The sequence below is a fragment of the Nocardia blacklockiae genome (genome assembly GCF_015477355.1).
GTDB lineage: Bacteria > Actinomycetota > Actinomycetes > Mycobacteriales > Mycobacteriaceae > Nocardia > Nocardia blacklockiae.
The window spans coordinates 1-115,343 of sequence record NZ_JADLRJ010000009.1; the positions used below are offsets into that span (position 1 = coordinate 1).

A 115,343-nucleotide genomic window follows, 5' to 3' on the forward strand; every position below is an offset into this window, starting at 1 on the left:
GCTCCCACTGCTTGTCCGTCAGCACCTGGTACCGATCACCGGTCAGTGTCGCCACGGCGACCATAATGCATGACCGGCCCGCTGTTCGGGCTGGTCATGCAAAATCTATTGGGAGACAGGCCCTAGTGCGCTCTCGTCACCGATTCCGGCAGGTGCGCCGGCGCGAATGTCCCGGTTGTCGGCGAACGACTGCCGGAATCGGGTGTGCTTCACATGCTCGGCGAGGACGTCCTCCGAGACGAGGGTCAGCCATTCGTCGATGCTGCGGCCGCCGATCTCGGTCCAGCGGTCGGCGGCCGCCACACAGATCTCGGTGGTGATCTCCCGTGCCGCGGTATGACCGGGCAGCCGCATCCGCACCCAACTGAGTACTTCGACCCCGCGGCTGTCTTCGAGCATCTCGGCCACGCGCGCCCTGCGCCCGCTGCTGATCTGCTGCGCGATTTCCCGTCGCAGCCCGGCATCCGCCGCAGCGTGCCCGCGTGGTCCGAACAAATAGGCCATGGACCGATGCATGGCCGCGATGTCGTCCCCCATCCACACGCCGAGCATCTCCAGCCCCCGCACGAATTCGTACGTCGTGTGGTGGTAAGGGAGCATGAAGGAGACCATCGCCGCGAGGAAGTCCTGCTCGGAGACGCCCGGCGGGCGCAGCCAGCGGAAGCGGGCGAGCATGCGGGTGGCCGTGCCGGAAATACCCGCGTTGGCGGGAATTCCCTGTTCGGCGAGTGCGCGGGTGTAGTCGTTGTCGAGGTCGGGGTCCACGTAGACGAATCCCGGTCGCCACGGCAGCTGAACCACATGTTCGGAATGGTCGAGGCGGTATGCCTGCTCCGGGGTGACGAAACCTTCGTCACGGTAGACCTTGATCGAGCTGACGACACAATGGCCTTCGTCATCGAGAATTCGACGGCCGCGTACGTCGAGACTGTACTTGGGCTCCACGTATTCGATCCGTGGGTCGCGTTCGCGCAGGAGTGCTGTCAAGCGGTCGGTATCGATGCGGCCGTCGGCGAGGTGGTGCCTTTCCACGGCGGCGTCGAGTTCGCTGATCGACAGGACCTTGCGTTCGGGCAGCGCGGCGAATTCCCGTAGCGACAGCGGCATACCCAGCCTCGCGAAGTCTCCGGAGGTGGGAGCGAGGCGTGGTTCCTCGTTCACGCGGGCGGGGAATGCCGCATTTCGCTGTGCGTACTCCGCGAAAGCCGCATCGGCCTTGTCGCCACGAACGCGCACGTACTCGACCGGGTTGAGATCGTTCCATCTGATCGGTTCTCCCGGCTGCTTGTCCTCGAGAATCGCCGCGCGAACTGCCTCCAACGCCTCGAAGTCCAGCCCCAGTTCGTTCGCTTGGCGTCGTCGTGCGTCCTCGTCGCGGTTCATGTACCGCGCGATGCCCTGGTCCAGTGTCGGACCGAATGTCGCGTCCCCCAACTCGCTGTGGCGAGTCATCGCGTTGAGGATCGCCGACAGCTGTTCGCGCGAGTTCCCGTCGCTCTTCAGCTCGTCCAGCGGCACGGACGGCAGCACCATGCCGCCCCACCGGGGTCGGGCGGTCGCGTCGAACGCCGCGCGGATCTGTTCTTCCGTCGCCTCCGGGCACAGGCCCCTGATCACCGTCTCCAGCCGGTCCAACACCGCGATCGTCGCGGCCTTGACCTTCGGCGCGTTGCCGAGGTATCGGACCAGTTCGGATTCCTGGACCCGGTACAGGAACGCATTGGGCTGTGTGGGGCGTATTCCGAGCGAATCCGCGCGCGGTACCTCGGTCGCGCTCTCGGACGGTCCAGCGGGGCGGGTTTGTCGCTTGCTGTTCCAAGGAGTCGTTTTCGAGGCCGGGTCGGCGGTGGTATTACCGAGCAGCGGTTGTGCGCCGAGTTCGACGACCGTACTGTCCGCGAATGTGTCAGTCCGTCCTCGCATGTTGTCGAAATGTATTTCCCCGTAGGGTGCGAAGATCTTGACGCCGGCCGCGAGATATCGGTCGATCTTCTCCGCGGCCTTGTATTCCCGGCGTTTCTGGCAGACGTCGCCGACGGCGCGAATTCGGGTGCGCGCGGTGCCCTGGTCCATATCCGTCGTCTCGCTCAGGAGCCAGTCCTCGTCGTCCTTCGTGAAACGGCGCGGTACGCCGCGTTCTGGGTGGTCGGGGTATTCGAGGGCCAGCAGACGGAAGAACTCGGTTCGAGAAACGGGGGACGTGTAAAATAGCCGCCAGTATCTATCGAGCGCCTTCTCCAAATGCGCGTCCATATCGGTATCCCTCGAACGCAAACCCTGGGGAATATATCGCAGGACGTAGTACAGGAATACGGCCGTTCGATCATGCTCCTCGAGCAGGAAGGCAACCTGCTCCTCCTCGCCCTCTTCGAGGGACTCGAGTGCAATGCCGAGCTCTCGCGCTACCTGCGCTGCCAGCGCCATTTCGCCGCGCGGGCCGGCCATCGTCTCGTCCGGCCCGGGGATACTGCCCTCGACGAAGACCACCCGTTCCTGTCCACGAGTGAGCCGTTCCCACGTTCGCAACAGGTCTTCCAGCAGAACCGACTGTGGATGGCTCGGATCCGATCGGTGGACGGTACCGGCGAGCACATTGTCGCCCGCGATAGCCACGAGGTGCGGGCGATCGTCGCTCTCCGGGTCGGTCACCCTGGTTTGATGACCTGAACGAGTGGCCTCGCGGCGTTCGGCGCGATGCCACGGAGACGTCGTCGATCGCTCCGCGTCGGGGTCGCCGAGTTCGATGGCGACCGGGTCGGTTCCCGGTGCCGGTTCCAGGAGTTGCCGCACGACCCGCTTCTCCATGGCGATGATCTTGGGTCGGGTGGCGGACAGCTCCTTCGCGATCTGATTCCAGCTTCGCCCGTGCAGGAAACGGAGCTGGAAGAACGTGCGCTCCACGGGGTCCAGCAGTTCGGCCCGTGCTTGCAGGACAGCCGGCTCGACGTCGCCGAAGTGCCGCTGCCGCATCGCGAGTGCTCGCGTTTCGTTCGTCACATGGGCCGGATGATCCTCCGGCCGCAGCTGCAGGGTGACATGCTGATCCAGCCATTCGACGTGAGCTTGGGAGCAACCGAATTCGGTGGCGATGGCCTGGAAGGTCCACCCTTCGAGAAAATGCAGTCGGAAATAGGCGCGTTCTTCCTCCTCGGGCAGGGCAGCGGCTCTCCTCAGCAATTCTTCGCCGCTCATCGTGCCGAAATGCTTCGCCCGCAACGACGCCGCTTTCACGGCGACAGCGGGCTCCGTGATCAGCCCCTCGGCCGCCATACTCCGGCCGAGCCGAATCTCCATCTCTCTGATCGCGCGCTGTGTGCGGCCCAGCTCGTCCGCGATCTGCGGAATCGTCCAACCTCGGCGAAATCGCAGTTCGTAGCAGCGACGTTCGTCGTCGGTGCGGGGCAGATCTCGGACCAGGATGTAATCGAACGCGGTGACCCGCAGGAGATCCCGCTCGGCCTGCGTCGTCGGTCGCCGTCGCGACGATCTCGCGGCTTGTGTGACCGACTCCAGCAGTTGCTCGATCGCAGCCCGGTCTGTGATCGCAACAGTGGCCGACGGCGCGTGGCTCGGCCGCGACGACCTGATGTCGTCGGCGGCGAGTCCGAGCCAGAACCGCTCCTGCAGCCATTTGCTGTGTACCCGAGGCAGCGTCGTCCAGCCGGCTTCGAACGCGGACAGCGGCATCTCGGCGACCAAGGTGTAGTCCAGATCGGATTCCGGTACGCCGGTGCTGCGAAGCGTGTCGAGAATGCCGGTCCGGATCTCGTGGGCGAAGCGATGCCGCACCGCCTCGTCCGCGACCGCGCGCAACCACCGGCCGACGTCCTCGCCCGCGGTAACGGGCCAGCGGCGGCTGTCGGCGAGCCGGAGGACCGCCTCTTTTATTTCTCTCGCCAGTCGTTCCAGCCGCTCCGCGACCGGGTTACTCGGCGAGCTGGGCACCTGCATCGTCTGCCGGAGATACCGCAAAAGATCGGCTTCGTATTCGCTGCGCTGATCCGCATCCGGATATGTCGCCGGAGTCTCCGATCGACTCCCTTCTCGATTCAGATAGGTGCGGTATCTACGGATACGGCGCCCGAGGAGGCCGATCTGATCGGGCGGTATACCCAGTTCTTCCGCGATCTCTGCGGGGGTCTTGCCCGCACGGACGAGTTTGACGATCTCGGCCTGCGGCACTTCCAGCCGACCCGCCCGGTTGCCGACCGGTGGCATGGATTCGGATGGTCCGGATTCGTCGGGCCCGCCGAGGTCGATGGCGACGGGGTCGGCGCTGTCGCGGGAGGTCGGCCCGGGCTTCGGGGTGCTCCATGGTGTCGTGGGATTCGATGCCGAGGCTCGTCCAGGGGTCTGCGAGTCCGGCGCGCGGTTCGCCGCCTGCGCGGATCGAGCCCACGGGGTGACCCCGGGGTGAGCCGCTGTGGGAGCGCCGGTACCGGTCGCATTCACGCCGGGCACCGTGGTGGTGTGTTTCTCCCCGCCGGGTGATCGTCGTTCCGGACGACCCACCAGCGCGACGGAGATGTTGTCGCCTTCCCGGTGGTCCTTGGCGTACCGGACGACCCCGACGGCTGCCCGGGTGTGGTGGCCTCCGGCCTGGTCCAGTTGCTGCTTCACGCAGTCGGCGACGGATTCGGTGGTGCGGTGGACGTTGAAGGCGCCATCCGAGCCCAGCGCCACCACCCACTCGCCGGTGAGGTTGTCATGGACGGTGGGTCTCGGTAGCGGCCGGTCTGCCAGTTTCCTACCGAGCGCCTCGACCTGTCGGGGAGCCTTTTGCAGTGCCGCGATTTCCGCCGGGGTCAGATCGGGGTAGCGCTCGATCATCTTGCGGACGGCCGGATCCTGGGTGAGGTGCTCGGAGCGGCCGCCGTCCAAGCGGACCAAGTACGCCTCGGCGTCGCCGACAGCCACGGTGACGAGCTGCGATGGCGTGACCAACGCGAGCACGATCGTGCACTCGGGCGGGACTTCGGACTCGGAGTACTGCGTTCGCACCAGGTCGACGACCGCCTCGAGAGCGGCCCGCAATGCCCGCTCGACGGTGCCGACCGGATCCGGGCGGCCGCCGCGCGCGACTCGGTCCGCCTCCTGAGCCAGCACGGCACACGCGGCCTCGGCTGCTGCTCGCGAAGCCTCGTCGCTGTGTCCCTGACCGGAGACGCCATCGGTCACCGCCGCCAACGTCCACTGCTCGCCGCCGACGGTGGCGGTCTCGATCGCGAGGAAGTCCTCGTTGGAGGTGTGCTGGTTGCCGCGGTCGGTGTAGCCACCGGCACCGACTCGCTCCACGGCGTGATTCCAGCGCCAGTTCGTCACCAGGGCCGCGGTCCGTTCGCGGAGTCGCTCGTCGGCCGTGCGGAGCGCGAGCACCGCCTGGTTCGCCTGCCGGAGCTGTGGCCGGACGCTCGGGTGGACCAGTTCGATCAGGTCGCTGTCGTCGACGGCGCCGAGGAGAGCGGGGATGGCCTTCGCCGCTTCCGCCTGCGCCGGCAGCCATTCCCGCAGCGCGTTGAAGTGCTTCACCAGGTGGCGAAGCCGCTGCTGCGAGACCGCCGGGTCGGGCCGCGCGGACAGTGCCAGCAGGTCGTCGACCAGCTCGAGCATCCGGCGTCGCCGCCGCAGGCGCTGCCGGTCCGCCGGGTCCACGGCGACAGCGCGCGGATCCACGGTCGCGGCGGTGCATTCCGCCAGCACCTCCGCCCGCACGCGCTGGACCAGGTCCGGGTCGAGCGTCCGCAGCAGGTTCCAGTCGTCGGCGGTCGCCGCGATGCCCCCGCGGGCTGGGGTTGCCTCGGCGTGCAGATCCCGAATCCGTTTGTCCGCGAAGCGGAATCGTTCGATCGCGGCTCGATCCTGCGCGCGGGGCGCGGGCGGCACCTGGCTGTTCGCCATGGCATCGGACGCGGCGTCCTTCGCGGTCTTCAGCGCCGCCAACCACGTCGCCGCCGCGCGGTAGTGCTCGACCATCGCGTGCGCGTCGTCCGGCTCGAAAGCAGTCCCGGACCCGCGCAATGCGGTCAGCAACATGTCGATCCCGACGAGCGCATCGTTCAGGCGCTGATGCAGGGCGGGTCCCGGGACCGACGACCCTCTCGTATTCTCGATCGCCGCAATACGTTCCGCATCGATCCCGGCGCGGACGGACTCCACGGCGTCGATGTCGAGCCCCGCCAGCGGGTGGGCGCCCGCACCGGGGGGTGCATCGGCATCGTCGGAGCCGAGATCGATGGCGACGGTGTCGGGGCCGGGGGAGGTCGGGGGGTCGGTGTCGTCTGTTTCCGTCGCGGCGATCTCGCGATCGAACCGCTCGTCCCAGCCGTCGTCCTGGGCCGTGGGCTCGATCGGGACGGTGCGCGGCGTGGCGAATGCGGTGGATCCCGTTGTCAGCGCCTTGGCGACCTTGTTGAGCAGGGCCTTCGACGATCGGGCGCTGAGTTGGGCGAACCAGTAGGCGACCGCGTGTTCGGTGCCGCGGCTGCGTCCTCCGCGCGGTTCGGCGATCACCCAGCGGCCGGTGGCGTCCTTCGCCATCGGGACACTGATGCGCAGACCGCCGACGACGATCTCCGGGTACCACGTCGCGGTGCGGCGGCCGGGCTGCACGGGGTACTGGGTGGCGGCACTGGTCCACTCCCGGGTTGCCAGGCTGCGGGAAACCTCACGCGCGCTCAGCGGTCCGGGCTCGTCGGCCAGCGCGCCGAGCGCCTGCTCGACAGATTGGTCGTACCAGGATCTTTCTCGCTCGGCCAGTTGGCGGCCGAGTTCGATGACGTAATCGATTTTGAGTTCACCCGCCCGCGCACCTCGGGGGCGGATTTCGTCCGGCTGATAGAACGCTTCCGCCCCGAGATCCGTGAGCCATTTCGGAAAGTGGACACCGCCGAGCAACTCCAGATCGGACGCACGCATATACGCCTCGATCAGTGCCACGGCGGGCTCGCTGAAATGCAGTTCGTCCAACTGCGGATCGTGGGGATCATCCGGTCGTCCGTACAGCGCCACGGAATGGACCGTGCCGTCCGGCTTCGGGATCAACTCGACGAATCTGACATCGACGCCCCGCCGGGACGAATAGACATCAGCGAATTCCGGATGGTCCTCGACGAACTCGCGCAGCGCTCGGGCATGCCGACCTTGTGATGCCGCTACCACCACGGTGACGTGCCCGTGCGGCTGGCGTTCCAGCGCGACGTGCGGACTCGCCAGGCGGCTTTCGATGCCCAGGCCCTCCTGGTCGGCGAACCGTTCCGCGAAATACGCCAGCGCCATCGGCGCGTGCAACTCCTCGGTCGCCGCCTGCACCGTCCGCAGTGCCCGGCGATACCGTTCGAGGGGCTCGGACAGCTGTCGAATCTCGGCCTCACGACGGCGGATTTGATCCGCTTCCGGTGAGCGGCCCGCCGGCTGGTCGGGCAATGCCGATCGCGCTTCCTCGACGGCTGTTCGCAGCGTGGCGAGTTCCGTTTCGCACCGCGCGAGGCTCCACGGTCGCGGCGCCCGTCGTTCCGGGATCGGCAACCCCACTCGGCGCAACAGCTCGTCCTCGGACCGGTTACGTTGCGCTGCCATGTCTTTCGTGGCCTGCGCCAACTCGTAGGCCAACCTGTCGACCTCGAGGACCGCGACGCCCAGCGCTGCGATCTGCTCGCGGACGGCGGCCGACGGTTGCTCGGCAACGATGTCGCCCCGGTGCCCGGGCGCGGTGTTCTCGGGTTCTTGCGAAAACTCTTCGGGGCCCTCGAGTTCGATGGCGACGGTGTCGGGGCGGTTGTCGGGTGAGGTGGATGTCGGGGTCGGAGTTTCGAACCAGATGGTCTTGCCGCCGCTGCGGGCGAGGTCGAGGCCCCAGGCCGCGGTGTCGGCGTCGAGGCGGGCGATGCTCGGATCTCGCAGCACCGGAAGGTCACGACCGGAGTCGGTGACCGAGATGCGAATCATACTGCGGTGCCGCAGAATTCGTACGTGGGCGTCGCCTCGATCGGCGTATCGGAAGACGTTCCGCACGAGATCGGACACGAGGACGGTCGGTTCGGCGGGATCGGGGTGCCCGGCCTGCGCGAGGCATTCGCCTACTGCGTCAAGGACTCTCGCCGATCCCTGTTCGAGTGACCGCTGGGGGATGGGCAGGTCGAGGAGGAACTCATGCTCGGGTTGGGAGGGGTCGTCGACGGCGGGGGTTTCGAAGAGTTTGAACCAGACCTGTCTTCCGTTGTCGCGGTCGAATTTCCAGCCCCAGGTTTCGGTGTGTGTGTCGAGGAGGTCGACGGCGCGCCATCCGACGCTGGTGCTGCCGTCGCGTGCGGGGAGGGTGCGGCTGGTGTCGGCGACGTGGACGTCGATCCATCGCTGTCCCCGGTGCTCGTGGACCGCGGCGGTGATCTCGGGTGTGCCGCCGCCGTCTTTGCGGGCTTGCGCAGCGAGTTCCCAGGCGATGGCGGCCGCCGTGTCGGTTTGCTCCGGGTGCGGCCAGTCGGCGAGGACCCGGTGGAGTGGTTCGACGGCGGCGGCGATGTCGTGCAGGTCGAGGCGACGGGTGGCGATGTCGACGAGGTGCCGGGGGGCGTCGGCGCGGCGCCCGAACGCGCGGAGGTGGTGGAGGGGATCGCTGCCGAGGCGCTGGGTCCAGCCGGTTCCGGGTTCGGACAGGCCGAGGATGCGGGCGAGCCGATGATCGTATTCCGCTGTGGCGGTTTGCCATCGGGCGCGTTGCTCGGGAGTGGTGTTCGGGTCACGGGTGAGTTCCTGGGCCGCGGCTTCGTGAGCGAGGCGGTCGACCACCCAGCCGGCGAGACGGGCGAAATCGGTTCGGGTGGCGGCGTTTTCGCGCTCCGCGTCGGTCATCGAGCGCAGTTCGGCGTCGATGAGGTCGAAGATCTGTGCGACCGCGCCGGGCAGGCTGTCCCGCAGAGCCGCGGCTACCTGCTGGTAGTCCCGGAACTCCCCGCGCACCTGCTCGGCGTCGTTCAGCAGCGCTGTCTTCACGCTGTATTCCTCGACCAGCGGGAGCGCTCGAGCCTGGCTCGGGTTGAGTTTGTTCTGTTCCCCGAGCCTCTGCAATGCGCCCAGCAGCGCGTACACCGCTGCCGGCGACGACAGATCCGCGCGCCCTCTACTGAGTTCGTTCAGCTGCCGCCGCAATGCGTCGACTTCTCGGCGTAGCCGGAGCAGTTTGTCCGGATCTGCCATCAAATCTCGGACGCTGGGCAGCGGGGTCGCGGCGTCCTGGTGCTCCGCGTCGCTGCCTCGTCGATCCTCCTGTGCAGCTGCGGCAGTGGGCTCGGACTGCTCGAAATCCTCGGAATCGAGTTCGAGCGCAACGGTGTCGGGTCCCGGGGGTGCGGGAAACGCTGTGCCCTCCTCGGCGGATTGTTCGAGCTGGGCCAGGTGGGTGGTGATCGTCGCGTACCAGTCATCGTGGCCGAGCTGCTGGAAATCCTGCGCCATGCCTTCGACACGTCGCCGGAGTGCGGTGATCCGGTGTCGCGGGCTGTCCGGGGGCACCCACGCCGAGGCGCGCTCGAGTTCTCGAGTGAAGCGCTGTTCCCAATCCTCGAACGATTCGCCGGGGTCCAACTCCACCGCTGGTCGGGCCGCAGCGGACAGATCCTGGGTGCCTTTCTCCAGTGCTGTGACGATCCTGCGTGTCAGTTCCTTCTCGCTGTCGGCGTGCCAGCCGTCGAAGAACCGTGACACCACCGCATCGGTCCCGTTGCTCGGGTCCCGGGGTTGGGCGACATCGAACCCGCCCTGACCATTCGGCGCCATCCAGATGTCGAGGGAGATGCCGCCGATTTCGACCGTCTGCACGGATTTGCCGCGCGGGCGGTCCGGAAGAGGCTTGCGCCAGAAGCTGTTTGTCGTGAATTCGCGACCGACCAAGCGCCGGGCAACCTCCTCGGCACCGAACGGCTCGACCGCCACGGTGGCGATATCGCGGTGCGTGTCGCGCACCAGGGCAGCGGTGGGGCCGGGCCTGGATTTCGCGCCCGAGGAACCCAGCCGCGCCGCGAGATCGGCAAGGGTGGTTTCGGCGGTGATCGGCCCGATGGGCGCCAGCCACTTCTTGAAACTCGGTGCGCCGGAGAGCAATCCGTGGCTTCGGTAGGTCAGGTACGTATGCAGCAGCGTCGCGCCGATTTCGACCGGCTCGGGTTCCCGCTCGGGTTCGACCCGCGTGGTGTGGGCGTGGTAGGAGGTCTTACCGTCCGAGTCCGGGGCCACCGCCACGTGGAAGATTTCGAACGGCGACGTCGGGTCCAGCGCTCGGGCGAGTTCCGGATACTCGGCGGTCTTCGTGGCGACCAGGTGAAGTAGTGCACGCCGGTGCATTCCCGCCATCGCAACGATATGCAGCGTGCCCGGTCGCCCGTCCGCCGCCTGTTCGTACTTGACGTGATCTGTCACCCACGTTCCCGGCGCTGTCCACATCTCGTCGTGAAAGCGCCTCGCGACCTCGTCGTCGAGCACCTGGGCGGCCTGCTGATGCTCGGCGACCACTCGGCCGAGCCGGAGGACGTCGGCGGCACGCTCCAGGATCTGTGCGCGCTGCTCGTTCGCCTTCCAGAACCGTTCGGCCAGTGGCCGGAGTGGATCATCGGCCCGTAACTCGGCGGGATCACCGAAGATGGTCAGCGGGATCGTGGGGAGCACCGCGGGGTCGACCCGCATATCTTCGGCCAGCGCCACCCAGTCACGTTCCGCTGCGCTGCGCAATGCTGTGAGTTGCGGGTCATTCGGGACCAGAGCCATCGGATCGGCTATCTCCAGCCGGGCTGCCAAATCCTCGCGCTCGCGGCTCAACCCCTGCCGCCGGTAGTCGGCAGCCTTGAAGTCGAGGACCGCTTCGCGTTGCGGGTACAGGTTGTGCGGGATAGCCACGAGCGGTTGCGTGCCGACGTCGTCCGGTCGTGCCAGCGCTCGGTGCTCGTCCAGCACCGCGGTCAGCCGTGTCAGCCAGGCATCGATGCGTCGCAGGTCGGCGACGGCACCCCTAACCTGTTCCATCGACGAGGTCGTTTCCGGCAGCAGCACCCGATCGAGCTGCTCCGGGTCGACGCCGAGGCGGGCGGCGATCGTGGCTCGCTGGGTCGACCACTGCTCCCTGATGTCCGCGATCGCCTCTCGGATCGGGACCAACGGTGGCTCGGTTCCCGGCATCGGCCGCATGCCGAGCCGGTCGATCAGCTCGTCGCGTTCCCGTTCCAATGCCCGAAGTTGCTGGCGGGCATCACGATTCGATTCCGGAGTACTCGGTGGGGCCGAATCGTCGGCACCCGTCGCCCACCCCGACCCGGACCAACGCGGCGCGTGGTCGGCGGCCGCTTCGTCAGCGACTACGGGGGCCCAGCGGGCTGCTATGTCGATCGCGGCCAGCACACGTCCAGCCACCACTCCCAACCGGTCCCGTCGAGCGCCGGCCGCAGCGCGGCCAACTGCTCTCGGCACAGGTCCATCTCGCGCCACAGCATGCCGTCGACGACGAATTCGACGCGGTATTCGATCAGCCGGTCGATGATCCGCAGCTGTTCGCCGAGCGGGCCGAGCACGAGTCGCAGTACCTCGAGATCCAGATTCTCGAACTCGCCGCGGGGCCCGCGGGCCGCGGCGCGAGCATGCTGGGACGTCGAGGCGGTGGCTTCTTCGGATTCGTCGGGATCCTCGAGGTCGATCGCGGCGGCGTCGGCGCGACTGCCGAGCGTCGCGCGTCTGCGGGCGCGAAAGACATCGATCGGGAGGTGGGTGATCTCCTGGAGGAACGTCGGTTCCACCACGCCGGTGCGGTCGACCCGGGTCGCGCTGTCGCCGAGGCCCGCGACGATCAGGCCGATATTGTCCAGCGCGGTGGTCGGCGTGCGGGCTTGTGGATCGGCCCAGGAACAGTAGCCCTGGTGAATCGACATGGGGTCGAGGAATTCCGGGGTGTCGGGCGTCTGCGCGTCGATCAACACCGCGCCCCATCCGCTCTTCGCGGGGTTGATACCGATTCCGAGCACGACCGATGCGGTGACGTCCGCGCCGAGTTTCGTGATCGGGTCGCCGGGCGACGCCAGCACATACACCTTCTCGCTGCCGATACCGAATGCCTCGGCATGGGGCAGCGGAATACCCGGCGATCCGGAGATCACCACCTGGTCGATCTCGCGCGCCAGCCGGCCGCCCTTGCCGGCGTAGCCCACCGTGGTCGAACCGTAGCTGTGCCCGATCAGCGTGCGCCGCAGCGGTAGCGGAGTGCCTTCGTGCTCGGCCATCGCTTGGCGAGTCGCGTTGTAGGAGGCGATATCTCGCGCCACCACGTAACCGCCGACCTCGGCGAAACGCCGGTTCGCCGCTTCGCTCGGCACGGTGGGGAACTGTGCGGTGGGCCGGTTGACGACGGGATGGTGGTAGCCGATATCGATGATGGTCACCTGATCGTCCGAGGTGTACCGCGCTGCCGTCTCGTATTGCCGGAAGCCGAAACCGGCTCGATATTCCAGTGACCGGATGGTGGTCCCGAAGCCGCCGACATGGGTGGTCACGATCTTCGCCCGGTCGGCGTCACCGATTCCGACCCTGATCCGGCCCCTGCCGTGGTATTTGAGGGCGTCGAGGGTCATCACCTGGATCGGTGGCGATCCGACCGTGCGCGCCTGCTGCGCGAGCGCCGTCAGCTGGTCGCGGACGACTTCGAGGTTTCCCTTGTGCCGCAACTCGTTTCGGGTCAGCTTGCGCAGTTTCGACTGCGCTTCGTAGTACGTCAGGTCCCGGGTGATCGATCGGCGGTTCGCGTGGTCGCGAACCCGGTAGGGCACACCGTCGGTATTCCCCATGATGTGCGGATGCACGGCCACCATCGCGTCGCGCTCGTCGGCGGTCAGCGAATACCACCACCGCGCATTCCGCTCGGCGCGTACGTGTGCGCCGGTGACCGCGTGTTTCGGGTCCACCCGCGATACGAGCGACAGCACCGTCGCATGCTTGCCCAGGTGCCGCCTGAGCTTGCCGAGAGCGCTTGCCGCATAGGCGTGTTCGGCGTCGGTGGGGTCCGGGTCCGCGGGCAGTACCGGCTGCGTTCGCCGAAGATCTTCCGTGCCGACCTGCTCGATTTCTCCTGCGGTGTCCGGCTCGTCGGGATCATCGAGGTCGATGGCGACGGTCTCGGGCCCGCGAATGCCGGGGATGGAGTCGTCGATCACCTCGACCCGGTGATCATCGACGATATGCCCGGATTCGTCTTCGATCCGGATGCCCTCCAGGGCCGCCTTCGTCTCCGGGTGGACGCCATTCATGAAGTGCCACTTGACCTGTGGCGGCCTGCCGTCGACCCGGTACTTCCTGTTCATATAGGCGATATGGAGTTGGCGGCGGGCCTGCGCCTCGTACCGGGCCGCCTCGCGGGGCTGTCCGTCGACATCCTTGGTTTTGGCGTCACGCCACGCGCGCCCGCCGTCGGTGACGACATCCACCTCGCTGGCGATCCGCTCGCCCGTCGGCATCGAAACCACGACCTGCTGGGACACGGCGTCGATCCGGTCGAACCGCCCAGCCAAACGGAGCTCGCCGAGGAGTCCCTTGACGGCGGAGGCCTGCACCGCGCCGATGCTTCGGCTGTCCGCTTCGGTGATCGGCGCTCCGGTGTCGGTCTTGCCCTCGAAGAAGTCGGCGGTCAACTCGGCCAGGGCGGTCCGCAGCGTCGCGAAATCTGCCAGCCAGCGGTCCGCGCCGGCGAGCCCCGGAATGCGTTCCAGCAGCTCGGCGCACAGTTTTTCGGCTCTGGTCAGGTCGGCGATTGTCGCGTCCAGCCGATCGGTGACGGTGCGCTGCTCAGCGGTCAGGCCCGGGACGGGGTCGGAGGGCAGCCGATGCTCGACGCGATAGATCCGGGCGAGCCTGTCGACGAAATGGGAGCCTGCCCGCTCGGCACGTCCTCGAATGCTGTCGACCCATTCGACTACTTCCTCCGCGACCGTGGCCTGTATCGCCCGGCGTCCCTCCGGGGTACGGAGAAATGCCCTGGTTTCCCGCCGTGCGCGTTGCCGGACTTCCGCGGGCGGGACGCCTTCGTCCGCGAGGGCACTCCGCCGCGCAGACCGGATTTTCTCGTGAACGCTGTCCAGCGGCCGCGCCAGACGGGCTCGGTAGCGCTCGCGAACCAGGTTTCCCGCCTGCTCGGCGACGGCGGGGTCGGCTCCGCTACTGCCGATCCGCGCCAAGAGCTCCTGGAGCGCTCGGGGAACCGTTTCGCTGTCGGCGCGGGTCGTGCCCGGTTCGTCGCCTTCGAGATCGATGGCGACAGTGTCCGCGCCATTCCCGGAGGTCGTTCCGGATCGCGGATCCGATCGCTCGGACGCCGGATATCCGAGGTCGGGGTGATACCAGTACCCGAGTTGCTCGATCGCCTCCCGCACCCGAAGCGCGGTGTCCGCGGCGACCCATTCGCCTCGGAGTACACGGCTGACCGTGGTCTGCGCTACCCCGGCGGCCGCCGCCACGTCCTGCTGGGTCGGCTGGAGCACGAACCGGCCCGGAACGAACTCCCCGTCGATGAATCGCCCTGGTACGAAACGTTGTTCGGCGAAGTCCGGGTCGAGGATGCGTTCCATTTCGGCCGGAATCGGAGACCCGAGCCACCGCGCCGCGACGAGTACTCGCTGTTCCTGTTCCGTGTACTCCGGCTCGGTGCGCCTCAGTACGAGGTCGACCGTGGGCCGCGCCACCCCGGCCAGGTTGGCGATGTCGACCGACGTCGGCTCCCGGGCCACGACGTGGTCGGGGAGCCGGAGGTACTGTTCGGCGGTTCGGATCAGCCGCGCGGTCTGCGGCGAAACGCCGCCTGCCCGTTCCTGTTCGGCGTCTGCGCGGCGCAGTTCGTCCAGGACGAGGTTCCGTTGCAGCGCTTCGGGCGACACTCCCAGTAGTTCGGCCAATTCCGAACGGAGCGCGCGAGTTTGCTCGACGTTCATCTCTCGCCGCGGCGGATACCACAGGTTGTGCCGTTCGGCTGCGGCGATCACGGCCAGCGCTATCTCGGAGTCCTGCGCTATCTCTCCGCGGAGTACGGCGCTGACGACCGATTGCGAAACCTCGGCCGCGTCCGCCACGACCTGCTGCCGAGGTTGTGCGGCGAACCGTCCCGCCACGAACTCGCCGTTGTCGAATCGACCCGGTACGAACCGTCGTTCGGCGAACAACGGATCGATGGCTCGTTGCTGTCCGGGCGGGATCGGGTAGTCCAGCCACTGAGCCGCGACCAGGACGCGCTGCTCCTCTTCGGTGTCCGCCGGTATCCGCCGGTCCAGTGCCGCACGCACCGTCGCGATTCCGACGCCGGCCAACTCCGCCACATCGAACAGCGTGGGCGGGCGGTTCATCTCCGCCGCGGTCAACCCGAGAAAGCGCTCGGCCAGGCGCGTTGTCTCCGCGGCGGCCGGTCCGTCCGTCGACGCTGTGAGCAGCGTCGTCGCCTGCTCCCGGCCGACCGCGCGCGGCTCGATCCCCAGGGCGGCGGCCAGTTTGACCCGCATCGCCTGCACCTGTTCGGCTCCCGTGCCGCGGGCTCCGGCGTACCAGTAGCCGAGTTGGCCGGCCGCGTCCCGGACGCGTTCGCGCACGCGCGGGTCACCCGTGAACTTCCCGGCGAGCACGTCACTGACCACCGATTGGGCCACGCCCGCGGCCCGGGCCACGTCGGTTTGAGCAGGTTGCACCCGGAATCGGCCAGGAACGAACTCGCCGTCGGCGAACCGTCCCGGAACGAAGCGGTGTTCCGCGAACGTCGGATCGACGGCTTGTTCGAGGGCAGGGGGAACAGGCATGCCGAGCCACCTGGCCGCGGCCAGTACCCGCTGCTCCCGCTCGGTGTATGTGGGCTCGGTACGGCCGAGCACGTCGTACACCGTCTGCCGAGTCACGTTCGCCAGGCGTGCCAGCTCCGTTGGCGTGGGCTGCCGACCGATTTCCTGCTCGCTCAAACCGAGGAATCGAACCAGACAATCTATCTCCGGTGAGCCGGTGGCCGCGCCGGCCCGCTGCAATTCGGCCAGCGGATCATCGGTTGCGGACCGCTGGAGCGTCCCCAGCGCGGGGACCGCGAGGATCTGTGCCAGTTCCCGATTCAACTCGGCTTCGCGGTTGCTCAGGCTCCACTGGACCCGCGTATCGGCCTGCTCCGCTTCGATCGCCGCTCGGGTCGCGGCCTGAATGTCGTTGCCCAGCACCGTGCGGCGGGCGATCCACCCGATCAGGTCCGGTAGCCGACCCGCGTCCGCCGCCCGCCGCCAATCGCGTTGATCCAGGCGGAGCAGTTGTTCCAGCAGGATGTCGACGGTCTGCCGGAAGGGCTGCGCACGCAGCCGAGCAGGATCGGACCCGACCAGATTCGCCATCTCGGTGACGATGACGCGGATCTGCTCGCCGGTCCACGCGTGCTGCGGGCGGAGGCGGTCGAGCTCGGCGCGTGCGGACACGCCGGCAGGCGGCGGCGCCTCATGTTCGGCGCGCCGGCCGCGCAGCGAGAACACCGCGCGTTCGACGGCGTTGTCCTGGTCTACGCGACGAACCAGGGCGTCGGCATCCGCGCAGGCGAAGAGGTTTTCGACCGCCTCCACCAGCAGCGCGAGGTCCGATGCGCCGGCCCGGCCGACCGCCGCGGCCAGCTGCCGCAGTTCCGCCAGCGGGTCCGCGTCGGTTTCGGGCCGCGATATCGGTTGCGGGGCGGGCACCGCGAGCAGGTTCGCCAGTTGCCGGTGCAGGTCCTCGTCTCGAAGCGCGAATTGCTCTCGGGTTCCCGGATCCACTTGCCCGGTCCGCACTGCCGTTGCCGTCGCGGCCTCGATGTCTCGATCCAGTTCCAGCCGACTGGCGATCCATCCCGCGATCTCGGGCAGACGTCCCGCCTCGACTGCCGCTGCCCAGGCCGCTTCGTCCAGGGCCCGCAATTGTTCCTGGACCACGTCGACGGCCTGCCGCACCGCCGCCATCTGCACGAGTTCCGGCTCCACTCCCAACAACTCGGCCAGGACCCGCCGCGCCGCATCGCGGTCGGAGCGCAGTTGTTCCAGCACCACCGAATCCGGATCGAGCAGTGCGGCGACGTCGACGCCGAGCCGCGCCATCACCTCGTGAATCGCGTCGGTCGGCACGTTCTCAGGCGAGTGGTTTCGAAGTCCGTCGACCAGATTCTGTACCGCCGCATTCGCCAGCTGCTGGGCCCGGTACGGGCTGAGCGGTCCCATCGTCTCGACGACCTCGCCGCGGCGCAGCGCGCCGAGGAACACGAGCCGACAGTATCGGCGCTGGTCCGCGGGCAGCTGCGCGATCACGTGCAGCAAGGCGGCGAGGTTGCCGCCCATGGCCTCCGAGACCTCGGCGGGAGCGCGCGATTCGACCGCGCGCAGCAGTTCGACATACTTCCGCGTTCCAGGCAGCGGCAGACTGTTGGCCTCGCCGTGGAATATCGGTCCCCTCGACAACCAGGAGACCAAGAGGCTGTTCACCTTCTCGGCGAGGCGGGTGGCCGATTTCGGAGTGATGCCCAGCTGCTGCTGGAGTTCGGACATCGAGATTCCGCCGAAGAACAGTGACTCGGCGAATCGACGCTGGTTCTCCCTCGGCAGCGCCGCGATCGCTTCCAGCAGGGCTTCCAGCTCACCGTCCATCGCCTCGCGCAGTTCGGGGGAGGTCCGGGCCAGCACTGTCGAGAGCAACTCGTCGTACCGTTCCGATCCGGGCCGCGGTAGCGCGTCCACCCCGGGACGGAATCCGGGCTGTTGCGTGCCGACTGCCGGGGAGTCGTCCACGTCCTCGGTCTCGTCGAGCGGAAACTTCTCCCGCGCAACCTTTTCCGGCTCGGCGTCGCGTACCTCGGGAGGTGGCGTTTGCGTAGCGGGTTCCTCGAGCGACGCACCGCTTCGATCGACCAGTGATCGGACCAGACGCTGGACGGCGAACCGTTCCAGATCCGCCAGGGCTTCGGCGCCATAGCTGTCGAACGGGCGCACGGCCGCGGCCTGCGTCCGGTTCAACTCCAGCCCGAACCTGCGCCGCAGCCAGGCCCATTGAACCGGGGACAATTCGGCCTGGTCGAACTCCGCCCGTGTGATTCGTGAGATCAGCAGGAAGGACGGGTCGGTTTCGGCCGTGCCCTCGGCCCGTAGCGCTGCCAGTACGCCGTTCCGATTTCGCTCGAACATCCTGTGCGCGAGCGCGTCCTGCGCGGTCTCGAGCAACCACCCACCGACGCTGCGGCCCTCCGGGACGGGCCAATGCCGGGTTTCGGCGTACCGGAACACCTCGGCATTCACCTGCTGCGCCAACCGTACGTGGTGGGCGAGCGGCTGTGGGCCGAGTGCCGCGTGCGTGCTCAGCGTGGCCAGCAGGGCTCGGAATATGTTTTCGCCGTGCTCGTTTCGCAGCTGCTCTCGCGCGTCGCGATCGTCCTGCTGTGCTCGCTGCAAAATCGAGACACCTGGGCTGCCGCTGGATCGGTGGCCGGAATCGCGTTCTCGCAGCGGCTGTTCCGGTGCCGTGACGCCGTCGGCCACGTCGATGCGGTGATCCTGGAGGGTACGCCCGGACTCGTCTTCCACCCGAACCCGCTCGAGGGCGTCCTTGACACTCGGATCAACGCCGTACCGGAAGTGCCATGTGATCTTCGGTGGCGCACCGTCCACCCAATACTCGCGGTTCAGGTACGCAATCTGGAGTTGGCGTGCGACTTGGGCTTTCAGCTTGTGTAGTTCCCTGGCTTGGCTCCGGCGGGACATGGCCTTGGCCTCGTGCCAGACCCGGCCTCCGTCGGTGATGACATCGATCTCGCCCTCGAGCGGTTGGCCTGCCGCCATCCAGACCTTGACAGTCCTGCCGAGGTAGTCGATTCGGTCGAACTGCTCTGCCAGCCAGATCTCGCCGGAGATCCCTTTGATCAAGGTGAATTCTGTTCGCCACGGGCCCGTATCGATCTTCTGCGTGATCGGGTCTCCGGTTTCGGTCTTACCCTCGAAATAATCGGCGCACAGTTCGGCCAACCTGCGTCGGTACACCTCGAATGTTCTCTTCCACCGGTCCGTACCCTTGTCCGAGAGGTCCGGCATGCGCTCCAGTAGTCGAGCCAACTGCTTCTCCGCTGTTGTCAAGTTGCGCAGCAGAGATTCCAGATAATTTATGGCGTAGCGTTGACTCGGGGTCAACCCGGGTATCGGCGCGGAGGGAATGCCGTGCCGATCCCGGTAGATCCGGGCAAGTCGGTCCACATAGTTCGAGTCGGCGCGCTCGGCACGTTTCCGGATGTCATCGACCCATTGCCTCGCCTTTCTCGCACAGTTGTCGGCGATGTTCCGCTGCGCCGCGGTGCTCTGCATATATTCCGCGGCTTCTCGGCGAGCGCGGCGCCGCGCCGACCCGGCCGGAACTCCGGCACGCCGATGGGCGGCTTCCCGCTGTGCCACATATCGCCGATAGACCTGGTCCGTCCGCGGCGCGGCCAGGAATTCTCCATATCGCTCGAGGACGAGGTTCTCGGCCTGCCGGGTGACGGTCGGGTCGGCCCCCGCGTTCTCGATCGCGGACAGTGTCCGCCGCAGCGCTGTGGGCATATGCCTGGCGGAAGACGTGGTGGATGCGCCTGCGAGTGCAGGCTTCCGGGTCGGGTGCGCGGTCGCGGCCGGAGTCGCGCCGGAGGCATGTGCCGCGCCCGGCTCATCAGGCTGGTCGGTCGGCTCGTCATCACCGAGGTCGATGGCGACGGTGTCGCCCCGGTCCGTGTGGCCGACGTCGCCCGGGCCGATCGGCGGTTTGCGCGCCTTGTACCAAATGGTCTTTTCGCCGTCCGCGACGGTGATGCCCCAGCTGGACGCGAAGGCGTCGATCAGTCCGAAACCCCGGCCGCCCATGCCTTCACGGCCGGTGGTGTCGGTCTCGGAGAAGTCGAAGTTCGCGAGGAAGGTGTCGACGTCGAAATTGTCGTCGTCCGCGCTCTGCGTTTCTCGGTTCGCGGCTGTGTCGGCCTGGTCGGCGAAATCGCTCTCCGATCTCCATCTCGGGAAGCTCTGCGGCTTGCCGTCCGTGACTTCGACCAGGATGGTGTCCGCGCCGAGTTCGAGCCGAACTTTGGCGTATGTGTTCTTCGCGTGGTTGTGAACGTTCGTGACCATTTCGGTGGCCGAGAGTTCGATGGTGTCCGCCGTCGCGGCGTTCGGTCGATCTCGCTGCGCGTCGGGCCATCCGACTCCGGCGAGCAGTCCACGGATTCTGCTTCGCACGACACCGGATCCACGTATCACCTCGTCAGGAGAAAAGGTCTGGCTCCAGACCCGGGTGCCTGGACGAGGAGCCGATGCACCGGACCGCGGTTCGTGCGTCGAGAATTCGAACCAGCGTCTCCTGGTTCCGCCCTGCCGATTCCGGGCGTGTTCGCCCAGATCGCTCAGTTCGGTGCCCCACGCCTTCGCATTCGCGTCCAACAGTTCGGTGAGCCGGCCCGCCGGTGTCGACCGGACCTCATCCGAGCCATCTTCGGCCCGGTCCCGCACCGGGAGAACGGGTTCCGCCGTCGGGTCGAAGTCCGGGTCGAAGTATTCGGACACTGTCACCCGCAGGGTGGCCCCGTCGATTGCGCAGGTGACCTCGGTATCGCCGTGAGCGGTCTGTAGGAGCGCCTCGACGAGTGTCTCGGCCTTTTCGGAGTCGTGGGCGAAAGCGGAGTCCGCCAGTACGGAACGAAGCGCGGATACCGTCCGCGCAATGCTCTCTCGGGTGGTCCGGGCAGTGGGCACGGTAATCGTGACCGGATCGCTCGCCGTCCGATCGCGCCAGCGGCTCGTCACCTCGGTCCCGATCGAATGCCTGGTGTGCAGGTATCCCGCCCGGGCCAGATGCCGATATGCCTGAGTGACAGTGTTTTCCGACACCCCGAGCAGCGCGGCGACGCCCCGGCCCGGAGGCAGTCGGCAGCCATCGGGCAAGCGGCCGTCCGTAATGGCTTGCCGCAGCAGCGATATCAGTGTGGCGCGCAGTCCTCTGCCGGCGGCGAGATCGGTCAGCGACGACTGTGCGAGGAGTTCGGTCACCAGTTCTTCGGCCGAAAGGGGAATTCCGGCCTCTGTGGTGGGCTCCTCCGGCCACTGCTGACGGCTCGTGACTCTGGTTCCCGCCGAATGCTCGGTAGCCACGTAGCCGTCGGTGGCCAGCTGCCGGTAGGCCAATCTGACGGGGTCGCCCGAGGACAGTCCCAGATGTCGGGCGAACGCGTCGACCGCCGGCAGGCGCTGGGTTTCGGGTAGTCGGCCGTCGCGGATCGCTCGGCGAAGCTCGACGGTGAGTGCTGTCTGCCAGCTGCTGCGGGCGGCTTTGTCGGCCAAGTCCGTCGGCGCCGATTCGGCGGTGAGGACAGCGGCCAATTCCGCTGGCGCAAGAGGTATTTCGGTGTCCGTCGGTGACGCGTCGGGCCATCGATCCGCGCTTGCCACCTTCGTCCCGGCTGTGTGCCCGGTCGACAGGTATCCCTCGTCGGCCAGCCGCCGATATGCCTTGGTGACGGTGGACTTGTTCAGGTTCAGATAGTCGGCGAGCACACCGGCATGCGGCAGCTTCTGACCTTCGGGCAGTCGGCCGTTCGTTATTGCCCGTCGCAGCTGTACCACGAGCGCCGTCCGCCAGCCGCTACGAGCGGCTGTGTCGGCCAGATCCGTCGATGCCGATTCGGCGGCGAGCACTGCCGCCAGTTCTTCCGGGGCGAGCGGTATCTCGGTGCCTGCCGTCCGTTTCCGAGGCCACCGGTCCCTGGGCAGCACAACCGTTCCAGAGGAATGGCCGGTTTGCAGATACCCTTCTTTCGCCAGGAGACCGAAAGCCCGTCGCACGGTTTGCGGTGATACTTGCTCGAGATATCCGGCCAACGCTTCGGCGGACGGCAAACGACGCCCCTCGGGCAGTCGGCCGTCGATGATCGCTGTGCGTAATCCGACGGCAAGTGCCGTGTGCCAGCTACCTCGCGCGGCACTGGCCGCGAGCTCCGTCTCCGGGGCGTCACCGTGGAGCCGGGTGAGCAGTTGCTGGGGAGTGAGTGGAAGCTGGGCATCCGTGGGTGGGTGGGGTGGCCATGCATCCTTGTTCGTCACGAGAGGGGAATGCGAATCCTCGGTGGACAGATAGTCGTGACGTGCGAGGTACCGATAGGCCTGGGCCACGGTCTGCTTCGGCACCGTTCCGAGATGCTCGGCGAATTCGTCGGCCGGTGGCATGCGGTCACCCGGAGACAGCCGACCGTCGACCAGCGCGGTAGAGATCTTGTGCCGCAACGCCTTCGGACATCCGTGCTGTGCGGCGAGCTCAGCGAGGCGGGCCTGTGGCTCGGCATCGAGTATGTCGAGTAGTCCTCGCGGCGAAGCGGGATCGTAGGTCAGGATCACCGGGTCCGGGAGGATCTCGGCCAGGGCGCGCACGGCCCTCGGTTGCAGCTTTCTGCTCGCGCGCAGCGTGCGGTTCCCCATCGCGGCCGTGACTTCGGGTGTGGACAAGCCCTGCAGGAACCGCAACTCGAGGTATTGCTCCCAGCGCGAATTCCCGAGTTGCCCGATGATGCGGCGCAGTTTGTCGAGCGCCGTTGCGTCACCATCGGCCGCCGCGGCCAGGGCCAGCTCGGCGGCCGCCTTGACCTTCTGCAATTCCGCCGATTCCGGCACTCGCCCGGATTCGTCCTCGGCCGCCTCTTCGAATTCGGTGACCTCGGACGCGGGAACACCTGCGATCGCGTGCGCGGCGTAGTACTCCAAGGATTCGACTACATTCGGGCCGTAGCCCATGGCCGCGGCGGCCTGCGCGATCGACATACCCTCGCGGTGCAAAAGCACGAGACACCGATATTGGGCGGGTTTTGTCAGCGCGAGGGCCTCGAAGCGATCTTGCAGTACGTGGTGCGGAACCTCGGCGAGGCGTCGGCCGTACTCTCCGTTCCGGACCTGCTCCGGTAGCGCCCGCAACAACCGCTGCCGCAGTCGCACCGAATCGGGATGATCCTGCGGCCCGTCGCGGTTCGCACCCTCGGCGTCACCCAGGTCCATCGGGGCTGGGACGGCCTCCCGGTCGCGTTGCCGACCGGTCCCGGACCGCTCGCCTTGCCGGGCGGTGCCGCGCCCTCGCTGCGCCGCGGCATCGGTCAGCTGCTGGTCTCGCAGCCGGACCAGTTCGTCCAGTACGAAACCGGTTTCCGGGTTCAGGTACCCGACCTGCTGGTTCGCGAAGCGGGTCTGTTCGGCGCGGGTCTTCGAGCGCCACGCCTGGGACACCGCTGCGGCCGGGCCGCGCGCGGCGAGGCTCGGGCCGGATTCGGACTCGGTCGGGACCGGACCGCGATGGTCGGCCCGAACAAGGGCATTGCGCTGTTCGGCTTCGCTCACCACCTGCGCGTGCGGGACGCCCCGAAGCAGGGCCTGCAGGACATAGGCCGGATGCGTGGGGTCCGCCGGTGCGCTCCGGCCGAAGGCGTTGTTGGACTCGGCCAGTGCTTCTACCGGATTGAATATTCTGAGGCTGCGCAGGTTGCCTTCGTAGGCATCCGGTCCGGATTCTTCGACCGCGAGTATCCGGTTGAGCGCATCGGCGTCGAGCCATCGCCGCCACCTCCGATATACCACTTCGGGCGCGATCCGGCCCAGATTCTCGTAATGTGCCGTATCCTTCCCCGCGGCAACCGCGAGATCATTTTTCCGCGATGCTCCGGATCGTTCCAGCCATTCGTCGAAATCCGCACGACTCTCGAAGCGGCGCAACCACGATTCGAAGGTTGCGCGCAGCCGCTCTTCTTCCTCGCGCTTCAGATTCTTCCGGTCGGCGCTGTACGCGTTGAGCTGTCCCAGCCAGTCGTCGAATTCTGTGTCCGCCGCCAGCATGCCGGAATTCTTGAATCCGATGAAATGCTCGTACAGGAAACCGAAGCCCCGTGTTTTCTTCCAGTTGTCGAGATCCGCCCGGGTGGAGTCGTTCCGGAGGCCGGCGGGTGGTGACTCGCCTTTCCAGACGGAGTCTTTGATGTTGCGGATCGGTGGTTTGTTGCTCTTGTCTGCTTGGGTGGCATCGTTCCGGACATCGGCGATCGATGATTCGTCGTTCTTTTCCTTCCAAGCGCCTTTGTCTCGCAGGTTCGCGATCGGGGACAGGTTGTACCGGTTCTCCCGGAGAGCGTGGTCCTGCAGGTGGCCCATCTCGTGACTGACGGCGTCGTATGCCGGATCGCCGGTCGGGGCGTTCAGGCGGCCCGCCTGCACCGCCTTCCGCAAGCTCTGCTGGAATTTCTCCGGGTCACCGAAGAGATTCTCGTTCAGCACCATGAAGGTCGGGGCCGTCTCGCCGAGGCCGGTGGGTGTCCAGATGCAGGCACCGGTCATGCCGGCCATGGGAGCGACGAGTACCACGTCGAGCTCGACCGAAGGGTCGGCGGTGAAACCGTCGACGATCGCGTTGCGGACCGACAGCGCCGTATCGAGGGAGATCGTCGGCTTGTCCAGCCCGAGCACCTCGACGCCGTACGTCTCGAACAACTGTCTCGCGATGGCCTGCTTGGTGTTTCGTTCGGAGTCTTCCGTCGCCGAGGCCGCCCGGGTGGTGCGTTTCCCGGCCTGAGGCTGCTGTTGCCGGGTCGACCGCTCCGCGATGTCCTGCGCGACCCAGCCGAACAAGTCCAGCTGGGCCTCGGTGAGGACGGCGCCGCGGGACCGCGGGCTCAGTGCCTCGTTGATCAGTCGGCTTACCGCCGGGTTCAGGTGATTCAGGCTGTCGAGCCACGTGTCTCGCGCTTGCTCGATCAGCCAGTCGCCGATGTCCCTGCCCGGCGGGACCTGCCACCCCTCGGTTTCGGCGGCGGCGATCGTGGCGCGAGCGACCGCGTGCGCCAGGGCCTGAATCCGGTTGCCGTGCTGTGCGGTCGGGTCGAGTACGGCACACATGGCCTGGGCGGTCGCGGGACCGAAGTGGCGGTCCAATGCCTGCGCGGCGGCCCGGTCGCCCTGCTGTGCCAGCCGCAGCGTCTCGGTGCGGTCGTGGGCGGACCACTGGTCGAACGGGACGGTGGTACCCATCGCGCCGGCGAGGACGGGCTGGGCGGTACGCACCTGCTCGACCAAGTGCGCGACGGCCGCGGCCTGGCCCGGTGCGAGCACTCGCGCTTGCTGCAGCACCGATCCCGACTCGGTGACCAGGCGCCGCTGTGCCGGATCGAGTTGGTCGAGGCTGTCGTTCAACAGGTTTCGCGCGGTCTCGCGCAGATGACCGGCGACATCGGTGCCGATGGGCACACCTTGCGTATCGACCTGGTCGAAGACCGCATCGCGGACGGCCTGCGCCACCGGCAGCAACGGCGCGGCCGCCTGTCCGCCCGGTGCGTTCAGCAGCCGCAACAGGTGCCGGAGGGTGTCGTCGCCGTGCTGATCGCGCAGGTTGGGCGCGGCGGCCACATTGCCGGAATTCAAGGTGGCCGTCGCCCCGGCGGCGATGCCCGCGGCGGTCGGGACGGGGACGCCGTTGTGGACGGCCTGGGCGTGCGGGGCCGTGTGCGGAGCGGCCGTGCCAGCGGGACGAGCAGGAGGTTGGTGGGGTTGAGGTTGGTGGGGTTGCGGGGTCGCGGCGTCGGGCGCGTGGGCGGGCGGGGCATTGGCTTGCTTGGCGCTGGCGAACTTGTTGGCGAGCAGATCCTTCTCGACGGCATCCTTCATCGCCGGGACGGCCTTCTTCCACAGGTCCGACTCGGCGTTTCGCAGCACCTGTTCGGCCTTGTTGAGTTCGATCCGCGTGGCCTCGGTGCCGAGGGCTTCATGTTGTGCCTGTGCGGCTCGGAATCCCTTGACGGCCTCCTTGTACTGGATGATCTGCTGCGTGACGCCGGCGTCGGTGACCCGGCCCAGGAAGTCCTCCGGCGAGACGTAATGCACCGCCGACCCCGGGGTGCCGCCGGTTTCCCGGTCGTCGCCGTAGCCGCCGCGTGCCGGGCGGCCGTCGACCTGGACATTGACCCGCTCCGAATACGCCGGGCCGCCGCTGACCTTGACGTCGACACCCCCGAGCGCGATGACTTCCTTCGACGGCGTCGGGTCCGCTCCCCGGCCGCCGTCCTTGTTGGTGATGTAGATGGTGCCCTTGTCGCCGAATTCGTCGATCTTCTGCATGACGAGCGCCTCGGCGTCGGCGTTGCTGCCACCGTGCTCGGCGTAGAAGTCGGCGTCGACCACCTCGAACTTCAGCTCGAATCCGTCGCCGTATTCCGCCTTCGCGGCCTGTCGAAGCAGGTCGACCAGGCCGGCTCGCCCGGATTCCGGGTCGCCTCGGATCTCGCCGTTGTCCATGCACACGATCCACTGGGCGCGACCCGTCTGCTCGCCGTCGACGATATTCGCGTCCCGCAGGATGTCCCGTGCCAGCTGCCCGAGTTTCGCGTTCGTATCCTCGAAGAATTTCGGGGGTTCCAGCACCTTCTGCGAGGTGTAATAAGCGGGCACCTCCGGCACCGAGCCGATACCGTACAGGTCGTACGTGATGCCCTCGACGTCTTTCATCGTGCCCGACAGGCCGGACGGGTCGAACATCATCTCGCTGTTGATCAATTGCTGATCGGACATCTTGATCGAATGTTCTTGATTCGCCAGGACCGGCACCCCTTCCTTGAGGTCCACGAACTGACCGACGCCCTGCCACCGCACGTCGGTCGATTTCGTCCGGTCCCACATCGGCTTGTCATTGGTCTCGGAGGCCAGGATTCCGATTTTTCCGTCGTCGCCGTCGCCCCGCCGCACGATGTAATGGGTGCCCCGCTCCACGCCCCAGCGGGCGTTGGCCGCGTCGGCGAAGAGCTTCAGCTCGGCGCCGGTGACGGGCTCACCCGGCACCCGGTTGAGCTTGGCCACCGCCTCCGGCGTCGGGACGGCCGCCCACATTCCCCGCGTATTCTCCGGTCTCGAGAAATCCGCCGCCGTCAGTCCGTGGTCGCGTTCCGCGGCCCGCAGCCGATCCCAGATTCCCCGCAGTTTTTCCACCGTCTCCGGGGCGGCCTCTTCCGCTGCCCCGGGGGAGAGCACGCATTCGGAGTTCCCGTCGTAAATGGTGTCGAATTCGTCGATGGTGTGCTTACCCGACGGGAACGGTTCGAATCGGGTGTCCAGACCTTGCTCCGAGGCTTCGGTATCCAGCCTCGTCTTGATGTCGTCGATCGACGGTTTCGTGTTGAGCCAGTCCCGCAGCTCCGTCACTTTCTGCTGCGGCATGCCCCCGGCCGCGAACTCGTCGATCATCGCGTCCGAGACCTTCAATGCGCGGAAGAGGTAATCCTCTTTGGTGCCGACGACGATCCGCTGCCGCCCGGGCACCGGTTCCGGTAGCGGGCCGTCCTGGTCCATGCGGTGCACGTCGATCGGTATGTCCGAGTCCGGTCGCTGCAGGAAGGCGTGCAATTCGCCGACCAATTCACCGGCGAGCAGATCGCTGCTGGTCCAGGCGTGCGCGGTGCCGTGATCGATCGCGTCGGAGACCAGCTTCATCACCATGACGAGGGTTTTGCCTTCGCCGGTCTTCATATCGACCGGGCCGTGCTTCAGCAGGAGGAACGCCGCGTCCTGCGTCTCCCGTGTCAGCCGGTGCCGTTCGTCGCCCCGGCGAATCCACTCCTTCATCGCCCCCGCTCGCTCCTCCTTGGAGCCGTTCAGCATCGTGTCGATCAAGGACGCGGGAGACGCCGTTGCCATCTTGCTCGTGCCGTCCACCGTGCCCGGCTCTCGCATGGCACCGATCGCGCGGGCGGCTTCCAGGGCCGCGCGCACTCGCTCCGTGGCGACTACTTCGAACACGGCCTCTCGATCGGTGAGCACGCCGTTCTCGAAGTCCCTCATCAGCGAAACGCCCGCATTGTCCGAGATGTCCACGAGGTCGAGGGCTCTCGCGCGCACCGCGGCGTCGTGCGCGGCCACCGCCGACTCGTACGCGTCCCGGGCCTCGGCCAGCCTCGTCTGCGCCTGCCGGAGCTGTTCCTGAGCCGCCCTGGACGCTTCGACAGCGACTCGCTCCTCCGCGGTGCCGGATCCGAACAGGTCCCGCATCCGGTCGCGGAGGCCCAGTCGGGTGGCCCGCTCGTGCTGCTCGGCCACCCGCACGGCCTGCTCCTGCCGCTGCAGCTCGGCATGTGCGGCCTGCTCGCGCTCGGCCGCCTCCGAGACCCGCTGCCGGTGGTGTTCCCGCACCAGCTCGTTCTGCCGGCGCTCGGCCGCGATGTGCTGCTCTACTTCGGCTTTCGCCTGCGCTCGCGCCGCGGCTGCCGGGTCTTCCTGCTGAGCGGTGGCCTGAGCGCCCGAATCATCTTGTTCTGGTTGGGGTTCGGGTGGTGGAGCGTCCGCGTCGTCCGTGGCCTTGGGTTCGGTGTCCTTCGCCGTGCCGGTGTCCTCGTCACGGGCCGGGGCAGCGTTCGAATCGTCGCTTTTCTTGTTGTCGTGGCCGTTCGGCTGTTCGTCGGTGTTGTCCGAGGCTTTACCGTGCTGGGGTTCCGGCTCGTCGGCGGCAGCTGCTCTCCTGCCACTGCCCGTCGGTTGCTGCTGTGCGGCGTCCTTCGCACCGCCAGGTGTGCTAGCGCCCGGATCGACGGCCGGGGGACGTTCCGACGCAGCACCTTTCGGTGCCGACACGGTCGGTGGTCGATTGCCGCCACCGGGCGCGGAGGCCTCGCGGGTCCCGCCGGTCCCTGGTGCGGGAGCGGATGTCGCCTCTCCGCCCTTGGGTTGCGGGGCTGTCCGCGGCTGCGCAACCGGCCCCTCTGCACCGCCGGGCGTGCCGCGCGGCTGTGCGGGTGCTTCGGGGCTCACGACCGTCATGACCGGCCCGGCGTTCTGGTCGGCCGAACCGTTGCGCACCCCCGCCGGGGTGAGTTCGGACAAGAGGGCGGTGTCGGGGGCCTTCGAGCCCTGCTGTGCGCGACCGGCCTCGGCCGTCGCTGCCGCCGGAACCTGTTGCGCCGGTTCGTTGTTCTCGCCCGAAGACCGGGGCGCCGGCACGGTCCCCGCATCGGCCGCGGCGGCGCGCTGGCGTTCCGTCGGCGGACTTCCTGCCGCCTGGTCCCCGGGCCGCTGTTCCGCACCGACCGAATGCGGTTGGCCCGCACCGTTATTGGCGCCCTCTCCGACGGGATGTGGTGCGGCACCGGTGTTCGACGACGTGGGCCGGGCGCCGCCCACCTCGCCGTCGGCGGGGTGTGGTTTGCCCGCACCGGCGATGGGCCCTTCCGGACCGGCGGTCTGCCGGGGTCCCCCAGCGCTCCCCGGGTGCGGTTGTGCCGCAGTGTTTTCGGCGTCCGCTCGCGCCGGAGCCGCGGTTCTGCTCTCGGCGCGCGCGTGCTGGTTCGCTCCCGTCTTGGCATCGACCTGCGCGCCGGCGTTGTCCACGGACGCGGCCGGAGCCTTGGGCGGCGCGGCAGCTTCACCGTTCGCGGGTCTGGCGACCGGGTCCGCGGTATTGGCGACGCCGGAAGGAAAGTCGACGATCTTGGCGGGGTTGACGTTCTTCACCGCTGCACGCGGCGCGGCCGGGTGCTGTACATCGGTGCTCTTGTTCACCACCGGGGCAGGCTGCGGCGCATTCGCGTCGGCGTTCGTGCTCCGCAGCCGTGCAACGAGCTGGTCGATCTGCTGCTGGTGGGTGGAAGCGTTGTTCGGATCGAAGTCTCTGGTGACGAGGCCGTGTGCGGCCAGCATGTCGAAGAACGCGTCCTCGGGCGTGGCGGCCGCACTTCCGGGCGCCGCGGCGGCCGGTTCGGTCTCCGCGGCCGGCACGGGAACCTGTGTCGGCGTGCGGATCTCGCGCACCGCGTAGCCGCCGCCGATGAGCGCGCCCGCGACAGCGCCGGGCAACGCGCCCTCGGTGAAGGCTTTGAGGGTGAACGCCTCGCCATTGAGCCCCAGCGAGACGGCCGTGCCCCCGACCGCGCCGCCGACACCGGAGAACGCGCTGACCGCGGCGGTGCCCGCGAGCTGCACGGTGATCCGCGCGCCCTTGTGCTCGATGGTGGCGGCATACGCCGCGACCTTGGGGGCGGCCACGCGCGCGAACAGCACACCGATGGCGCCACCGGCGACACCGGCAGCCGACGAGACGGCCAGCGCCTTCTTGTCGAACGTTTCGCGATTGCCCTCCAGCACCTGAAGGCCCTGGGCGGCGAAGTTGAGGCCGCCACCCTGCAACAATCCGATTGCCGCGGCGTGACCGATCAGCGCGATTCCGCCGCGCTCGGCGGCGAGTTGGGCGAGGCGACCGGCGATCAATTGCAGCGCCTTCCGCCACGCCTGCTCTATCGCGGTTCGTGCGGCCATCCGCTGGATGGCGGCCTCCAGCGCGCCGCCGAACGCGATCATCAGCGTGCAGCGGATCAGTGCGAAGAACAGGATCACCAGAATGCCGAAGACGGTGAACTTCATCAGTTCGACGGTGTTGGCATACTCGTACAGCCCCCTGGCCAGGCTGTCGAAATAGGCGGCTTGTTTGTGGAAGCGTTCCGCGACCTCCAGGTGCTTTTCCCGAATGGCAGCGGCCAGCGCGCCGCGCGCGTGGCTGGGCGCTCGCGCCTTGTCCTCGTGCTCCCGGGCTTTTGCGCGGCTCTGCTCGGCCTTGTGCGACCAGCCGTCCGCGAGGCGCCGCAGTTCGTCTTCCATGCCCTTCGGGAAACGCCCGGCCGCGCACGCGACCACATCCGGGGGCAGCCAGTCCGGCAGCGTCAAGCTCATCGGCGCTCGCACCCGTCAACGTCTGCCCGGCAGGCACCTCTACGTGCGCCGGACGTATCCCTCATCGTGCCCATGTCATCGGCGCTAAGCCGAGGTGTCGTCCTTGCCGCCGCGGAGGAACGCGCGGACATCGCGGAGCCCGGGTGCCTCCGGGACCAGGTCGGGGAAGTCGGGCATAGCGTCGAGGTCGTCTGAGACGGGGCCGGTGAGGGTTTCGGACTGCTGTCGCGCGTGCCGTGCCGCCGCCTGCACCGCGTCGACGATCGACCGGCTCAGTTGCTCCGCGCTGCGGCGCATCGCGACGGGGTCCAGTCGCAGATCGGTGAGCACGCCGCTGGCGTCTACGGTCACCTGCACCGATTGATCGGGCGAACTCGCCTGTGTGCGAGCGGATTCCAGCTGCTGGTACACCTCCGACAACCGGGCCTGCTGGCGTTCGAACACGTCGAGGATATGGTCGAGCTGATTTCGCATCCCGCTGTTGGCCGAGCGCAGGCCCTCACGCTCCCATCGATCCATGACGTCCCTTCGGCTCGAAAACACCGGCTGACGGGAACACCCGCAGGACCCACGAACTTACCGCTGGCGGTGACCGGTTCGCACAGTAACTCTTACTGTCGGTGGGAAGGTCGTCTCGACGACTGCGGCGGAGTCGCCGGTGCGTCCGGCAGCCACCCCGATCGGGTGGGCGGGCGCGCTTGTCTCGTATTCAAGGCCGGAGTCCGCGACAGCGCCACCACCATCCGGTGCAATGCCTTCTCCGGGCCGCTCGCCGCCCTGTCCGTCGACTCGACCGCGGCGAATGCCTCCGCCACTGCCCGCGCCGGAACGAAGACACCGTTGTCGAAGCAGCTGTCGCCCAGTTGCGCGCGCCAGCGCTTGTAGCCGCCGACCACCTGCGCCAGCGTCTCGCCCTGTGCGCCGTGCAACCGCAGGTATTCGGTGATCAGCGTGCGCTGGGCCGATCTGCGCGCGCGGAACCCGCCCGTGAGGTCGACGGCGGAACCCAGCTCTCGAAGGATCGTGGTGTACATCGGTCGCTGCGGGGGAGCGTCCGGTACGTGCCCGGGGCGCGAGCGGTCGGCCAGCAACCGAGGATTGGCGGCCGCGGCGCCGGCCAGCACGATCCACGGCGCCGCGGGCGCCGATTTCGTTGCTACGCGACGGTCTTCCACGGTGGAGAGCGAACTCGTCACATCGCTGACCTCGATCCCCCGCAGGACCGCCGGATATCGGGCCAGCACGGTGTCGACGGCATCGGCGATGTCCTGGGCAGTGGGCACATCGATGCCCGCCGATTCGAACCCGACGATGCTCAGTCCGTGCCGCGCGGCCAGCTGCCGGACGATCTGCATCGCCTCGGCATCGGTCGGCCTGTTCGAACGCGGCAGAGTCGCTCGCTGTTTCGATCGTTTCGCGGGCTCGGGCCGCGTCGGCTTGTCCCGTTTTCCAGCGCCCGGCGGACGGGTGGGTGCCCGCGGTGGCGCCACTCGTGGCGGTGTTTCGTTCCCCGGGGTGGCCGGAGGCTTGGCCCACGGGGTGCTCGGCTTGTTCTGTGACAGCGGCCGATCCGCGGTCGGCTGGCCGGCGGGCGAGCGGGCGGCCTGTCCCGGCGGCGTGCTGGGTTGCTTTCCGGTCGGCGAGTTCACCGGTCGGCGCGCGGGGTCGCCGCCCGCGGGCGGTGCCCCGGAAGCGGCTTCCGGCGAACGATCGTCGGCCTGGCGGGCGGGAGACTCGCTGCCGGGAGTGTCGGTGCCGGGGGACTCGGAGCCGGGATTATCCGTGCCGGACGGATCATTCGATCCGTCGGCCTGCGGGGACCGCTGGGGATCGGTGCCGGGGCTCGAACCGGTCTCGGACGCGGGCGGGCTCGAGGACTGCGGGCGCGGGTTTGGTACAGCGGCGGGACCGTCGGTCGCGATTGGTTGCCGGTCGGAATCACCAGTGGTGTAAGGGTTCTCGCTCGGCGCCGGTTGCTGGGCGGTATTCGCCGAAAGGTCCGGTGTCGGCGCAGCCGCGGAACTCCGGTCGAAGGGATTCACATCGCGAAGGTGGCGGCCGGCGTCGCGGTCCTGGTTCTCGAACTCGTCGGCCGATTCGAGCATCGCGGCACTCATCGAGCGCAGCTCCGCGACGAGGTCTTCGAGCCCTGCCAGGGCGTTCTCGGAGTCCGATTCGTAGCTCTCGGCGAACGTCTCACCGAGTTCGTCGTCGCCCCAGCACCGGCCCTCGTCGGCGATGATCGCCTTCATCTCCTCCAGCATCTGCTGGGTCTCGTCGGCTTGCCGCGTCAGATCCGCTGCCGACGCGCGCAATTCGGCCGGGTCGACCGACAGCGAGTCGTTCACACAGCCTCCTCGGATCGTGCCGCGCGCGGCGAACCGTCGTGCACGGCGCCCACCGGATGGTTCGATTGTCGCCACCGCTGTCCACTCCTTTCATCCCACCCATGGGAAGATCATTTCCGCGTGTATGTGCGCCGACGTGCCGAACGGCAGTTGTGCTCCGGTGGGCACACCCGCGGCCGAGGCGGAGTGCGAACCCGTCGGGGAGGCAGGGGACATGGCTACATTCAGCCGGCTGATCGTGGTCGGCCCGCAGGCGGACGTGGGTGACGATGTCTGACGACAGTGCCTCGCGGCAGGGCGATTCGTGGGTGCGCAGGGTGCGGTCTTTGCTGGGGCTGGTTGCGCCGCAGCGTAATTCGTTGCTGGGCGCGACGGCGCTGCTGCTTGTGGGCACCGGCTTGACACTGGTGCAGCCGCTGTTGGCCGGGCAGGTGGTGCGGGATGCGGTGTCGGGCAGGGCGATCGTGTGGTCGCTGGCGGCGCTGGTCGGCGCCTACCTGCTGTACGCCGTCACCGACACCTGCGGGAACTATCTGCTCGAGCGGTCCGGTGAATCGGTGCTGCTGTCCGTGCGCAGTCGCCTGGCGGGGCATCTGCTGCGGCTGAAAGTTCCCACCCTGGAGACGCTTCGGGTGGGTGATCTGATCTCGCGGGTGACGCTCGACTCGACGGTCGTCCGGAATGCGGTCGGCAGCAGCCTGATTCAGATACTCACGGGGGCGATCACGCTCGTCGGCACCGTCGCGGTGATGATCTACCTCGACTGGCTGCTGTTCTCGATCGTCATCGTCACCGTCGGTGTCGCCGCCGGGGCGATGCTGCTGGTCATGATGCGCATCGAGGTGGCGTCCACGCGTCTGCAGGAAAGCGTCGGCGCGCTGTCCGCGGATATCGAACGCGCGCTCACCGGCGTGCGGACGGTCAAGGTGAACAATGCCGAGGAGCGCGAACACGAGCGCCTGACCGAATCGGCGCAGCAGGCGTTCACCGCCGGTGTGCGCACCGCGCGGTTGAAAGCGCTGGGCAATCCGGCAATGCACCTGGCGGTGACCGGTTCGTTCGTGGTCTCGCTGCTCGTCGGCGGCGTGCGGGTGGCGAATCACCAGATGGAGCTGGGCAGCCTGGTGTCGATGATGCTGCTGGCGATGAATCTGCTGATCCCCGTCGGCGATCTGTTCAACGGTTCCGTCGGGTTGCAGAAGGCCCTGGGCGCGCTCAGCCGCATCGAGTCGACGCTCGCCCTGCCGGCCGAGGAAACCGACGGCGGCGCAGCAAATCTCGCCGCGACGCCCGACAAGTCCGCGGCGAACGGACAGCACGCGCTCGAATTCCGGGACGTGCGTTTCTCCTACGACGAACGCACAATTCTCGACGGCGTGACCTTCTCGGTTCCGCCGCGCGGCCACGTCGCGCTGGTCGGGCATTCGGGCGCCGGGAAGTCCACGGTGTTCTCGCTGGTGAGCCGGTTCTACAACCCGGACGGCGGCGACATCCTGCTGGGCGGCCACTCCTACGCCGAGCGCCCGCGCCGGGCCTGGCGCTCGGAGATCAGCCTGCTGGAACAGAACGCGCCCTTGCTGTTCGGCAGCCTGCGCGACAACCTGACCTACCGGCAGCCGGGCATCGGCGACGACGACCTGCACCGCGCGATCGAACTCGCCGGCCTCGCCGATCTCGTCGCCCGGCTGCCGCGCGGCCTCGACACCTCGGTCGGCGAGCACGGCGTCCTGCTCTCCGGCGGCGAGCGCCAGCGCGTGGCCCTCGCGCGGGCACTCATCCGCCGCCCCGTGCTCATGCTGCTCGACGAGCCCACCGCGATGCTCGACGCCGAGACCGAGCAGGCCCTGAACACGACCATCCGATCGGTGCGCGAGGAATGCGCCCTACTGGTCATCGCCCACCGCCTCACCACCATCCGCGAAGCCGACACGGTCCTGTTCCTCAAAGACGGTCACATCGCCGACAGCGGCCCCCACGAAGAACTCCTCGCCCGCAACCCCGAATACCAGCAGCTCGTAGGCGCGAAAACCTAACCGTTTCCCCCTCTGTCCTGCCGTTTTGGGGTGTGAGCCCCCACCCGTGTAGGGTCATAACTACCCGACGCGGGGTGGAGCAGCTCGGTAGCTCGCTGGGCTCATAACCCAGAGGTCGCAGGTTCAAATCCTGTCCCCGCTACTAGGGGAAACGGCCCGGAACCTACTGGTTCCGGGCCGTTTTCGTGTTGATTTGGCATCACGTTGGCATCATTAGCCGAACTAAATATCACCTGTGCCGTGGTGTCCTTGTCGTCCCGGCCCGGTTATGCGCGTGACAGCGCGGACGGGGGACCTTCGTCCGGGGCAGAGCTTCAACGGTCGCGGCTGGTGCCAAGTTGCTGCCTCGGGCAAGGGCCACACCGAGACAACTCGGCAGACTGCCGGGTCAGTTCTCAGTAGTTCGATGACAAGCTGTTGCCGCGGAACTGCGCCTATTTTTTGATGTTGTCGAGGAGTCGTTGGACCGCTCCGCGTTTGGTGCTCCTACTCTTGGCTGGCAGAAGGTTCTGCGTGACGAGCGCATTGCGGAGAGCGCTTGGGAACGTGCCAGCTTGATCGTAGGCGCGGAACTGCTGTCGCAATCTCTCCTTATACCCGTGGGCCACACCGGCGTGGCCAATGATCTGCGCGGCGAGCTTGGCATCACCTTTGCACTCGCGGTTGAGCAACTGTAGCGCCAGCTCATTCGCCGCGGCAGCGGCAGTTGCATCGACCGGTACGGACAGAATGTGTTCGACGGCTCGGTCGCGTTCGGCCTGACGGTTCTCGACAGCTACTCGGTGGGAAATGAACTGGACAGCTTCGACACCGACTCCGGCTTGCCCGATGGCCTTCGATATGTCACCCGGAACTCCGTCTCCTCGTGTGCGCACCCAAAGCTCGGTGCGGTGTTGCGGCGACAGGGATGCGCAGTAGCTGCGCAGTTCCTGGTCCGGGAAGTAGGATGTCAGCTTGGAAATGACGATGGCTACGGCGGTGTGGGCAGGTGAGGTGGCCATCCATTCTTTGGTAAGCCGCTGGTGGTCTGCACCGGTGGCGTCCAGGCTTGTTATGCGCTCGGCGGGGAGCGGTGACTCGCCGGCTTGTTGGTTCAGCGCCAGATAGATTCGGGCGTGCTCGATGACATTGGGTTGTGCGGCGTTGGGCTCGCCGAGTTCGTCCAGGACATGGTTCGCGACCGTGGGCTGCAGGGTGGGGACAAGCTGCAGGACTTGGTCCGCGACGCCGGTCGAGTAGTCGTTCGCAGTGAGCGCCGCGCTGATGTCGTGAACCTGGATGTCGTGAGCGGACTGGTCCTGCGTAGCGAGGACGTTCAGCGCGGCGTAGTAGTGCTGGCGGCGTGCGAGTGTGTCGGGTCCGGACCATTGAAGCGTTTTCAGTTCGGTTGCCGCGTCGGCGACGATGTCAGCCGCATCGTTCTCTGAGATACACGCGACGACGGACGCGATTACCGTGACGATGTTCGTCGTTTCGCTGGCCGGTTCGGCCACGATCACAGCAAGCAGAGTTGTGACGGCGTCACGAGCGACCGGATCAGGCTGCGCAGGCGAGAGAAGCAGAAATTCTCCCCAGAAGTCGATGTCTTCGACGAAGCCGCGGTGAAGACCTAGCAGGGCATGGCACTGTCGTGCGGTCGGGTCGGTAAGTGCTGGGAGGATCCGATCTGCGGAACGGCGGATGGTGCTGTGCAGTCGGTGATCTTCGCATTCGAGTTGTTGGACTGCGAGCAGGACTTCGGACATCAGCCGTACGTTGGGTTCACTACGTGAACAGACCGCTTCGAGCATCGCGGCGACCCCATTGACGAGTGCGTCGACCGATGCCGGGTCGTGAGCCGGCGTCTGTTGCGGGGTCGTTGTACTGGCGGTCGTAGCTGTTGGCGGCTCTGCGGGTGTGTCCAGCTCGCTCCAGTACTCGACCACAACCGGGCTCGCGGCGTGCCAGAGGGCGGTGGCGTGAATAGAGGGCAGGTCTGCCAGCCCATCGAGCAGTGGCTGGGCATCGATGGGATAGACGCGTGCGACCTGTGAGAGCAGCCGTTCTCGGTGTTTGTCGTTGGTCAGATGGGCGAGCGCTGGCATGACCTGGGCAAGTTGTTCGGGGTCCGCTTCATCGAGCAGAGCTATGAGTTTGTCCAGCACCTGGGTGTCGTCGGCGGTGGCGGCGATGAGCACCGCGCCTGGCAGCATATGTGGTGTCCAACCTGGGTCAGCTGTCAACACCGCGATGCTCGGCGCGAGCTGTGCTGCGATGGGCGTGAGCTCCTCGCCGCCGAGCAGCGTCGCCAACCGGCATACCGATTCGACGAGAAACGCTTTGGCGGGACCGAATTCGGCATCGGAATGCTGCGCCATGAGGGTCGCGGCGATTCGGAGGACAGCAGGGGTCTGGTCTGCGAAGGCAGCGACAGTGTCCTGCGGCGGTGTCTCGCCTGCGAAATCGATGATGTGACCGAGCTGGGGATCGAAAATGCCTTGTTCGGCGCCGGCACCTTTGAGATAGAGCAGTTCTGGGCGTGGGTCGTCAACGCCGATCGCGGCAGTCTTGCGAAGGTACGCCCAGAGTTCCAGATTGAGCCGCTGCTCCGCACGCCGTGCGACGTTTGCGCCGCTGTCGTGAGCCTCCGATGCGGTCCCCAGAAGCGGGCCGGCTGGACTGTGTGGTTCAGCCTGGCCCAACGGGGGTGCCGGTCTCGATTCCTGGACCCTGTAGCGCTGCAGGACTTTCTGCACGGTATCGGGAACATCCTGCGGTGGGGCCAGCAGCATTGAGCACAGCCGTGGCACTGTGAGAAGATCAGCGGCGACGGCAGGGAACTCTGTCTGCAGAGCCGTGAGTTTCGCGATTTCGGTGGCCTGCGCGAGGTGGTCGATACTGCGCGCTTGCGCGACACGCATGTTGGTAGCGAAGGCGTTCAGGAGGACCTTGACCCGGCGTGGGCTACGAACATGCGCGGGAATCAAGGTATAGATCACCTGGTCGAACGCGCGATCCCGTTCGTTGACTGCCCGCAGTTCGGCCCAGATGCCGTCGTGGTTGTACACCAGATCTCGGGCGAACCTGCCCAAGGCTTGCGGCCGCAGCGGTGGCAATGCGAGTTGATGCTGAAAGATCTTGTCCAGGAAAGCTCCTGGGGTGGCGTAGTACGGTTCATGCTCTCTAAGAGGCTTGGCCTGTGGAACCTTTTGTAGTGCTTGGACCAAAACTTCACGGTCGGCAGCGACGATGAAGACGCAACCGTCGTGATCGAGGAAAGTCTTGAGATCGATCAGTGTGGACACGACATCTTCGGGGGAGCATCGATCGAGTTCGTCGATGAACACGACCAAACGGCCCTTGCGGCCGGTCGCTTTGCGCACCAGCTTCTCGAAAGCGATCGCGAATTCGTCGTCATCGGTCGGCGCCGGCGTACTGATCTTGATGTTTGCGGATTCGAGTGCTTTGGGGCCGACCAGCAGCGCGATGAGCGCAAGCGAGAACACCGTCCCGGCGGGGACGAGATTGCTTACAAGCGCGTCACGCCGGGAGACGTCGGCGGCGTATACAGTGGCAGCGGCCATGAGTAGCCCCCAGATCAGGGCGAAAGCGGCTGCCGCGGCGACTCCCGCGAAGAGGTTGCCGCGGCTGCGCCACAGCCAACCCGGCAAGTCGAAGTGGTTGGTCTCTTGTTGGTTGTGCAGATCGATGCGAAGTTCGTGCTGGTCGATTTGCAAGCTGTGGGCTGCGCTGGTTATGAAGTTGCGTTTGAGCGCCTTGCCGCCGTACTTCCATGCGTCGTAACGGATTACCCTAGTTGAGTGGCTACGGCTCTCGACAGCGTGTTTCTTCGTGGCGAAGACACTGGACTTGCCCGAGCCGTATGCCCCGAACAGCGCGACATTGACCGGCGGCACCGCTACGCACACCAGCTCTGCTATGCGATGAGCGATCGCACGGTGATCGAAGGCATCCGGGTCGTCGACCTCGAGCGCCGCGTCGGTGACTAAGTCGCCATCCCGCAGAAATGGCCCACCGATACGCTCGTCCATAGCCATCGCGTCCTCCACCGCGCTGTGGGCCCCTCCCTCGGATTGGATGCAGAAGGGACTACACACCCATCGCTGCCGAAGAGGGGGTGTTAACACCGAAGGTGCTCGACACATCCTCAGGCTTACGGCGAGCGATTACCGGCTTTGCGGGACGTCGGTGACGGACGTAGCCTTCTTGCCGAGGCCGTTTCGCTGACCAGATGAGGTTGACGAGACGTGGGAGCCCCAGCGTACACGGGGCTCGGGTCTGGGGTCCTACGGCTGGATCCTTCGACATGCGTTCCTCATTGGTTGGATCGGAAGCTCCTGGGACGGCCGCACCAGCTACCCGGCACCCGTCCACCTCGCGGCAAAGATGGACAAAGACCACCCTGACTATCGCCGCACCGTCGATCCCGACGAGGAGATCGAACTCGACGAACTCAAAGACGTCACCTGACCGCGGGCACACACCGAGCTATTGCCTGTGAAGTACCGGTTGCCAGTGGCATTAGGTTCAACCAGCCCAGGGTCATCACCCGTCGTGCGACGACAGTGACACTGTGGAAGAGGAGCCTGCGTCACGCTTCGGCGGGGCCAGGAGGGGGTCCCGAGGGCCGTGGTTGTTCGCAACACGTGCAAACATCGGCCGGTTTCCGGCGATGTGGATGGATCCCAGGACATCAAACCGCGCGGTGATGCACCAAGAACTGCGGTGCGCGTCTCCGGCGCGGGCTGTCGCGACGCTGAAGACGACTAGCGGCCGACCACAGGATGGTCGGTCAGCGCCGCGACCGACGAAACTAGTGGTCATCGCAGGGGGTTTGGCACCAAATTTGGCATCACGACAGAACGCGACCCCTCGATACGGGTGGGACAACGCGGACGCTGCGGACGACCGGAACCTTGTTGACCTGCGCAGACAGGATGCCGTGATAGGCGGCGACATGTGGGGACTGTTTCTCGTTGGCTCATAATCCAGAGGTCGCAGGTTCAAATCCTGTCCCCGCTACTAACGGAACGGCCCCGGAACCACTGGTTCCGGGGCCGTTTTCGATACTCGGTCAGCGTTTCCGGTCCGGTGGCGAAGCGGGATTCAGGTCGCGACGGCGAACGGTGCGTAGGCCGCAGGCTTGTCCGACGCTTGCGCCCTCCAGGGCGAACTGTAGGCCGACGATCACGAATCCGAACAGCCACCGTGCGAAGGCACGCCAGAAGCCGGGGCGGCGGCCGTCCTTCCAGCGGATCACTCGCATTCCGAACAGGTATTTGGCGACGCTGCCGCGGAAGAGCACGGTGCCGCCCACCTGGTTGACGAACGAGACGGCCAGCGCGCAGGCGAGGAACGTTCCCCAGAACGCGACGACACCGTCGGTGGCGTGAAATACCCGCTGCGACAACGCGAAACCGCCTACGAGCGCCAACAGCGCATCGGTAATCGCCGCCAGGGCAAGGCGATTCTCGCCCGCCTCGTCCGCGACCCGCGGGCCGGGAGCCCCGGTCGCGGGGGAGGGTGCTGGAGTTCGATGCGGCGCGTTCACGTCCGTATTGTGGCCCAGCCCAAGCGTCCGTGCTCGGCTAACGGCGTCGCGCCCGGAATCAGTTGCTATTCCGCACCCGACGTGCCGTCCGGGGTCTTGATGCCCACCGCACCGACGTAATTGGCGCGGCGGGCCACCTCGTCGTCGATGGGGTCGTGGGGGCGCCAGGCGCCGACGGGGACTATGCCCGGTTCGAGGATTCGGTAGCCGGTGAGGAGGGCGGCGACGTCTTCGATGGTGCCGAAACCCGCTCCGGGAGTGTTGGTTCGGCGCATGACCGAGAGGACCTGTTCCTGCTGTTCGAGGGTGAGGGTGAGGCCGACGGCGTGGGAGAGGGCGAGGGCGCTGCCGGGGCGGCAGACGTCTCGGTAGGCGGCGGTGAGTTCGAGGGGGTCCACGTCCTCGAGGAGGTCGAGGACGGCCATGGCCAGCACCGCGATCGGGCGGTCGAAATCGAGGAGGCCCGCGACGCCCGGCGCGTTCAGCACGCTGTCGATGTCGCGCAGGTCCGCCCAGGTCATCGAGACCTGCGGTTGATCGACGAGCATCTTGTTGGCGTACTCCACCGCGACCGGCTCGCGCTCGACGTAGGCGACGCGGGCGGCGGGGTTGTGCCGCAGCGCGATCTCGTGCGGGCTGCCCACGGTCGGCGCGCCGGAGCCGAGGTCGAGGAACTGGTCGATGCCCAGCTCGCACAGCGCCGCTACGGCCCGGCCGACGAAACCCCGGTTCGCGCGGGCCCACTGCCGGCTGCCGGGCATGCCGTCCGGGATCGCGTCCGCGGCGCGCCGATCGGTCTCGAAGTTCGCGCCGCCGCCCAGCACGTAGTCGTACATGCGCGCGATGCTGGGTGTGTCCATATCGATGGTCTCGTCCAGTGGGTACCGGGGATCCATTTCGCCGCCTCCCTCGAAGACACTGTCGGCCAAGCGCTTTCGCGCCGCGACAGTACGTCGCACCGGCCCGTCCGCTCCGTCAGCCTACCGGCGGCGGGCCGCCCGTGACCGGATTCCGCGTGCGGCGCCGATCGGTCGCGCAGTGGCGGCGATCACCCCTACCGGTCGGCATCGTCGGCGCGACCGGCTATCGTGACCCCGTATGTCGACCCGGGATATCACGGTGACCGTGACCGTGGACGAAGCCGAATGGCTCAGCCTGACCGACGCGGCCGAGTGCGCGGGCATGCGCTTGGACGCGTACCTCGCCTGGGCGGTGCGCCTGCTGGCGGCGAACGCGCAGCCGGGCCTCGCGCCACGCCCCGACGAACCGCGAGGCCTGCGCGTCACCCGGCGCAGGCCCGAGATAGTCGACGAGTCGGAGTCGGTGGCCTGGGCGGAGACCTTCGCCGAACGCCTGTCCCACCGCGCGGACGCGTTTCGAGAGGACTGAATGCGCGCGGCGCTATTCGGCGGAACTCACGACGCGGTTACCGGAACTCCTCGGCGTCAGTCCCGAGGCCGCTTGTGCCGCCGATGGCTGGTGTCGCACAGCGGATAGGTCCGCGACCGGCGGCAGACACACACCGCGACCACGAAACGATCGCAGTGCACGACGGTGCCGTCGTCGGTGACCAGATCCACCGGTCCTTCGATCAGCGCGGGCCCCTCCTTGGTGAGGGTGACCCGGCGGCGCTCAGACTGCGGTTCGGTCGGCACGGCTGACCTCCACTCTCTCCCGGATCGAGCCGGATTCGACGTCGCGCAGTGAACTGCGCCCGGCCTGCCAGCTGTCGAGCAGGTGGCGGTCGATGCGTTCCTCGAGCAGGCCGGTGGCCTGGATGCCGAAGACGACCGACTCGGTGAGCTCCGGTTCCCGCGCGAGCAGATCGCCGATCACCTCGCGGCGCATGATCTGCTCGTGCACGGCGTCGGCCTCGACGTGCTCGGCGTAGAACCGCACGCACGCCGGATCGGCGCGCAGGCGCTCCAGCGCCTCCACCATGCGCCGGGCCGCGGGCGGCGAGGTGATCTCGACCGTCGCGAAGTGCCCGACCAGCGCGCCGCGCAGCGCGCGATGCAGCCCGAACAGCGACATCATGTTCACCAGCGCCAGCATCGGCGCCGGTGTCGCGTCCAGGTAGTGCAGATACTCCGAATTCAGGCCCGCGCCGTCGAGCAGATCGGCGAACAGCTGGGCGTGCACGTGCTCGCCGCGGCCGCCGCCGAACTCGTCGAACTCGACCGCGACCAGCGCCGCCTTGGCCTGCCCGCGCAACCGGGGGATGACCCACGCGTACGGATCGGCTTCCTTGTGGTGATAGATCGAGCGGTGCGCGAAGTACTCGCACACCTGCCACCACTTGCCCTCGTCGCGCAGGAACGCCCCGACACCCGTCGCCTCGACCGGCTCGGTGATCAGCTGTTCGAGTTCGGCCGCGAGGTCGTCGCCGCCCGGCACGTCGTGTCGCAGCGCGGTGTGGAACCGGTCCTCGAGCCGCGCGCGCAACCGCAACAGCTCCGGATCCCACTCCCAGCGCGGGTCCACCGGCGCGAAGCCGTGATAGTGCAGTTCGTAGCACATGTGCAGGGCCAGCTGCAGGTCCTCGCCGTATGGGTCGGCGTCGGCGACGTCGAGGTCGACACTGTTCGTATCGCCGCGCAGCAACTCGGCGAGGGCGCCGGAAAGCTCTCCGCGCGGGCGGGGGAGGGCGCGCGCGGCGGGATCGGTATCGATGGTCACCTGTGCCGGATACCCCGAAGTCGCGCGGCAATTACTCCGAATGTGGGAGGCGCATCGCACGGCGGGCCGACCGGTTCGAATCGCGGCCGGTGGGTATGCGCCTCGATGAAGGGAGTGTGATCACCATGGACCATGTCTCCGATCGGCAGGGATCGATTCGCGCCCTCGACTACTCGAGTGCCGAGGAGCCCGAATCCGGCCGTCGCACGGCGCGCCGGGGCCCGGCGGGATTCCCCGACAAGATGCGTACCTCGCGCAACCACGCCGGAGAGGGCCTGGAAGACGGCTACAACGTGCCCGGAATCGTGTTGTGCGCGTTGGGAATCGTCGCCATGGCGCTGGCACTGACCGCGGCCGGGTACGGCTTCTCCGGCTGGGCGGTCGTGGCCGGCGTGGTGGCCGCGGTGTGCGCCGTGGCCGGTGTCGCCTGGCTGTTGCTCGAACACCGGCGGGTCAAGGCCAAGGAAGGTCTGGCCCTGACCGACCAGCGCGGCCACTGACGCCCGCGACCAGCGGAAGCACCCGTAAACGAGTCGCGGCCGGACGCAGGCGGCGGCCACACACAGCAGGGCCGCCGGGATGGCGGGCGGCCCGGTTCGCGCAGGCGGGAGGACCACATGAGCGGAGGCCACCGGATCACCGGGGTGCGGGCGGCGGCAATTCTGGCCGACCTCGGATTCGCCGCGGTCGCGTCGGGCGTGATCGCCCGGCGCCGGGCGGTCATGGGTGTGCTGGAACGGATACAGGCGGACCGGCGCACCGTCGAACGCGTGCGGCAGTTGCGGCGCGCCTACGGGTCCGGTCCGGTCGAACTGGCGGTGCCGGGACGCCGGATGGTCGTGGTGCTCGACCCCGACGACGTGGCCAGGGTCCTGGCGCAGGCGCCCACGCCGTTCCACCCGGCCAACCGGGAGAAGCGCGCGGCGCTACGCCAATTCCAGCCGCACGGCGTGCTGGTCTCCGAGGAACCGGTCCGCGACGAACGCCGGGCGCTCAATGAGGCCGCGCTCGACACCGACTCCGCGATGCACCGGCTGGCCGGCCCGTTCGCCGAGATCATCGGCGAGGAGGCGGACGAGATCATCACCGCGGCGCGGCAGCGCGGGCACTTGGACGCGGCGCAGTTCACCACCGCGTGGTGGCGGCTGGTTCGGCGGTTGGCCCTCGGCGACGCGGCGCGCGAGGATCACGAGATCACCGACGAGCTGTGGCGGTTGCGCTCGGCCGCGAACTGGTCGTTCCTGGTTCCGCCGCGCCGCCGCGGCCGGGAACGGTTTTTCGATCGCCTCTACCGCTATGTCGAGGACGCCCGGCCCGACAGCCTGGCCGGTGCGCTGGCCCAGCTGCCGGGCAGCGGGGCCGTCGATCCGGTCGGCCAGATTCCGCACTGGCTGTTCGCCTTCGACGCCGCGGGCATGGCGACCAGCCGCGCCCTGGCCGCCTTGTCGACCCACCCGCGCGAGCACGCCCGCGCCGCGGCGGACGCCACCGACCCCGGCCACCCGACCCTGCGCCCGTATCTGCGGGCGTGCGTGCAGGAGTCGGTGCGGCTGTGGCCGACGACGCCGATGATCCTGCGCGAGCTGACCGCGGAGACGGCTTGGCGCACCGGCGCGGACCGGTTCACGCTCGCGCCCGGTGCGGGATTGCTGATTCCGGTCACCGCGTTCCACCGCGATCCGGATCTGCTGCCGTTCGCGAACCGCTTCACTCCCGAGATCTGGCTCGACGGACGCGCCGAGCAGTACCCGCAGCTGGTGCCCTTCAGCGCGGGTCCCGCGGTGTGCCCGGGACAGAATCTCGTGCTGTTCACCACCAGTACGCTGCTCGCGCACCTGCTGAGCGCCGTGCACCTCCGGCTGCGGTCGCACCCGCGCCCCACCCCGGACGCGCCGCTTCCCTTGACCTTCAACAACTTCGGGCTCGACTTCACCGTGACCCCGGCTGTCGCGCAGGTTCCCTGATTGGCCTGCTACTTGCCGGGTATTCGGCCGAATGCGCCCCCGGACCACCCGAGACGGACAGGAGAGGCGATGGCTGAGCAACAAGTGGGCGACCACATCGTGCAGCGGCTACGAGACTGGGGTGTCGAACAGGTTTTCGGGTACCCCGGTGACGGAATCAACGGGCTCGTGGCCGCTTTCGGCCGAGCCGACGGCGACCCGGCGTTCATCCAGGCCCGCCACGAGGAGATGGCGGCGTTCCAGGCCACCGGCTACGCCAAGTTCAGCGGACGGGTCGGGGTGTGCACCGCCACCTCCGGTCCCGGTGCGATCCACCTGCTCAACGGGTTGTACGACGCCAAGCTCGATCACGTGCCGGTGGTGGCGATCGTGGGTCAGACGGCCCGCAGCGCCATGGGCGGCAGCTATCAGCAGGAAATCGACCTGCAGAGCCTCTACAAGGACGTGGCCAGCGACTATCTGGTCGAGGTCAATGTCTCGAGCCAGCTGCCCAACGCGCTCGACCGCGCGATCCGAGTGGCGCTGACCAGGCGCGCGCCGACCGCGGTGATCGTGCCCGCCGATTTGCAGGAACAGCCGTACGAACCGCCCGCGCACGAGTTCAAGCAGGTGCCGTCAAGCCCGCCCGGACTGGTGCGGCCGGGCACCGTCGTCCCCCCGGCCGACGAGGTGCGCCGCGCGGCGGAGATCATCGACGCCGGGTCGAAGGTGGCGATCCTGGTCGGCCAAGGCGCCCGGGGCGCGGCCGCCGAGATCACCGAACTCGCCGAGCGCACCGGCGCGGGCGTCGCCAAGGCGCTGCTGGGCAAGGATGTGCTGCCCGACGATCTGCCGTTCGTCACCGGGCCGATCGGGTTGCTCGGCAGCCGGCCCAGCTACGAGCTGATGCGCGACTGCGACACCCTGCTCATCGTGGGGTCCAATTTCCCCTACTCGCAGTTCCTGCCCGACTTCCGGCAGGCCCGCGCGATCGAGATCGATATCGACGGCGCGTTCATCGGCATGCGCTACCCGACCGAGGTGAATCTGGTCGGGGACGCCAAAGCCACTGTCGCCGAACTGATCTCACTGGTGCAGCGCAAGCAGGACCGGTCCTGGCGGGAGACCGTGGAGAAGAACGTCGAGCGCTGGTGGCAGGTCGTCGAGCGGCAGTCGATGCTCGACGCCCACCCGGTGAATCCGATGCGGGTGGTGTGGGAGCTCTCCGAGCGCATCCCCGAGAACGCCATCGTGACCGCCGATTCCGGGTCCTCCACCAACTGGTACGCCCGGTGCCTGCGGATGCGCGGCGAGATGCGCGGTTCGCTGTCGGGCACCCTCGCCACCATGGGACCCGCCGTGCCCTACGCGATCGGGGCGAAGTTCGCCCATCCCGACCGCCCGGCGGTCGCGCTGGCCGGGGACGGCGCCATGCAGATGAACGGCATGGCCGAACTGCTCACCATCGCGCGCTACCGGGACCGCTGGAGCGACCCGCGCCTGATCGTCTGCGTCTTCCACAACAACGACCTGAACCAGGTCACCTGGGAGCTGCGCGCGATGGGCGGCGCGCCGAAATTCGAAGAGTCGCAGAATCTTCCGGAGATCTCCTACGCCGACGTCGCCCGCTGCGCCGGCCTGGAGGCGATCTCCGTGGACGACCCGGACGAACTCGGGCCCGCGTGGGAGCGGGCGTTCGCTGCCGACGGCCCCGTGCTGCTCGACGTCCGATGCGACCCGGAGATGCCGCCGATCCCGCCGCACGCCACCTGGGACCAGCTGAAGGACACCGCCGCGGCGCTGCTGCGCGGCGACCCGGACGCGCTGCACCTGATGGCGCAGGGCGCGAAAGCCAAAGTGCAGGAACTCATTCCGTAACAGTGGAGGTAGGACATGCCGAAGCAGTGGACCGCGAAGCAGGAACGCGAATACGAGCACATCAAGGACTCCGAGCAGAGTCGCGGGGCGAGTACCCGCCGCGCCAAGGAGATCGCGGCGCGCACGGTGAACAAGAACCGCGCCCAGTCCGGGCAGTCGCGGACGGCGAGCAAGTCGAGCGTGCGGGACATGTCCCCGCAGCGCCGCGGCGGGCAGCGCTCGCACAGCGGTCCCGGCGGACCCACCCGCGATCAGCTGTACAACGAGGCGCGCCAGCGCGGCATCAAGGGCCGCTCCAAGATGAGCAAGAGCCAGCTCGCCTCGGCGCTGGGCCGCTAGCCCCCGGCACCCCGGGGAGCATGTGCGAACCGTACCGCCGGTTTCGATCGAGTTACGGCCGAAAGGTGTGTTCCGCAGGGACTTAGGTCACTGGGGCCGGTAGGCCGGCCGCCGGATCATCGAAGCATGTCACCGAACATGCGACGACGGGAAGGCGGCCGACGTGAGCGCTAGGAACAACACACCGGGCTTGGGTGCGTCGGCGCTGCTGATGGCGCTGCGCCTACCGGTCGGACTGCGCCGGACCATCGGAGAGCTGCGCTTCCAGGGCCGGAACTCGGGAGCGCGCTGCATCCTGCCCGTACCGTACGCACGGTCGGGCGGCACCGTCGTCGTGCGGGTGCACAAGGCCGAGACCACTACCTGGTGGCGGAGTTTCCGCCTGCCGCATCCGGTCTCCATCCGCACGGATCGGGACCGCCTGACCGGAACCGGCCGGGTCGTCATGCCCGGTTCGTCCGAGTACGAGATTCTGAAGGCTACCTACCAGCAAGCGCATCCGCGCACGCGATCCTGGGCCAGCGACCCCTTCGTGCTGATCGATCTGGATCGGCACGGCATGCCGCGCGCCGCGTGGCCCCTGGGAGCGCGCCGCCGCTTCGCGGTCACCTGATCGAATTTCCCCGTTTCCCCCGGGGCAGCGCGGGTTTCGGCGCGCGCAGGGCGGGCATCTCGCGAACGAGCGGTGCGAGAGACCGGTGCGCGCGTGGGAGGCGAGATGGCACGGGAGACGTCGAAGGTGCTGCGGGCCTGGCGGCTCGCCCCGTGGGCACGGAACCCGATGCTGCGGCCGGTCGATCGCCTGGAGGGCTGGATCAGGCTGCTGGCGATCGTCGTGGTGCTGCTGGCGGTGCCGGCCTCGGTGCCGGTGGGCCTGGCCGGATACCGCGCGGCGGTGGTCCGGATCGAGGCCGACAACGCCGCGAAAGCCGTTGTGCCGGCCGTGATCTCCGATGACCCCGTCCGCGTGCCCGCGACCAGCCGGGTGAATATGGATCGGATGCAGGCGCGGGTGCGCTGGAGCGACGGCGGCCGCGCGGGCGAGGCGACGGTGGACGTCGCCGGAACCGCGCGCCGCGGCGACCGGATCGAGCTGTGGGTGGGCGCGGACGGGCGGCCGACCACCGACCCGGTCCCGATCGACGCGGCGGTGGGGCAGGGCATCGGCATCGGACTACTCGCCCTGTCGGGTGTGGCCGCGGCCTGTGGTGTGTCGGTCTGGATCACCGCCTGGGTGCTCAACCGTCGGCGCAGCGCCGCGTGGGAACACGAGTGGCGAGAGGTCAGCCCGGCCGTCGGGCAGTGAGTGCCGGACGTTTTGTCGGCGGCATCACGTTTGCCGCACATTTCGACGGTCGAATAAAGACACGAATAGTTCTGTCGTGACCGGCGTAACATCGCGGACACCATTCTTCGACGCGAATTTTTTCCGGACCTTTTGTACCGTCACCGCAGGTGTGTGGTGAGAGGAAGTGCGGAAATGGTGTTGCCCAGTGTCTCTGTTGTGATTCCCACCTATGTCACTACGGCGCAGGATGTGAATTATCTCGATATTCAACTCGACGCCTTGGCGGAACAGGACTACGCCGGTTCCCTCGAAGTCGTCGTCGCGGACAACGGCTCGCCGGTCGCGATGCGCGAACACATTCTCGGGCATCGGTTGCGGGCGCGCCTGCGGTTGCGCTGGGTCGATGCGGCGCAGGTGCGCGGGGCCGCGCACGCGCGCAACGCGGGCGCCGAGGCGGCCGATGGGGAGATCCTGCTCTTCTGCGATCACGACGACCGCGTGACCCGAGAGTGGGCGAGTCGGCTCGTCGAGTTCCTGGACACGGGATACGACCTGGTGAGTTCGGCGGTCGAGGGCCGTTCGCTCAATCCCGGCGCGGCGCGCGTCGCGGCGGAGATACCCGAACCGGACGCGTTCCAGCCGGTGAATGCTCCCGTGCCGGTGGTGGTCGGATGCAGTATGGCGTGCCGGGCCGCCGTCTTTCGGAAGGTCGGTGGTCTGGATGTCGGTTATCCCGCCAACGAGGACGTCGAATTCGGATTCCGGGTCCACCGCGCCGGGTTCCGGGTCGGTTACCTGCCCGCCGCGCTGGTCGCCTATCGCTACCGGCACGGTTTCCGCGCGGGTCTGCGGCAGGGTTGGGCCCGCGGCCGGGGGCTGGCACGACTACATGCCGACTTTCCGGGCAACGGGCTGCCCGCGCTGCGGCTGCCGGTGATCCTGCGTGAACTGAGCAGCGTCGCCCTGGCCCGGAAGGTCGCGGGCGAAGAGCGCGGACTGCTGCTGGGATTGCTGGCGGGTCAGCTGCTCGGCGGCCTGCGGCGCGGCACGCTGCGGTTCCGGTAGCACCGCGCGGGCGTCTACCGGGGTCAGGAAGCGGCCAGGGAGCGGGCGATGACCAGGCGCTGGATCTGGTTGGTGCCCTCGAAGATCTGGGTGATCTTGGCCTCGCGCATGTAGCGCTCGACGCGGAAGTCGCGGGTGTAGCCGTAGCCGCCGAGCACCTGGACGGCGTCGGTGGTGACCTTCATGGCGGCGTCGGTGGCGACCAGTTTGGCCACCGAGGCGTTGCGGGAGTAGGGGAGTCCGGCGTCGCGGCGACGGGCGGCGTCGAGGTAGGTGGCGCGGGCGGAGTCGACGGCGGCGGCCATGTCGGCGAGCAGGAAGCCCAGGCCCTGGTGGTCGATGATCTTGCGGCCGAACGCTGTTCGCTGACCGGCGTAGGCCACGGCCTCGTCCAGCGCGGCCTGGGCCAGCCCGACCGCCACCGCCGCGATGCCGAGACGACCGGAATCCAGTGCGCTGAAAGCGATCTGGAGGCCCTGCCCTTCGGCGCCGATGCGGCGCTCGGTGTCGACGTGGGCGTCGTCGTAGTGCGCGGCGGTGGTGGGAATCGCGGACAGGCCCATCTTCTCCTCAGGCTTGCCGAAACTCAGGCCCGGCGTGTCCTTGTCGACCAGGAAGCACGAGATGCCGCGCGAGCCCTCGCCGGTGCGGGCGAACAGCGTGTAGAAGTCGGCGCGGCCGCCGTGGGTGATCCAGGCCTTGGTGCCGGTGACGCGGTAGCCGTCCGGGCCGGGGACGGCCTTGCAGGACAGTGCCGCGGCATCGGAGCCGGCCTGCGGCTCGGACAGGCTGTAGGCGCCGATCGTGCCGCCGCCCAACATCTCCGGCAGCCACCGCTGCCGCTGCTCGTCGGTGCCGAACGTCATCAGCGGGTAGCAGGACAGGCTGTGCACGCTGACCGCCACGGCCACGGCCGCCCAGCGGGCCGCGATCTCCTCGAGCACCTGGAGGTACACCTCGTACGGCTGGTCGCCGCCGCCCCATTCGGCCGGATACGGCAGGCTCAGCAGCCCGGCCTCGCCCAGCGTCGCGAAGACGCCCTCGGGATAGGTCTCGGCCTTCTCGTGCGCGTCGACGATCGGGGCCAGCGCCTTGTCGGCGATCTCGCGGGTGAGCTGGATCAGGTCCCGCGCTTCGGCGGTGGGCAGCAGGCGATCGACGGCCACGCGGGGACTCCTTGCTGGACGAACGGTGGACAGTACCGAATTACCGCTCACGGTACTGTGCCGTCGAACAGTACCGCAAGCAGTACGTCAGTACTATCTCGAATATGGCCGAGCCCACCCGGACCGAGTTCGCCACCCGGCGGCGCACCGAACTGTTCGACGCCCTGGTCGACCTGTTCCTCGCCGAGGGCTTCGCGCACCTGACCCTCGGCGACATCGCCGCGCGCCTGCGCTGCTCGAAGTCCACGCTGTACACCCTCGCGGGCAGCAAGGAGCAGCTGGTGCGGGCCGCGACCGTGCACTTCTTCCGCCGCGCGACCGCGGCGGTGGAAGCGCAGATCGCCAACGAGCAAGGGGCGCAACGCCGCATCGCCGCGTACCTGTCGGCGGTCGGGACGGCGCTCGCGGCGGCGTCGGAGCGCTTCATGGCCGACCTGGACGCCTTCGCGCCCGCGCGCGAGGTCTACGAGAAGAACGCCCGGATCGCCGCGCGCCGGGTGCGCGAGCTGATCACCGAAGGCGTGGCGGCGGGCGAATTCCGGGACGTGCACGCCGCTTTCGCCGGTGATCTGGTCGCCACCATGATGGTCCGGATCCAGCAGGGCGGCGTGCGAAGCAGCATCGGCATGGACGACGCGCACGCCTACCGGGAGCTGGCGGCCATCCTGACCGCGGGCATCAATTCTTGAGTTCGGTGTCGCCGCTGGTGATTTCGACGATCGGCAGGCGCAGCGCGGCCGGCGCGTGGGCGGGCACGACGGGGTTGCGCGGCGCGATCGGGTCGAGCCGGCGGTACGGCGCGCAGAGTTCGGGCCGCGGGTCGGCGTCGCCCCGGTTGGGCCACAGCGCCACCGCGCGCTCGGCCTGGGCGGTGATCGTCAGCGACGGGTTCACCCCGAGGTTGGCCGAGATGGTCGAACCGTCGATGATGTGCAGCCCCGGGTGGCCGTACACGCGGTGATAGGGGTCGATGACCCCGGTGCGGGGCGAGTCGCCGATGACGCAGCCGCCGATGAAGTGACCGGTCATCGGGATGCCGAACGGCGTGGTGATGCTGCCGGTAGGGATGCCGTCGATCTTGTCGGCGACCCGCCGGGCCACCTCGTGCCCGGCCGGAATCCACGTCGGATTCGGTTGTCCCACACCCTGTTCGGTCGTCATCCGGCGGCCGAACAGGCCGCGGTGGGTGTAGGTGGTGATGGAGTTGTCCACCGACTGCATGACCAGCAGCCCGATCATCCGCTCCGACCAGTGCCGCGGGTTGTGGATGGTGGGCAGGTCGCGGCGGCTGCGGCGCAGCTCGCGCAGCCACAGCCGGACCCGGGAGGTCTGCCCGTCCTCGTCGAACATCACCGTCGTCATCAGCGAGAGCACATTGCTGCCCTTGCCGTAACGCACCGGTTCGATGTGGGTGTCGGGGTCGGGATGCACCGACGAGGTGATCGCGACGCCCTTGGTGAAATCGGTGCTCCGGTCGCGGCTGCGCACCGAGAGCAGCTCCTCGGAATTGGTCCGCGACAGGTACCCGAGCCGGTCGGAGAGATGCGGCAGCGATCCGGTGTCGCGCAGCCGGTGCAGCAGCCGCTGGGTGCCGAGCGCGGCGGCGGAGAAGACCACCTGTTCGGCGGTGAAGGTCTTGCGCGCCTTGCGAATCCAGCGTCCGGTGCACACGGTCTCGATCGCGTACCCGCCGCCGGGCAGCGGCCGCACGTCGACGACCGTGGTGAGCGGGTGCACCGCGGCGCCGGCCCGCTCGGCCAGGTACAGGTAGTTCTTGACCAGGGTGTTCTTGGCGTTGTGCCGGCAGCCGGTCATGCACTCGCCGCAGTGCGTGCAGGTGCGCCGCGCGGGGCCGACGCCGCCGAAGAAGGGGTCGGGCACGTCCTGTCCGGGCCGAGTCCCTTTGCCGCCGAACAGGACTCCGACCGGAGTGCTGCGGTAACTGTCGGCGACGCCCAGATCCGCGGCGACCTCCGCGAGCACCCGGTCGGCCGCGGTGGTGGCCGGATTGACGGTGACGCCCAGCATGCGCTTGGCCTGGTCGTAGTGCGGTGCGAGTTCGTCGCGCCAGTCGGTGATGTGCGCCCACTGGGGGTCGGCGAAAAACTTCGCCGGGGGTTCGTAGAGGGTGTTGGCGTAGACGAGGGAGCCGCCGCCGACGCCCGCGCCGCTCATGATGAAGGTGTCCTTCAGCAGGGTCAGCCGCTGGATGCCGTAGCAGCCGAGCTTCGGGGCCCACAGGAAGCGGCGGGCCCGCCACGAGGTCGCGGCGAATTCGTCGTCGGCGAACCGGCGGCCGGCCTCGAGCACGCCGACCCGATATCCCTTCTCGGTCAGGCGCAGCGCGGTGACGCTGCCGCCGAAGCCGGACCCGATGACCACCACGTCGTAGTCGAACGCCATGCGCTGCCTTCCTCGCCGCTATCGCCCCCACCTGGCACGTTAGCGAGGAACGGGTCCCGGGTGGCACAGAGCCGCGGCCAGGAAATCCATATTTCCGGCCACCTTCAGGCGGTGGCGAGCAGGAGTCCGCTGTCCGGGTCGTACCAGCGGATCGCCGCGGGCGGCAGCGACAGTGCCAGCGTGCTGCCGGGTTCGGCGCGGAAACCGGCCGGGGCCTGGATCTTCACCGTCTGGTCGCCGATGTCGGCGGTGAGCAGCGTCGACGAACCGAGCGGCTCCAGCACCCGCAGTTCGCCGGTGACCGACTCGGGGCCGGACTCGCCGACCCCGATCGCCTCGGGGCGGATGCCCAGCCGCAGTTCGCGCCCGTCGAACGACGACAGCGCCGCCGGCACGGCCACCGACCGCCCGCCCAGATCCAGGCGTGCCGCGTCGACGGTGCCGGTGAGGAAGTTCATCGGCGGGCTGCCGAGGAAACCGCCGACGAACTCGGTGGCGGGATTGTCGTAGACGTCGGTCGGGGCGCCGACCTGCGCGATGCGGCCGTCGCGCAGCACGGCCACGCGGTGGCCCAGCGACAGCGCCTCCACCTGGTCGTGGGTGACGTAGATGGTGGTGGTGCCGAGTTCGGCGACCAGCTTCTTCAGCTCCGCCCGGAACGACAGACGCAGCAGCGCGTCCAGATTCGACAGCGGCTCGTCCATCAGCAGCACGTCGGCGTCCATCACGATCGCGCGGGCCACCGCCACCCGCTGGCGCTGCCCGCCCGACAGCTTCGCCGGGTAGCGGTCGAGGTAGGGCGTCAGCTGGAGCAGGTCCGCGGCCCAGGCGACCTTGCGGCGGATCTCCGCGGCGGGCACGCCGTGCACGCGCAGGCCGAAACCGATGTTGTCGGCGACCTTCTTGTTGGGAAACACCGCGTAGGACTGGAACACCATCGACAGGTTGCGCCGCCGCGGCTCCAGGTAGGTGACGTCGCGGCCGCCGATGACGATCTGCCCCGAGTCGGGCAGGTCGAGACCCGCGATCATGCGCAGCAGCGTGGTCTTGCCGCAGCCGGACGGACCCAGCAGCACCATGAACTCGCCGTCGGCGACCTCCAGCGACACGTCGTCGGTGGCGCGCACGGTGCCGCCGGGGTAGGTCTTCACCAGCTCGTGCAGGATCACCTCAGCCATGCCGAAACTCCCGTCGTCCCAACCGATCTCATCGCAGCGTGGTCCCCCACATGTTCACCAGGTAGCGCCGCATCACGAGGATGAACAGCAGCGCCGGGACGATCAGCGCGAACCCGCCCGCGAACCGGTACGGCGTGGACGCCTCGCCCAGCGCCGTGAGCACCTGCGCGGGCAGCGTGCGGTGGCTCAGGGTGACGATGGTCGCGCCGAGGATCTCGTTCCACGACAGCACGAAGGTGAAGATCGAGGAGGCGGCCAGGCCCGGAAGCGCCAGCGGCACAACGACTCTGCGGGCGGCCTGCCAGCGCGAGCAGCCGAAGACGCGGGCCGCCTCCTCCAGGTCGGCGGGCACCGCGACGAAGATGCTCGCGGTGATGAGCACCGTGGTCGGCAGGGCCAGCACCGTGTGGATCAGCGTCACCGCCAGCACCGTGTCGTAGACGCGCAGGTGCAGGAAGATCGTGGCCAGCGGCACCGAGAGCACCACGATCGGCAGTGCCCGCACCAGCAGCACGAACACCTGGTAGGCGTCCTTGCCCCGAAAGGCATAGCGCGCCAGCGCGTATCCCGCGGGCGCGCCCACCACCAGCGACCAGAACACGGTGTACAACCCCACCAGCACCGAATTGCCCAGCGCCGGAAGCGTTCCGGTGGCGCGGAAGAACGACACCAGGGTGTCGGCGGCGAACTCGCTCGGCACCAACGGCTTCGGGAACCGGTTCAGCGCCTCACGGGAGGACACCGCGGCCAGCGCGACGAGCAGTATCGGCACCGCCATGAACGCGGTGATCGCGAGGCAGGCCAGCTGGACTCCGGCGGCGCGCAGGCGTCGGCGGCGCAGCGGCGCGCGGTCGATCGGGGGGAGCCGGGTCGACGAATTCATCGCGCACCGTCCGGGTTTCGTACGGTGCGCAGGTAGAAGACCGCGGTGCCGAGCGAGATGGCGAGGACGACCAGGGAGACGCAACTGGCCACGGCCGGGTTCTGGAGGTTCGAGTACCACTGGTAGGTCTCGCCGACCAGGAGGGGGAAGTCGCGGCCGGTGAGGGCCTGGGCCACGGCGAAGGCCTGGAGCGCGAGGATGGTGCGCAGAATGAGCGCCACCTGCAGGCTGGGGCCGAGCAGCGGCAGCGTCACGTGCCGCAGTCGCTGCCACAGGGTCGCCCCGAACACCTGGGCGGCCTCGTCGTAGTCGCGGGGCACCAATTGCACTCCCGCCACGACGATCACGAATACCAGCGAGGTGGCGCGCCACACCTCCGCGACCACCACGGCCAGCAGCATGGTGCCGGTGTGCTGGTAGCCGAGCCACTGCACGCCCTGCTCGGACAGCCCGAGCCACACCAGCAGCGAATTGAGATAGCCCCGGTTGCCGAACACCGCCAGCCACACCAGTCCGGCGGCCAGTTCGGACACCGCCAGCGGCACGCACCACAGATAGAAGTGCACCCCGGCGAACCGCGGCCGGGCCTGTAGCAGCAACGCCATCGCGATCGACAGCACCAGCTGGATCGGCACCACGATCACGATGAGCAGCAGCGTATTGCGCAGGGCGGTGAAGAAATACGGGTCGTCGAACAGCCGTCGCCACTGCGCCAGGGTGAATCCGTGGTCGTCGCGGAACGCCGCCAGCACCGCCTGCACCAGCGGCCAGCCGAACAGCGCCGCCAGCAGCACGATCGAGGGCAGCAGCAGCAGCCATTCGGTGCGGGTGGTGAGGGCCCGCAGCGGCCGGGTGAGTGTCGTCATCGTGCTCACCCCACTCGGCACAGGTCGGCGTCGGGATCGGGCGCCCAGCACGGCACCTTCAGGTCGTCGAGAATGCCCTGCAGCACCCGGGCCTGCTGATCCAGCGTGGCGCGAATGTCGGCCCCGCCCAGCACGATCGACCGGAAACTGTCCTGGAACACCTTGCTCACCTCGCCCTCGCGCTTGCCAAGGCCGACCGGCGGCAGCGACAGCAGCGCGCCCGGCGCCTCCTGCTGACGGCGCAGCGCGTCGGCCTCGAGCCGTGCCGCGGCGGGGAGGTCGTCGGGTACGGCCGTGTCCACGGACGGGAAGAAGCCGTTGGAGCGCAGCAGTTCGATCTGGTTGCGCGGCTCGGTGAGCGTCGCGATGGTGCGTTGGGCCAGTTCGGGATCCGGCCCGCGCTTCGGCACCGCGAGGCCGATCACCACGGCCATGTACCCGAGCCCGCGCGGGCCCCGGGGCGCGGGCAGCATGCGCCACCGCCGCGGGTCCCGGGCGGGCGCCTGCGCCAGCCGGACCACGTGGTCCCACGCCATCCGCACCTCGCCGCTGTCCAGCGCGTCCTGCATGAAGTCGTAGCCGGTGCTCGCCGGCGCGCAGTTGGCCCACAGCTCGCGGAAGTACTGCCACGCCGTCACGGCCTCGGGCGAACGGAAGGTGGTGATCTGACCGCCGGTGAACGACGGCAGCAGGAACCCCTGCACGAACCGGTGCAGCAGCCCCTTCGGCCCCGCGGGCACGCCGAGCATCGGGCGATTGCCGTTGGCCCGCCGCGCGGCGACCGCCCAGTCCAGGAATTGGTCGTAGGTCAGCGTGTTCGCGTCGACGCCCGGCGGCAGGTGCTCCAGCGCGTCGGCATGCGCCGCGAGCACGTAACTGGCTGTGGCCCAAGGGATGTACCAGGTGCGGTCAGTGCCCGCCCGGGCCAGCCGCAGATAGTCGGCGGCCCAGCCGCGCTCGCCCAGATCGGCGAGCAGTCCGGTGAGGTCGTTCAGGTATCCGTCGGCGAGCGGGGCGAGGTCGCCGTGCAGCCCGCCCAGCAACCCGATCTGCGTCGATCCCGCGTCGACCTGGCTGCGCACCTGGCCCGCGAAAGGACTCTCCTCGATGGTCACGTAGCTGACGCCGGGTGCGACGCGCCCGAGCAGCGTGCGGAACCGTTCGGCCTCGTCGGCGGGCCGGAACTGGGTGGACAGGAACACCATTCCGCCCGCGCCGCTGGTCACGAAGCCGGTGCAGGCGGCGGAGAACGCGGCCGCGCCGAGGCCCGCCGTGCGCAGGAACGCTCTGCGCGTCGAACCGGATGCCGGCATCGGTGGCTCCCTGACTCGCGGTGATCTCGGGCCTCGCGGGTCCGGAAAACTTAAGCGCCGACCGTGTCGTTGTCAACGCGACGGCCGCGCAGCGCCGCGGCGAAGACCGCGCAGCTCGCGATGACGGCGACGGCGGCCCAGCCCGGGATCACCGAAGCGCGCCCGTTGAATTCGCACACCAGCCCGCCGCCGGGCGAGGGCGACTCCGAGCACGAGCCGTAACTCAGCCGGGTCCGCAGGACCAGGACCGCCGACGGCGTGACGATCAGTACCAGCCCGATCACCCGGGTCGACCCGCGCTGCGGCAGCGCCGCGCCGAGCGCGAAGCCCGCGACGACGGCGAGCGCGAAGTTGCCGAGGTTGTCGACCAGGGCGCTGTGGGTGTGCAGATAGGCGAGCAGCGTCGCGACCGCGGCGACTGCGGCGGTGGCGGCGAAACCGGCTTCCGGTGTGCGCCAGCGCATTCCGGCCGCGATGCCGGCGGCCGTGAGCACGATGAACCACGGCAGCGACCAGACCGGCAGCGTCGCCGAGACCATCGCGTTGCCCGCGGCGGTGACCGCGACGGCCATCAGGATGAACACGCCCTCGCGGCCCGGCAGCAGCAGCGCCGTCCCGCCGAACACGAGCACGGCCAGCGCGATCGCCGTCACCACCACGACCGCGCCGGCACCGCTGCGGGACACCCACTCCGCGGTCAGCGCGTCGGTGGTGACGAGGACCAGCCCGGCCACGATCGGGGCCATCGGCAGTTCCACCGACAGCCGCGCGGCGGGCTGGCCGCGGCGGTTCAGGTAGGTGCTGACGATCACCATCGCGATCGCCGCGACCACCAGCCAGACCGGCGGCGAGTCGGTGGCCGTCCACGCCGCGCCCTCGCCGCCCGCGCGCTGCGTGCTGGGCAGGGCCTCCGCGACGGTGATGCTGGCGACCATCCCGAGCACCCAGCCGCAGCTCGGTATCCGGCGGCCGGCGACCGCGGCGCCGACGCCGCCGAGCAGGATCCCGCCGACCACCGAGTCGACGAAGTTCAGCGTGGTCAGGGGCGCGCTCGGGCCCGCGGTGTAGCCGAGCTGATGCACGACGGCGACGGTCACGATGCCGCCGAGCGTCGTGCACCAGGACGCCAGCTCGCTCTCCGCGGCGGTCAGCACGGTCGCGACGACCACGGCCACGATCGCCCCGGCCGCGACGGCGCGCGGCTGGCTGAAGGCGAGCAGGTTCAGCTGCAGCGGCGAGGACTCGCTGGTCCACCGGAAGTCGATCGGCAGGGCCAGCGACAGCCCGGCGACGAGCGTCGTCAGGAAGGCCGTGACCGTGTCCACACCGGTGTGGATGCGTCGCACCGGGCCAAAACTACCTGGTCGCGCGGCACCGGCCGGGCGCGAAACGCCGCGCGTCCGCACCCGGCGCCGGTCAGCTCACCGCCGCGCGGATCGTCTCCCGCAGCGAGCCGAGGGTGGCGACGACCGCGGTGGGTTCGTAGCCGCAGTGCGCCATGCAGTTGGCGCAGCGCGGATCGTTGCCGCGGCCGAACTTCGACCAGTCGGTGTCGTCGATCAGTTCCCGGTAGCTCGCGGCGTAGCTGTCCTCCAGCAGGTAGCACGGCCGCTGCCAGCCCTTGAGCGAGTAGGAGGGGATCGCCCAGGCCGTGCACCGGAAGTCGACCTTGCCCTCCAGGAAGTCCAGATACAGCGGAGAGTGGTTGAGCCGCCACTTCTTGCGCCGCCCGCCGCCGAAGGCCTTGGAGAACAGCTGGTGGGTCTGGTTGACGCCGAGCCAGTGCTCCTGGTCGGGCGCCTTCTCGTAGGCGTAGCCGGGCGCGATCTGCATGTGGTCGACGCCGAGTTCGTCGTTGAGGTAGTCCAGCACGTCGATGACGTCCTGCGGCGCGTCCAGGTCGTAGAAGGTGGTGTTGGTCATCACCCGGAAACCGGCCGCCTGCGCCTGCCGGATCGCGTCCACGGCCTGGTCGAACACGCCGTCCTTGCACACCGACGCGTCGTGCCGCTCGCGCAGGCCGTCCACGTGCACCATCCACGCGAAATTGCGGTGCGGGGCGAACTTGTGCAGGTGTTTGGGCAGCAGCACGGCGTTGGTGCACAGGAACACGATCTTGTTGCGGTCCAGCAGTTGTCGCACGATATCGTCGATCTGCGGGTGCATCAGCGGCTCGCCGCCGGCGATGGACACCATCGGCGCACCGCACTCCTCGATCGCGCCGACGGCCTGCTCGACCGGCATGCGCTGCTTGAGCAGTTCGTGTGGATGCTGGATCTTGCCGCAGCCGGCGCATTTCAGGTTGCACGCGAACAGCGGTTCCAATTCGACCAGGATGGGGAACTTCTCCCGGCGCAGCACCTTTTGTTTCGCGAGATAGGTTCCCAGGCGTAGGGATTGACGCCAAGGCATGGCCATTCAACTCACCTCCCGAGGGTGGAACGAACTTCGTCGGCGACCGTGGTGGATCGCACCCGCACCGGGCCGAGGCCGGCGAGAGCGTCGAGCAGATCGGTGATCAGTTCCGGTGGGGTGGACGCGGTGGCGCTCACCGCGATGCGGCGGGCGGCGCGCAGCAACGCCAGGTCCACGTCGTCGACGCGGTCCACCGGATGAACCGGAATGCCGCGATTGGCGGCCAGTTCCGCCAATCCCGCGTCGAGGCGTTCGGCGCGGCCCGGCGCGGTCCAGACGTATCTGCCGGTGACGCGCCCGGTTCGGGGCGTGGTCGCGGGTGTGGCGTCCGCCGGAGAGCGGAGCATCAGCACGAGATCCACACTCCGCGAACGGGTTCGGCTACCCGGTGGCGGCGCGGGCGGCGCGTCCGAGGAGCCGAACAGCAGCACCTCGCGCTGCCCGAGCGCCGCCGACCACAGATCGAGAACCGGTGCGGCGCAGCGCAACGCGTGCAGTGCCCGGATGCCGCGCAGCACCGTCCCCGGATGCACCAGCGGGGCGTCCAGGGTGTCGACGACGGCCCGGATCACGACGGTGCGGCCGTCGGGGACCGCGTCGGCCAGGAACGCCGACTCGGTGTCCACGGCGAGCGCGCCGGTGGCGGCCAGCCGGGTGCGCGCCGCGCCGTCGACGATGCGCTCGGCGGAATGGATGGGGCCCAGGTGCACGCGCAGGCCGAGCCGTCGCAGCGCCGCGTACAGCAGGGGCGCGGCCTTGCTGGGCAGCGCCGTGCCGTCGCGCCGGATCTCCTGTGCGACAACGAGATCGCCGGGCAGTACGCGCGGGTCCAGGCCGCCCGCCACGCCGGCCACGGCGATCGGCCCGGCCGTGGTCTCGAGCCGGTGGGTGGGGCCGCGGCCGGTGCGCACGACCGGTGTCGTGATCGCGCCGCGCAAGGCCGCCCACTCGCTGCGTAGTGGGGCACAGACGATTCCGGACGGCACGGTCAGTCCTCCGTCCGGCCGAGGCGGGCCGCGGCCGGTCCGCGCAGATACCGCCCGAGCGCCCAGATCGGGAAGACGATCCGGTACAGGTGGTAGTTGATGTAGAAGTCGCCGGGAAATCCGGTGCCGGTGAACAGGTCCTCGTCCCAGCCGCCGTCCGGGCGCTGGGTGTCCACCAGCCATCGGACGCCGCGCTCCACCATCGGGCCGTCCACCTCCGCGGCCAGCAGCGCCAGCAGGGCCCAGGCGGTCTGCGAGGCCGTGGACTCGCCGTGTCCGATCCAGGCCGCGTCGCGATACGACCGCAGGTCCTCGCCCCAGCCGCCGTCGCGGTTCTGATGGGTGCGCAGCCAGCGCACGGCCGCCCGGATCGGGGCCGAGCGCGGGTCGACGCCGGCGGCGACCAGGGCGGGGACCGCCGCGCCGGTGCCGTAGACATGGTTGGCGCCCCAGCGGCCGAACCAGGAACCGTCCCGTTCCTGGTGCTCGAGCAGCCAGCGCACGCCCCGGCGGCACTCCTCGTCCGCGCCGCGGCCCAGCGCGGCGAGCATCTCCACCACGTGCGCGGTCACGTCGGCCGACGGCGGATCGGTGACCGCGCCGAAGTCGCAGAACGGCAGCGCGGCCGGCAGTGCGGAGGTGTTGTCGGCGTCGAAGGCGGCCCAGCCGCCGTCGGCGGACTGCATGCCGACGGTCCATTCGGCCGCGCGCCGGAGGGCCGTGCGCAGCCGGGCGGGGTCGGGATGTGAAACCCGGTGCAGGGCGAGGACTATCAGCGAGGTGTCGTCGGTGTCGGGGTAGCGGTCGTTCTCGAATTCGAACGCCCAGCCGCCGGAGGCGAGGTCCGGGCGGCGGACCTGCCAGTCGCCGCCCGCGGTGACCTGTTCGGCCAGCAGCCAGTCGGTGGCGCGCAGCACCGCCGGGTCGTCGGCGGGCTCGCCCGCCTCCAGCAGCGCGGCCACGGCCAGCGCGGTGTCCCACACCGGCGACTGGCAGGCCTCCAGGCGGCGCACCTCGCCGTCGGGGGTGTGCTCGCGGACGACGAAACCCTCGAGTCCGTCCAGCCCGGCCCGCACGGCCGGATGATCGAGGGGGTAGCCGAGCAGATGCAGCGCCAGCAGCGAATACACCCACGGGGGCTGGATGCCGCCCCACCCGCCGTCGGCTTCCTGGCGGGCCAGGATCCATTCCGCCGCCTGCCGCATGGCCAGCTCGCGCACCCAGCCGAGCGGGCGGCGCGCGTAGCCGTGCAGCACGGTGTCCAGGCGCTGGAACACCCCGGCGACGCTGACGATCGAATCGCGTTGCCGGGGAGCGGTTCCGGCTCGTAGTTCGTCGATGCCGAAGGGCAGCGGGCGAACCGGTCGCAGCGTCGCCACGACCGTCAGCGGCACCACGGTCTGGCGGGCCCAGCAGCCCCAGTCGTAGATGTTCAGCGGAAACCAGGACGGCAGGAAGATGAGCTCGGGTGGCAGGTTGGGCAGGTCGTCCCACGACCACAAGCCGAACAGCGCCAACCAGATTCGGGTGAACACGCGGGCAGACTCGATGCCGCCGCTCGCGCGCACGAACTCCGCGGCGGCCCGCATGTGCGGCGCGTCCGGCGAGTCGCCGGCCAGCCGCAGCGCCACCCACGCCTCGGCGGTGGTGGACAGGTCGCCGGGCCCGCCGTGGAAGGTGGCCCAGGTGCCGTCGTCGCGCTGCTGGGACCGGATCCAGCGGGCCGCCGGCTCGGTCACCTCCGGGGTGCTGATGCCCAGGAACGCGCGCAGCAGCAGGTCCTCGGCGTCCATCGTCACGTTGGTGGCCAGTTCGCCTTTCCACCAACCTTTTTCGTCCTGGCGGGAGCGCAGGTGGCCGACCGCCGCCCGCAGCGCGTCGCGGGCGGGGGCGAGGTCGTCGGCCCGGGTGCCGGTCGTCGCGGTCACTGTCATGCTCACGCACTCCGTTCGACGATGAACTCGGCCAGGTCGGTCAATTCGCGCCGGGACTGCGGCGGCATCGGCACGGCGGCCAGGGACTGCTCGGCCAGCGCGACCCGCCGCCGCGCCTCGTTGCGGGCCCACCGCCGGCCGCCGCCGCGGTCGACGAGGTCGGCCGCGTGCCGCAGGCTCTCCTCGTCGGGCGGCTCGGGTCGCGAGAGCCACTGTGCCAGTTCGTGTCCCGTCGTCCCGCCGGCCTCGAGCGTCCACACGACGGGCAGCGACTTCTTGCGGGAGCGCAGATCCGACCAGACCGGCTTGCCGGTCACCTCCGGCTCGCCCCAGATGCCGAGCAGGTCGTCCACCAGCTGGAAGGCCAGGCCGACGTGGTGGCCGTAGTGCTCCATCGCGGTGACCGTGCGGGGGCGGGCGCCGGCGAGAACCGCGCCGACCGCCGCGCTCGCCGACAGCAGCGCCGCCGTCTTGCCCGCGGCCATCCGCACGCACTCGGCCAGGCTCACCTCGCTGCGCTGTTCGAACTCGACGTCGGCGGCCTGTCCGCGGATCAGCTCCCGGGTCGCCGTGCCGACCACCCGGGCGGCCGGGACCGCCTGGGGCGCACCGCAATCCAGCAGCACCTCGTGCGCCAGCGCCAGCATCGCGTCCCCGGCCAGCACCGCGACGGGGTCGCCCCACAGGGCCCACACCGTCGCCCGATGCCGGCGGGTGGTATCGCGGTCCATGAGGTCGTCGTGGACGAGGGAGAAGTTGTGCACCAGTTCCACCGCGACCGCGCCGGGGACCGCCGCCGCGGCGTCGCCGCCGGTCGCCTCCGCCGCGAGCAACGCCAGCCGGGACCGGATCGACTTGCCGCCGTTGCCCTCCACGGGCTGGCCGTGCTGGTCGCTCCAACCGAAGTGGTAGGAGACCACTGGCCGGATGGTCTCGTCGAGCCGGCTCACCGCTTCGCGCAGGGCGGCTCGCACCGCGTCGCTGCCGGTGCCGACGGCGGACAGGGTTGTCGTTGTCACCGAACCACCTCCGTTACACGTGCCGGGTGCTGTTCGAAGTCGTGTGCCGCCCGCGTCATCGGACCGCCTCCGGCGTCCGGGCGTGCTCGGAAAGCACTGCGGCGGCGGCGGTTTCGCCGCTGCGCACGGCGCCCTCCATGGTCGCGGGCCAGCCGGTGGCGGTCCACGCACCGGCCAGGTGCAGGCCGGGCAGCGCGGTGCGGGCCGCGGGGCGCAGGCGGGCGGTGCCGGGGGACGGGCGGAAGGTCGCGTGGCGCTCGCGGGTGACGAAGAAGTCGCGTACCTCGGCGGCGCGGGCGGCGGGGAGCAGACGGTGCAGGGCGGGCAGGAAGCGGCGGCGCAGTTCGGCCGTGGGCAGGTCCACGAGGGCGTCGGCGGCGGATACGGAGACGGCCAGATACTGTAGGGCGGAATCGCTTTCGCGCCCGCTTCCGTCCGGACCGCCGAGCCCGGCGGCCTCGGTGCGGTCGAACACCCACTGCGCGTCGGTCCCCAGCCCGGCCAGGAACGGTTCGGCCATCACCTTCCGGTCGAAGACGGTGTGCACGTTGATGATCGGCGAACTGCCCAGCGCCGTCGCCCAGTTCGGTGGCAGGTCGACCGCGCCCGGCGGCAGCAGCGCGGCCGCCGCGTCCGGTGGCACGGCCAGCACGACGGCGTCCGCGTCGTACGGTTCGCCATCGGCCGACACCGTCCAACCGGCCGGGTTGCGTTGAATGCCGGCGACTTTCGCCCGCGTCTCCACCGCCACCCCGGCGGCGGCGAGCGCCCGGCTCGCCGCCTCACCGTGCAGTTGCCCCAGCGGCACCCGCGACCACCCGATATCGGCGGCGTCCGAGTGGGTGAGCAGGCCGATCTGAAAAACGGTGGCGGCCAGGGCAAGGGACACGTCGTCCGCGCGCGCGTTGAGCGTCGCGATCCCGACCAGCTCCCACAGGCTCTCGATCGCCGCCCGATCCTGCCCGTGCGCCCGCAGCCAGTCCCCGAAACTCGTCTCGTCGCTCCGCGGATCACCGGGGTCGACGGCCCGCAACGCCAGCGCGGCCCGCACGAATTTCGCCCGACCCACGGTCGACACCCACGGATAACGCAACAACGCCCAACTCAGATGCAGCGGCGCGGGCACCGCCAGCCGCCGCAACCGCCCGGTGACGGCCGGGGCCTCGACGCTGCCCGTGAGCAGGTCTCGCGGGTGTGGGCCGCGCACCGGAATGTCCAGGCGCTCTTGGAGATTCACGTCGCCTTCGACTCCGAGGCGGCGCAGTAGCGCGCGGTAGCGGTCGCAGCAGCGCAGGAATACGTGCTGGCCGTTGTCCACGTGCAGGCCGCCGCGGTCGAACGAGTAGGTCAGGCCGCCGAGCCGTGTCCGGGATTCCAAGAGGGTCACGCGGTGTCCGGCGTCGGCGCAGGCCAGAGCGGCCGTGATACCGGCGAGGCCGCCGCCGACCACGGCGACGCGGGCGCTCACCGCGTGCTCCGCCGGGTGCGGGGCCGCTCCTCGCCGAGCGCCGCCGAGGACCGCAGCAGCGCACTCGACGCCACCCGGGCCTTCTCCCACCCCGACAGCGACAGCCGCCGGTCGTAGACCGCCGCGGGATTGGCGCGGATGCGGGCGTTGAGCTGCCGGTAGATGCCGGCCATGGCGGCGCAGCAGGCGGCGCTGCGGCCGTCCAGCTCGGGCAGCAGCCGCAGGCCCAGGCAGTACCAGTTCTCGGCGCGCTCGGCGGCGTCGCGGATCAGCGCCGCGAGCCGCCCGTCGGGGTCGTCGAGCGCGCCGGTGGCGTCGAATTCGAGCCGGGCGCCGTACCGGGCCAGGTCGTCGACGGGCAGATAGACGCGGCCGTTGCCGAGATCCTCGCGGATGTCGCGCAGAATGTTGGTCTGCTGCAACGCGATACCGAGCTGGTCGGCGAACAGCGGGGCCCGCGGGTCGGTCCCGGTGCCGAAGACCGAGAGGCACAACCGGCCCACCGCGCCCGCGACACACCGGCAGTACGTGGTCAATTCGGCGAAGTCGGCGTAGCGGACCCCGTCCACGTCGCGCTGCACGCCGTCGATCAGCTCGCCGAACGCCGACATCGGCACCGGGTAGCGCCGCGCGGTGTCGGCCACCGCGAGCAGCACCGGATCGTCCTGGCCCGCGCAATCGTCCAGCTGCTTGCGCAGCAGGGCCAGCTCCTCGGTCTTGGCGGCGGCGGGCAGCTCGCCGTCGCCGATGTCGTCGATCCGGCGGGCCAGCGCGTACAGCGCGCACAGCGCCGAGCGTTTCTCCGGCGGCAGCAGCCGGATCCCGTAGTAGAAGTTCTTGGCCTCGGTCCGGGTGATCCGCTCGCACGCGGCGTAGGCCTCGGTGCGAGTGGGGAGGGTGGCCGTCATCGGGTGACCACCGCCGCCCGGCCCAGCAGCGCCACCATCGTCCGCACGGTGTCGACGTGGCGCGGGGTGGCCTTGCGCAGCCACACGTCCCCGTCGGCGGCGCGCACCGCGCGTGCCGTCGCGTAACCGCCCGCCACATATCCCGCCACCGCCATGCGCGCCCACCCGGTCAGGCGGCCGACCAGGGCCGCCCCTTCGTCGAGCAGGTCCATCGCCCGGTCCACCTGGCGCAGGACCACCGCCCGGCAGCCCGGCTCGGCGGGGCCGCCGGTGCCGAGCTGCCCCTCGGACACCCCGAAGTCGGTGAGGTCCCGCTGCGGCAGATACACGCGCCCGGCCCGATAGTCCTCGGCGACGTCCTGACAGTGCTCGAGCACCTGCAACGCGGTACACACCCGATCCGACAGCGCGACGGCCGCGGGCGTGGCCTGACCGAACACCGCGAGCACCAGCCGCCCGATCGGATCCGCCGACAGCCGGCAGTAATCCACCAGATCCGCGAAGGCCGGATACCGCGCCACCCGCTGGTCGACCAGATTCGCCTCGATCAGGTTCTGAAAAGGCTCCTGCTCCAGCGCGCACGCGGCCACCGTCGGCGCGAGCGCCGCGAATACGGGGTTCGACGGTGCGCCGCCGGACCAGATCAATGCCAGATCGGCACGCAGCGCCAGCAGCCGCGCGGTGCGGTCGCCGGGCGCCCGATCGCCGACATCGTCGATCAGGCGGGCCGTGGCGTACACCGCGTGCAGGTGATCGCGCTGGTCGCGGGGCAGCCAGCGCAGCGCGACGGGGAAGTTCTCCTCCTGTTCGCGGGCACGCATTCGGCGTGGCCCGGCCGTGGCTGCGTCCATTACTCGATGGTGAGCGCTACCCTGCGCGCAATTCTTCAACAATCGAGGTGATTTCGGACGGTCGTATTTGTCACCGCGCGATAATGGAAGCCGGAGGGATTCGAATGAGCAACTCCGACAGGGAATTCCAGGTTAAACCGGACGCCGTGGAACGACTGGCGACCGAACTCGATGCTAGAATGCCCGTCCTGCTCGACGACGTGCGGGACATGCTCGCCGCCGAATGGCCCAACTACGCCGGCTTCCTCGATCAGCACCACCCCGATGTCGCCGAGGCCGGCGTCCTGTTCGTGCACAGCCTGCTGGAGATGGCCGAGCACGGCCCTGGCCCCAGACCCCGCGACGGCGAGTACACGCGCGCCCGGCTGGTGTTCGAGCAGATCGGCCGACGGCACTTCCAGGACGGTTTCGAGCTGTCCTATCTGCTCACCGCCTACCAGGTGGGCGCGCGGGTGGCGTGGCGCCACGTCGCCGCGACCGCGCTCGAGCTGGAACTCGAGCCGCAGGTCCTGGCCGCGCTCGCCGAGGCGGTCTTCGTCTTCGTCGACGAGTTCTCCACCGCGTCGGCGCACGGGTACGTGCTGGAACAGTCCACGGCCAGCGCCGCCCGCGAACGCCGCCGCGAGGAACTGGCCGAACTGCTGCTCTCCGGGCGTTCCGACACCACCGACGTGCGTGCCGCGGCCACCCGGGCCAGCTGGCCGCTGCCGACCGACGCGGCGGTGGTGCTCGCCGACCCCGACGACGCCGATTCCCGCACGGCCCTGGACCGGCTCGGCCTCAACGCGCTGCCGATCCGCCGCCCCGACGCCACCGGCGTGATCGTGCCGAGCGGCAACGGCGGCGGCCACCTGCCGCGCCTGGCTGCGGCGTTCCAGGGCCGCGCGGTGGTGATCGGCGGGCCGCTGACGCTGGACCTGCTGCCGGTCGGGATGCACATCGCCCAGACCGCGCTGCGGCTGCGGCGCGGCGGGGTGCTGCGCGACAGCCCGGTGCTGGTCGGCGACCAGCTCGACACCATCATCGCCAATCGCGACGAGTGGTTGCTCTCGGTACTGCGCGAGCAGGTGCTGCGGCCGCTGCTCGAACTACCGGCAGGCACCCGCGAACGCCTGATCGAGACGCTGCGCAGCTGGCTGTGGCAGATGGGGGACCGGCAGGCGATCGCGCACGAACTGCACATCCACCCGCAGACCGTGCGCTACCGGCTGGCCCGGCTGCGCGAGCTGTACGGCGACCGGCTCGACTCGCCGCGCGAGCGGGCGCGGCTGTTCCTGGCGCTGATCTGGGACGAGCCGCACGAGCCGCCCGCCTAGGGGTTCCGGCGTCTCGAAGATGCTTCGGGCGGAGACCTGTCCAGGGGTGCCGCACCGCTTATCTGAACGATACATCGCCGTAATGGAGAATTATCTTCATCAAGATAGATCTCTCATCGCAGTTTATTCATACTTTTCCCAACGGCGGGTGTGGCTCGATCAGCGCGGACCGCCGCCTCGCACCGACCACATCAGCGGATACAGGAGCACAGGTGAAGATCGGAATTCCCCGTGAGGTCAAGAACCACGAGTATCGGGTCGCGGGCACCCCGGCCGGGGTGCGCGAGCTGGTGGCGCGCGGCCACGAGGTGTTCGTCGAGGCCGGCGCCGGGGCCGGGTCGGCCTTCGACGACAACGCCTACGCCCTGGCCGGCGCGCGCATCCTGGACTCGGCCGACGCGGTCTGGGGCGTCGCCGATCTGGTGCTGAAGGTGAAAGAGCCTGTCGCCGAGGAGTATTCGCGGATGCGGGAGGGCCAGGTGCTGTTCACCTACCTGCACCTCGCGGCGTCCGCGGAGTGCACCGACGCGCTGCTGCGCTCGGGCATCACCTCGATCGCCTACGAGACCGTCACGGGCCGCGACGGGTCGCTGCCGCTGCTGGCGCCGATGAGCGAGGTCGCGGGCCGGCTCGCCCCGCAGGCGGGCGCCTATCACCTGATGCGCAGCGGCGGCGGCCGCGGCGTGCTGATGGGCGGCGTCCCCGGCACCCGGCCGGCCGAGGTCGTGGTGCTCGGCGCCGGTGTGGCCGGGCGCAACGCGGTCGCGGTCGCGGTCGGCATGCACGCCGACGTGACGGTGCTGGATCTGAACGTGGCCCCGCTGCGCGAACTGGACGCGCAGTACCAGGGCCGGGTGCGCACGGTGATCTCCAACGCGCAGGAGGTGGAGAATTCGGTGCGCGCCGCCGACCTGGTGATCGGTGCGGTGCTGGTGCCGGGCGCCAAGGCCCCGAAGCTGGTCTCCCACGAACTGGTCGAGCAGATGAAGCCGGGTTCGGTGCTCGTCGACATCGCCATCGATCAGGGCGGCTGCTTCGCCGACTCGCGCCCGACCACCCACGCCGAGCCGACCTACCAGGTGCATCGGTCGGTGTTCTACTGCGTGGCCAACATGCCCGGCGCGGTGCCCTACACCTCGACCGTGGCGCTCACCAACGCCACGCTGCCGTACGTGTGCGCGCTCGCCGACCGCGGCTGGCGCGCGGCGGTCGCGGCCGATCCGGGGCTCAAGCAAGGCCTGAGCACCCATCAGGGACAGCTGCTGTCGGAGAGCGTGGCCGCCGCGCACGGCTACACCGCACAGCCGTTCGCGTCGGTGTAGGGAATCAGCGGCCCGGGCGGACGCGCGGCCGGACGTGTTCGAAGATGAGGATCGTCTCGGTCCGCGCGACCGCGGGATGCGCGCTCAGGTTCTCCAGCACGAACAGGCGCAGGCCCTCGGTGTCGGCGGTGGCGACGTGCACCAGGAAGTCGTCGGCGCCCGCGATGAAGTAGACGTTGAGCACCTCGTCGAGCGCGGCCAGCTGTTCGCCGAACTCGGCGAGGTGCTTGCGCGCGTTGGCCTGCACCCGCACCGAGACCATCGCCTGCAGGCTGCGGCCCAGCGCCGCCGGATCGATGTCGGCGTGGAAGCCACGGATGACGCCGCGCTCGACCAGCGACCGGACCCGGCCCAGACAGGTGGACGGCGCGATCCCGGCCGCCGCCGCCAGCGCGTTGTTGGTCATGCGCCCGTCGCGGGCCAGTTCGTCCAGCAGAATCCGGTCGACGTCGTCGAGCGCTACCGCGGTCTTCGCCGCTGCGGGCCGCGCCGGGTCATCGTTCTTCCGCATCAAGCCACCGTATCGAACGAAATTCGGCGCATCGGCCGAACGGCTGCGCTATTGCGCGCTGGCGCCGCACCTGCCCGACCGAAAGTTCAGGCGCGTTACGGCACGGCGGGCGAGCCGCCCGGTGCGACCGGGAGGCCCGCGGCCTTCCACGCGCGGAAGCCGCCGATGATGTCGGTGGCGTGCGGCAGGCCGAGGCCGTGCGCGTCCGCGGCGGCGAGGCTGGACGAATAGCCCTCGTTGCACACGATGATCACCGGCGTGTCGGCGGTGAGACCGGGCAGCCGATGCTCGCCCGTGGGGTCGAGCCGCCACTCCAGCACGATGCGCTCCACCACCACCGCGCCGGGGATCTCGCCCTCCTCGAGCCGGTCGGCGTGCGGCCGGATATCCACGATCAGCGCGCCGTCGCCCTGCAGGGCCGCCGCTTCCCGCGGCTCGACGCGGAACAGTTGGGTGCGCGCGCGGCTCAGGCGCTCGTCGACGTTGCTCATGCCACCTCCTCGCTGCCGATCATGCCGCCTCGCTCAGATGCCCGCGAAATCGGTCAGCTCGCGGTACTCGCGCACCGGGCGCAGCGGCGGGGAGTACGCGTGCACCGAGGCGGCCGGGCGGGCGCTGCGATTGTGCAGCTGATGGGCGCGCTGCGGGCCGAAGGCCACCGTCTGCCCGGCCACCCAGCGCGCGTCCTGCACCGGGCCGCCGGCGTGCCGGTACTTCTCCGCCAGTTCGCCGACGGTGACGGTGAAGGCCCCCGACGCCCCGCCGTGATCGTGCGGCTCGGTGCCCTGCCCCGGCGCCCACGACAGCAGCCACACCTCCACGCCCATGGTCAGCGCCAGCCGCGCCCACCAGCGCTGCCCGGCGTCGAAGCGGACGAGATCCAGCAGCGGGGTGGCCAGCTCGGTGGCGACCTTCTCGGTCAGCTCGCGCAGTTCCGCGGGCGTCCACAACGTGCGCTCCGGGTGCACGGCGTCCTGCACTAGCGGCACGTCGACGCTGGGGTGAATGTCCTTGGCATGCTTGAGATTCACCGGAAGTGACGTGGTCACGCGTTGCGCTCCTCGAGGGTTCGAATGGACGGGTCCGGTACCCGGCGGGGCACCGCGGCGAGCCTGCTCAGCTCGGATTGTCCGGCACCGCGGCGGTTCTGCCACCGGACAGGATCAGCGTGAGCGAAATCGCCGGGCCGTTCGAATCGGCCCCCGGGGAACCCGTGGCCCGGGCAAGCATTGCGCTCAAGCCGATCGAGAGTGCAGACACCGCAACCGATTCCACTTACCGTCACGACAGCCGACCCGGCTCGTGCGTGCCGCGCGCGCCGGCGCTTCGAGGTAAAGGAAGTCGGATGTTCTTCGCCCGCAACGGCCGCCGCCGCGCGCTCGCCGTCACGCTCCTCGCCGCGGCGCTGCTCACCGGAGCGTGCGGCGCCGACGAACCGGAAAACGAGGTCCGCACCGCCGACGGCCAGAGTTTCGACCTGTCGCCGGAGCAGGCGGGCCGGGTGCGCGCGGAGCAGGTGGACTCGATCGCCGCCCGGGTGCCGCAGGCGATCCGCGACCGGGGGACGCTGGTCGTCACCGGTTCCGCCACCACCGGCCCGCCGCTGCGCTTCACCGCGAACGACGACCGCACCTACATCGGGTCCGAGATCGACTTCGCCTACCTGGTCGCCGACACCCTCGGGCTGAAGCTCGACATCCGGGCCGGGGACTGGGCGCAGGGCTTCGTCTCCGTCGACTCCGGCGCCGCGGACACCTTCATCTCCAACGTCACCGTCACCGAGGAGCGCAAGGAGAAGTACGACTTCGCCACCTACCGGCTCGACAACCTTGCGCTGGAGGTGCCGAAGGACGCCACGTGGGCGTACCGGGATCGAAAGTCTCTGGCAGGCAAGCGGATCGGCGTAGGTAGCGGGACGAATCAGGAACAGCTGCTGGTGCAGTGGAACGAGCAGAACGTCGCCGAGGGCCTGCCGAGGATAGATATCGCCTACTACCAGCAGACCACCGACTACTACCTGGCACTGGCCTCGCACCGCATCGACGGGATGCTCGGGCCCAACCCGGTGGCCGTCTACCACACCGCGACCGCGGGACAGACGAAGATCATCGCGACCTACTCGGGCGCCGGTGACGCGCTGCAGGCCGAGATCGCGGTGCTGACGCGCAAGGACAACGGCCTGATCGGCCCCATCCACGACGCGCTGCAATACGCCATCGACCACGGCGCCTATCAGAAGGTGCTGGACCGGTGGGGCCTGCGGGGCGAGGCCGTGCCCGCGTCCCGCGTCAACCCGCCGGGCCTGCCGAAGAAGCAGTCATGACATTTCTGGAGATCTCGATGAAACGATCCGTGGCCCTGCTGGGCGCCGTCGCCACCGTCGCGACGCTCGCGGCCTGTGGTTCCGGCTCCGGCGGCGACGCGCCCGCCGGTCCGCCGCAACCGGGCGGCACCCTGCGCTACGGTCTGTCGCTCGCGCCGACCTGCTCCGACCCGGCGCAGTCGGGGACCAACCAAACCCTGTATGTCACAAGGCAGATCGTCGATTCGCTGACCGACCAGAACCCGGAGACGGGCGCGCTCACGCCGTGGCTGGCACAGAGCTGGGAGGTGAGCCCGGACGCCAGAACGTTCACCTTCCACCTGCGGCCGGGCGTGACGTTCAGCGACGGCACGCCGCTCACCGCGACCTCGGTGCAGAAAAACTTCGACGCGATCGTGCGCACGCTGACCGGGGTGAAGGCCCCGCTGGGCGCGAGCTACCTGTCCGGCTACACCGGCACCACGGTGGTGGATCCGCTCACCGCGCGGGTCGAGTTCGACCGGCCGAACGCGCAGTTCCTCCAGGCGTCCTCGACGCCCCAGCTGGGCATTCTCGCCGACGCCACCACCGCGAAGTCGGCCGACGAGCGCTGCTTGGGCGACAACATCGGCAGCGGGCCGTTCACCTACGCCGAGTACAAGCAGGGTGCCTCGGCGACGCTGGCCAAGCGCGCCGGATACGCCTGGGGCTCTGCGGTTTTCGCGCATCAGGGTGAGGCGTATCTGGATCGGATCGAGTTCACGGTGGTGCCCGAGTCCGGCGTGCGGGCGGGCAGCGTGTCGTCGAATCAGCTGGACGCGGTCAGTGACGCCCTGCCGCAGGACGCGCCGCAGATCGAGGCCGCCGGCGGCAAGGTGCAGGTGACGCCGAACCCCGGGCTCCCCTTCGGGATTCAGCCCAATGTCACCCGCGGGCCGCTGCGCGACGCGGCGGTGCGCGCGGCGCTGGAGCCCGCGATCGACCGCAAGGAACTCGTGGATACCGTGCTGGGCCCGCAGTTCCGGCCCGCCACCAGCCCGCTCGGCTCGAAAACGCCCGCGTACCTGGATCTCTCGGGGCAGCTGCGGTACGACGCCGACGCCGCGCGCCGCCTGCTCGACCAGGCCGGGTGGGTGCCCGGCGGCGACGGCATCCGGTCGAAGGACGGGGTGCGGTTGTCCTTCGGCATCCTGTTCAGCCGCGCGTTCGCCGGGAACCAGGCGATTCTCGAACTGGTGCAGCAGCAGCTGCGCAAGGTCGGGGTCGACGTGCAGTTGCAGGTCGCCTCGGACTCGGAGTACACGGCGCGCCAGAACGCCAAGGACTTCGACTCGGTGTACTACAACGTCACCCGCGCCGACGGCGACATCCTGCGCACCACCTTCGGCCTCGCCGACCGCAATCTCAACGCGCGCGGGCCGATTCCGGAGCTGGATCGCGTGCTCTACGACCAGCTGCAGGTCGTCGACCCGGCCGCCCGCGCCCAGCTGATCGGGCAGGCGCAGAAGTCGGTGATCGACAACGGCCTGTGGATTCCGACGATCGAGCTGTCGCAGGCGATCGGGGTGTCGAACGCGGTGCGGGACTTGAAGTTCGAGGCGTCGGGGCGCTTGCAGTTCCACGACGCCTGGCTGAGCCGGTAGGGCGGCGGGCTACCGCAGTTCGAAGCCCTGGTTGTGGAACGTCCGGCGGATGTGCTGGCGGCCGTGCAGGCTCTCCTTGGTCGAGATGCGGCCCGCCAGACGGTTTTTCGCCCAGTCCGCCGGAAGTTCCTGCTCTCGGTAGTAGGCGTTGATCCGGTCCAGGTAGTCCTGCACCTCGGCGTCGTCCGGCGGGCGGTAGGTGTTGCGGTGCACGACCACGCTCTGCCCGTAGCGGGGTTTGATGTCGGCGGGATCGGTCGGGTCGGGCACGCCGATGGCCAGGCCGTACACCGGGAAGGTCCACTCCGGCAGGCGCAGCTCCGCGATGACGGCGTCGATGTTGTTGCGCAGCGCGCCGACGAAAGTGATGCCGTAGCCGAGTGATTCGGCCGCCACGGCGGCGTTCTGCGCCGACAGCGTGACGTCGACGATGCTCGAGACGGTGCTGTCGAGGTAGGCGGTGGCCTCGATGCTGTGCCCGTGCTGCCGGGCGATGGCGATATTGCGCGACCAGTCGGCGACCCAGACCAGGAAGACCGCGGCGTCGCGCACCAGCTGCTGCCCGCCGGCCAGTTCGGCCAGCCGGTCGCGCAGCGCCGGATCGTCGATCACCACCACGCTGGTGAACTGGAAATTGGCCGAGGTGGAGGCCGACTGCGCCGCGGCGATGATCAGTCGCAGCTCGGTCTCGCTCACCTCGCCGGGCAGGAAGTGCCGCACGGTGCGGTGCCGCAGCAGCACCTCCAGGGTCGGGTTCCCGACGCCGTCGGCGACCGGCGCATCGGCCCCGTAGCGTTTGTCCAGCTGCTGCTGCAAGGCGGTCGAAAGCACTTCTGTCACAACGTGTTCCTGTTCTCGTGCACGGTCGTTCCTATTCGGTCGGTGGTTCGTCGAAGCTCGGCGGCAGTTCGGGGGTACGGGTGAACTGCGCGGCGGCGTGGCGGTAGCCGGCCCAGTCCGAGGCGTCCCACCAGGCGCGCAGCACGAAGACCAGCTTGGGGTTGTGCTCCTCGTCCTCGAGCCAGGCCCGGCGGGCGGTGACCTCGAACTCGTCGAGGGCGTGGGCGGTCCGGTCGGCGTCGCGGCCCGCGTAGAGCGCGTCGAGTTCGCGCAGCTTCTCCGCCTCGGGGAACTTGCGTTCGGCGGCGGTGATGATGCGCGCGCCCGCCCAGTACAGGTCGTAGATCGCCGCGGTGGTCTCGGGGGAGTCGAGCGTGTCGGCCACGACCTCCAGCGCGAACAGCGACGTGATCAGGTGCAGCACGACGAAATCGCCCGGCTGCGCCAGGTACAGCAGCGTGATCGCCCGGCGGACGCGTTCGCGCCGCTCGGCGGCCGGCAGGGTATGGATCCACGCCGGTGTGTCGGACAGCTCCGCGAGGCCGCCGCGGGCCACGCCCGCGACTCGCGCCTGCAAACCGGAGCGATTGAGTTCGGGATGCAGTTCGGTGCAGGTGTTCGTGTCGTCGACGATCGCTTCGACGGCGGTCCGGAACCGGGTGTCGTCGCTCCACCGGCCGCTGAGGCGCACCAGCGACTCGAGCGGATCGGCGGCGTCGAAGTCCGGGCCCGCCGAGCGCTCGTCGCCGACCGTGCGCACGTACGAGAACGCCAGGTAGGCAAGGGCTTCCGCGACCATCGCCGGATGTTCGGCCCACACCGCCCAGCCCAGGTGGATGGCCGCGTGGGTGAACGCGCCGACCCAGCCGGTGAGCAGTTCCGGCGCGTACCGGGCGACCGCGCCGGTGACGCCGCGCGCCTCGACCTCGCCGTCGAAGAAGGTCAGGTAGGCGTCGAAATGCGCACGGCGGCCCACGAATTCGCGCCAGTTGTCGGCGTCGACGCGCTGCGTGGCCGGTCGGCGCGGCTCCAGCGGGAAGCCGTAGGGAGTGAGCGTCGCGTAGGACCGGTAGTAGTCGCGGATCCGCTGCTCGGACGCGCCGATCCCGGCGAGCGCCACCACCGCGTGCTTGACGTGGTTGGTGAGGTGCCCGTTGAACTCGATGTGGTGGGTGCGGTCGTCGAGCAGGTCCGAGACGTCGTCGAGGTGCTTGGTCGTCATGCGGCGTGCCTTCCGTTGTCGTGTGTTTGCTTGCCGCCGGGCGCTTCCGGCGTGCCGCCCGCGGTCAGCGCGGTCAGCAGCTGGGCCACCGCCGTCGCCAGCAGCGCGCTCAGGGGCAGCGCCCAGCCGTGGCCGAGCTGCCGGAACAGGCCGATCACGTAGGGCCCGACGGCGGCGAGGAGATAGCCGACCCCCTGCACCGCGCCGGACAGCTCCACCGCCTGCGCCGCCGACCCGGCACGCACGGTGATCACGGTGAGCGCCAGGGAGAACACCGCGAGACCGGTGCCCAGCACCAGCGACCACAGCAGCGGCGCGGCGCCCGGCGCGACGAGGAAGGCGAGCACACCGAGCACGGTGAACGCGCTGAACCCCGCGAGCCAGCGCTCCGGGCGGGCCGACCGGGCCACGATCGGCGGCACGATCAGGCTGATCGGGACGCCCAGGAAGGTGAGCAGGCCGAGATAGGCCCCGGCGGCCCGGGCGCCGACCCCGGCGTCGTGCAGGACCGACGGCAGCCAGCCCAGCACCACGAAGGCCACCAGCGCCTGCACACCGAAGAAGACCGCGAGACCGACCGTTCCGGTGCGGCGCAGGATCGCGACCGGGTTCGCGGCGGCGCGCGTACCCGGCGGCTCGGGGGCGCTCGCGGCCGTCTCGGGCGACCACCACAACGCGACGATCCCGATCGGCGCGAGCAGCGCCCACACCGCCGACGCGGGCCGCCAGCCGCCGAACAGCTCCGACAGCGGGACGACCGCCGCGAAGCCGAGCGCCGCGCCCGCCTGCAAGGCGGTGGTGAACGTGGCCACCAGCACCCGGGTATTGCCCACCGCCCGCACGGCCGCGGGCAACAGCACCGCCAGCAGCCCCACGCCCAGCGCGGCGGTGAAGGTGGTGACCACGAACAACCAGAGCCCGCCCCACGGCCGCACGGCCAGACTCACCCCGGTCACCGCCAAGGCCCCGAAAAGCCCGCCCCGCACCGAGATCCGCCCCCGCACGAACGGCACCGCCAGACTCACCACCGCGAACGCGACCACCGGCACGGCGGTGATCACCCCCGCCGCCCGCGCCCCGGCTCCGAAATGCGCTGTGATTTCCTCCAATTGCGGCCCCACGGTGGTGATCCCCGGCCGCAGATTCACCGCGACCGCCGCGATCACCACCACCAGCACCGCCAGCCGAGCAACGCTCCCCGGCTGTTCGCCCACGAGCGTCCCGGGTGTCGGTGAGTCCCGCTTTCTCGTGGTGGATGTGTTGTCCGCCATCAGTATCCGGGCTTGCGGAGAAGAGGGTGGGCCGCGTCGCGGTCGGTGACGAAGGGGCCGTACACGCGCTCCTGCCACTGGTCGCGGTCGACGGGGGCGAGGCCGATCGACACGGCGTCGGCCGAGACGCCGAAGGCTCGGGTCACGGCCTCGACGAGGTCGGATTCCAGGCGTCGGCGGGCCGGGGCCGAGAGGTCGGCGGGGAAGTGTGAGATCTCCACGTGCGGCATATCAGACCAGCTCCCGATTCATGCTCTGTTCCAAGACGGCCGCGGCGATGTCCAGGGCCCCGGCGGTGACGATCTCGTAGTGGCGGTAGGGCAGGTTGCTCACCGGCGTGGCGCGCAACCGCAGCGGTGCCACGGGGACGTCCGCGAACGACGGGCCGTCGCCGCGGGCGCGCAGATACAGGCTGCGGTCGAGCAGGTCCTGGTCGACGCCGCTCGGCTGCTGCCGGAACCGGTAGGTGTGCTCGACCACGGACACGATGCGCTCCACGGTCGCGCGCGCGAACCCGTCCTCCCGATCGGTGATCAGGTCGACGAACGCGGCCCGGCTGTCGAGCGAATCCAGTTCCGCGGCATACGGCGGATCTACCCGCCCGCTGAACACCGAGCCGAGCACGCGCTTGAAATAGCCGCTGCCGTAGTCGATCTCGCCGGTGTCGGGTCCGGCTTCCGGGATCACGGGGGACCCGGGCGCGATCAGCACCAGCTCCTCGATCTCGTGCCCGGCCGCGAGCAGCCGCTGCGCGACCTCCGCGGCGACGCGGGCGCCGAACGAATACCCCACCAGGCGCAGCGGCCCGGGCAGTGCCGCGGCGAGCAGTTCCTCGACGTCGTCGGCTATCAGCTCGTCGAGGGTGCTGTGCGGTCGCTCGCCCTCGTTCAGGCCCCGCGCCTGCATGCCGTGCACGACGTGGCCGTGCTGGGCCAGCTCCCGGGCCAGCGTGCGCAGGCTCATCGGGTAGCCGCCGAGCCCCGGCCACAGCACGGTCGTCGCGGTCCCGGTCTCACCGGCCAGCCGCAGCAGCCGCCGCGCGCCGGTGCGAGCGTCGTCTCCCGCTGTGGCAGCGGCCAATTCGGCCGGTGTCGGCGCCTGGAAGATCGCCTGCACCGGCAGCGTGATCCCGAATTCCGCGTCGAGGGCGCGGAGCAGCCGCAGCGCCGACATCGAATTGCCGCCCTGGGCGAAGAAGTCGTCGTTGCGATACACCGGCTCGTAGCCGAGCACCCGCGACCACACCCGGGCCACCCGGATCTCCCGCTCGCCCTCGGGCGGATCCGCGGGCCGCGCGGCACGCTCGTTCAGCTCGGCCGCCAGCCGCGCCAGCGCGGCTCTGTCCTGTTTACCGTTCTGCGACAACGGAATCCGATCGAGCACGTGAATCGTCGGCGGCACCATGTACGACGGCAGGACCACGCGCAGATCGTCCTTCAGCAGTTCCTCCGGACCTTTCATGTGCACCGCGTCCTCGGCCATGCCCGTGGCGCGCAACTGTGCCGCGGAGACGCGCCCCGCGACCGCGAAGTAGCTGAGTTGCGCTCCCGCAGCGGTGATCTCGTTCAGGCGGCGCGCCGACGGCAGATCCCGCCCGGTCAGCGACGAATACCCCGCGGACATGAAGCCGATCCCGGCGCGGGTGCCGAGCTGCTGTAGTCGCGCCAGCGCCCGCCCGAGCGCGGTGAACCCGTCCCAGCCGGCGTCCGCGTCGGTGACCAGCGCGACGGCGAACGCCGATCGGTCGTAGGACCGCTGGTTGATGGCGATCACGTGGCGGCGCTCGATCTTGTCCGCTGTCACGAATCGCAGTGCCGCGCCGTCGAATCGGTACAGGCCGTGCCGCGCGCCGTCGACGTCGCCGTGCACCTGGATCAGTGTGCGGACCGCGGACTCGTGCGCCCCCGGCAGTGCGCGGGTGTCGAGGGCGACGGTGGCGGTCACCACCCCCTCCTCGACACCGTCGACGAGCCGGACCGCGGCCGTGCGCACGTGCCAGCCGTGCTCGGCCGCCGCCTCGTCGAGCACGCCCAGGATGTGACCCGCCTCGAAGTGCAGCACCTCCCGCACGTTGGTGACGTACACCGACTCGATCACCCGCGCCAGGCCGACCAGATGCAGATGCAGCCCGGTGCGCGTGGCCGACCCGACCCGGAACAGCGCGTGCCGCCGCGGGTGGAAGTAGTACACGCCCGCCGCGAGCCCCGGCAGCCCGCTGGTCTCGACATAGATCCGGGTCGCGTTGAGCGCCCCGGGCGAGGCATAGGAATACTTGGGCAGCAACCGATCCGGGCTGTGGAACGGACCGAACCACCGCAGCAGCACACCCAGCGACCGCGCGGTGATCTCCACCGGCGCGGGCAGCGCGCGCTCGCCGGGCGTCGGCTCGCGCAGCAGCCGCTCGATCGTCGCGAGGTCTATGGGCGCGTCGTCGAAGTTGCGATACGTCTTGCGGGCGAACACCTTACGGCGCTGCTCGGCCGTCGGCTCCGCGCCCGCCAGCACGAGATCGGGCTCGGTCGCGAACTCGCGCACACCGAGATCGGCCAGCTGCGCGGCCACCTGGGTACGCGTCGACTTGGACCGGTGATGCCGCCCGGCCCGGCCCTGATCCATCAGCGGAGCCTCGTCGGGGTCCAGTTCCACGAAGCCCGCGAGCTGTGTCACACCCCGCTCCGACACCCACGGCACCACGGCCGCCGACCGCACCCAGTGGTGTTCCTCGATCCGGGTGCGGACCTCGGTGGTCTCGATGCGGTGCCCGTTCACCTTGACCTGTTCGTCGTTGCGCCCGACGAATTCGAGGACACCGTCGGCCCGGCGGCGGACGAGATCGCCGGTGCGGTACCGGCGTTGCGAGGCGCCGCCCACCGCCAGGTCGACGAACCGCTGCGCGGTGATCTCGGGCCGACCGCGGTAGCCGTCGGCCAATTGCACTCCGCCGATGAGCAATTCGCCGATCTCTCCCGCACCGGCCGCGCGACCGGACGCGTCCACCACGACCGTGGTGCAGCCGGCCACGGCCCGGCCGATCGGGACCACCGCAGTCGCCGCGTCGTCGTCGGTGAAGTCGAACCAGGTGGCGTTGATGGTGGTTTCGGTCGGCCCGTACAGATTGATCTTGCGTGGCCGCGGCAGCGCCGCGCGCAGCCGTCGTGCCACCGTGGACGGCAGCGCCTCGCCGCCGCTCACCACCGTCCGCAGCGAGCGCGCCGTCCCGATATCGGGCAGCGCGGCGAGTTCCGCCCACACCGTCGGCACGCACTGCAGGATCGTGATCGCCTCGCGGACAACCAGTTCCAGAATGGCCTCGGGGCTGGTGTGGGTGCCGGCGGGGGCGACGACGACCGTCGCTCCGCACGCGTTGGCGAGCAACTCCCACTGGGCGGCGTCGAAACTCACCGGCGTCTTGAGCAGGATCCGCGACCCGGGGCCGAGCCCGAGTTCGGCACCCAGCCAGTTCATCTGGTTGACGATCGCCGGATGCGAGATCACCACGCCCTTGGGCGATCCGGTGGTTCCCGAGGTGTAGATGGTGTACGCCGTCGACGGCTCGGGCACTCCCGCCGCGGCGTCTCCCGTGAGCTCCTCCACCGGTAGGGTCCGCACGCGGTCGGGCAGGACGCGCCGGGCCCGGTCGTCGCTGCCCGCGTCGGTGAGGACCACCCGCACGTCGCTGTCGGCGGCCATGTAGGCCAGGCGTTCGGCCGGATAGTCCACGGCCAGGGGCAGATACGCCGCTCCGGCGTGCAGCACGGCCCACACCGCGACGACGAGATCGACCGACGGATCCAGATGGACGCCCACCACATCGCCCGGCAGCACACCGGCGGTTCGCAGCCCGGCGGCCGCGGCGCGCGCCCGCCGGGACAGTTCGGTGTAACTCAGGGCACGCGAAACGTCCACGCACGCAATGGCGTCGGGATGTCGGTGCACACGCGCGTCGAACAGTTCGAGCAGACTTGCCGGTGCCGCCATCGCTCAGGCCCCCGCCACGGTGCCGTGGAACCGGTCGCCGAAGTCGCCGATCCCGGGCAGCATGAACGCCTGGTCGGTCAGGGACTGGTCGATGTGCGAGGTGACGATGCGCAGGTCGGGCCGCCGCGTCAGCACCGTCGCCAGCGCCTCGGGGCAGGTGAGCACGTTGACCACGATGATCCGGTCCTCGGCCACGCCGGCCGCGACGAGCTCGTTGACCGCAGTTAGCAGCGTGCCGCCGGTGGCGATGGTGGGATCGAGCAGCAGCACCTCGCTGCCCGCGATACCCGGTGGCAGCTTGCTGTAGAACAGCGTCGGCTGCTTGGTGGCGGGGTCGCGCTGGATGAGGATCTTGCCGAAGCGGGTGTCCGGCCGGATCTCGCGCAGCCCGCCCTCGAGCGCGTCGCCCGCGCGCGGAATCGACACCGCGTACAGCGCGGGCGCCGCCGGTTCCAGGCCTTCGAAGGTGTATCCGGTGGGCGTGGTGACGGCGCGGGCGCGGTGCTCGAGATGCGACAGCGCGGTTTCCAGCAGCAGCCGGATGATCCGTCCGGTGGCGCGCACGAAACGCTCCTGGCCGGTGTCGGCGTCGCGGGCCTCGGTGTGCAGGGCGATCAGTCCCGGCTGCTTCGGTAGTTCGAAGACGTTGACGCCCAGATAGCGGTCCAGCGGCACGGGTTCGGTGGTCGGGCGGGTCCAGGTGGTCATGGCCTTTGGCTCACTTTCCGGTCCGGATGAGGACGGCACGGGTCACGTCGTCGAAGGTGTGCGCCACGAAACCGGGTGCGGCCGCGGCGATCTGGTAGGTCGACGCCACCCCGTAGGTGACGCCGACGGTGAAAGCGCCGATGGCGGCGCCCAATCCGATGTCGGCGGCGGTGTCGCCGACGACGACGCCCGACGGCCCGGTATCGGTCAGGCCCAGCGCCGCCAGCGCGGCGTCGGCGCTGTCCCGGTGCGGTTTGGGGTGGGGCACATCGTCCGCGCCGACGACGGCCCCGAACTGCTCGCGAATCCCGGCCGCTTCCAATATCAACTCGGCGCTCTGGTGTTTCTTGCTGGTGACCACGGCGAGCGCCAGCCCCGAGCGCGCCAATCGCTCGAGGCCGCCGCGCACGCCGGGGAACAGCAGATCGGCCGCCTTGGGCACGATCAGCTCCCGGTAGCGAACCAGGTAATCGGCCGAAACCGCCTGTGCGGTCGGCGAATCCGGCGCGCTGCCGGACAGCGCACCAGCCATCTGCTCCAGGGGCGCGCCGATGAGGGCGCGCGCCGCCTCCAGCTCCGGCAGGACCCCCGTCACCGCCTCGACCGCCAGCACCATCTGCTCGGCGATCGCGCGGGGCGTGTCCAGCAGCGTGCCGTCGAGGTCGAACAGCACCGCGGCGCGCGTGGGCTCAGCCGACATGGGCCACTCCTTGCTCCAGGGCGGCCCGCGCCGCCTCGATCTCCGCGGCGACCGCCGCGGTGCTGATCAGGACCGCGCGGTTGGCGGCGGCCGCGGCGCCGCCGGTGGCCGCGTCGACGGCCCGCAACACGAAGGTGGTGACGGCCGGGCCGGTGACGCGCTCGGCGGCCGCCCGGTCCAGCGCCGCGCGGATCGCCTCCTCGACAGCGTCGCCGTCGAGCGCGTCTGCGGCCGGGATCGGGTGCGTGATCAGCAGCGACCCGGTGCCGGGCAGGTGCCGGTGGAAGCGCGCGATCTCGGCGAGGTGGTGTGGATCGTCGATGCGCACCTGGGTGTCGTAGCCGCTCTCGCGGCAGTAGAAGGCGGGAAATCCACGGTGGCGGAAGCCGATTACGGGCGTGCCCTGGGTCTCCAGGAATTCCAGGGTGAGGCCCGCGTCGAGAATCTTCTTCACCCCCGCGCACACCACGAGCAGGCGGGTGCGCGCCAATTCGGTGAGATCGGCGGAGATGTCCATGGTCGTCTCCGCGCCCCGGTGCACGCCGCCCAGCCCGGCGGAGGCGACCGTGGCGATGCCGACCCGGTCCGCGATCGCCATGGTGGCCGCGATCGAGGTCGCGCCGAGCCCGCCGCGGGCCAGCGCCACCGCCAGATCCCGGGTCGTCACCTTCGCGACACCCGTTGCGGTGCCCAGTCTTTCGAGTTCGGCCGGGTTCGCGCCGACCAGCACGCGACCGTCCGCGACGGCGATCGTGGCGGGCACCGCGCCCCCGTCGCGGACCGCTTGCTCGACCTCGAGCGCGATGGTCACATTCTCCGGGCGGCGGAAGCCGTGCGCCACCACATTGGACTCGAGTGCGACGACCGGCCGCCCGTCGTGCAGCGCGTCGCGGACCTCGTCGGAGAAATCGTAGAGCGGTGTGGAAACAACGACATCAGACATACGTACGACGTCCGTTCGTGGCTCGTGGAGCAGAGGTGAAGAAAGACCCCCTCGGTCTCAGGCCATGCTGCGGGAGAAGCACTGCGCTGTAAACAATTTCGACCAGCGTGAGTGGATACCTGTCCCGCGCCGCCCGGTAGCGGTTCGAATGCGATCGGGTCCGTACGACGAAAGGGGAGCCGTGATGGTCGCGCTCGACGACGATCTTCCGGCGCGGCAGGCCGCCCTCGCCGCGGTGGTGTCCGGGTTCGGCGCCGAGGCCGCCGACCGCGAGGCCGAGCACAAGCTGCCCACCGAACAGCTCTCGCAGTTGCTGGCCGCGGGGGCCGGGGCGCTGCGCGTGCCGGTGGAGTACGGCGGTTCCGGTGCGTCGATCCGGGTCCTGGCGGAGGTGCTGCTCGACATCGCCGCGGGCGATTCCAATCTGGCGCAGATCTTCCGCGGTCACCTCGGGCTCACCGAGATCCTGCGTTTCGCCGATCCGGGACCGGCGCGCGACACGCTGTTGCGGGCGGCCGCCGCGGGCGCGTTCTTCGGTCCGGCCGGCGCGGAGCTGAGCACGCCGAACCTGACCTCGCTGTCCACCACGCTGCGCCGCGCGGGCGACCACTACCTGCTGTCGGGCCGCAAGTACTACACCACCGGCAGCCTGTACGCCGACTGGCTCAACGTGCTGGTCGCCGAGGACGGGGAGTTCGTCTCCGCGCTCGTGCCGCGCCGCAGCGAGGGCGTGACGATCATCGACGACTGGGACGGGTTCGGGCAGCGGCTGACCGCGAGCGGCACCGCGGTCTTCGAATCCGTACGGGTCGACCCGGATTACCTGCTGCGCCACCGCAATCCGCTGACCAACGACTACATGGAGGCGTTCTACCAGTTCGTGCACTCCGCGACGCAGGCCGGCATCGCCCGGGCCGCCGCCGAGGAGCTGTCCGCACTGGTCCGGGGCCGCACCCGGTCCTATCCGCTGGCCTCGACCCCCGACCCGGCCGCGGACCCGCAGGTGTTGCAAACCGTGGGGGAGGTGCGTGCCAAGGCCTACGCGGCCCGCGCCAACGTCCTCGCGCTCGCCGACACCCTCGACGCCTTCGTGGCGGACCCGACCCCGCGCCGGGCCGAGCGCGCGCTGCTCGACTCCGCCGCCACGCAGGTGGTGAACACCGATCTCGTCGGCGCGGCCACGTGGCAGCTGTTCGACGCCGGCAGCGCGAGTGCCCTGAAGACCCGGCTGGGTCTGGACCGGCACTGGCGCAACGCCCGCACCGTCTCCTCGCACAATCCGGCCGTCTACAAGGCCTCGCTGCTCGGGGATCACGCGGTGAACGGGACAGCGCCGCGCTCGTTCCTGAACAGCTTGGGTGAATCGGAGCGCGCGAAATGACGGAAAGCATTGTTGCCGAAGCTATCTCGGTTGACGCAGACGAAGTATCGCTCGAAACAGCCGCCGTCACACTGCGTTCCGTCGCTTGGGACCACCCCGACGCCGTGCTGCTGCGCGACGAGATGGCCGCCGAGGTGGGCCCGCGCTACGCCCGTCTGATGCGGACCCTGCCCACCGACCCGCACCGCGTCGACCCGGAAACCGTGGTCCGCACCGTCGTCGCCTACGGGCCCGGACCGATCGGCCATGCCGCGGTCCGCTGGAACGGCGACGATCTCGAGTTGAAGCGCATGTTCGTGCGCCCCGGGCAGCGCGGCCGGGGCGTGTCGGAGGCGCTGCTGGCCGCCGCCGAGGCCACCGCGCGCGAGCACGGGGTGCCGCGGCTGGTGCTGCAGACCGGGCACCTGCAACCCGCGGCCGTCCGGTTCTATCTGCGCCGCGGCTACCGCTGGACCCCGCTCTTCTCGCCCTACGAAGATCTGCCGCTGTCGAATTGCTTTGCCAAGCAGCTGATTTGAGCCGGGCGGGTCAGCGCACCTGCGCCTCGTCGTCCGCCGGTGCCGTCAACGGCCGGGCGGCGTCGTGATCATGGGTCGGGACGATGGTGACGCGGTGCCGGGCGAGATACAGGCGGTGCAGGGTGCGGAAGGTCTCGTCGCGGTCGGTGTCGACGAGTTCGCCCGGGAAGCTCGCCTTCTGCCGCAGGGCATCGATCTGCAAGTGATGCCAGGCGGCGTCACCGGCGAGCAGGACCCACCCGCGCCGCGTGTGCGCCAGGAGGCCGACGCTGCCGGGCGTGTGGCCCGCCAGATCGACCAGGACGACCGTGCCGTCGCCGAACAGATCGTGACTGCGGGCGAAGGTGAGCACCGGCGGCCCGTCGAGCTCGTATTCGGCGATCGGCCTGTCCACCAGCGCGTCCCGCACCCCGCCGACCGGCGCCACCCGCCCCGCCGATACCCACCGGTGCTCGGTGCGGTGCAGGTGCACGGGCAGGCCGGGGAAGTCGAGCAGGCCGCACACGTGATCCCAGTGCGCGTGCGTGGGCAGCGCGAAGTCCGGCCGCGGCAGCCCGGGTGTCGCGGCCAGGGCGTCGACGGTGGCGAGGGTGTCGGCGGGCGGGCGCACGACGGTCCGCAGTACCCCGGGGAGCTGCGCGATCGCACGGTGCTCGGCGTCGAGGCACACGCTGGGGTCGACGAGGAACGTCGCCTCCGGGTGCCGGACCGCGAAGGTCGTCAGCGCGTTGGCGATCCGCCGCGGCGCGAACACGCCCTCCACGACCGCCGGGGTCGGTACGGACCGCGGCACCTGCGGCAGGGCGGTCACGCGCACGGCGCCCCGCGGGGACGGCAGCGCGGCCTCGGCGATCGAGCGCAGCAGCCGCTCGTCGGCCCGGCGCGGGCGCACCATGCCTTTCACCGAACCCGCTGCCGCCCGGCAGCATTCGAGCACTCCGGGAGTGTGGACCGGATCCGGCATGGCGTCCTCCGTCAGATGGGGTGGCGGTGGCGGGACGAGCCCGCCGCTACGATCGGAGTCACCGTAAAACTTCATGTCGACGTGAAGTAAAGGGGAAATCTCGTGACCACTCCGGAGGGCCTGAAGATCGGCGACGCCGCCGCCACCCTCGGCATCGCCGCGCACGTGCTGCGGCACTGGGAGTCGGTGGGCCTGCTCACGCCCGCGCGCAGTCCGGCGGGCCACCGCAGCTACGACGAGCAGACCCTCGACCGGGCCCGCCTGATCCGCACCCTGCAGCGCACCGGGCTGTCGCTGGAGCAGATCCGCGGGATGGCCCTGGCCGCCCACGACGACCGCATCGCCCTGATCGAGGCCAAGCGCGCCGAGATCCGCGACCGCATCGGCCTGCTGCGCGCCACCGAGCGCTTCCTCGCCCACGTCCGCACCTGCCGCCATCCCGTCATCTCCGAATGCCCGGACTGCGCGCGGTTCGTCACCCGGCAGTTCCGGCCCGGCGACGTCGCGGAATCCGTTGTCACACCGGCGGTCCGGCGAGCGTGATCAGCGCCGCCGTCACGGCGACCACCGCGATCGCGGCCGTCGCCACCCTGATCACCGCCGCGTCGTGACCCCAATTCCCGTGCCGCAGTGACCGATTGCGCAGATAACTCACCGCGGCGATCACCAGCAGCGTCAGCGCTCCGGCCAGTGGCGCCGTGCCCTCGGCGCGCCAGCCGTCGATGATCGCCTGGTGGACGAACAGCGCCGCCGTGCCCATGGCCGCGACCGCGGTGCGCCGCCAGGCGAGCGCGGTGCGTTCGGCGGCCAGCGTCGGCGCGGTCACCGGTACAGCACCGCCACCGCCGCGAGCACCGAGACGATCGCGATGCCCCCGGCGAGCAGCGGCACCATCATCGAATCGGCCAGCGCCTCGCCCGCGCGCATCCGGCGCTGCACGTCCCGCCAGTGGGTGTAGGCGCCCACCGACACCACCACCGCCAGCGCGATGCAGCTCAGCGCGAGCGCGCGGCGCAGCCCGCCGTGGTGGAACGGCTGCACCAGCGTGTGCACCGCGACGCCGCCCGCGAGCAGCCCCAGCGCGGTCCGGATCCACGCCAGGAAGGTGCGCTCGTTGGCGAGGGTGAAGCGGTAGTCGATGTCGTCGTCCCCGGGATCGCTCACGAGACCCGGGCCTGTCGCAGCCCGGCCAGCGTGACCGAGATCAAGCGCTCGGCGGCGTCGGGCGCGGTCTCGCAGGCCGCGCCGATGCCGTGGCCCAGGCGCAGCAGGTCGCGCGGCTGGATGTCGTCGCGGATCACGCCCGCCTCCTGGACCGGCCGCAGCAGGGCGCCCGCGGCGGCGGTGATCAGGCCCGAGCACAGCGTGAAGGTCTCGGAACTGCGGTCGATCGCGGCCTTCAGGGTGACCGCGAGGCTGCGCTTGTCCATCACGAAATCGACCTGCGCCCGGAACCACTGTTCGAGCGCCTCCTCGGGGGAGAGGGTGTCGATGAGTTCGTAGGCCCGGGCCGACAGGGCCTCGATGCTGGAGCGGTACACGGCCTCGATCAGCGCGTCCCGGTTGGGAAAGTGGCGATAGAGCGTGCCGGGCCCGACGCCGGCGCGCCGGGCGATGTCGTCCAGCGGGGCCTCGGGGCCGAACTCGGCGAACGCTTCGCGCGCGCACTCGATGATGCGCTCGTAGTTGCGGCGTGCGTCGGCGCGCATCGGTCGTCCCGTCGGCGTCGTTGTCGGCGGTGCGTCCACGGTTCCTCCATTGAAAACGGATGAACTCTCCGCTTAGTCTTGCGTAAGTGGAGAACTTCTCCATATTCTATCTCCATCGAAAGCGGAGACTATCTCCGCTTAATGATCTCTTGCGATGGAGCGTCCCTTGACCACTCCCACCCTCTCCACGGCTGCCGAGACCCGCGCCGCTGCCCCGCCCGTCCGGCGCGGCATCGTGCTGGCGACGCTGCTGACCTGCCAATTGATGATCATCCTCGACGTCACGGTGATGAACGTGGCGTTGCCGAGCATCCGGACCGACCTGCACTTCAGCGCCACCGGCCTGTCCTGGGTGATGAACGCCTACACGCTGGTCTTCGGCGGGCTGCTCCTGCTGGGCGGCCGGGCCGGCGACCTGTTCGGCCGCCGGCGGCTGTTCGTCGCCGGGGCCACCCTGTTCACGCTGGCCTCGCTGGTCGGCGGGCTGGCCCCGTCGGCGGGCTGGCTACTGGCCGCGCGTGTCGTGCAGGGGATCGGCGGCGCCATGGCCGGTCCGAGCACGCTGGCGCTGCTGACCACGACCTTCACCGAACCCAAGGCCCGGATGCGGGTGCTGGCGCTGTTCTCCGGCATGTCCAGCGCCGGCTTCGCGATCGGGCTGATGCTGGGCGGGCTGCTCACCGAGTGGCTGGGCTGGCGTTCGGTGCTGTTCATCAACGTGCCCTTCGGTCTGACCGTCGTCGCGCTGGCACTGCGGTGGCTGCCGCACGCCCGGCGGCAACCGGCCCGGCTCGATCTGCCCGGCGCGGTGACCGCGACCGCGGGCATCGCGGCACTCGTCTACGGCTTCATCAACGCGGCCGCGCACGGCTGGGGCGCGGCCGCCACCGGCCTCGCACTGGGCGCCGGGGTGCTGCTGCTCGCGGTCTTCCTCGCGGTGGAGGTGCGCGCGGCGCAACCGCTGCTGCCGCTGCACCTGTTCGCCGACCGCAACCGGGCCGCCGCCTACGCCAATATGTTCCTCGGCCCGATGGCGGGCATGTCGATGTTCTTCTTCCTCACCCAGTACCTCCAGGAGGTGCGCGGAATGAGTTCGCTGGCAACCGGTTTCGCGTTCCTGCCGACCGCGGTGCTGATGTTCACGATGATCCGGCTGATCCCGCGGCTGCTGCCGCGCTTCGGACCCAAGCCGGTGACCGTGACGGGCACGCTGGCGATGATCGCGGGCCTGGCGCTGCTGACGCGGTTGTCCACGGCGTCGGGTTACTTCCCGCTGCTGTTCGCGGCGATGGTGCTGATGGGATGCGGTATCGGCCTGGCGTTCTCGCCGCTGAACGTGATCATCATGTCGAATGTCGCGCCGAGCGAGGCGGGGGCGGCCGGGGGAGCGTTGCAGACGGTGCAGCAGACCGGCGGCACCCTCGGGCTGGCGATCCTGGTGACCGTGTTCGGCACGGCGACGCGCGGTGCGGTGGGTTCGGCGCACCAGGTGCTGGTCGGCGGGATCACCGCCGCGTTCACCGGCGCGGTGGTCATCGCGGCGCTGGCCTTCCTGGTGGCGCTCACCTTCCGCCGCGCCGACGCGGCGTGAGGCTTGTAATCACCTCGAGCGGAACGGTTTCCGGGCGGATCATCGGTACCTATCATCGGGCCGATGACCGCCCGCCTGCCGATCGTCGACATCTCGCGCTTCCGTGGTCCCGCCGCGGAGCGCGCGCGGTTCCTCGACGAGTTGCGGTACGCCGCGCACGAGGTCGGATTCTTCTACGTCGTCGGCCACGGCGTGCCGAAGTCGTTGACCGACGGCATCTTCGACGTCGCGAAGCGGTTCTTCGCCCTGCCCCTGGCACAGCGGCTCGCGATCGAGAACATCCACTCGCCGCAGTTCCGCGGGTACACCGGCACCGGCCACGAGTACACCGCGGGCGCGCCCGACCGGCGCGAGCAGATCGATATAGGGCCGGAGCGCGCGGTCGTGCCGCCGGAGCCGGGCGCACCGGCCTGGCGACGACTGATCGGCCCGAACCAGTGGCCCGCCGCGCTGCCGCAGCTGCGCGAGACGACCCTCGCGTGGCAGGCCGAGGCGCTGCGGGTGAGCCGGGAGGTGTTGCGCGCGTTGGCCGTCGCGCTCGGCCAGGCGGAGGGCTACTTCGACACCTGGTTCGACGAGGAAGCCTCGACGCACGTGAAGATCATCCACTACCCGGGCCGCGAGACCGCCGCCGGTGACCAGGGCGTGGGCGCGCACAAGGATTACGGCTACCTCGCGCTGCTCCAGCAGGACGAGGTCGGCGGACTCCAGGTGCAGGGCCCCGACGGCTGGATCGACGCCGTCCCCGTGCCGGGCAGCTTCGTTTTCAACATCGGCGAGATGCTGGAGATCGCCACGCAGGGCTACCTGACCGCGACCAACCACCGCGTGGTGAGCCCGCCGCCGGGCGTCGACCGGTATTCGGTGCCGTTCTTCCTCGGCCCGCGTCTCGACGCGGTGGTGGAGCCCCTCGAACTGCCCGCGGACCTGGCGGCCCGCGCCCGCGGCCTCACCGCCGACGCGAACAACCCGCTGCTCGCCCGCTACGGCGAGAACGCGTTGGTCGGCTGGTTACGCTCGCATCCCGCGGTGGCCCAGCGCTGGTACGGCGACGTGCTGAACAGCGCCTCGTGAAGGTGCCGCCCGGGTGAGGTCCAGGCTGTTGCGGCTATGGCTCTCAGCGCGACCGTGTACACCTTCGCCCTCCAACTCGCCGACGTCGACCGCGGCGTCTACCAGGACGTGGAGTTGCGGGTCGCCCGGCACCCGTCGGAGACGGCCGAATTCATGGTGACGCGCCTGCTCGCCTACGCCCTGGAGTACCAGGAGGGCATCGCCTTCAGCGACGGCGGCGTGTCGTCCACCGACGAACCCGCCGTGCTGGTGCGCGACCTCACCGGCCGCCTCACGTCCTGGATCGAGATCGGCGCGCCGACCGCCGAGCGCGTGCACCGCGGCAGCAAACTCGCCGACCGCGTCGCCGTCTACACCCACCGCGAGCCCGCCAAAGTCCTTGCGCCCCTTGGCGGCAAGCGCATCCACCGCGCCGCGGACATCCCGCTCTACAGCTTCGACCCCGGCTTCGCCGACGCGGCCGCCGCCGCCCTCGGCCGCCGCAACACCGTCACCGTCTCGGTGACCGAGCGCCGCCTGTACCTGGACGTCAACGGGACGGATCTGAGCACGCCGATCCACGAACAGCGACTGGGCTGAACCGGCTACCGGCGGGCGTAACTGCGGAAGACGTAGTAGTCCTTGCCGTTGGACGACTTCGACACCCCGGTGGTGAAGGCCATGAGGAACTCGCGCGGGATCTCCGGGGCGTGGACGTCGCCGGCGACGTCGGCGCTGACCTCGGTCACCGAGATCACGGTGGCGTACGGCATTGCCGCCCGGAAGGTCTCGGCGCCGCCGATGACCCACACCTCCTCGGGATCGGTGAGCGTCAGGGCCTCCTCGATCGACCCGGCGCGTTCGGCGCCCTCGGCCTGCCACCGCGGGTCGCGGGTCACCACGACGGTGCGCCGGCCCGGTTCGACGCGCGCGTCCGCCGGCAAGGCGTCGAAGGTCTTGCGCCCCATCACGACCGTGCGGCCGGTGATGACCTCCTGGAAATGCGCGAGGTCCTCCGGAATGTGCCACGGCACAGTGCCGTTCGCGCCGAGGACGTGCCGGCGGGTCTGCGACCAGATCATCCCGATGGTCCGCGTGCCGGTGGAGGTCGTCGCTGGGCTCACGACACCCAGAATAGCCATCGGCGAACCATTTCAGCTATTGGTGAGCAATCAGCGCGCCGCTGTCACTGGTGCTGACGGAACCGCCCGCCGGGCCGGTGTCGGGCGGCCTTGTTGCGGTACATCGCGGTATCGACGGTGTGCATCAGGTCGTCGATGGCCTCGGGATGCTCGGTGACCAGTGCCGTGCCCACCGAGGCGCCGACCGAGATCGACTGTCCCGCGACGACGATCGGCTCGGCGAGCGCCGCGAGCAGCCGCCCCGACAGCGAGACCAACTCATCGGTGTCCGCGCACCGCTCCAGCAGCACGATGAATTCGTCACCGCCCAGCCGCGCGGCCAGCCCGGCGGGGGAGGCGGCATTACGCAAACGGTCGGCTACCGCACGCAGCACACGGTCTCCGACGGTGTGCCCGTGCTCGTCGTTGATCTCCTTGAAGCCGTCGAGATCGAGGTAGCACAGGCCGATCGGCGGGGTGGCGTGCGCGAGCCGGTCGAAGAACAGCACCCGGTTGGCCAGGCCGGTGAGATTGTCGTGGTGGGCGTCGTGCCACAGCTGGGCGGCGAGCGCCTGCCGCTCGGTGATGTCGACGGAGACGCCGATGAGGAACCGGACCCGGCCCGTCGCGTCGCGCACCGCCGACATCGACAGGTCGATGATCGTGGTGGTGCCGTCGGGCCGCAGTCGCTTGGTCTCCATCCGGAAGCGGTCGATCCGGCCCGCCATCAGCTGCTCGAACTGCGCATACGCCGGTCCGATATTGTCCGCGCCCAGCACGTCGGCGACCGAGCGCCCCGGGATGAGTTCCGCTGGGACACCGAGCATTTCGGCCATCGCGGCATTCACGTCCAAAACGGTGCCGGTGCTCACGTCGATGGTGCCGATGCCGACCGAGGCGCCCGCGAAGATGGCCGCGAACCGCGCCTCCGACAGCTGCCGCTGCGCCCGCGCCCGCTCGACCGCCGCCATCGCCGCGGTCAGCGTGGACTCCTGCTCGGTGAGCGCCGTGGTGCGCAACGCCGCGGTGAACCCGGCCGCGAATTCGGCCGCGACGGTGATCGCCCGGTCGCGCAGCCGCTCGTACTCGGGCCCGGTGCGGTCCGGGCACAGTGCCTCGACCATGTCGCGGCAGATGATCGGCACCGTGCGCGCGACCGCCGCCGAATCCTTGTAGTTGGCGGCGACCAGCGTGGTGGCGGCCGCGCGGGCCACCGCGGCGTCGGCGTCCTCGCGCAGTGCGTCCAGCAGTTGCTCGCACAGGCCGGTCAGCAGTTCCTCGACCTGGGTTCGCGTCAGGGTGGGGGCGACGACGCCGTCGAGCGCGTCGGCCCAGCGCAGTGCCACCTCGTGCGAACCCACCTGCGCCCCGCCTACCCTTCTCGCCCGCTCAGACTCGTAACCCCACGCCCGCCAGGCCGAGTGAGCGGCCGGGTGCCTCGTGTAGGTCACGGGCGGATTCCGGTCGCCACTGCGGTAGTTCGACCACGCCGGGTTCCACGAGTTCCCAGCCGGTGAACATGGCGCTGATGGCCGCGCGATCGCGGAATCGGATGCCGACGCGGCTCTGGTTGGCCGAGTGGTCGCCCAGCCGGGCGGCGTCCTCGGGCCGCTGCGCCGAGGTCAGGTGCGAGATCGCGACATAGCTGCCGGGCAGCACCGCCTCGCGCAGGGCCGCGACCATCTCCGCCGGTCGCTCGTCGTCCTGCAACAGGTGCAGGACCGCCACCAGCAGCAGGCCGACGGGCTGGGCGAAGTCGATCAACCCGGAGTCCTCGGCGCGCGTCAGCAATTCGTCGGGCTTGCGCAGGTCCGCCTGGATCGCGTCGGCCCGCTCGTTGCCGACCAGGATGGTGCGCGCGTGCGTGACCGCGACCGGATCGATGTCGACGTAGAGCACCCGGATGTCCGGGTCGATCGCCTGGGCGACCTCGTGCACGTTACCGGCGGTCGGGATGCCCGAGCCGACGTCGAGGAACTGCCGGATGCCCTGATCGGCCAGGAAGCGGACCGCCCGACGCAGGAAGGCCCGATTGCTCAGGGCCAGCCGGGGCAGATCGGGCACCAGCGACGTGCCCGCTTCCGCGGCGAACCGGTCGACCTCGAAATTGTGCGACCCGCCCAGCAGCGCGTCGTACATCCGGGCAGGACTGGCCCGGGTCATGTCCACGCCTTCGGGCGCCCACGCCGGCCTGTCCACTCGCAACCCCTCTACACCTGCTCGCCGGGCCGTCCCCGAGCGGGCGGTCCGGGCCCGCGCGCGGTGCGACCGCACGTGCACCGGCACGGGTGTACTGCGCATATTAGACCGCCATCCTGTGAGGAGGAGCAGCGGTGAGTTCGACGCCGCAGCGCAGGAGGACGTGCAGATTATCCGGTCCGTTTGCCTAACAAACTGTTAACTAACTCATTGCCGCCAGGCATAGCGCCGCTCATACCGGTAGGACAGAGTGCACGATGTGTCGTTCGGTAGTGAGACGTGTTGGTGCTGATGGTGATTGATCACGGTGTGGCCAGGGTTCCGACCGACCCCACTGTTTCCCCGGATGAACAGGTGCGATTCGGCCGCTTCGGCGGGCGGTACGTCCCCGAGGGTCTCATGGCCGCACTGGCGGAGCTGGAGGCGGCCTACCGGCTCGCACGCGCCGACGCGCACTTCACCGCCGAACTCGCGGAGTTGCTGCGCGACCGGGTGGGCCGCCCGACGCTGCTGCACCGAACGCCGCGCTTCGCGGAAACGTTGGGAGTGCCGGGAATTCGGGTCTATCTCAAGCGCGAGGACATGACCCACACCGGCGCGCACAAGATCAACAACGCGCTGGGTCAGGCGCTGCTGGCCCGCCGCATGGGCAAGACCCGGATCGTCGCGGAGACCGGCGCGGGCCAGCACGGCGTGGCGGTGGCGACGGTGTGCGCGATGCTCGGGCTGTCCTGCGTGGTCTACATGGGCGCGCACGACATGCGGCGGCAGTCGTCCAACGTGCTGCGCATGCGGCTGCTCGGCGCGCAGGTGCGGCCGGTGCACGCGGGGCGGCAACGGCTCAAGGACGCGGTCAGCGAATCGGTACGCGATTGGGTGACCAACGTCGACACCACGCACTACCTGTTCGGGACCGCGGCCGGACCGGCGCCGTATCCGCGCATCGTGCGCGACTTCCAGACCACGATCGGCGTGGAGGCCCGCGAGCAGATCCTGCGCGCCGAAGGGCGCCTGCCGGATCTGGTGCTGGCCTGCGTCGGCGGCGGCAGCAACGCCATCGGACTGTTCCATCCCTTCCTCGACGATCCGCAGGTGCAGCTGATCGGTGTCGAGGCGGCCGGTCGCGGCCTCGAAACAGGGTGGCACGCCGCGACTTTGAGCGCGGGGACGCCCGGCGAGATGGACGGCTCGTTCAGCTATCTCCTCCAGGACGAGGACGGCCAGATCGCCGGCACCCACAGCATCGCGGCGGGCCTGGACTATCCGGGTGTCGGCCCCGAACTCAGCCACCTGAAGGACAGCGGCCGGGTGAGCTACCCGGCGGTGACCGACGCCGTCGCCCTGCGCGGCATGGACGCCCTCACCCGCAGCGAGGGCATCATCACCGCGCTGGAATCGGCGCACGCCGTGGGCCACCTGCTCGAGCTGGCCGAGCGCGGTGCGCTGCCCGCCGACGCGCTGGTGCTGGTGTGCCTGTCCGGGCGCGGCGACAAGGATCTGGAGATCGCCGCACAGCAGCTGGGTGTCGCGCCGCACTAGTCTGGTCGGGGTGACCGACGCCATCCGCCGACACGACGCGACCGTACGCGGCTTCGCCAGCGACAACTGGGCCGGAATCCACCCGGAGGTGCTGGCGGCGCTCACGCTGGCCAACGGCGGCCACCAAAGTTCCTACGGCACCGACGAATACACGATCGCGCTGCGGAAGGTGTTCGCCCGGCACTTCGGCGACCAGGCCCGGGTGTATCCGGTGTGCACCGGGACCGGCGCCAATGTCGTTGCGCTGCAAGCTCTGCTGCCGCGCTGGGGCGCGGTGATCACCGCCGAGACGGCGCACGTCAACTCCGACGAGTGCGGCGCGGCGGAGAAGGTGGCCGGGATCAAGATCTATCCGGTGGCCGCGCCCGGCGGCAAGCTCACGCCCCGGCTCGTCGAGAGCCAGGCCTGGGGGCGCGGTAACGAGCATCGCGCGCAGCCGCTGGCGATCTCGCTCACCCAGACCACCGAGCTGGGCACCTGCTATACGGCCGAGGAGATCCGCGTGCTCTGCGACCACGCGCACGACCTCGGCATGCTGGTCCACCTGGACGGCGCGCGCCTGTGCAACGCGGCGGCGACGCTCGGGCTGGGCCTGCGCGAGTTCACCACCGACGCGGGCGTGGACATCGTCTCCTTCGGCGGCACCAAGAACGGCCTGATGCTCGGCGAGGCCGTGGTGGTGCTGCGGCCGGACCGCATCCACGAACTCGAATACCTGCGCATGCTGACCACGCAGCTGGCGTCGAAGATGCGCTTCCTATCGGTGCAGTTCGAGGCGCTGCTCGGCGGCGACCTGTGGCTGCGCAACGCCGCGCACGCCAACGCCATGGCCACCCGGCTGGCCGCCGCGGTCCGCGCCGCCGGGGTGGACGTCGCCTATCCGGTGCAGTCCAACGCCGTGTTCGCGGTGCTCCCGCCCGAGGTCACCGCCCGACTGCGGCAGCGCTTCCCGTTCCACGTCTGGGACGAGGACACCGGCGAGGTCCGCTGGATGTGCGCCTTCGACACCACCCCCGAGGACGTGGACGCCTTCGCCGCCGCCGTGGCCGCGGAAACGGCGGGCGCGGGGCTCACACCAGGTTGATCGAATCCAGTACGCGCGCACCGAGTTCGGTGTCCCCGGTGACGGCGACCGCGCACGAGCGCCAGGGCAGCCGGCGGGTGCCCCACAGCGGGAACTCCGCGGCCAGCCCCGAGATCCGGGCGGCGGCCGTGGGCACCGGGCCGGGGCGCACCCGGACCCGGCCGTCGTGCGGCTCGAGGCACCAGCTGCCGCCGCCCGGCCCGGCCAGGGTCAGCGCGACCGGGGCGTCCAGCCAGCTCAGCGCCTCGCGATGAGAACGCTCCAACAGCGCCGTCAGCCAGGTGAGCACGCTCGCCATGCGGCGCGGGTCGGTGGGCGGGATGGGGCGATCGAGGGCCACGGCCAGGTCGTGGCGCAGGTGGGTGTGCCAGTCGAACACCAGCATGGCGGGCACGAGACGCAAGGGGTACCAGCCCAATTCGCCGAGGCGGAAGCGGAGCATATCGATTCCGGGCGCGGTCAGCACCGTCAGCGCCGCGCAGCCCCGCCCGCTCCACTTGGTGAACTCGGCGGTTACGTGCTTGGTCGAGTGCGAGCGCCCGGCATCCACCAGCTGTGAATTCAGGCGTTCGACATCGCGGGTGGTGGCGAGCGCGAAGGCGGTCGGCGTGACGAGCATCCGCGCGGTGACGGTCAGGTGGATCACCACGTCGGCGACCGACCAGCCGGGCGCCGCGCTCGGCGCGGCCAGATCCGCGACGCTCAGGTCCGCGCAGAAGTCGAGCACGGCCTGCCGCTCGTCGCGCAGCGCGAGCAGATGCCGTGCGCTCATCGGGTGGCTCCCGCGACCGCCCAGCTCCTCATGAGAAGCGCAGGCTACCGCGTGTCGTGCGCGGGTGTTGCCCGAACGAGGTCTTGACGCAATGAGAGAAAATCTACTAAATTCTTTCACAGACCGACGGGGCTGTCGTGCGCCGGTCGCACCCGGTACCAGCTCGAAGGGGAGCAGCGATGAACTCAGTTGTGCCGCACCGGCATCCCGAGACGCCGCGGCAGGTCCCGGGCCTGCGCCCGTTCGCCCGCCTGCTGCGCATCGGCAATCCGTCGCCGGACGAATGGCAGGCGCTGGGCGCGGCGCTGCTGGTCGGCGACGAGCCGATGGACCGGGTCGTCGACTGGATTTACACCGAGGGCACCGACCGCACCCGCCCGCTGTTCGAACGGGCGTTGCGGGAGGGCATCGCGGCGGTGCCGGAAGCGCCGGAGCCGCTGCGTTCGTTCTTCCGCCGCTACGAGACGCCGCCGGACTGGGTGGACTGGGACAAGATCCGTCGGGCCGAGCGGGTGTTCCGCACCGGCGGCACCGACGGTCTCTACATCGCCCGCGACGTGTCGCTGCTGGGCGGCTATCTGGCGTCGGGGTTCAACAAGACGCTCATCCGCACCGGCGCGCTGGAGAAGGGCCCGGCCGAACGATTCGCCGAGACCCTGCAGTGGGCACTCGACGTCACCTCCGACGACGGCATGCGGCCGCTGGGCCTCGGCTACCGCTCGACCCTGCACGTGCGGCTCATCCACGCGTTCGTGCGCCGGCACGTGGGCGCGCAACCGGATTGGGACGTCGCGGAGTGGGGTGTGCCGATCAATCAGACCGATATGGCCGCCACCCTCGTCGGCGCGCTGATCGCCCCGTTCATCGGCGCCATGCCGATGGGCATCGTGCCGGTGCGCGCCGATCTCGACGCCGCCGCGCATCTCGCCCGCTACGTGGGGTGGCTGATCGGCGTGCGCGACGAATGGCTGCCCGACGGGTTCCGGGACGCGGTGCGGATCCTGTACCACTGCATGACCGCCATCACCAACCCGGACGAGACCACCCCGCAGCTGGCCATGCCGATGGGCGACGATCCGCTCGGCTGGCACTATCGCAACTTCCCCGCGCTGCGCGGCCGGATCGCCCGCGCGCAGCACCTGTCGGTCGCGAGCACCTTCCTCGGGCCCCGGGCGATGCGGCAGCTCGGCCTGCCCGCCTATATGCCGCCCTGGTATCCGCTGCTGCGAATCCCGGTGAACCTCACCAAGAGTGCCGCCGCCCTGCTGCTGCCCGGCGGCGCCGAACGTGCCGCCGCGCGGGGCCGCCGCGAGCAGGAGGCGTTCCTGCGCAGGCTGATCGGCGAGCGGCCCGCGGTCATCGGCGACTCGGCCAAGCACGTCGGCCACGCCGCCTGACTCGTCGCGGCAGGGGATACCCCGAGCGGTCGACTATCGCTGTCGCGACGCGCGATTCGGGTCGCCCCGCACCGCGCGGCGCGGCGAGCGCCTACGATTCTTCTCGCCGGTCGGGATCGTGGACCGGGGTCGGTCGCGAACGTAACCCGGAATTTGCTTGCCCGCAGGCCGGCCGGCGATACCGCCGGGCGATGTGGACTTGTCGGTGCCATGGGGCATGCTCATGGCACGCAGATGTCTACCAACGCCCGGAGAGCACCATGTCGTCCCGTCGAACCAAGCCGCAACCCTTGTCCGACACCGAAATTCGGCAGATAGCCGCGGAGATCACCGGCGGCCGGCCGCCGATGGTGTGGTTCACCGCGGATGCGGTGGGTGTGCCGGAAGGCCGTTCGGGCAAGGTGGTCGCACTCGGTGATCCCACCGAGGGCGATTTCCTGCAGGTGCGGCCCACCGGCTCCAAAGATGTGCTGTCGTTCTCACCCACCGAGGTGACGCTGGCCAAACCGGTCCGCGCGAAACCGGCAGCGCCCGACCAGACCGCGAAGAAGACAACGGCAACCAGGAAGGACACCGCAGTGAGCATGCCGTCGACCGTGACCCAGTCACCGGCGCCAGCCGGCTCGGCCCCGGTACAGACCGCTGTCGCCGAGGCCGCGCCCAAGCCCGCCGCCCCGGCTTCCGCGCCCAAACCGGCCGCCAAGCCGAGTCAGGGCGCCGCCGCGCGCCCGGCCCAGAAGAGCACCACCTCCACCGCGCGCAAGTCCAAGACCCCGGAGGTCACGGTCACGCTGTCGGGCACCGCCGACGGCGAGTGGACCGTCGATGTGGTGCACGGCAAGAAGCGCACGCGCGGCCTGTCGGTGCCCGGCGCGACGGTGGCCCAGGCCGCCAAACTCCTGCACCCGGAGGTCGCCGAGGTGGTCGACGCGGTGCTGGAGTCGGTGCGAAGCAGCCAGCGCGCCAAGGTGGAACAGCTCCAGGCGGAATTGGAGCAGGCCCGCCGCGTCCTGGACGACCTGTCCGGTTAGCCCGCGTGCCGAACACCGATGCGCGGCGCGAGAAATCGCGCGCGCCGCGTAACGGTGAACGGCCCGCACGCCCGCTGCGCGCGGATTACCCTGTGTGGCAAGCAGAGTGCGTACCGAGAGCGAGGGCGCGATGGAAAGCCTGTACGAGCACGCCGGCGGCGACGCGGCGATACACGCGCTCGAGGAAGCCTTCTACACCAAGGCGCTCGCGGATCCCGTACTGCGCGAAGTATTTTCCGAACGCAAGCCCACCCATGTCGACTACCTGACCTGGTTCACCGCCGAATCCTTCGGCGGCCCAGACCGTTTCACCCGCAAACTCGGATTCGCGTACATCATCGCTGTCCATCGCGGATTGAAGATCACCGACGAGCAGCGGCAGCGCTTCGTGGATCTCTACCTGGCCACCCTCGACGAGTCCGGCCTGCCCGCCGACGAACCGTTCCGCGCCGCCTTCCGCGAGCACGTCGAATTCGGGTCGCGGGTGGCCCAGCAGAACTCGCACGCCGAGACCGACGAGCAGTTGCACCCGTTGCGCGAAGTCCCGCACTGGGACTGGTAGCCCGCCGGTGTCGTCCCGGTAGCGCGGCGGCGACGCACCCGAGAACGTAGGACACGGCTCGGCCGAGTCGCTGGTTCTGCCCCTGTGAGCGCTAACAACCCGCTAGGATCCGGATTCGGCCGATTGGTCGCCCGGTGATCCCATCGACAGGAGTTAGCTATATGTCGCCCGCCGCCGCAGAGCCGCCAGGAGTGTTCGATGCCGTGCTGGCCGGGGGTCCCGCACATTCGGTCCTCGCCGACGGCACCCAGCTCCGCCTGGATGCCGCACCCGTCGACTACATCCTGGTCGCGCTGTATTTCGTCTTCGTTCTCGGCATCGGCCTGCTGGCCCGCCAGCGGGTGTCGTCGAGTATCGACTTCTTCCTGTCCGGCCGCTCGCTGCCGGCCTGGGTGACCGGCCTGGCGTTCATCTCCGCCAATCTGGGCGCGGTCGAGATCATGGGCATGTCGGCCAACGGCGCCCAGTACGGCATGCCGACCATGCACTACTTCTGGATCGGCGCGGTCCCGGCCATGCTGTTCCTCGGCGTGGTGATGATGCCGTTCTACTACGGCTCCAAGGTGCGCAGCGTGCCCGAGTTCATGCGCCGTCGCTTCGGCACCGGGGCGCATCTGGTGAACGCCCTCAGCTTCGCGCTGGCCCAGGTGCTCATCGCGGGTGTGAACCTGTATCTGCTGGGCTCGATCCTGAACGTGCTGCTGGGCTGGCCGCTGTGGGTGTCGATCATCGTGGCCGCCGTCATCGTGCTCTCCTACATCACCCTCGGCGGGCTGTCGGCGGCGATCTACAACGAGGTGCTGCAGTTCTTCGTCATCGTGGCCGCGCTGCTGCCGCTGACCCTGGTCGGCCTGCACCGCATCGGCGGCGTCGGCGGACTGAAGGACAAGGTGCTCGGGCAGCCCGACGGCACCGAGCAGTGGCATTCCTGGCCGGGCAACGAGCTCAGCGGTTTCGGGAACAACTTCCTGTCGGTCGTCGGCATCGTGTTCGGCCTCGGCTTCGTGCTGTCGTTCGGCTACTGGACGACCAACTTCGTCGAGGTGCAGCGCGCGCTGGCGACCCACTCCATCTCCGCGGCGCGGCGCACCCCGATCATCGGCGCCTTCCCGAAGATGTTCATCCCGTTCATCGTCGTGATCCCCGGCATGATCGCCGCCATCCTGGTCCCGCAGATCGCCGACCTCAAGGCCACCGGCCAGGGCGACGCCACCTACAACCAGGCCCTGCTGTACCTGATGAAGGCGGTGCTGCCGAACGGCCTGCTCGGCGTGGCGCTCGCGGGCCTGCTGGCCGCGTTCATGGCCGGCATGGCGGCGAACATCTCGGCGTTCAACACGGTCTTCAGCTACGACCTGTGGCAGCAGTACGTGAAGAAGGACGAGCCGGACCAGTACTACCTGAACGTGGGCCGGCTGGCCACGGTCGGCGCGACCGTGATCGCGATCGGCACCGCGTTCATCGCCGGCAACTTCTCGAACATGATGGACTACCTGCAGACGCTGTTCAGCTTCTTCAACGCGCCGCTGTTCGCGACGTTCATCCTCGGCATGTTCTGGAAGAGGATGACGCCCACGGCCGGCTGGGTCGGCCTGGTGTTCGGCACGCTGTCGGCGGTGGTGATCTTCATCCTGCACCAGACCGACGTGTTCCACCTGTCGGGTCAGGGGTCGAGCTTCCTCGCCGCCGGTGTCGCCTTCGTGGTCGACATCGTGCTCAGCGTGATCGTCACCCAGGTGACCACGCCGAAGCCCGCTGCCGAACTGGTCGGCCTGGTGTACTCCGAGACCCCCAAGGAACAACTCAACGATCCCGACGCCGCCTCGCTGCCCTGGTATCAGCGCCCGGTGCTGCTCGCCGGCATCGCGCTGGTGCTCGTGATCGTGCTGAATGTTGTCGTCCGATAGGAAGTGACGCAATGCTTTTCGATATCCGCACCATCGTCGGCACGCTGATCGGGCTGTACGGCGTGATCCTGGTGGTCACCGGCCTGGTGAACCACTCCGACGCCGACCTCGCCCGCTCCGGCGGCTGGAACACCAACCTGTGGGCGGGCGTGGCCATGGTCGTGGTCGCCCTCGCGTTCCTCGCCTGGGTGCGCCTGCGCCCGGTCAAGGAACTGGTCCACCAGTCCGAGGCGCAGCCGTCGGAGCCCGCGGAGTAGTCGCCGCGCCGATCGCGCGGACCCGGTCGATCCCGTCCGGGAAGGCCGGGCCGCGCGAGTAGCGCTCCCGTTGCCGGGGCGATAGCTGTCGCGGTGCCGTGTCAGCGCAGCAGTGCCACCGCGGCCTCGCGGGCCTGCGCGATCGGGGCGGGGGTGACGCGCATGCCGTGGCAGACCAGCGCGCCCTCGTGGAGCACGGTGACGGTGTCGGCGACATCGTCCGGATCGGCCGCACCGGCCTGTTCCGCGAGGGTGCGGAACAGGTCGCGCATCCACTGTTTCTGCGCGACGGCCACCGCGTGGCCCGGGTGGTCGGCCGGCAGTTCGGCGTGGGCGCGGACCATGCTGCACCCTTTCGCGCCGCGGGTGGTCATCCACTCCTCGGAGGTGTCGAACACCGCGCGCAGACGCGTCGCCGGGTCGTCGGGGACCGCGGAGAGCCGCTGGTCCAACAGCTTTCGCCACTCCGAGTCGCGGGCGCGCAGGTACTCCGCCACCAGGCGCTCCTTGGAGCCGAAGCGGTCGTAGAGGGTGCGCTTGGTGACGCCGGACTCGGCCGCGATCCGGTCCACGCCGACGGCTGTGATGCCCTCGTCGTAGAACAGGCGCGCGGCGGTCGCGAGGATCTGCCGGGCTCGCGGGGTCCACTCGATCGTGTCCGAGGTGTCCACGCCTCGACTATACAGATCTGTATAGTCGAGGCGGTGGGTATACAGATCGGTAAGGTTTCCGGCCGGTCCGGGACGATCGCGCTGTCGGCCCTGTTCGTGGTGTGCTGGAGTTCGGGTTTCGTCGGCGCGAAGCTCGGCGGAGGCGAGGCGCCGATCGCGACCGTGCTGATGTGGCGGTTCGTGCCGCTGGCGCTCGTGCTGGTGCCCGTGGCCGTGCGGGTCGCCGGTATGCCACGGGGACGTGAGCTGGTTCGGACCGTCCTCGTCGGATTGCTCTCGCAGACCGGCTATCTCACGACGGTGTACTGGGCCATCGCGCTCGGCGTGAATACCGGGACCACCGCCTTGATCGACGGTGTCCAGCCGCTGGTGGCGGCCGCCCTGGTCGGCCCGCTGCTCGGCGTGGCGGTCAGCGCGCGGCAGTGGGCCGGTCTGGCGCTCGGGCTGACCGGCGTCGTGCTCGTGACGCTCGCCGATGCCGCCGCCGCGACCGGGGTGCCGTGGTGGGCGTACCCGATCCCGCTGGCAGGCATGCTCGCCCTCGTCGCCGCCACCGTTGTGCAACGGCGCCTGTCCCGTCCACCTCCGATGATCACCGGCCTGACGATCCAATGCTGCACCAGCGCACTGGTTTTCACCGCGGCCGCCCTTCTCTCCGGCACCGCGCTACCCCCGCCCGAGCCGCGCTTCTGGCTCGCGACACTGTGGCTGATCGTCTTCGCCACCCTCGGCGGCTACGGCCTGTACTGGCACCTGGTCGCGAAACTAGGCATCACCCAGGTCAACTCGCTGATGTTCCTGATGGCCCCCACCACCGCGGTCTGGGGCGCCCTGATGTTCGACGAATCCTTCACCGCGATAACAGCCTTCGGCCTGGCGGTCGGCACCGCCGCAGTCGCCGTCGTGAATATGCCGGGCCGCAACGGCTCTCGTGGTCGTCCGCTGCGCGGCTGGTACCGGCGGGTGTGGTCGGCCCCCTCAAGGAGATCCCTGGTCTCGTCCGGGTGCGACGAGGACGACAGGTCACTCGTATGCGCCCACCACACCCGCGCGGTCGGTCGAGCTCCGGAACGGTCGTAGCCGATCCGGACGATGCTCGTGGTCTGCGCGGTGAGTTCGGCAGTTCTCACCGGCGCAGGCACGAACCGGGCATTCGGTGGAGGTGCCGAATGCCCTGCGCGGCAACTGTTATCGGGTCAGGACACGGTGCGGCGGCGCTGTATCAGGCCCACGACCACGTCGACGGCCACGAACGCCAGCAGGCTGAATCCGAGCAGCGGCGCGAACCAGCCGATCGCCACGGCGACGGCCGGCACCGTCACCAGGAGGATCAGCGGGGCCCGGCGCAGCGTGCCGCGGCGTGGCGGCCTGCCGACGGCGAAGCGGCCGCCCGTGCGGGTGGGCCTGCGCCGCCACCACATCAGGTAGCCGCGCGCGATGACCGTGATCAGTCCGATCATCGTGGCCAGCAGCAGCAACTGGTTGGCGAGCCCGAACAGCATGCCCATGTGCAGCTGGATGCCCCAGTTGGCGAGCTTGGCGAGCAGCGGCCAGTCGCCGTACCGCAGCACGTCGGTGACGTCGCCGGTGCGGCCGTCCACGGCGACCGCGTCCTGGGTGTACACCCCGGACAACCGGCGTTCCTGCGCCACGAAGGCCGTGCCGTCCGCGGCCGGGATGCTGATCTCCAGCGGTCCCTCCAGGCCGTGGCCGCGCGCGACCGCGTACACCTTGTCCACCTGCGCGGCCTTGTCGGCCGGCACCGGTGCGCCCATCGCGTGTCCGCTGCCGTGCTCGGCGTGCTCGCCCGTCGGCCCGGCAGGCTCGGCCGCGCCCGGCAGCGCGGCGCTCACGGCCGGTTTCGTCCAGCTGAACTCGGCGCGCAGCTCCTCGATGTGCGCACCGGCGTAGGTGGACCAGGTCATGCCCGTCGCGGAGAGGAACAGCAGCGGCACCAGGATCCAGAAACCCACCGACGCATGCCAATTCACCGTCCGGGTGCGTCCGGCGCGCGACCGGTCGGGCCACGCCAGCCAGGCGGGGGAGCGTCGCTCCCGCCGAGTGCGCACCCGTCGTATCCAGACCACGAGTCCCGCCAGCGCGATTACCCACAGCCACGAGGCGGCCATCTCGCTGTAGAGCCGTCCCGTCTGCCCCAGGTGCAGATCCCGATGCAGCAGGTCGATCCAGGTACGCGTGGGCAGCGCTCCGGAACTGCCGTACACGACGCTGGTCCCGACCGGCCGCGCGGTGGCCGGATCGATGAACACCGCCCGCCGCTCGGACTCACCCAGCGCCGGATCGCTGAAGATCACCCGCGTCGTATCGCCCGCGTCCTGCGCGGGCGCAACGGCATTCAGCGCCAGCCCCGGCTGCTGCGCCACGGCCGCAGCGATCTGTTCCGACAGTGGCCTGGCGGGCCCCGTCGAATCCACGTGCAGCAGACCGCGATCCACGATCGACTCCACGGTCGGCGAGATCGCGTACAGCGCCCCGGTGATCGCGGCGATCAACACGAACGGCGCGACGAAGACACCGGCATAGAAGTGCAGCCGCATCGCCATGGCGGACAACGCCGCCCGCGCCGTCGTGGGAGGGCTCGGTGTGTCCGGGGCGGGCTTGTCGGACGAGACCGAGGCCGATGCGTCGGACGGCTCGGGTTCGGGCGGTTCCGTGGCCGGAACCGGGGTATCGGTGATGCTCAAGGAAGTGCTCCTGTTCGAGGGGCACCCGTACGCGCCGTCTCCGCGGGTCCGCACTGCGGAGCCACGAATCATGCACCGCCGTGGGCACATTCGCGTCGATCCGAGCGGCTACGGCAGCCGACTTGCCCTCATCGACAAGTCCGGCCTGCCGCGGCAGTGCCCGGCTCATTCCTCATCGACACGGTGCGAAAGTGACGTCGACACGGCTCCGGCGCGTGCCGGACGCGAGCGGCGAGAGACCGCCACACGCGCCACGGGCATCCGGAGATCGAAAACCGCGCGCCCGCACCGGCACAGCCGTATGAGCGAAAGCGCGAGGCGACGACACACGCAGCGTCGTGCACGAAAGATGTTCGTGCGTACGGGTGTAGGGGTAGTTCAGCCTCGAACGAGCAGCGGCGGCCCGCGCGTGCGGAACACGTCCGCGGCGAAGACCCGCAGAATGACGCGGTCGCGGTAGGTGGTCCGCAGCGGCCGCGGCCCAGCGATCGCCGGCGACCGGAGCAGCTCCGGCAGGACCCGGGACAGCGCCGTCCCGATCCGGTACGTCGCCTCGGCCGCGTGGATCACCAGCGCGGCACCCAGCGCGGCGACGACGTGGGCGCACAGCATGCCCGGCGTCCACATCGACGCGCCGTGCGACATGCCCGCCATGCCGAACGACAGCACGGCGTGACCCAGCACCTGCCCGCCCACGAGCGCGACCGCCAGCCCGCCCCGCCCGTGCGGCAGCGGCCCGGACACCAGCGCCCCGACCACCGTGCAGGCGGCGACCAGCAGTGCCAGCGTGGTGGTCCCGACCGGCATGCCGCCCGACGCCCATCCGTGCGCCGCGATCGACAACGCCCCCGACACCGAACCGGCCGATGCCCCGCGCAACCGCGCCGCCGCCGTGCGGCGCAACCGTGCCGCCGCGGCGTCGCGGGCCGGGGGCCGGCCGGAATCGATGATCACTTGCTGATGATAACGGACCGGTTACCGCCGTTTACCCCGCTCGCGCAGAGCGATCCGGCTATTCCGCCGCCGGCTCCATCTCCACCAGCGGCTTGCGCAGCAGCTTGCCGGTGGCATTGCGGGGCAGCTCGTCGAGGAAGATGACCTCGCGCGGCACCTTGTAGCGGGCGAGGTTGGCCTTGACGAAGTCCTTGATCTCCTGCGGGTCCCGGTTGGAGTCGGGGCCCGGGACGACGATCGCGCGCAGCCGCTTGCCGTAGTCGCGATCGTCGACGCCGACGACGGCGGCCTCCAGCACGTCGGGGCGGTTGGCGATCAGGTGCTCGACCTCCTGCGGGAAGACGTTCTCGCCGCCGGAGACGATCATGTCGTCGTCGCGGCCGTCGATGAACAGCAGCCCGTGCTCGTCGAAGTGCCCGACATCGCCGGAGGACATCATGCCGTCGACGGTCTCCTTGGTGCGGCCGTCGGTGTAGGCCTTGAAGGAGTGCGCGTTGTCGATGAAAATCGTGCCGGTGACGTGCGGTTCGGTGATCCGCTTGCGGTTCTCGTCGTAGAGCGCGAGGCGGATGCCGACCGGCGGGCGGCCCGCGGTGGTCGGCGCGATGCGCAGGTCCTGCGGGCTCGCGACGGTGATGACCGCGCACTCGGTGGACCCGTAGACGTTGTAGAGCACGTCACCGAAGTAGTCCAGGGTGCGGGTGACCACGTCCGGCGGGATCGCCGAGCCGGCGGCGAAAAGCATTCGCAGCGAAGACATGTCGTACTTCGCCAGCGTCTCGGCGGGCAGGTCGAGCATGCGCTGCAGCATGGTCGGCACCACCACCAGCGAGGTCGCCCGGTACTTCGTGATGTTGGCGAGCGTCTTCTCGGGGTCGAACTTGCGCTGCTGGAACACCATTCGGTTGCCCAGCGCCAGCCCGAGGGTGAACTGCGAGAGCCCGGTGGCGTGGAAGATCGGCGCGGCGACGACCATGGTACCGTTGCGCGGCAACGGAATTCGGTCCAGGAACTGCGCGGAGATGAAAACGCTCACCTTCTCGCGCGGCGCGCCCTTCGGGGTGCCGGTGGTGCCCGAGGTCAGGATGATCATGCCGCCCGGCTTCTCCGGCGCGGGCATCGGAGCGGGGGATTGCCCCGCCATCAGCGTGTCCAGCGTCGGAATCGACGGGTCGACCCCGTCCTTCTCGTCCACCCAGGTGAGGATGCGCGGGATGTCGTCCGGGATCGCGCCCATCAGCTCGACGAACTCGCTGTCGTGCAGGACCGCCTTGACCTGCTCGCGCGCGGCGACGTCGGCGAGCTGCGGCTTGGCGAAACCGGTGTTCATCAGCACGGCGCGCACGCCGAGCTTGCCCGTGGCGGTCAGGCTCAGCACCATGCCGCGGTGGTCGCGGGCCAGCACGGCCACCACGTCGCCCTGGCCGAGACCCTGCGCGGCCAGGCCGCGAGCGACCTGATTGGACTGCGCGTCGATCTGCGCGAAGGTCAGCTCGCCGCGTTCGTCGACGATCGCGGGCGCGTCGGCGTTGGTCCGGGCGGCGTGCATGATGACGCCCGCGAACGGACCGAACTTGCTGACATTGGTGGCGGAGCTGAGCGCATGGTCGAGGCGCAGCGGGTTGAACAACCCGCGCTTGCGCATGGCATTGACTCCCAGAGCCATATCTCCGGCCTTGCGGAGGGCAGTGCTGACTGACGGAAGGACAGCTGACATAGGTACAACCTTCCGCGGCTACCGCCGATGAAGCTGGCGGACCGCAACATCGAGATCCAGTGCGCTGCTAACCCTAGCAAGCAGGCCTGATGGGATGTGGTTCGTGTCTCTGTAACCGAAGGTACGCCTATAACTAGACAGTCGACCTACTGTGTGACGGGGTAGTCGACGAGGGTGCGGCGCAGCAGTTTGCCGGTCGTGTTGCGGGGGAGTTCCTCCAGGAAGACGACCTCGCGCGGCACCTTGTAGCGCGCCAGGTTCCCCTTCACGTAGGCCTTGATCTCCTCGGCGTCGGGTGTGACGCCCGGCTCGGGCACGATGAACGCGCGCAGCCGCTTGCCGAATTCCACGTCGTCCACGCCCACGACGGCGGCGTCGAAGACGTCGGGGCGCTCCAGCAGCAGATTCTCGACTTCCTGCGGGAAGACGTTCTCGCCGCCGGAGACGATCATGTCGTCGTCGCGGCCGTCGACGAACAGCAGGCCGTGCTCGTCGAAGTGGCCCACGTCGCCGGAGGACATGTAGTCGCCGATGATCTCCTTGTGCCGGCCGTCGGTGTAGCCCTTGAACGGTGCGCCGGAGCGGATGAAGATCCGGCCTTTAACGTGCTTGTCGCGGATGCGGCGGCCGTCCTCGTCGAACAGCGCGACCTCACAGGTGGTGGGCGGGCGGCCCGCGGTGCCCGGGGCGATGGCCAGGTCCTCGGGTCGCGCGACGGTGGCGACCGCGCATTCGGTGGAGCCGTAGAGGTTGTAGACGACGGGGCCGAACGCCTCGGTGGCGCGCAGCGTCAGCTCGGGCGACAGCGCGGAACCCGCGAGCACGATGGATTTCAGCGACGACAGGTCGTACTTCGCCCGGACGGCCGGGTCGAGTTCCACCATGCGATGCAGCATGGTCGGCACCGCGACCAGCATCTCCACCTTGTGCTCGGCGATCTTGCGCAGCGTGGTCTCGGCGTCGAAGCGGCGGATGAGCACCACCTCGCAGCCGAGGCCGGCCGCGACCAGCCAGGTGGCCTGGCCGGTGCTGTGGAAGATGGGCGAGACGATCATCATCCGGCCCTGCCGCGGGAACGGCAGCCGGTCGATCACCTGCACCGTCGACAGCGGCGAAACCTTATCGCGCGGAGCGCCTTTCGGTAAGCCGGTGGTGCCGCTGGTGAGGATGATGAACCCGCCGGGCTTGGCGGGCAGCGGCAGCGGCTCCCGGGAGTTGGCGGCCATCAGTTCCTCGACCGTGGCCGCGCCCTCGGGGAGTTCGTGGCCCTCGTCGACCCAGGTGAGTACGCGGGGTAGCTCGGGCGGCAAGGCGTCGAGCAGGCCGACGAATTCGCTGTCGTGCAGGACCGCCTTGACGTTCTCGCGCTCGCAGACCTCGGCGAACTGCGGCTTGGCGAAGCCGGTGTTCATCAGGGCCAGCCGGGCGCCGAGTTTGCCCGCGGCCGCCATCGCCAGCAGCAGGCCGCGATGGTCGCGGGCCAGGATGCCGAGCACCGTGCCGGGCGTGACGCCCAGGCCGCGCAGGCCGTGCGCCAGCGCGTTGGAGCCCTCGTCGAGTTCCCGGTAGGTGAGCGCGCCGCGCTCGTCGATCGCCGCCACATTGCCCGGCCAGGTGCGCGCCGCGTGCCGGACCATCGTCGCCTGCGGGCCCAGCACCCGCGATTCCTTGATGGTGCGCAGTGTCTCCACGGGGTCGCGCGGGTCGATGAACCCCCGCGTCCGCAGTACGTTCAGGCCGCGCAGCGTCTCCACGGTGTGGACCGCCCTGCGCTGTACGTCTTCCAGAATCGAGGTCACCTCGAACACCTCCGCGTGCCCAACGTGCGTCGCCGCACGCCACCCATCCGTGTCTGGAAGGTAGCAGCCGGGTGTGACCTGGGATACACAAATTCGGCCAAGTCGGGCGTCGGCGTGCCTACCGTCCGCGCACGCACTTGTCGTAGAGGTCGGGGAAGCGGCCGTCGGGGTCGTAGCGGTGCTTCAGGCGGTGGTAGGTCTCGCCGCCGTACAGCTGCCAGAACTCGTCCTCGGTGTAGTGCGCGGTCGAGTACAGGGGCTTGCGGCCGCCGAGTTCGGTGATCTTGCGTTCGATCAGCCGGTTGTGATGGCCCGGTGCCTGACCGGCGCGCAGCCGCACCGGTGCCCAGAAGCCGACGCTGACGAACAGCTTGCCGGTCTCGATCGGATACAGGCTCGCGGCGCGGCGCATCACGAAGGGGCACAACCAGACCGGGGAGATGCCGACCTCGCGGTCGAAGAAGGCCAGGAACTCGGGCACCGTCTCCGCGGGCAGGTCGGCGTCCTGCAGCACCCACTCCACCGGGCGGCCCGCCGCGGTGAGGAGCCGGTCGACGCGGCCGTCGTTGCGTGCCCACATCTGTAGCCGCCGCAGGGTTTCCGCGTTGCGGTAGCGCCGGGGCCACAGCCGCCGCACCGCCGGAATCTCCAGGCCGAAGGCCTTCGAGGTCCAGTACAGGTCGGTGTCCCAGCGCCAGAGGTAGTCGCGGATGGTCAGGAAGTCCTCGGTGTGCGACCGGACGGCGTGGTAGTAGACGCGCCGGCCCGTGTAGTCCGACAGGTAGGGCGCGGTATTGGTGAAGGTGCCCAGGCTCAGGTGCACCGCGTCCGGCGCGAAGTACGTGCCGTCGACGAAATCGACTGTCTCGCCATCGAACTCGCGGGTCTCGACGATCTTGCGCAGCGTGTCCACCCATTCGGCGGGCGAGGTGGTGCGGACGTGCCGCAGCCGGACGATCGGCTGCGCGGGCTCGACATCGATCCGCAGCCGCAGCGCGTAGCCGAGGCAGCCGTAGGAATGGGGGAGGGCGTGGAACAGTTCGGCGTGCGAGTTGTCGGCGGTGGCCGTGACGATCTCGCCCTCGCCGGTGAGGATTTCCATCTCGGTGACGCAGTCGTGCGGCAAACCCGCACGGAACGACGAGGATTCGGCGCCGGTGCCGACGACCGCGCCGCCCAGCGTGATGGTCTTGCAGTCCAGCACCAGCGGGGGCAGCACCTGGCGGGCGAGGGTGGCGTCGGCGATCGTCTCGTAGGTGGCCATGCCCTCGACCTCGGCGGTGCGGGCCTGCGGATCGACGGTCAGGACCCGGTCGAACTTCCGCACGTCCAGGCCGGCGCCGTGCTGTGCGCGGGGACGCCACAGGTTGGAGGTGGATTTGACCAGGTGCACGGGCTCGCCGGACGGTAGCGCCTCGAAGGTGTCGCGCAGGTCGGCGACGGCCCGGCGGTGGCGCGCGAGAGCGATATCGGACGGTGTATCGGACATGGCATCCCCTGTCGCACTGGAGGATTCGGGGGCGCCGGCGACGCTGCCGTACGTCCGTGCGAATCCCGCTGCGCCGGTTCATTTCCGGGCCTGCCGCGGTTGCGGTACCCCAGCATGACACGCACCTCCGACAACGACGCGGGGATTGCGCGGGCCGCTGCTCGATGTCGGGGTCAGCACTTAGTGTGAAGGCATGCGTATCGCTGTGCTGACGGTGCTCCTTCTCCTGGCGGCCGGGTGCTCCCTGACCAAGGACGGCGAGCCACACCCGGTGCCGGGCGCAGCCGCGGCGCCCCCGTCGCGCGGTGCCGCGCTGTCCGACGTCGACGCCTGGGTTCGTTCCGGAGCCCCGGTGGACCCCGCCCGTTTCGGCACGGCCACCACCCGTGACGGCAAGGTCACGTCCCTGAACGGCGATATCGCGTTCGTCGACGAGACCGGAAAGATCAAGTGCACCACCGACTTCCACAGCGGTTTCAAAGACCTCAGCTGCCTGGTCGACCTGAAGAACCCACCCCCGCGGCCGCCGGGCGAACAAATCGGCAACTGGGTCGGCGGCTGGATCGACTACTCCGGCCCGACGCTCTCGGTGGGTTCCCTCCACGGCGACCCGGGCCCGTTCATCCGCGGCAACGGCCCAACCCTCCCCTACGGCAGCCGCATCACCGCAGGAGATTTCACCTGCCGCCTGGAACCAGGCGCCCTCGTCTGCCTCCACGAATCCGCGAAATCCGCCGTCCGAATCAGCGACGCGGGAGTAATCCCCTTCGGCTGCCTACATGAACAGGCCGACCCGAAATCCTATGTCGGCCAGGCCTTCACCTGCTGAGTGCAGCGGCTGCGGCATCCACCGTCGCCCCCGCTGTTCAGCTGTCGACTCCCGGCAATGGCACGCGCAACACTTCACGCCACTCATAACGCTGACGTGGGGTGCGTTGTGAACCGGAAATGAGGAACCGGTGTGGTTCGGTAGAACCACACCGGTTTCGAGTCCCCACTCGCGTCAGTGCGTCACTTCAGTTCGGCGCTGGTCAGTTCCAGGACCCGGCGGGCCACGATGAGTTGCTGGATCTGCTGGGTGCCCTCGAAGATGTCGAGGATCTTGGCGTCGCGGGCCCACTTCTCCAGCAGGAGGCGCTGGGAGTAGCCGACGCCGCCGGCGAGTTCGACGGCCTTGAGGGTGACGTCGGTGCCCATGCGGCCGGCCTTGGCCTTGGACATGGAGGCCTCGAGGGAGTTGGGCTTCTTGTTGTCGGCCATCCAGCCGGCGCGCAGCGACAGCAGGTAGGCCGCTTCCCAATCCGCTTCCAGGCGAAGGAATTCCGCGGCGGCGGCGTGCTGGGCGTTGGCGGGGCGGTCGTAGTCGATCTCGACGCCGGACTCGGTGAGGATCTTGCGCAGTTCCTCGAGGGCGGCGCGGCCGACGCCGACGGCCATCGCGGCCACCAGCGGGCGGGTGTTGTCGAAGGTCTGCATGACCCCGGCAAAACCCTTCTCCACGTTGACTTCCGGGCTGCCGAGGATGTTGTCCTTCGGAATCCGGCAGTCCTCGAGCCGCAACTCGGCGGTGTCGGAGGCCTTGATGCCCAGCTTGTGCTCGAGCCGGGCGACGGTGAGCCCCGGTGCGTCCCGCGGCACCACGAACGACTTGATGGCGGCGCGGCCCTTGGTCTTGTCGACCGTCGCCCACACCACGATGTGGGTGGCGCGCGAACCGGCGGTCACGAAGATCTTGGTGCCGTTGAGAACCCACTCGTCGCCGTCGAGCACCGCGGTGGTGGACACCGCCGCCGAGTCGGAACCGAACGAGGGCTCGGTGATGGCCATGGCGGCCCACACCTTGCCGAACCGGTCCAGTTGCTCGTCGGTGGCGACCGCGGCGATGGCGGCGTTGCCGAGACCCTGATACGGGATCGACAGCATCAGGCCGACGTCGCCCCAGGACGTCTCCAGGGCGTTCATCAGCGCGGACATGTTGCCGCCGTTGGAGTTTCCGAGCAGCTCGGTGGCGTGGCTGTCGGGCTTCTCGCCGGTCTCGGACTTGCGGCCGCCGGTGGCGCCCGAGATGTCCTGGGTACCGGAGTCGGCCAGGCCCTCCACCATGGCGGCCATGGTGTCCAGCTCGACCGGGTACTCGTGCTCGGCGAGGTCGTACTTGCGCGAGATCGGGCGGAAGATCTCCTGCGCGACCTGGTGCGCCTGGTTGGCGCTGGCCCGCAGCTTCTTGGGGAGTTCGAGATTGATCATGATGGTCTCCGTTGCGGAAGTCGGGCTAGACGAGAACGACGCCTTCGGCGATGCCGATGGCACGGAGGTCGCGGTACCAGCGCTCGACCGGGTGCTCCTTGGTGAAGCCGTGCCCGCCGAGCAGCTGCACGCCGTCCAGGCCGATCTGCATGCCCTTGTCGGTGGCCAGCTTCCGGGCCAGCGCCGCCTCACGAGCGAACGACAAGCCCTGCTCCGCGCGTGACGCACCCCGCAGAGTCACGAGCCGCATGCCGTCCAGTTCGATAGCGATATTGGCGACCATGAACGCCACCGCCTGGCGATGCGCGATCGGCTCGCCGAACGCCTCGCGCTCCTTCACGTACGGAATCACGTAGTCCAGCACGGCCTGACCGGTGCCGACCGCCAGCGACGCCCAGCCCAGGCGGGCCAGCCGCACCGCGTCGGCGTACTCCTCGGCGCGCTGGGCGGCGTCGCCGTCGCCCAGAATCGCGTCGGTGGAGACCGCCACGTTGTCCAGGATCAGCCGGCCCAGGCCCGCGGCGCGCAGACCCATGCTCGGGTCGGCCTCGATCACGACGCCCGGGGTGTCGGATTCCACGATGAACAGCGCCGGGCGGCCGTCCAGCTCGGCGGCGACGACGAACAGTTCGGCGTCGCCGGCGGCCGGGACCAGGCTCTTCACGCCGTTGAGGCGGTAGC

The 115,343-nt window shown here is 69.6% G+C and carries 80 protein-coding genes and 1 tRNA gene (1 of these 81 running past the window's edge); 31 read left to right on the top strand and 50 right to left on the bottom strand.

Translation table 11 applies throughout. The annotated features are described in order from the left end of the window. Positions 1 to 105 precede the first annotated feature (105 nt). The 4 genes from IU476_RS24970 to IU476_RS24985 all read right to left on the bottom strand — a co-directional run bounded on the left by IU476_RS24970 (position 106) and on the right by IU476_RS24985 (position 33,073). Positions 106 to 11,211 carry a protein phosphatase 2C domain-containing protein gene (locus tag IU476_RS24970; RefSeq protein ID WP_195104030.1) on the bottom strand — a complete coding sequence of 3,702 codons (11,106 nt, stop codon included), beginning with the start codon at positions 11,209 to 11,211 and terminating at the stop codon, positions 106 to 108. Positions 11,212 to 11,360: 149 nt separating this feature from the next. After that, positions 11,361 to 30,725 carry a GntR family transcriptional regulator gene (locus IU476_RS24975; protein WP_195104031.1) on the bottom strand — a complete coding sequence of 6,455 codons (19,365 nt, stop codon included), beginning with the start codon at positions 30,723 to 30,725 and terminating at the stop codon, positions 11,361 to 11,363. 84 nt (positions 30,726 to 30,809) lie between these two features. Further along, a complete protein-coding gene (locus IU476_RS24980) occupies positions 30,810 to 31,244 on the bottom strand; it encodes a YbaB/EbfC family nucleoid-associated protein (protein ID WP_195104032.1) in 435 nt (144 codons plus the stop codon). 92 nt (positions 31,245 to 31,336) lie between these two features. Further along, positions 31,337 to 33,073, bottom strand: a complete 1,737-nt coding sequence (locus IU476_RS24985; RefSeq protein ID WP_195104033.1) for a WXG100 family type VII secretion target — start codon at positions 33,071 to 33,073, stop codon at positions 31,337 to 31,339. Positions 33,074 to 33,342: 269 nt separating this feature from the next. Between IU476_RS24985 and IU476_RS24990 the strand changes: the two genes are divergently transcribed. Both IU476_RS24990 and IU476_RS24995 read left to right on the top strand, forming a co-directional pair. Further along, the gene (locus tag IU476_RS24990; RefSeq protein WP_195104034.1) at positions 33,343 to 35,106 is read left to right on the top strand and encodes an ABC transporter ATP-binding protein; all 1,764 of its coding nucleotides are present in this window, start codon (positions 33,343 to 33,345) and stop codon (positions 35,104 to 35,106) included. A 68-nt stretch (positions 35,107 to 35,174) separates the two neighbouring features. After that, positions 35,175 to 35,248, top strand: a tRNA-Met gene (locus tag IU476_RS24995). Between the two features lie 292 nt (positions 35,249 to 35,540). On the opposite strand, the gene IU476_RS25000 is transcribed toward IU476_RS24995, so the two are convergent. Further along, the gene (locus IU476_RS25000) at positions 35,541 to 39,143 is read right to left on the bottom strand and encodes a P-loop NTPase fold protein (protein WP_195104037.1); all 3,603 of its coding nucleotides are present in this window, start codon (positions 39,141 to 39,143) and stop codon (positions 35,541 to 35,543) included. A 289-nt stretch (positions 39,144 to 39,432) separates the two neighbouring features. Here IU476_RS25000 and IU476_RS37405 point away from each other — a divergent pair, with 289 nt between their 5' ends. Next, the gene (locus IU476_RS37405; protein WP_500048431.1) at positions 39,433 to 39,576 is read left to right on the top strand and encodes an RNaseH domain-containing protein; all 144 of its coding nucleotides are present in this window, start codon (positions 39,433 to 39,435) and stop codon (positions 39,574 to 39,576) included. Positions 39,577 to 40,180: 604 nt separating this feature from the next. Here the strand turns inward: IU476_RS37405 and IU476_RS25005 are convergent. Together IU476_RS25005 and IU476_RS25010 are read right to left on the bottom strand one after the other, a co-directional pair. Then, the gene (locus IU476_RS25005) at positions 40,181 to 40,657 is read right to left on the bottom strand and encodes an RDD family protein (protein WP_195104039.1); all 477 of its coding nucleotides are present in this window, start codon (positions 40,655 to 40,657) and stop codon (positions 40,181 to 40,183) included. A gap of 65 nt (positions 40,658 to 40,722) precedes the next feature. Then, positions 40,723 to 41,553, bottom strand: coding sequence for an SAM-dependent methyltransferase (locus tag IU476_RS25010; RefSeq protein WP_195104041.1), 831 nt, complete (start codon positions 41,551 to 41,553; stop codon positions 40,723 to 40,725). 202 nt (positions 41,554 to 41,755) lie between these two features. Between IU476_RS25010 and IU476_RS25015 the strand changes: the two genes are divergently transcribed. Further along, positions 41,756 to 42,046, top strand: coding sequence for a hypothetical protein (locus IU476_RS25015; protein ID WP_195104043.1), 291 nt, complete (start codon positions 41,756 to 41,758; stop codon positions 42,044 to 42,046). Between the two features lie 56 nt (positions 42,047 to 42,102). Here the strand turns inward: IU476_RS25015 and IU476_RS25020 are convergent, their stop codons facing one another. Together IU476_RS25020 and IU476_RS25025 are read right to left on the bottom strand one after the other, a co-directional pair. Next, positions 42,103 to 42,312, bottom strand: a complete 210-nt coding sequence (locus tag IU476_RS25020) for a CDGSH iron-sulfur domain-containing protein (protein ID WP_195104045.1) — start codon at positions 42,310 to 42,312, stop codon at positions 42,103 to 42,105. Next, positions 42,290 to 43,336 carry an iron-containing redox enzyme family protein gene (locus IU476_RS25025; RefSeq protein ID WP_195104047.1) on the bottom strand — a complete coding sequence of 349 codons (1,047 nt, stop codon included), beginning with the start codon at positions 43,334 to 43,336 and terminating at the stop codon, positions 42,290 to 42,292. Before IU476_RS25025 ends, IU476_RS25020 begins: the two co-directional genes overlap by 23 nt. A gap of 125 nt (positions 43,337 to 43,461) precedes the next feature. Between IU476_RS25025 and IU476_RS25030 the strand changes: the two genes are divergently transcribed. The 7 genes from IU476_RS25030 to IU476_RS25060 all read left to right on the top strand — a co-directional run bounded on the left by IU476_RS25030 (position 43,462) and on the right by IU476_RS25060 (position 49,849). Beyond that, positions 43,462 to 43,836 (top strand): hypothetical protein, encoded by a 375-nt coding sequence (locus IU476_RS25030; protein ID WP_324194280.1) that lies wholly within the window; start codon positions 43,462 to 43,464, stop codon positions 43,834 to 43,836. A 117-nt stretch (positions 43,837 to 43,953) separates the two neighbouring features. Continuing rightward, the gene (locus IU476_RS25035) at positions 43,954 to 45,300 is read left to right on the top strand and encodes a cytochrome P450 (RefSeq protein WP_195104050.1); all 1,347 of its coding nucleotides are present in this window, start codon (positions 43,954 to 43,956) and stop codon (positions 45,298 to 45,300) included. Between the two features lie 69 nt (positions 45,301 to 45,369). Continuing rightward, positions 45,370 to 47,157: a thiamine pyrophosphate-requiring protein gene (locus tag IU476_RS25040; RefSeq protein ID WP_195104052.1), complete on the top strand. Its 1,788-nt coding sequence runs from the start codon at positions 45,370 to 45,372 to the stop codon at positions 47,155 to 47,157. A gap of 15 nt (positions 47,158 to 47,172) precedes the next feature. Beyond that, the gene (locus IU476_RS25045; RefSeq protein ID WP_195104054.1) at positions 47,173 to 47,496 is read left to right on the top strand and encodes a plasmid stabilization protein; all 324 of its coding nucleotides are present in this window, start codon (positions 47,173 to 47,175) and stop codon (positions 47,494 to 47,496) included. Positions 47,497 to 47,659: 163 nt separating this feature from the next. Then, positions 47,660 to 48,109 (top strand): hypothetical protein, encoded by a 450-nt coding sequence (locus IU476_RS25050; protein ID WP_195104055.1) that lies wholly within the window; start codon positions 47,660 to 47,662, stop codon positions 48,107 to 48,109. Between the two features lie 105 nt (positions 48,110 to 48,214). Beyond that, on the top strand, positions 48,215 to 48,802 hold the full coding sequence (locus tag IU476_RS25055) for an Rv1733c family protein (protein ID WP_195104056.1): 588 nt from the start codon (positions 48,215 to 48,217) through the stop codon (positions 48,800 to 48,802). Positions 48,803 to 48,976: 174 nt separating this feature from the next. After that, positions 48,977 to 49,849 carry a glycosyltransferase family 2 protein gene (locus IU476_RS25060; RefSeq protein ID WP_195104057.1) on the top strand — a complete coding sequence of 291 codons (873 nt, stop codon included), beginning with the start codon at positions 48,977 to 48,979 and terminating at the stop codon, positions 49,847 to 49,849. A 23-nt stretch (positions 49,850 to 49,872) separates the two neighbouring features. On the opposite strand, the gene IU476_RS25065 is transcribed toward IU476_RS25060, so the two are convergent. Beyond that, positions 49,873 to 51,015 (bottom strand): acyl-CoA dehydrogenase family protein, encoded by a 1,143-nt coding sequence (locus tag IU476_RS25065; RefSeq protein ID WP_195104058.1) that lies wholly within the window; start codon positions 51,013 to 51,015, stop codon positions 49,873 to 49,875. A gap of 104 nt (positions 51,016 to 51,119) precedes the next feature. Here IU476_RS25065 and IU476_RS25070 point away from each other — a divergent pair, with 104 nt between their 5' ends. Beyond that, complete coding sequence (locus IU476_RS25070) at positions 51,120 to 51,704, top strand: TetR/AcrR family transcriptional regulator (protein ID WP_195104060.1); 585 nt, start codon at positions 51,120 to 51,122, stop codon at positions 51,702 to 51,704. Here the strand turns inward: IU476_RS25070 and IU476_RS25075 are convergent. From IU476_RS25075 to hpnC, 13 genes are all read right to left on the bottom strand, one after another. Further along, complete coding sequence (locus tag IU476_RS25075) at positions 51,694 to 53,418, bottom strand: FAD-dependent oxidoreductase (RefSeq protein WP_195104061.1); 1,725 nt, start codon at positions 53,416 to 53,418, stop codon at positions 51,694 to 51,696. The two genes, IU476_RS25070 and IU476_RS25075, sit on opposite strands and share 11 nt — an antisense overlap. Positions 53,419 to 53,522: 104 nt before the next feature. After that, complete coding sequence (locus IU476_RS25080; protein ID WP_195104062.1) at positions 53,523 to 54,596, bottom strand: ABC transporter ATP-binding protein; 1,074 nt, start codon at positions 54,594 to 54,596, stop codon at positions 53,523 to 53,525. A 28-nt stretch (positions 54,597 to 54,624) separates the two neighbouring features. Beyond that, the gene (locus IU476_RS25085; protein ID WP_195104063.1) at positions 54,625 to 55,479 is read right to left on the bottom strand and encodes a carbohydrate ABC transporter permease; all 855 of its coding nucleotides are present in this window, start codon (positions 55,477 to 55,479) and stop codon (positions 54,625 to 54,627) included. Continuing rightward, the gene (locus IU476_RS25090) at positions 55,476 to 56,345 is read right to left on the bottom strand and encodes a carbohydrate ABC transporter permease (RefSeq protein ID WP_195104064.1); all 870 of its coding nucleotides are present in this window, start codon (positions 56,343 to 56,345) and stop codon (positions 55,476 to 55,478) included. Before IU476_RS25090 ends, IU476_RS25085 begins: the two co-directional genes overlap by 4 nt. 5 nt (positions 56,346 to 56,350) lie before the next feature. Next, positions 56,351 to 57,658, bottom strand: a complete 1,308-nt coding sequence (locus IU476_RS25095; protein ID WP_195104065.1) for an ABC transporter substrate-binding protein — start codon at positions 57,656 to 57,658, stop codon at positions 56,351 to 56,353. Between the two features lie 50 nt (positions 57,659 to 57,708). After that, a complete protein-coding gene (locus IU476_RS25100; protein WP_195104066.1) occupies positions 57,709 to 59,004 on the bottom strand; it encodes a hypothetical protein in 1,296 nt (431 codons plus the stop codon). 70 nt (positions 59,005 to 59,074) lie between these two features. Then, positions 59,075 to 60,076, bottom strand: a complete 1,002-nt coding sequence (hpnH, locus tag IU476_RS25105) for an adenosyl-hopene transferase HpnH (protein ID WP_195104067.1) — start codon at positions 60,074 to 60,076, stop codon at positions 59,075 to 59,077. Positions 60,077 to 60,081: 5 nt separating this feature from the next. Continuing rightward, positions 60,082 to 61,059, bottom strand: a complete 978-nt coding sequence (locus IU476_RS25110; protein ID WP_195104068.1) for a phosphorylase family protein — start codon at positions 61,057 to 61,059, stop codon at positions 60,082 to 60,084. 2 nt (positions 61,060 to 61,061) lie between these two features. Continuing rightward, positions 61,062 to 62,993, bottom strand: a complete 1,932-nt coding sequence (gene shc, locus IU476_RS25115) for a squalene--hopene cyclase (RefSeq protein ID WP_195104069.1) — start codon at positions 62,991 to 62,993, stop codon at positions 61,062 to 61,064. 2 nt (positions 62,994 to 62,995) lie between these two features. Next, complete coding sequence (locus IU476_RS25120) at positions 62,996 to 64,012, bottom strand: polyprenyl synthetase family protein (RefSeq protein WP_195104070.1); 1,017 nt, start codon at positions 64,010 to 64,012, stop codon at positions 62,996 to 62,998. Positions 64,013 to 64,067: 55 nt separating this feature from the next. Beyond that, entirely contained in the window at positions 64,068 to 65,480 is a 1,413-nt protein-coding gene (gene hpnE / locus IU476_RS25125; protein WP_195104071.1) for a hydroxysqualene dehydroxylase HpnE, read from the bottom strand. After that, positions 65,477 to 66,388, bottom strand: coding sequence for a presqualene diphosphate synthase HpnD (gene hpnD, locus IU476_RS25130; RefSeq protein ID WP_195104072.1), 912 nt, complete (start codon positions 66,386 to 66,388; stop codon positions 65,477 to 65,479). The genes hpnE and hpnD overlap by 4 nt, the downstream gene beginning before the upstream one ends. Continuing rightward, positions 66,385 to 67,239, bottom strand: a complete 855-nt coding sequence (gene hpnC / locus IU476_RS25135; protein WP_228824308.1) for a squalene synthase HpnC — start codon at positions 67,237 to 67,239, stop codon at positions 66,385 to 66,387. Before hpnC ends, hpnD begins: the two co-directional genes overlap by 4 nt. Before the next feature lie 104 nt (positions 67,240 to 67,343). Between hpnC and IU476_RS25140 the strand changes: the two genes are divergently transcribed. Next, entirely contained in the window at positions 67,344 to 68,555 is a 1,212-nt protein-coding gene (locus IU476_RS25140; protein ID WP_195104073.1) for a PucR family transcriptional regulator, read from the top strand. A gap of 212 nt (positions 68,556 to 68,767) precedes the next feature. Next, positions 68,768 to 69,877, top strand: a complete 1,110-nt coding sequence (gene ald / locus IU476_RS25145) for an alanine dehydrogenase (RefSeq protein ID WP_195104076.1) — start codon at positions 68,768 to 68,770, stop codon at positions 69,875 to 69,877. A 4-nt stretch (positions 69,878 to 69,881) separates the two neighbouring features. On the opposite strand, the gene IU476_RS25150 is transcribed toward ald, so the two are convergent. The 3 genes from IU476_RS25150 to IU476_RS25160 form a co-directional block, all read right to left on the bottom strand. Further along, complete coding sequence (locus tag IU476_RS25150) at positions 69,882 to 70,388, bottom strand: Lrp/AsnC family transcriptional regulator (RefSeq protein WP_195104078.1); 507 nt, start codon at positions 70,386 to 70,388, stop codon at positions 69,882 to 69,884. A gap of 95 nt (positions 70,389 to 70,483) precedes the next feature. Further along, entirely contained in the window at positions 70,484 to 70,879 is a 396-nt protein-coding gene (locus tag IU476_RS25155) for a rhodanese-like domain-containing protein (protein WP_195104080.1), read from the bottom strand. Positions 70,880 to 70,912: 33 nt separating this feature from the next. After that, positions 70,913 to 71,437 (bottom strand): cysteine dioxygenase, encoded by a 525-nt coding sequence (locus tag IU476_RS25160; RefSeq protein WP_195104083.1) that lies wholly within the window; start codon positions 71,435 to 71,437, stop codon positions 70,913 to 70,915. Between the two features lie 296 nt (positions 71,438 to 71,733). Between IU476_RS25160 and IU476_RS25165 the strand changes: the two genes are divergently transcribed. Together IU476_RS25165 and IU476_RS25170 are read left to right on the top strand one after the other, a co-directional pair. Continuing rightward, entirely contained in the window at positions 71,734 to 72,711 is a 978-nt protein-coding gene (locus IU476_RS25165; RefSeq protein ID WP_195104085.1) for an ABC transporter substrate-binding protein, read from the top strand. Beyond that, positions 72,708 to 74,333, top strand: coding sequence for an ABC transporter substrate-binding protein (locus IU476_RS25170; protein ID WP_228824309.1), 1,626 nt, complete (start codon positions 72,708 to 72,710; stop codon positions 74,331 to 74,333). The genes IU476_RS25165 and IU476_RS25170 overlap by 4 nt, the downstream gene beginning before the upstream one ends. A gap of 9 nt (positions 74,334 to 74,342) precedes the next feature. On the opposite strand, the gene IU476_RS25175 is transcribed toward IU476_RS25170, so the two are convergent. The 8 genes from IU476_RS25175 to IU476_RS25210 are packed head-to-tail and all read right to left on the bottom strand — an operon-like array spanning position 74,343 to position 83,995. Then, positions 74,343 to 75,173, bottom strand: coding sequence for a nitroreductase family protein (locus IU476_RS25175; RefSeq protein ID WP_195104086.1), 831 nt, complete (start codon positions 75,171 to 75,173; stop codon positions 74,343 to 74,345). A 31-nt stretch (positions 75,174 to 75,204) separates the two neighbouring features. Further along, the gene (locus IU476_RS25180) at positions 75,205 to 76,395 is read right to left on the bottom strand and encodes a questin oxidase family protein (protein WP_195104087.1); all 1,191 of its coding nucleotides are present in this window, start codon (positions 76,393 to 76,395) and stop codon (positions 75,205 to 75,207) included. After that, entirely contained in the window at positions 76,392 to 77,609 is a 1,218-nt protein-coding gene (locus IU476_RS25185) for an MFS transporter (RefSeq protein WP_195104088.1), read from the bottom strand. Before IU476_RS25185 ends, IU476_RS25180 begins: the two co-directional genes overlap by 4 nt. Positions 77,610 to 77,665: 56 nt before the next feature. Further along, the gene (locus IU476_RS25190; protein ID WP_195104089.1) at positions 77,666 to 77,896 is read right to left on the bottom strand and encodes a tautomerase family protein; all 231 of its coding nucleotides are present in this window, start codon (positions 77,894 to 77,896) and stop codon (positions 77,666 to 77,668) included. Position 77,897: 1 nt separating this feature from the next. Continuing rightward, positions 77,898 to 81,644: an amino acid adenylation domain-containing protein gene (locus IU476_RS25195; RefSeq protein ID WP_228824311.1), complete on the bottom strand. Its 3,747-nt coding sequence runs from the start codon at positions 81,642 to 81,644 to the stop codon at positions 77,898 to 77,900. Positions 81,645 to 81,647: 3 nt separating this feature from the next. After that, positions 81,648 to 82,352, bottom strand: coding sequence for a uracil phosphoribosyltransferase (gene upp, locus IU476_RS25200; protein ID WP_195104095.1), 705 nt, complete (start codon positions 82,350 to 82,352; stop codon positions 81,648 to 81,650). Between the two features lie 10 nt (positions 82,353 to 82,362). Then, entirely contained in the window at positions 82,363 to 83,052 is a 690-nt protein-coding gene (locus IU476_RS25205) for an HAD family hydrolase (RefSeq protein ID WP_195104096.1), read from the bottom strand. Beyond that, positions 83,042 to 83,995, bottom strand: a complete 954-nt coding sequence (locus tag IU476_RS25210) for a pseudouridine-5'-phosphate glycosidase (RefSeq protein WP_195104097.1) — start codon at positions 83,993 to 83,995, stop codon at positions 83,042 to 83,044. The genes IU476_RS25205 and IU476_RS25210 overlap by 11 nt, the downstream gene beginning before the upstream one ends. A 184-nt stretch (positions 83,996 to 84,179) precedes the next feature. Here IU476_RS25210 and IU476_RS25215 point away from each other — a divergent pair, with 184 nt between their 5' ends. Together IU476_RS25215 and IU476_RS25220 are read left to right on the top strand one after the other, a co-directional pair. Continuing rightward, complete coding sequence (locus tag IU476_RS25215; protein WP_195104098.1) at positions 84,180 to 85,376, top strand: acyl-CoA dehydrogenase family protein; 1,197 nt, start codon at positions 84,180 to 84,182, stop codon at positions 85,374 to 85,376. After that, positions 85,373 to 85,894, top strand: a complete 522-nt coding sequence (locus IU476_RS25220) for a GNAT family N-acetyltransferase (protein ID WP_195104099.1) — start codon at positions 85,373 to 85,375, stop codon at positions 85,892 to 85,894. Before IU476_RS25215 ends, IU476_RS25220 begins: the two co-directional genes overlap by 4 nt. Before the next feature lie 10 nt (positions 85,895 to 85,904). Here IU476_RS25220 and IU476_RS25225 read toward each other — a convergent pair whose 3' ends face one another. Further along, on the bottom strand, positions 85,905 to 86,858 hold the full coding sequence (locus IU476_RS25225) for an MBL fold metallo-hydrolase (RefSeq protein ID WP_195104100.1): 954 nt from the start codon (positions 86,856 to 86,858) through the stop codon (positions 85,905 to 85,907). 102 nt (positions 86,859 to 86,960) lie between these two features. On the opposite strand from IU476_RS25225, the gene IU476_RS25230 reads away from it, so the two are divergent. Continuing rightward, positions 86,961 to 87,401: a MerR family transcriptional regulator gene (locus IU476_RS25230; protein ID WP_195104102.1), complete on the top strand. Its 441-nt coding sequence runs from the start codon at positions 86,961 to 86,963 to the stop codon at positions 87,399 to 87,401. Here IU476_RS25230 and IU476_RS25235 read toward each other — a convergent pair. From IU476_RS25235 to IU476_RS25245, 3 genes are read right to left on the bottom strand one after another with little or no spacing between them, the layout of a single operon-like run. Beyond that, positions 87,376 to 87,684: a DUF202 domain-containing protein gene (locus IU476_RS25235; RefSeq protein WP_195104105.1), complete on the bottom strand. Its 309-nt coding sequence runs from the start codon at positions 87,682 to 87,684 to the stop codon at positions 87,376 to 87,378. The genes IU476_RS25230 and IU476_RS25235 overlap by 26 nt on opposite strands. After that, positions 87,681 to 88,022, bottom strand: a complete 342-nt coding sequence (locus tag IU476_RS25240) for a YidH family protein (protein WP_195104107.1) — start codon at positions 88,020 to 88,022, stop codon at positions 87,681 to 87,683. The genes IU476_RS25235 and IU476_RS25240 overlap by 4 nt, the downstream gene beginning before the upstream one ends. Continuing rightward, a complete protein-coding gene (locus IU476_RS25245) occupies positions 88,019 to 88,606 on the bottom strand; it encodes a TetR/AcrR family transcriptional regulator (RefSeq protein ID WP_324194284.1) in 588 nt (195 codons plus the stop codon). Before IU476_RS25245 ends, IU476_RS25240 begins: the two co-directional genes overlap by 4 nt. A gap of 127 nt (positions 88,607 to 88,733) precedes the next feature. On the opposite strand from IU476_RS25245, the gene IU476_RS25250 reads away from it, so the two are divergent. From IU476_RS25250 to IU476_RS25260, 3 genes are all read left to right on the top strand, one after another. Further along, a complete protein-coding gene (locus IU476_RS25250) occupies positions 88,734 to 90,158 on the top strand; it encodes an MFS transporter (RefSeq protein ID WP_228824312.1) in 1,425 nt (474 codons plus the stop codon). A 63-nt stretch (positions 90,159 to 90,221) separates the two neighbouring features. Further along, a complete protein-coding gene (locus IU476_RS25255; RefSeq protein WP_195104111.1) occupies positions 90,222 to 91,232 on the top strand; it encodes an isopenicillin N synthase family dioxygenase in 1,011 nt (336 codons plus the stop codon). Positions 91,233 to 91,268: 36 nt separating this feature from the next. Next, on the top strand, positions 91,269 to 91,811 hold the full coding sequence (locus tag IU476_RS25260) for a YaeQ family protein (RefSeq protein WP_195104113.1): 543 nt from the start codon (positions 91,269 to 91,271) through the stop codon (positions 91,809 to 91,811). Positions 91,812 to 91,816: 5 nt separating this feature from the next. Here IU476_RS25260 and IU476_RS25265 read toward each other — a convergent pair whose 3' ends face one another. From IU476_RS25265 to IU476_RS25275, 3 genes are all read right to left on the bottom strand, one after another. Continuing rightward, the gene (locus IU476_RS25265; protein ID WP_324194285.1) at positions 91,817 to 92,335 is read right to left on the bottom strand and encodes a dihydrofolate reductase; all 519 of its coding nucleotides are present in this window, start codon (positions 92,333 to 92,335) and stop codon (positions 91,817 to 91,819) included. Positions 92,336 to 92,397: 62 nt separating this feature from the next. Then, positions 92,398 to 93,693, bottom strand: a complete 1,296-nt coding sequence (locus IU476_RS25270) for a diguanylate cyclase domain-containing protein (protein WP_195104116.1) — start codon at positions 93,691 to 93,693, stop codon at positions 92,398 to 92,400. A 28-nt stretch (positions 93,694 to 93,721) separates the two neighbouring features. After that, complete coding sequence (locus IU476_RS25275; protein ID WP_324194286.1) at positions 93,722 to 94,531, bottom strand: SAM-dependent methyltransferase; 810 nt, start codon at positions 94,529 to 94,531, stop codon at positions 93,722 to 93,724. Between the two features lie 291 nt (positions 94,532 to 94,822). Between IU476_RS25275 and trpB the strand changes: the two genes are divergently transcribed. Together trpB and IU476_RS25285 are read left to right on the top strand one after the other, a co-directional pair. After that, complete coding sequence (trpB, locus tag IU476_RS25280) at positions 94,823 to 96,070, top strand: tryptophan synthase subunit beta (protein ID WP_195104119.1); 1,248 nt, start codon at positions 94,823 to 94,825, stop codon at positions 96,068 to 96,070. 10 nt (positions 96,071 to 96,080) lie between these two features. Further along, on the top strand, positions 96,081 to 97,154 hold the full coding sequence (locus tag IU476_RS25285; RefSeq protein WP_195104120.1) for a threonine aldolase family protein: 1,074 nt from the start codon (positions 96,081 to 96,083) through the stop codon (positions 97,152 to 97,154). On the opposite strand, the gene IU476_RS25290 is transcribed toward IU476_RS25285, so the two are convergent. Then, the gene (locus tag IU476_RS25290; protein WP_195104121.1) at positions 97,141 to 97,926 is read right to left on the bottom strand and encodes a maleylpyruvate isomerase N-terminal domain-containing protein; all 786 of its coding nucleotides are present in this window, start codon (positions 97,924 to 97,926) and stop codon (positions 97,141 to 97,143) included. The genes IU476_RS25285 and IU476_RS25290 overlap by 14 nt on opposite strands. Before the next feature lie 179 nt (positions 97,927 to 98,105). Here IU476_RS25290 and IU476_RS25295 point away from each other — a divergent pair, with 179 nt between their 5' ends. The 5 genes from IU476_RS25295 to IU476_RS25315 all read left to right on the top strand — a co-directional run bounded on the left by IU476_RS25295 (position 98,106) and on the right by IU476_RS25315 (position 103,080). Beyond that, positions 98,106 to 99,323, top strand: a complete 1,218-nt coding sequence (locus IU476_RS25295; RefSeq protein ID WP_195104122.1) for an oxygenase MpaB family protein — start codon at positions 98,106 to 98,108, stop codon at positions 99,321 to 99,323. A 260-nt stretch (positions 99,324 to 99,583) separates the two neighbouring features. Then, entirely contained in the window at positions 99,584 to 100,354 is a 771-nt protein-coding gene (locus IU476_RS25300; RefSeq protein ID WP_195104123.1) for a DUF6319 family protein, read from the top strand. Positions 100,355 to 100,460: 106 nt separating this feature from the next. After that, the gene (locus IU476_RS25305) at positions 100,461 to 100,916 is read left to right on the top strand and encodes a group II truncated hemoglobin (protein ID WP_324194287.1); all 456 of its coding nucleotides are present in this window, start codon (positions 100,461 to 100,463) and stop codon (positions 100,914 to 100,916) included. A gap of 161 nt (positions 100,917 to 101,077) precedes the next feature. Continuing rightward, on the top strand, positions 101,078 to 102,823 hold the full coding sequence (locus IU476_RS25310) for a sodium:solute symporter family protein (RefSeq protein WP_228824314.1): 1,746 nt from the start codon (positions 101,078 to 101,080) through the stop codon (positions 102,821 to 102,823). An 11-nt stretch (positions 102,824 to 102,834) separates the two neighbouring features. Beyond that, the gene (locus IU476_RS25315) at positions 102,835 to 103,080 is read left to right on the top strand and encodes a hypothetical protein (protein ID WP_195104124.1); all 246 of its coding nucleotides are present in this window, start codon (positions 102,835 to 102,837) and stop codon (positions 103,078 to 103,080) included. A 101-nt stretch (positions 103,081 to 103,181) separates the two neighbouring features. Here the strand turns inward: IU476_RS25315 and IU476_RS25320 are convergent, their stop codons facing one another. Further along, a complete protein-coding gene (locus IU476_RS25320) occupies positions 103,182 to 103,751 on the bottom strand; it encodes a TetR/AcrR family transcriptional regulator (protein ID WP_195104125.1) in 570 nt (189 codons plus the stop codon). 33 nt (positions 103,752 to 103,784) lie between these two features. On the opposite strand from IU476_RS25320, the gene IU476_RS25325 reads away from it, so the two are divergent. Next, entirely contained in the window at positions 103,785 to 104,831 is a 1,047-nt protein-coding gene (locus IU476_RS25325; protein WP_324194289.1) for a DMT family transporter, read from the top strand. Between the two features lie 116 nt (positions 104,832 to 104,947). Here IU476_RS25325 and IU476_RS25330 read toward each other — a convergent pair whose 3' ends face one another. The 5 genes from IU476_RS25330 to IU476_RS25350 all read right to left on the bottom strand — a co-directional run bounded on the left by IU476_RS25330 (position 104,948) and on the right by IU476_RS25350 (position 112,415). Further along, positions 104,948 to 106,315, bottom strand: coding sequence for a PepSY-associated TM helix domain-containing protein (locus tag IU476_RS25330; protein ID WP_195104353.1), 1,368 nt, complete (start codon positions 106,313 to 106,315; stop codon positions 104,948 to 104,950). A gap of 519 nt (positions 106,316 to 106,834) precedes the next feature. Next, positions 106,835 to 107,410: a hypothetical protein gene (locus IU476_RS25335; RefSeq protein WP_195104126.1), complete on the bottom strand. Its 576-nt coding sequence runs from the start codon at positions 107,408 to 107,410 to the stop codon at positions 106,835 to 106,837. A 58-nt stretch (positions 107,411 to 107,468) separates the two neighbouring features. Next, the gene (locus IU476_RS25340; protein ID WP_195104128.1) at positions 107,469 to 109,127 is read right to left on the bottom strand and encodes an acyl-CoA synthetase; all 1,659 of its coding nucleotides are present in this window, start codon (positions 109,125 to 109,127) and stop codon (positions 107,469 to 107,471) included. Between the two features lie 146 nt (positions 109,128 to 109,273). Then, a complete protein-coding gene (locus IU476_RS25345) occupies positions 109,274 to 110,926 on the bottom strand; it encodes an acyl-CoA synthetase (protein WP_438944068.1) in 1,653 nt (550 codons plus the stop codon). A 118-nt stretch (positions 110,927 to 111,044) separates the two neighbouring features. Next, positions 111,045 to 112,415: an FAD-binding oxidoreductase gene (locus IU476_RS25350; RefSeq protein ID WP_195104130.1), complete on the bottom strand. Its 1,371-nt coding sequence runs from the start codon at positions 112,413 to 112,415 to the stop codon at positions 111,045 to 111,047. Between the two features lie 193 nt (positions 112,416 to 112,608). On the opposite strand from IU476_RS25350, the gene IU476_RS25355 reads away from it, so the two are divergent. After that, on the top strand, positions 112,609 to 113,244 hold the full coding sequence (locus tag IU476_RS25355) for a hypothetical protein (protein WP_195104131.1): 636 nt from the start codon (positions 112,609 to 112,611) through the stop codon (positions 113,242 to 113,244). Between the two features lie 182 nt (positions 113,245 to 113,426). On the opposite strand, the gene IU476_RS25360 is transcribed toward IU476_RS25355, so the two are convergent. Together IU476_RS25360 and IU476_RS25365 are read right to left on the bottom strand one after the other, a co-directional pair. Continuing rightward, the gene (locus tag IU476_RS25360; RefSeq protein WP_195104132.1) at positions 113,427 to 114,662 is read right to left on the bottom strand and encodes an acyl-CoA dehydrogenase family protein; all 1,236 of its coding nucleotides are present in this window, start codon (positions 114,660 to 114,662) and stop codon (positions 113,427 to 113,429) included. A gap of 25 nt (positions 114,663 to 114,687) precedes the next feature. Further along, a protein-coding gene (locus IU476_RS25365) for an acyl-CoA dehydrogenase family protein (protein WP_438944069.1) crosses the window boundary here: on the bottom strand, positions 114,688 to 115,343 show its end. 736 nt of this gene lie beyond the right edge of the window; 656 of the gene's 1,392 nt are visible here — the last part of the coding sequence; its start codon lies beyond the right edge, outside the window — the gene reads right to left on this strand; its stop codon occupies positions 114,688 to 114,690.

What these genes read in the sequence shown, in the direction of transcription:
- IU476_RS25225 (WP_195104100.1), bottom strand. Translation starts at nt 86,858, where the DNA reads ATGCCGGATCCGGTCCACACTCCCGGAGTGCTCGAATGCTGCCGGGCG.
- upp (WP_195104095.1), bottom strand. Translation starts at nt 82,352, where the DNA reads ATGACCACCTGGACCCGCCCGACCACCGAACCCGTGCCGCTGGACCGC.
- IU476_RS25190 (WP_195104089.1), bottom strand. Translation starts at nt 77,896, where the DNA reads ATGCCGCACGTGGAGATCTCACACTTCCCCGCCGACCTCTCGGCCCCG.
- IU476_RS25355 (WP_195104131.1), top strand. Translation starts at nt 112,609, where the DNA reads ATGCGTATCGCTGTGCTGACGGTGCTCCTTCTCCTGGCGGCCGGGTGC.
- IU476_RS25000 (WP_195104037.1), bottom strand. Translation starts at nt 39,143, where the DNA reads ATGGCTATGGACGAGCGTATCGGTGGGCCATTTCTGCGGGATGGCGAC.
- IU476_RS25360 (WP_195104132.1), bottom strand. Translation starts at nt 114,662, where the DNA reads ATGATCAATCTCGAACTCCCCAAGAAGCTGCGGGCCAGCGCCAACCAG.
- IU476_RS25140 (WP_195104073.1), top strand. Translation starts at nt 67,344, where the DNA reads ATGAGCAACTCCGACAGGGAATTCCAGGTTAAACCGGACGCCGTGGAA.
- IU476_RS25300 (WP_195104123.1), top strand. Translation starts at nt 99,584, where the DNA reads ATGTCGTCCCGTCGAACCAAGCCGCAACCCTTGTCCGACACCGAAATT.
- IU476_RS25040 (WP_195104052.1), top strand. Translation starts at nt 45,370, where the DNA reads ATGGCTGAGCAACAAGTGGGCGACCACATCGTGCAGCGGCTACGAGAC.
- IU476_RS24990 (WP_195104034.1), top strand. Translation starts at nt 33,343, where the DNA reads ATGTCTGACGACAGTGCCTCGCGGCAGGGCGATTCGTGGGTGCGCAGG.
- IU476_RS25150 (WP_195104078.1), bottom strand. Translation starts at nt 70,388, where the DNA reads ATGCGGAAGAACGATGACCCGGCGCGGCCCGCAGCGGCGAAGACCGCG.
- IU476_RS25340 (WP_195104128.1), bottom strand. Translation starts at nt 109,127, where the DNA reads ATGTCAGCTGTCCTTCCGTCAGTCAGCACTGCCCTCCGCAAGGCCGGA.
- IU476_RS25045 (WP_195104054.1), top strand. Translation starts at nt 47,173, where the DNA reads ATGCCGAAGCAGTGGACCGCGAAGCAGGAACGCGAATACGAGCACATC.
- IU476_RS25060 (WP_195104057.1), top strand. Translation starts at nt 48,977, where the DNA reads ATGGTGTTGCCCAGTGTCTCTGTTGTGATTCCCACCTATGTCACTACG.
- IU476_RS25015 (WP_195104043.1), top strand. Translation starts at nt 41,756, where the DNA reads ATGTCGACCCGGGATATCACGGTGACCGTGACCGTGGACGAAGCCGAA.
- IU476_RS25310 (WP_228824314.1), top strand. Translation starts at nt 101,078, where the DNA reads ATGTCGCCCGCCGCCGCAGAGCCGCCAGGAGTGTTCGATGCCGTGCTG.
- IU476_RS25260 (WP_195104113.1), top strand. Translation starts at nt 91,269, where the DNA reads ATGGCTCTCAGCGCGACCGTGTACACCTTCGCCCTCCAACTCGCCGAC.
- IU476_RS25215 (WP_195104098.1), top strand. Translation starts at nt 84,180, where the DNA reads ATGGTCGCGCTCGACGACGATCTTCCGGCGCGGCAGGCCGCCCTCGCC.
- IU476_RS25295 (WP_195104122.1), top strand. Translation starts at nt 98,106, where the DNA reads ATGAACTCAGTTGTGCCGCACCGGCATCCCGAGACGCCGCGGCAGGTC.
- IU476_RS25205 (WP_195104096.1), bottom strand. Translation starts at nt 83,052, where the DNA reads ATGTCGGCTGAGCCCACGCGCGCCGCGGTGCTGTTCGACCTCGACGGC.
- IU476_RS25035 (WP_195104050.1), top strand. Translation starts at nt 43,954, where the DNA reads ATGAGCGGAGGCCACCGGATCACCGGGGTGCGGGCGGCGGCAATTCTG.
- IU476_RS25350 (WP_195104130.1), bottom strand. Translation starts at nt 112,415, where the DNA reads ATGTCCGATACACCGTCCGATATCGCTCTCGCGCGCCACCGCCGGGCC.
- hpnC (WP_228824308.1), bottom strand. Translation starts at nt 67,239, where the DNA reads ATGGACGCAGCCACGGCCGGGCCACGCCGAATGCGTGCCCGCGAACAG.
- IU476_RS25010 (WP_195104041.1), bottom strand. Translation starts at nt 41,553, where the DNA reads ATGGATCCCCGGTACCCACTGGACGAGACCATCGATATGGACACACCC.
- IU476_RS25255 (WP_195104111.1), top strand. Translation starts at nt 90,222, where the DNA reads ATGACCGCCCGCCTGCCGATCGTCGACATCTCGCGCTTCCGTGGTCCC.
- trpB (WP_195104119.1), top strand. Translation starts at nt 94,823, where the DNA reads ATGGTGATTGATCACGGTGTGGCCAGGGTTCCGACCGACCCCACTGTT.
- IU476_RS25080 (WP_195104062.1), bottom strand. Translation starts at nt 54,596, where the DNA reads ATGGCTGAGGTGATCCTGCACGAGCTGGTGAAGACCTACCCCGGCGGC.
- IU476_RS25290 (WP_195104121.1), bottom strand. Translation starts at nt 97,926, where the DNA reads ATGAGCGCACGGCATCTGCTCGCGCTGCGCGACGAGCGGCAGGCCGTG.
- IU476_RS25210 (WP_195104097.1), bottom strand. Translation starts at nt 83,995, where the DNA reads ATGTCTGATGTCGTTGTTTCCACACCGCTCTACGATTTCTCCGACGAG.
- IU476_RS25070 (WP_195104060.1), top strand. Translation starts at nt 51,120, where the DNA reads ATGGCCGAGCCCACCCGGACCGAGTTCGCCACCCGGCGGCGCACCGAA.
- IU476_RS25090 (WP_195104064.1), bottom strand. Translation starts at nt 56,345, where the DNA reads ATGACGACACTCACCCGGCCGCTGCGGGCCCTCACCACCCGCACCGAA.
- shc (WP_195104069.1), bottom strand. Translation starts at nt 62,993, where the DNA reads ATGACAGTGACCGCGACGACCGGCACCCGGGCCGACGACCTCGCCCCC.
- hpnD (WP_195104072.1), bottom strand. Translation starts at nt 66,388, where the DNA reads ATGACGGCCACCCTCCCCACTCGCACCGAGGCCTACGCCGCGTGCGAG.
- IU476_RS25315 (WP_195104124.1), top strand. Translation starts at nt 102,835, where the DNA reads ATGCTTTTCGATATCCGCACCATCGTCGGCACGCTGATCGGGCTGTAC.
- IU476_RS25075 (WP_195104061.1), bottom strand. Translation starts at nt 53,418, where the DNA reads ATGGCGTTCGACTACGACGTGGTGGTCATCGGGTCCGGCTTCGGCGGC.
- IU476_RS25195 (WP_228824311.1), bottom strand. Translation starts at nt 81,644, where the DNA reads ATGGCGGCACCGGCAAGTCTGCTCGAACTGTTCGACGCGCGTGTGCAC.
- IU476_RS24980 (WP_195104032.1), bottom strand. Translation starts at nt 31,244, where the DNA reads ATGGATCGATGGGAGCGTGAGGGCCTGCGCTCGGCCAACAGCGGGATG.
- IU476_RS25180 (WP_195104087.1), bottom strand. Translation starts at nt 76,395, where the DNA reads ATGACGACCAAGCACCTCGACGACGTCTCGGACCTGCTCGACGACCGC.
- IU476_RS24975 (WP_195104031.1), bottom strand. Translation starts at nt 30,725, where the DNA reads ATGAGCTTGACGCTGCCGGACTGGCTGCCCCCGGATGTGGTCGCGTGC.
- IU476_RS25030 (WP_324194280.1), top strand. Translation starts at nt 43,462, where the DNA reads ATGGACCATGTCTCCGATCGGCAGGGATCGATTCGCGCCCTCGACTAC.
- IU476_RS25330 (WP_195104353.1), bottom strand. Translation starts at nt 106,315, where the DNA reads ATGGCGATGCGGCTGCACTTCTATGCCGGTGTCTTCGTCGCGCCGTTC.
- IU476_RS25095 (WP_195104065.1), bottom strand. Translation starts at nt 57,658, where the DNA reads ATGCCGGCATCCGGTTCGACGCGCAGAGCGTTCCTGCGCACGGCGGGC.
- IU476_RS25155 (WP_195104080.1), bottom strand. Translation starts at nt 70,879, where the DNA reads ATGAGCAACGTCGACGAGCGCCTGAGCCGCGCGCGCACCCAACTGTTC.
- IU476_RS25085 (WP_195104063.1), bottom strand. Translation starts at nt 55,479, where the DNA reads ATGAATTCGTCGACCCGGCTCCCCCCGATCGACCGCGCGCCGCTGCGC.
- hpnH (WP_195104067.1), bottom strand. Translation starts at nt 60,076, where the DNA reads ATGGCCATGCCTTGGCGTCAATCCCTACGCCTGGGAACCTATCTCGCG.
- IU476_RS25220 (WP_195104099.1), top strand. Translation starts at nt 85,373, where the DNA reads ATGACGGAAAGCATTGTTGCCGAAGCTATCTCGGTTGACGCAGACGAA.
- IU476_RS25170 (WP_228824309.1), top strand. Translation starts at nt 72,708, where the DNA reads ATGACATTTCTGGAGATCTCGATGAAACGATCCGTGGCCCTGCTGGGC.
- IU476_RS25165 (WP_195104085.1), top strand. Translation starts at nt 71,734, where the DNA reads ATGTTCTTCGCCCGCAACGGCCGCCGCCGCGCGCTCGCCGTCACGCTC.
- IU476_RS25055 (WP_195104056.1), top strand. Translation starts at nt 48,215, where the DNA reads ATGGCACGGGAGACGTCGAAGGTGCTGCGGGCCTGGCGGCTCGCCCCG.